Origin of the sequence: Enterobacter sp. 342 (assembly GCF_036663495.1) — a bacterium.
In the GTDB taxonomy this organism is placed as follows: Bacteria; Pseudomonadota; Gammaproteobacteria; order Enterobacterales; family Enterobacteriaceae; genus Enterobacter.
In genome coordinates, this window is the sequence record NZ_JAWUEI010000006.1 from 115,343 (window position 1) to 204,133 (window position 88,791).

Sequence of the window (88,791 nt, forward strand, 5' to 3'; positions counted from 1 at the left end):
ATCAGTCATGACGTGACCGTCGATCTGGCGGCAGTGGCTATCAGCATTGATGCAATTGCCACAGACGACGTGATTAACGCGGCGGAGAAAGGCGCAGATCTGGTGCTCGCCGGTAGTACCTCAAATGTTGAGGAAAACCAGAGCGTCACCATCACCTTTGCTGGTAAAACGTACACCGCGAAAGTGGATGCCGACGGTAATTGGACGGCCACCGTGCCGTCTGCGGATCTCGCGGGCCTGAAGGACGGCGATGCCAGCGTGCAGGTGAGCGTGACCAATGTGAACGGCAACAGCGCGTCTGCGGGCCGCGAGTACAGCGTGGACACCACCGCGCCAACCGTGACCATTGATACGGTTGCAGGCGATAACGTGATTAACGCCAGCGAAGCGTCCGCAGGTGTGACCCTCTCCGGTACTACCACGGCGGAAGTCGGGCAGACTGTCAGCGTGACACTGGGCGGTAAGAGCTATACCGCGCAGGTGCAGCAGGGCGGTATCTGGAGCGTGAACGTGCCGGGCACCGACCTGTCCGCCCTGGCGGATAACGGCTACACCGTGCAGGTCAGCGTGAACGATGCTGCCGGTAACCCGGGCAGCGCGGGTAAAGCGATTACGCTTGATACCACGCCGCCAACCGTCAGCTTTAACGTTGTCGCGGGCGATGACGTCATTAACAGCGTGGAGCACGGACAGGCACAGATTGTCAGCGGCACGGCAACCGGTGCGAGCGTTGGCGATAAGCTGGTCATTACCATCGGTTCGAATCAGTACACCACCACCGTTGATGCCAGCGGTAACTGGAGCGTGGGCGTTCCGGCAAACGTGATTTCCGCGCTCACCGACGGCACCGTGACCCTTAGTGCGACCATTACCGACAGCGCGGGCAACAGCAGCACCCAGACACACGATGTGGTGGTCAACACCGCGTCTGTGGCACTGACGGTTAACACCCTCAGCGGGGATGATGTGATCAACGCGGCTGAAGCTGGTTCGTCACTGGTGATTAACGGCTCCAGCGCCCAGTTCGCCAGCGGGACAGAAGTCACCGTCACTCTGAACGGCAAGAGCTATACGGCCACCATCCAGAGCGACGGCAGCTGGGCGACAACCGTACCTGCCGCCGACGTGGGCGCACTGGCCGATGGCACAATCTATCAGGTCTCTGTGTCGGCGCAGGACAGCGCGGGCAACAGCGCGTCGGCGACGCACAGCCTCAGCGTGGATACCACGGCGCCGGTCGTGAGTATTGCGACGCTGTCGGGCGATGACATGCTGAACGCGGCAGAAGCGCAGCAGCCACTGACGGTACACGGTTCATCCAGTGCAGAGGCGGGTCAGACCGTCACCGTCATACTCGGCGGGAAAACCTACACTGCAACCGTAGCTAACGATGGCACCTGGACGCTCGACGTGCCGGCAGCCGATCTGGCTGCGTTGAGTCAGGGCGCTCTGACCTTGACCGCATCGGTCAATGACAAAGCCGGTAACCACGGCCAGACCACGCACACGTTAACGGTCGATACCGTCGTGCCAACCGTGACCATCAGCACCGTGGCCGATGACGATATCGTCAACAACGCAGAGCAGCTGGCGGGCCAGACCATCCGTGGCACAACCACAGCGGAACAGGGTCAGACGGTGAGCGTCTCCTTCAACGGACACAGCTATCAGGCGACCGTCGGGGCAGATGGTTCGTGGTCGGTCTTCGTGCCGGGACGTGATTTCCTCGGCCTGAGCGACGGAGATTACACGATTACCGCCTCGGTGAACGATAAGGCGGGTAACCCGGGCAGCACCACGCATGACGTCACGCTGAACGGCGACGTCCCAACCATCACCATTAACACTTTTGCGCAGGACGATATCGTCAACGCCGCCGAGCACGGCACGCCGCTGGTTGTTAGCGGCACCACCAACGCCCCGGCGGGGCAGACGGTAACCATTACGCTGAACGGTAAAACCTACGCAGCAACCGTCCAGAATGACGGCAGCTGGAGCTATACGGTGGGCAGCGCAGAGGTGAGCGCGCTGGCAGACGGCGGTTCGTACGTGATTAACGCGCAGGTCAGCAACACCATCGGCAACAACGCCAGCGACAATCATACCGTTACGGTGGATCTCACCGCGCCGTCGATGGGGATCAGCATTGATTCCCTGCAAAACGACACCGGTCTGAGCGCGAGTGATTTCATCACTAACGATAATCAGGTAGTGGTGAATGGCTCGCTGACCGCGCAGCTCGGCAATAACGAGAAGGCGCAGATCAGCCTCGACGGCGGCACCACCTGGATTGACCTGACGGTGACGGGCACCACCTGGCGCTACACCGATGGCCGCAGCCTGACGGACGGAACGTATCAGTACCAGGTTCGCGTGATTGATAACGCGGGCAACGTGGGAGCTACGGACAGCCAGGACGTGGTGATTGATCTGACGAAGCCCGTGGCCACGACGATCACGGTCGATTCCATCACTCAGGATACCGGTCTGTCCGGCAGCGACTTTATCACCAGCGACAACCAGATCAGCCTGAAAGGGACGCTTGGCGCGGCGCTGGGCGCTGGCGACCACGCGCAGATCAGCCTTGATGGTGGCGCTACCTGGATCGACGTCAGCGTCAGCGGTCTGAGCTGGACCTATGTGGATGACCGTACGCTGGCCGACGGGGATTACAACTACCAGCTGCGCGTGATTGACGACGCGGGCAACATCAGCGCCACCACCAGCCAGGTGGTGACGATTGATACGGTGGCACCGGACGCCAGTAAAACGATCGCCATCGACAGCATCAGCGACGATACCGGCCTGAGCAGCAGCGACTTTATCACTCGCGACACGTCCCTGACGTTGCACGGCTCGCTCGGCGCGACGCTGGCGGACGGTGAGTATGCCCAGATCAGCATCGACGGCGGTGTGACCTGGCAGAACGTGATTGTCACCGGCAACAGCTGGTACTACGTGGACGGCCGCACGCTGGGTAACCAGACCTATGACTACTACGTTCGCGTGGTGGATGCGGCGGGGAACGTGGGCGCCAGTGCTCATCAGCAGGTGACCGTCGATACGGTCGCCCCGGATGCGGCCATTACGGTGACCGTGGATAACATCACCGTCGATACCGGCTTCGACAATAACGACTTCCTGACCAGTTCGACCTCGTACACGCTGCACGGAACACTCGGCGCAGAACTTGGCGCGGGTGAATTCGTGCAGGTGAGCATGGACGGCGGCAACACCTGGGTGTACGCCACCGTAAGCGGTACGCAGTGGAGCTACAGCGACACGCGTACTCTGACCGACGGCAGCCATAGCTACCAGGTGCGGGTCGTCGACCAGGCGGGGAACGTTGGGGCAACCACCTCGCAGGCGGTAACGGTGGATACCCAGGCGCCGCAGTACGGCATCACCATCGACAGCATCAGCGAAGATACCGGCCAGTCCGGCAGTGACTTCATCACCATGGATACCACGCTGACGATCAACGGTTCGCTGGGTAGCGCGCTGGCATATGACGAGCGCGTACAGATCAGCCTGGACGGCGGAAATACCTGGCTCGATACCACGGTCACCAACCAGCGCTGGAGCTACACCGATACCCGTGATCTGCCTGACGGGGACTATACCTACCAGGTGCGGATTATTGACCAGGCGGGCAACGTGGGTTCCACCGCCTCTCAGGTGGTGACGGTGGACACCACACCGCCAACTACGGTAGGCACGGTAGTGAGCTATACCGACGGTGAAGGCGAGCGTCAGGGCACCTTTGGCAGTGCTGTGGCAACTGACGATAACTCGCCGTTGATCAACGGGACGCTTAACCGCGCTCCGGACGACGGTGAAATCGTGCAGCTCTATCGCGATGGTATTCTGCTCGGCCAGGTGACCATGAATGGTAGTGCCAGTTGGTCCTTCCAGGACAACGGTCTGAGCGATGGTAACCACACTTACATTGTGCGTGTCACCGACAAAGCGGGTAACTACACGGAGTCGGACGGGTTTATCCTGAACGTCGATACCAGCATCCCGACCACCACGGCGGCGATTACCGCGCAGACCACATCGGATACCACGCCGATTGTCAGCGGTACCGTCTCTGCCGACCTGTTGAACGGCGAATACCTGGTGGTGACGGTGAACGGTAAAACCTACACCTCGCAGACCGGCGGCGCAGTGGTGGTCGACCCGGATCACAACACTTGGTATCTGCAGATCCCGGACAGCGATGCCCTGAGCGTGGCGAGCTACAGCGTGACTGCGCAGGTGAAGAGCAGCGCGGGTAATGGCAATACCACGGGTACAGCGACCGGTAGCCTGGTGATTGATACCACTTCGGTGAATACCGACTGGGCGACCACGGCGGGGAACAGTAACAACTCGACCATGACCCTCGGCATGAACAGCAGCGGGCTGTGGAATATCATTGCTAACGGACAGTCTTATTCCAGCAGTGATAATTCAAGCTATGCCGGAAATACGCTGACCAACACCCGTAATTACTACATGGTGAGCCAGACTGCCGCCGACTTTGACCGTAACGGCACGCAGGATATTTTCGCGACGGAGAACACCTACTCAGGCTCTACGCAGGTGATGTGGACCTACGATGGCAGCACCTATAACGCCAGCCAGCTGGCGGTGGGGACCACCATCTGGTACGGCGGTGTGATTGCGTACGACAAAACCGGTGATGGCTATCTTGATCTGGCGTACGGCGATTCGGGTGCGGACTCCATTACCTACCTGATCAATAAGAATGGGGTACTGTCGCCGGATGGGACCAACGGCGGGGCCGGGTTCTGGGGACAATTTACTACCATGCGTGAAATCTCCGGCGTCGATATTAACAATGACGGCACCGTGGATGTGGTTCAGCACACCAACCGCAGCGGCGCGTACTCGTTAACCGTGATCAACAACAACGGTAACGGCACGCTCTCCATCGGTCAGAACCTGACCAACGTGTTTGTGACTAACGCCTCGAATACCACCACGGCGGCATCCATGACGTGGGCGGATTTCAACGGTGATGGCTACATGGATCTGTACCTGGGCAGCAGCTACAACAACAACGGTGGGGTGATCTACTACAACGACGGCACCGGGAAGCTCTCCACGACTAAGAGCGCGGTGGAAGCCTCTAACGCCACGGCAGGTTATCTGTCAGTGGCGGTGGACTGGAACGGCGATGGGCAGATGGACATCATCAAGCTCAGTACCTATGGCGCTTCACAGACAGCCACTCTGTTCACCAACAACGGTTACGGTTCAACCTGGACCTCAAGCCAGCTGGTGTCAGGACTGGCGAACGTCACCGGCGTGGCGGCTGTGGACTACAACTGGGACGGCGCACAGGATCTGCTGGTGTCCCAGCAGAACGGCAAGGTGGTGCTGGTGCAAAACAGCAAAACCATTGCTGACGGCACCGCGATGCATCTGCACATTGTCGACAGCGAGGGCATCAACGCCTACTACGGCAACACGGTCAATCTGTATAACGCCGCGGGCGTGCTGGTGGCGTCGCAGATCATCAACGCCCAGTCCGGTATCGGTTCGAACGATACCTCTGCACTGGTGAGCTTCTACGGGCTGGATCCGAATGAGACCTACTCGGCGGAGATTGTGAAGATCACCAACGGCGTGTCGGACAACGTCACCTGGAGCGGCCTGGAAGCAGGCAACGGCAAAGAGGGCTATGTCCTGACGGCCGAAGCCGCTACCGGCGGCCACAGTGGGACCATCACCGGGACCGGGTATAACGACACCTTTATTGCAGAGAATGGTACCTATACCTGGAACGGTTCCGGTGGCTGGAATACCCATTCCGACTACGACACCTGGAGCAATACCGGCGGGATGGACGTGGTGGATTACCGCAACGCAACGTCAGGGATTACGCTTGACTTACGCCTCTCAACCGCCCAGGACACCGGGTTCGGTACGTCGCGACTGCTCAATATTGAAGGGATTAACGGCTCGGATTACGACGACGTTATCACCGGTAACAGCGGTGATAACCAGTTCGAAGGCCGCGGTGGAAACGACACCTTCAACATCGGCAGCGGCGGTCACGATACGTTGCTCTATAAGTTGATCAACGCGTCGGATGCCACGGGCGGTAACGGTCACGATGTGGTGAACGGCTTTACGGTAGGGACGTGGGAAGGGACCGCGGACACGGATCGTATTGACCTGCGCGATCTGCTTTCCGGCAGCGGCTATACCGGCACGGGCTCGGCGAGCTATGTAAACGGCGTGGCCACGCTGGACAGCAGCGCAGGTAATATCGCCGATTACATCCGCGTGGTGCAGAACGGCAGCAATACCGAAATTCAGGTGGATCTGGACGGTATCGGCGGTCAGTTCACGCCAACCACCCTGGTGACACTCAACGGCGTACAGACGGATCTGGCGACGCTGCTGGCGAATCATCAACTGTTAATTGCGTAAAACAACGCCGCGGGGAGCGATCCTCGCGGCTTTTTGCGTTTCTTTACAGGAATAGCAATAACCCTATATTTCACAAGATTATTTTGCGGGCTCGTTTAGAGACGGTTCGATTTTCAATCATCTCGCAAAGGTATCATTTCAGTGCGTAATTATCGCACTGGACAGGACGTAGCATTATGAAGACACATCCACAGTACGAACCCTGGCTGCAGGGCATGTTCATCATCGCGAAGCATTATCGGCTGGATTTTTCGGCGGAGCATGTTCGGGTCACTATTAATCATGAAAGTCAGTCTCCGCGTCAGCTGGTGCTGGAGGAGATGGCGCGCCAGCTTGGGCTGGGGATGCGTATGGTCGCGGCAGATGCCGTATCCCTTGACCCGTGGCGATTGCCACTGCTGGCGGAATTCACCGGCGGGCAAATCGCGGTGATCACTCGCATGGACGGTGAAGGCAATGTCAGTCTGCAGTTCAGTGGCGACGGAGGTCTGGAGACAACGCTAACGCGTGAAGAACTCGGGTCACGGTTAACAGGACTGATGGTGCTGCGCCCGCTCGAATCCACGCCGGATGCCCGCGTTGATGACTACATCAAACCGTATGAAAAAAACTGGTTCTGGCAACTGGCGCTAAAGGACTGGCGACGCTACAGCGACATTATGCTGGTGGCACTGGTCGCCAACGTGCTGGCACTCTCCGGGATGGTCTTTTCCATGCAGGTGTACGACAGGGTGGTACCGTCGCAGTCTGAAGCCACGCTGTGGGTGCTGTTTGGTGGCGTCATGATCGCCATCGTGTTCGAATTCATCATGCGTATGCTGCGCGTACATATTTCTGACGTGGTGGGGAAACGTGCCGATCTGCGCATCTCCGAACGCGTTTTTGCTCATGCGCTACGGATTAAAAACGGCGCGCGCTCTAAATCAACCGGATCGTTTATTGCTCAGATCCGCGAACTGGAGTCGGTGCGCGAGCTGATCACCTCCACCACCATTGCGGCTATCTCCGATCTACCGTTTTTCCTGCTGTTCGTTTTCATTCTGTGGATGATTGGTGGTCCGCTGGTACTGGTAGTTCTGCTCGCCGTACCGTTGTTGCTCATTCCGGGCCTGCTGGTGCAACGTCCGCTGGGGAAACTCTCCAGCGAGGGGATGCGTGAATCCGCCATTCGTAACGCCACGCTGGTGGAAGCGGTGCAGGGCATTGAAGACATCAAGCTGATGCGTGCCGAGCAGCGTTTTCAGAACCAGTGGAATAACACCAATGATGTCGCTGCCAGCGTCGGCATGAAACAGCGCTGGCTTACGGGCTTGCTGTTGACCTGGACGCAGGAGGTGCAGTCGATAGTCTACGCGGTGGTGCTGCTGGTGGGCTGTTACCTGGTTATCAGCGGCGACATGACCACCGGCGCATTGGTGGGAACCTCGATTCTGGCGTCGCGCACTATCGCGCCGTTATCGCAGATTTCAGGCGTGCTCTCGCGCTGGCAGTCAGCCAAAGTTGCCCGCAAGGGGCTGGATGACCTGATGCAGCGCCCAATTGACGACCCGCAGCACGGTAAGAAGGTGCACAAAGCGCACCTGCGCGGGGACTACATGCTTGAGGACGTTGGGTTTTACTACGACGAAGAAGAGAAACTCACCGTTCTGAATATCAACAAACTGCAGATCCGTGTCGGAGAACGGGTTGCGGTGCTGGGACGTAATGGTTCCGGTAAAAGCACGCTGTTACAGCTTCTGGCGGGTATGCAGGAGCCGCAACAGGGGAGCATTTTGCTGGACGATATTGCCCTGAACCATCTTGACCCGGCCGACGTGCGTCGTGATATGCAGTTGCTGAGCCAGCAGGCGCGCCTGTTCTTTGGCTCGGTACGTGACAACATCCTGATGGGGAACCCGCTCGCCACTGACGATGAAATTCATCAGGCGCTGGTCAACAGCGGTGCGCTGGAGTTTGTGCGCAAACAGAAAATGGGCTTGAACACCATCATCAACGAGGGAGGCACGGGGCTATCGGGAGGCCAGCGCCAGGCGTTGTTGCTGGCGCGCGCCCTGATCACCTCACCGCATATCCTGCTGCTGGATGAGCCTACCGCCTGGCTGGATGAAGTGAGTGAGAAGCAGTTTATTCAACATCTTCACAAGTGGCTGGGTAAACGCCGGACGTTGGTTGTGGCAACTCACCGTTTGCCTATTCTGGACCTGGTCGACCGTATCATTGTGCTGGAAAACGGTAAGGTGGTGATGGACGGTCCACGTGACGCGATCCTGCACCAGCACGGTATGGCACCGCAAAAAGCGGCACAGCGCACCGTGACCATGAAACCGGCGGCGGTGGCAGAGGAGAGCGTGGCATGAATGATTTCTCACGTTTCAATAGTCGTCTGCAGGAGCCGCGCTTACCGCGTTCGTCCCTGGTGGCATGGTCGCTGTTCGCCCTGCTGGCGGTTTTTATCATCTGGGCGAGTCTTTTCCAGCTTGATGAAGTCACTACCGGCAGCGGCAAAGTTATACCCTCATCGCATGAGCAGGTGATTCAGTCTCTGGAGGGAGGCATTATTCACAGCCTGATGGTACGCGAAGGTGACATTGTTGAACGCGGTCAGCAGCTTGCGCAGCTTGACCGGACCAAAACCGAGTCAAGCGTCCTGGAGAGTGAGTCTCGCCTGAATGCCGCACTGGCAACGGCTGCACGCCTGAAGGCCGAAGTGAACGATACGGGTCTCGCATTTCCTGAAGAACTGGATGACGACGTTGAGCTGGTCAAACAGGAAACGGCGCTATACCAGTCCCGTCGCGAGAGTCTGGAAAAAGGGCTGGCGGGTTTGCGTCAGGGGGCTGAACTGGTGCAGCGAGAGCTGTCGTTAACCCGACCACTGGTGACCCAGGGGGCGGCCAGTAAGGTTGAGGTATTACGTCTTGAGCGTCAAAAAAATGAGCTTGAGAATAAAATCACCGAGATGAAAAACCAGTACTACGTTCGCGCCCGTGAAGAGCTGGCAAAAGCCAATGCGGAAATTGAAGCCCAGCGTTCGGTGATGAAGGGCCGTGAGGATTCCCTGACCAGGCTGACCTTCAATGCGCCAGTTCGTGGGATCGTTAAGGATATTGACGTCACAACCGTTGGCGGTGTTATTCCCCCTAACGGCAAACTGATGAGCCTGGTTCCGCTGGATGATCAGATGGTGGTTGAGGCGAAAATCTCACCACGTGATGTGGCGTTTATCCATCCAGGCCAGAAAGCGCTGGTAAAAATTACGGCCTATGACTACTCCATTTATGGTGGGCTGGAAGGGGAAGTGACCATGATTTCACCGGATACCTTACAGGATGAGGTGAAAAGAGACGTCTACTACTATCGCGTCTACATCCGTACCGACAATAACCATCTGACCAACAAGCAAGGCAAAGAATTTCCGGTCTTCCCGGGCATGATAGCTACAGTTGACATTAAAACGGGCAGTAAAACGATTGTGGATTATCTGTTGAAACCATTGAATAAAGCAAAAGAGGCACTGCGAGAACGATAAGCGAATGGCGTTCGGAACACCGAACGCCTGTTGAATTATACAGTTGATGTCAAGTGATGAGCGTGGCGACGATCTTTAGGAACAACGTTGATGTAATGGGTGACATATGCAAAATATAATCCGGCATAATTTTCGACGAGTTCGATAAACGCCGGGTATATCGACATACGCCCATCACCCCGATCTTTCAGATAACCTGCTTCTTGTGCCGATTTGATAATTCGGTTGACGTGAATACGTGAGACAAAAAATTCTTTTGCGAGTGTGCTTGCTGAATATTCAATAACCGCACCATAGGCGGATTTGTTTTTTATGGCCTGCAGGTATAGATAGAGCATAATCATTCGACCGCCATCTTTATCGATAAATAATCCCACTTCAGGCAAAACCTTTCTGAACGTTAACCCCCGAAAGAGATATTCTGCCGCGCGACGGAAAAAGTTGTTTCTCAGAATGTCGTTATCTAACAGGTTAACATCAATATTAAAAGTCGGATATAGAATGCTGACCGGTAAAAATGCACCGGACATATATCGCTTAAGTTCATTCAACCCCTTTTCGGTTGGGGCAATTCGCGTTTTGCGTCTGTCGTCCGTGCAGCGCCAGGTGCTGATGCGCCCCGTGGTTCTGAGTATCGTGATGATCGCAATAACGCTGTTGGGGCTGGCTATTTTATAGCGAGAACATAGCTCTTTTATTTCCGAAACAGATTCGGCCTGATTTCCAAAAATGAAACAACACATGGATAGAATAATGTTGAATCGTGATTCCTGGAGCATTGTCTTGTAGAACAAAGGTTGTTTTTTGTAGATGGTGTCATTAATTGTGTAGTGCTCTAATATTGCCTCACTGAATCGCGGGTTGTTCTTTATAACATCCCTTCGATGTAGCAAGGCCCTGGATGAGATGTGATTATCCATAGCGTATTTCTCGTATTTGAATGAGCCGATAGATGAAGTATCCAGTCTTCTTTTTCGGAATTTTCATTATACCCTGAGAATGAAGGATTTGCCGTGGTTATTTGAAAAGAAAAGTATATTTGCACGTTGTGTGGTGTGAGGTGATTAACGCAAAGATGTTCCAGTAAGGACTGTTTCTTACCTTGATGTTGTACGGTAAAATTAATATTCACATCAGGTGCATGACATTTTATGCATTCACATATGGAAAAGGCGCGTTGGTGCCCAGGAGCAGGTTATGACCCACAAAATTTCTCTCAGAAATGGGGCTTGCGATGAACAAAAATTTGTCATCTCAGCCTGCGGTTTCACATTTCAGGGGTATCGTCTGATCCTGAACAAATACGGTATACAGGCATCGCTTATTCGTTTTGATGGGGATGACATATCTCAACGAGACAGAAAAAATATTCTTATAAATCAGAGTGCTCACATTGTGGTGTTTCTGGGGAAAGGTATTGTCAATCTCCTTGAGAGTCTGAAACGACTGGCATCCGTACTTAATTCGCTACCCGTTATTCAACGTGTCACCCTGTATGGTGATATACCGGACAGTTGGCTGTATCGCACCCTGGGTAGCCTTTTAAATAGCAGCCGTCAGTTATCATTGATCCGCATCGCCCGTATTTCTGATGTAATGACCTGTTTCAACATACACAATGATATATTTAAGGATGGTTCACGCTTATTACGAGATCGCTATCTGGATTTTTCTTCTAACGAGAACTTCAAATGGCTAACCAAAAGAGAAATTGATGTTCTATTAAATTTCTACCGAGGTATGTCTGTTAAAGAATTGTGCGACAAAATGGGGCTTTCAAATAAAACAGTTTATACCCACCGTAAGGAAGGTATGCAGAAATTGCATTTGATCAAGCAATGGGTAAACGATCCGCACAATTTCAATGTGGGCGATAGTATTAAGCGCAAAAGTCAAAAAACAGGATTTACGGCTAAAGAAACGGAGATTTATAATGCGTTACTTAAACGGGAAATATTTCCTGTGTACCAGATTATTACCGATAGGGACAAGAAAGGTGTCGGTTTTGAAATTCTTATCCGCTGGAATAAAAATGGTAAAATTGTCAAGCCAGCCAGTTTTTTGACTGATATTTCAAATAATGAAATATGGCTAAAGATTACGGCGCTAGTTATCCATGCTGCAGTGTCAGGCATTAATAAATATAACGGTAAATATTATTTTTCAGTTAATATTCCACCTCGTCTGGCTTCCGGGAATGCATTGCCTGATATGGCAAGGAAAGCTATCGATATGCTACTCAAACCGCGTTGGGCCGAAAATTTAGTCTTTGAATTCGCTGAGGATATTGATGTCACGAAGGACACCAGGATCCCTGAAACCATGCGACATTTACGGAGCACTGGGTGTCGATTGTTTTTGGATGACTGCTTCTCTAACCATCAAACCATGTTCCCGGTGCGACAGGTACATTTTGATGGGCTCAAACTGGACAGGGACATTGTTGAGCACTTCGTAGCAAATGACAATGACTATCACCTTATTAAAGCGATACAACTTTATAGCGATATGACCGGAACAGATTGCATCGCAGAGGGCGTTGATAGCGAAGAAAAATTTGAGAAGTTAGCTGCGATCGGCGTCAAAAACTTTCAGGGGTATTATTTATCTCGCGCTGTGAAAGAGGATGAATTAGACCGTATGGTTAGGATTTTTAGTTAAATAAAAATAAAGCCCCGAAGGGCTTTTAATGATTTCCATGCTGGTGGTGAACCAGAGACTTGTGGTGCAACTTACTGTCTCTGAACGCACAAATGCATCAACAATGTTTCGACTGAATTTATTTCAGTGGAAGATAGATATCCGTTTGCAACTCATATTCCGGCACCTCATTAATTAAATTAAGGTAGTGGAAAAATACCGGGGCATCGCGTAGCGTTTCGCCGCTGCCCGGTAACCAGTTGCGGAACAGCGCCCAGACCGTCTGGGAAATGTTATCCAGTGTGCCAGTATGACGCCCAACGGCGTATCGTCCACCTTCAATCTCACCATTGGTTACACCGAATTCATTCTCCGCAATGGCTTCAGAAACGCTGCCACAAATATCGAAGCGGAAGGCGTCTGCTGCTGTTGTTGCAGGGTCGTCCCATGCGATGCCAAATGTTCTGCTTTCGCGTACTGGCGATAAGCCCGTACTTTTGCGCCAGGCGATAAATTTCGCCGCGCTCTCATTCACCAGATCGGGGCAGCCGCGGTGATGCAGTATCGCCACTTTAGTCTGTGGGAAATCGACTATCTTTACTTCCATCGTTTGTTGCTCCTGTAAGGCCATTTTCGGTACGCGCTGGTGCCAGTTCAACCAGTCCGGCTGCTGCCGGAACTGACGTGGGCTTTTTCCAAACGCGGCTCTGAAGGCGCGACTGAACGATTCGGGGTTCTGAAATCCGGCGTCGAGCGCAATATCAATCACCTTTTCCTGTGGATTAAACGCCAGTCGCCAGGAAGCACGACGAAGGCGTAACCACTGGATATAGCGATACAGTGGCTGACCGCTGAACGCCAGAAACTGCCGGTGAAAATGATAAGGCGAACAGTTTGCCAGGGCGCTGAGTTTCTCCAGCGTAAGCGTCTCATCGAGATGGCGGGCGATATAGTCGCACACCATCGTGAAGCGCTCACGGTACACCGTTGTGATCGTATCGTTCATTGCATCCTCCTGATGACTTACTTTGCCTTACCGTACAGTGAAGATCCTGACCGATCTTGCGCAATTTCTCTGGCAATCATCACCTGACGAGGGAAGGTAGGCCAGAAAACGAGGAGGTTACCTGCCAGCTAATTATTGTGCGTATATTTTTCAACAAGATCATGTAGTTCATAATCTCCAGGCCAGAAGTATCCCTGCGCTGCAGTAGCCCTGGTGTTCATGAATAAAGAAAATAACAACTCATCTTCGATGCCTTCAATAATGGAGGTCATTCCCCTGGATTCTATATAACTAATGAGAGCACTTAATAAAATCCGACCTTCGCTATCGCTGGCTAACGAATGAAACGTTTCTGCGGATAGTTTTACAGCCGAAAAGAATCCGGTTCCTAAAGCATCATAATTTGATGCTTTTGAGCCAAAATCATCCAGCCACAAAGGGCACAGATTCATCAGTTTGTATAAAATGTTATCAATAACAACAGTATCGGCATGTTTAAAAAATATTTCAGAGACTTCAAAGCAAAGGCAAGGTTTCAGATAGTCGATAACCCTTTGAACACCCTGGTTCGCCAGGACATACTCAGCCGTATCAAAGGTAAGATTGATTGAGCATCTTATCCCGGAATGCTCAAGGAAGGTAAAGTTTTCGGCTAATTTTCTTAACTGGAGAATAAAAATATCCCTGACCGTTTTTTTATTGGCGGCCTTGAAAAAATTCGCTGATGGTATTGTATCCCCGCCGGGTTCGGAGATTATCCGACTCAGCAGTTCGATGGCAAACAGGTTCCCTGATGTTGAAACAACTGGTTCATAAAAAACACGAACGGTACATGATCTATTATCATAAAAAAATTTCATGCGTTCCCCAAAAGGTTGTGAAAGACAGGGTGCTGACGTTATGGTTTGAGTGCAAATAAAATACAATCGCCTTTTTATATGTATTTAAGATTTAACAGGCAAAGGTATTCCCTTAGCTCTTGATTTTTCATCCCTAACTTACACGCAATTCTGGAAAACGTGGCATAATCTCTCATATACATCACCCTGTTATTACAGGGAAGATGTGGGTTGTTTAAAAATTTAAAAAAAACCTCCTTTTCATTAAACGTAAAGAATTTAACGACATCGCCTGTAAACTCCGGAGGTGGTGGGTTACTTAGCTTCCCCCTCAGATTTACCAGACTGTCTTTTTTACATAAAAAACGAACGTGATTATTGCAGGACTTATAAATAAGCTTAATCCGGTAGGCTGGTTGTGGTATCAATAAATACAACTCGATACTGTCTTTACATCTGCCTAGCCGTTCCAGAAAATAGGGTGACTCTACTGGTCCATCATCACCACATTCGAAAGAAAGTATAATCACTCGTCTTTTGTGGTGGTCATCCACCAGCAAGGAACGATAAATCGCAGCTTCCATTTCATTGATTCGGTTGAAAATAAAAATATCAGAGAAGCAGCAATCAAGACATAAATGATAGAGCCCATTCCTTATAAAAGCATCCCTGCCAAGAATAAACACATCACAGCCTGAATATTTCATATATCACCAGTTTTTTATTTTGATGGTATGCTCCAGTAAGCACACCGTCAATACAAAAAAAACCAGAAAGATACTCCATCACTATACTTATCCTGGCTTAAAACGGTCTGCAAAATGTTTATTTTTCCATCTCTTTATGTTTTTTTAGTTTAAAATCCATAATTTACATCGCAATATAAAGAAAAAAGATGCCCACAAATATTCATCTGGACAAACCATTTTATGTGATTGTCGTCACCGATGACGGCAATCAATCTGCTGATGGCAACTGCTTCGCAGGTAAAGTATTTTCCGACAAATGAAGTAGGTGACCCTGACCTTTTCCTTCAAACAGGCCTTCGCGCCGTAATCGTTAACTCTCTCCAACAGCCGCTTATGTGACTTTCTAGCTATAACAAAAACACCCGCCACGGAAATGGGGCGTATTATCAAGGGGCTTCCTCATTGTTACGGGGCCTGGCTGATGTCGGCAGGCACCCGGTTTTTCCTCTTGCCTCATTTCCTTCTCAGGAATTTTTGAAGAGATAACAAAACTAAAGAGATTACAGCTGAAATCCCAGCTTTGATCATGATAGCTGTGAATTCATAGTTATTAATTGCTTCTTCGCCATCACCTGATATCTGGATGTGCGACATAAAAATATCACTAATCCAGCCATCAGGGATGAGGACAAAGCAGACTATAAGCAAGATAATGAACACTATGATTTTCATCGCACACCACATTTACTGAAGTCAGGAATGCCACGAACGTCAATACGTCCGTAAGCCATCAATCCTTTACCGCCGGGCACCATTATCTTTTTTCGATTGAGCAAAGCATTTCGCAAAATCTGGAAGTCAGCCGCTCTGTAAAGAGTTATACAGCCCCATGATACACCTGAACCATCAGTGTTCAGAGGATGAAGTCTGAAACTGCCACGTCGAGCACCATTGACATATACATGGTCGCTCATGGTTTGCGCACTGTACAAACCGAACCATTCAGAGTGATGGTTTTTATACATGTGTACGAAATCGATAAATTCAGCTCTGAGTTGGTTAACTATGCTGCCTGTCGGGCGGTCGACAATCCAGTAAGTGCCAGGAGGAATAGCAGCTTTTTCGATATCAGAACAGTTTGGGTTGTTTATGTAACGTTCGATACCTGAGAGTACATCAAACGAACCAACCCCATAACAATCCAGCTTTAGCGTTTTCCCGTCAGCTGACAGTCGGCCATAATCCATCATACAAATCTGCAATCCCTTATCCCCATCCTGAATATTATGTTGAACTAATAATAATGGATAACAGAAGGCTGGTTAACCTATCAATTTTTTAAGTATGTGGCAGTTTAGCAACCTGAGGCGGTTAACTGGAACTGGTCACTGAAGCAGGCTAATAACTGGATAGAGTGCTACGTAACAACCTTCAAAGATATCTCTTCTGAAGAAGGGGCAGTGCGTACTTCGGCTATTCAGGACTCACCCATATAAGCATCTTGAAAACCTGGGCGGTGACGGTCGCAAGGATCGGGTAAACACGGATGATGACGGGATTTTCGGCGTGATTATGCACGCGGTGAATGACATACGAACAATCGAATTTGACGATAATCCTGTGATGTGAAGGCTTGGAACGAGGGTGCATTTGGGGGCGAAAAATGGCTTGCGGGCAATTTGGGGGCAGTAAAAGGTCCTTTTATGTCCGCTAGTGTCTATTGATTATGTAGGGTAAATACATGATGACCATATAAAACATAATGTTTACATAAGGTTGCTAAAAAAGTTACCATACCCCCCTATAGTATCAGGAGGGCGTATGCCGCATTCACCCGAAGACAAAAAACGTATCCTCACCCGCGTCCGTCGCATTCGTGGGCAGGTTGATGCCCTTGAGCGTGCGCTGGAGTCGGGCGATCCCTGTCTGGCCATCCTGCAGCAAATTGCCGCCGTGCGCGGAGCTGCCAATGGCCTGATGGGCGAAATGGTCGAAATTCACCTCAAAGATGAGCTGGTGGCGGGGGAAACCACGCCGGATCAGCGAGCTGTACGCATGGCAGAAGTCGGCCATTTGCTGCGCTCTTATCTAAAATAAACCCACATACCTGACATAAAGGGAAGACATGATGAAATCTCGCGCTGCAGTTGCATTTGGCCCCGGCCAGCCGCTCAAAATCGTTGAAATTGATGTGGCACCGCCAAAGAAAGGCGAAGTGCTGATCAAAATCACTCACACCGGTGTGTGTCATACCGATGCATTTACGTTATCGGGGGACGATCCGGAAGGTGTCTTCCCGGCGGTACTGGGTCATGAAGGCGGCGGGATTGTGGTGGAAGTGGGCGAGGGCGTGACCAGCCTGAAGCCAGGGGATCACGTGATCCCACTGTACACTGCGGAATGCGGCGAGTGTAAGTTCTGTAAATCCGGTAAGACCAACCTCTGCCAGGCGGTTCGCGCCACACAGGGGAAAGGGTTGATGCCAGACGGTACCACCCGTTTCTCTTATAACGGCGAGCCTGTCTATCACTATATGGGTACCAGTACTTTCAGCGAATACACCGTTTGCGCGGAGATCTCACTGGCTAAAGTGAACCCACAGGCACCTCTGGATAAAGTCTGCCTGCTGGGCTGCGGCGTGACCACCGGTATTGGCGCGGTGCATAACACAGCAAAAGTTAAAGAAGGCGACACCGTGGCGGTATTCGGTCTCGGTGGCATTGGTCTGGCGGTGATTCAGGGTGCGGCGCAGGCGAAGGCTGGTCGTATCATCGCAGTCGACACCAATCCGGCGAAATTCAAACTGGCGGGTGAAATGGGCGCGACCGATTTCGTTAACCCGCTAGATTACGATAAGCCGGTCCAGGACGTTATCGTAGAACTCACTGACGGTGGTGTTGATTTCAGCTTCGAATGCATTGGCAACGTGAATGTAATGCGTTCTGCGCTCGAATGTTGTCATAAAGGGTGGGGCGAAAGCGTCATCATCGGTGTGGCTGGCGCGGGTCAGGAGATCAAAACCCGTCCATTCCAGCTGGTGACAGGTCGCGTATGGCGCGGGTCCGCTTTTGGCGGCGTGAAAGGGCGTACCCAACTCCCGGGTATGGTTGAAGATGCTATGGCCGGAAAAATCCAGCTCGATCCGTTCATCACCCATCGTTTACCACTGGAGCAGATCAACGACGCGTTCGATCTGATGCACGAAGGGAAATCCATCCGTACCGTTATTCATTTCGGCGACAAGTAACTCTTCTGCCAGCGGTTTTTCACCGCTGGCATTTCTTTAATAATCTTCTCTAAAGTGTGACCAGTGCGGCGTTTTTAGCCGTAATCTAAATCTCTGCCGTGCCGATGACTATTTAACAGGCGTGTTTTTACGCATCTTACCTACAAGAGAGTCGACGGTCATGGACAACACTACTTCGATGCCGGCACAGCGCAAGCTGAGCTTCTTGCATCACATCAGGCTGGTTCCGCTGTTTTCCTCCATTCTCGGTGGCATTATTCTGCTTTTTGCCTTGAGCTCAGGTCTGGCGGGTTATTTCCTGCTACAGGCTGATCACGATCAGCAGGATGTCACATCCGAAATTCAGGTGCGTATGGGGCTGTCGAACAGCTCAAACCATCTGCGAACCGCACGTATCAATATGATCCATGCCGGTGCCGCCAGTCGTATCGCGGAGATGGATGCGATGAAGCAGAACATCAGCGAGGCAGAAACACGTATCAAGCAGTCTCAAGATAGCTTCACTGCCTATATGAATCGTTCTGTGCGTACCTCAGCGGACGAAGCGCTGGATGCTGACCTGAAAGCACGCTATGACGCCTATATCGCGGGCCTGCAACCGATGGTCAAATTTGCCAAAAACGGCATGTTCGAAGCGATTATCAACCACGAAAACGAAACTGCGCGTCCACTGGATGATGCTTACAATACCGTACTGCTGAAAGCGATTAAGATCCGTACCGACCGTGCCAATGCCCTGACGGCACAGGCACACAGCCGCACACAACTGGGGCTTATGTTTATGATCGGCGCGTTCGCGCTCGCACTGGTGCTGACGGCATTGACCTTTACTGTGCTGCGCCGCACGGTGATCCATCCGCTGCAGCGTGCAGCGAAACGTATCGAGAATATCGCCAAAGGCGACCTGACAATGCCGGACGATGTGGCTGGACGAAGCGAAATTGGCCGCCTGACACGCGATCTGCAAACCATGCAGCACTCGCTTGAAAACACCGTGGGCACCGTACGCCAGGGGGCGGAGGAGATTTACCGTGGAACCAGTGAAATTTCTGCCGGTAACACCGATCTCTCTTCGCGCACTGAACAGCAGGCTGCTGCCATTGAGCAGACCGCCGCAAGTATGGAACAACTGACCGCAACGGTGAAACAGAACGCGGATAATGCTCACCATGCCAGTAAGCTGGCGGAAGATGCCTCCGGTAAAGCCAGCCGTGGCGGCCAGATGGTTTCCGGTGTGGTCAAAACCATGGGTAACATCTCCAGCAGTTCGAAAAAAATCTCTGAGATTACCGCCGTGATTAACAGCATTGCCTTCCAGACCAATATCCTGGCGCTTAACGCAGCGGTAGAAGCGGCGCGTGCAGGTGAGCAGGGCCGCGGTTTTGCTGTGGTAGCAAGCGAAGTACGTACCCTGGCAAGCCGTAGTGCGAATGCCGCAAAAGAGATTGAAAGCCTGATCAACGAGTCGGTCTCGCTGATCGACCAGGGTTCCGGTGAAGTTGTCGCCGCGGGTAACACCATGAATGAAATCGTGGAAGCGGTTAAACGTGTGACTGACATCATGCTGGAGATTGCCGCCGCGTCTGATGAGCAGAGTCGTGGCATTGTGCAGGTGAGTCAGGCGATTTCTGAGATGGATAAAGTCACCCAGCAGAACGCCTCGCTGGTGGAAGAAGCCTCCGCAGCCGCGGCATCTCTGGAAGAACAAGGCGCGCGCCTGACCGAAGCGGTTGGCGCGTTTCGTTTGAGTAGCGTGAAGCCAGGCCGAGTGGCCACACCAGCCTCAGTGACGAAGAGTACGCCGCTACGCCCTGCGGCGACGGTTTCCGGGGATAACTGGGAAACATTCTGAGTTGCGCCACCAGACAACAAAAGGGACCTTTCGGTCCCTTTTTTCATCTGTTATTTCTTATCCGGTAACGCATACGCGATAACATAATCACCACGATCCGGTGACTGACGGGCACCCCCGGCGTTAATGATGATGTACTGTTTACCGGTTTTCGGTGACACGTAAGTCATCGGGCCGGACTGGCTGCCCACGGGGAGACGGTCTTTCCAGATCTCTTTCCCGGTGGCGGTATCAAACGCGCGCAGGTAGAAATCCTGAGTACCGGCAAAGAACAGCAGGCCAGACTGAGTAGAGAGTGACGCGCCCAGTGTTGGCATACCGATTGGGGTTGGCATGTGCATGCGAATGCCCAGCGGGCCGGTATCTTCCACCGTGCCGACAGGCACCTGCCACACCAGCTTGCCCGTTTTCAGGTCAACGGCTGACATGGTTCCGAACGGCGGCTTCTGGCATGGAATGCCCAGCGGCGACAGGAAGCGTTCGCGCATGGCGCCGAACGGCGTGCCGTCCATCGGTACAATACCCATCTCGATGCCGCTGGCGTTTTTCGCCACGTTAGCGCGCGGTACCATGTAGTTTGCCAGCCCCAGGCGCATATCATTGACGAACATCAGGCTGTTGTTTGGGTCAACAGAGACGCTGCCCCAGTTCATCCCGCCGAGCGAGCCAGGGAACTGCAGGGAACGGTCGAGACCTGGTGGCGTGAAGACGCCCTGATGACGCATCTCCTTGAACTGAATACGGCACAGCAGCAGGTCGACAGGCGTCGCCCCCCACATGTCGGACTCAGTCAGCGTCTGGTTGCCAATCATCGGCATACCAACAGAATACGGCTGGGTTGGAGAGTAGCGCTCACCTTCAACGTTACCTGCCGGGACAGGACGTTCCTCAACCTTCGCCACTGGCTTACCGGTTTCACGGTTGAGCATGAAGATCATGCCCTGCTTGCTGGTCTGCACCAGTACAGGCGTGGTGCCGCCTTTACCATCGGGCAGGTCGTACAGCAGCGGTTGGGATGGCAGGTCAAAGTCCCACAGGTCGTGGTGGGTGGTCTGGAAATGCCAGCGGACCTGACCGGTGGCTGCATCAACCGCCACGATAGATGAGCTGTATTTATCATCCAGCGCGGTACGTTCACCTGCCCAGAAATCAGGGGTGGCATTACCGGTTGGCAGGTAGATCAGGTTCAGTTTGGCGTCGTAAGACATCGCCGACCAGACGTTCGGCGTACCGCGCGTGTAGGTCTGGCCTTCCGGCGGCAGGCCGGTCAGGTTCGGGTTACCCGGATCCCACGCCCACGCCAGTTTACCGGTGTGAACGTCATACGCGCGCACCACGCCCGGCGGTTCGCCAGTGGAGTAGTTATCCGCGACGCGACCGCCGACGACAACGACATTCCCGGCAACCAGCGGCGTGGATGTCTGCTGATAATATCCGGGTTTGATCTCGCCCATACCGACGCTCAGGTCAACGGTGCCATGGTCGCCAAAGTCTTCGCAGACCTTACCGGTATCCGCGTTGATGGCAATCAGGCGGGCATCGGTAGTGGGCAGGAACAGGCGGCGAGGGCACGCGGCAGGCTGTGTCTCAATCTGTGACGTTGTCACTGAAGCGCGATCCTCAAAATAGCCCAGACCACGGCAACGCTGCCAGTTAGGTGCCGTGGCTTTGGAATCATAGCGCCACTTCTCTTTACCGGAGTCGACATCCAGTGCCAGCACTTTACTGTATGGCGTACAGACATACAGCGTGTCGCCGATCTGCAATGGCGTGTTTTGATCTTCCGCGCCAGATCCATTGCTCTGCGGGATATCACCCGTGTGTGCAACCCAGGCAACTTTCAGGTCACTGACATTCTGCTTGTTAATCTGGTCCAGCGCGGCGAAACGGTCGCCGTGCGTGGTGTTGCCCCAGTGCTCCCAGTTCTTTTGTTGCTCACCGGGTGCGACGGGTTTAACCGGAACGGGCTCGTTAGCCGCCACGAGGGTTTGCGGTTTAAACATCCAGCCCAGGCTGACCAGCATAGTCAGCGCAAGCACGGCCGCGATACCGAATGCGGACGCTTTGTTTGGGGCATTATGGTTTGCTGCACGCAGAAAAGGCCACACGATGGCGCAAAGGAAGGCCAGTACGGCAAACGTGAAGAGGCGCGAGAAGAGCGGCCAGAAATCCCAGCCCGCATCGCTTACTGCCCAGAACAGTGAGGCGATAAACGCTATGCTATAAAGCACGATCCCACTGCTGCGACTGGTAAAAATGAGGATCGCGGCAATCACCATCACCACGCCCATTATCAGGAAGTACCAACTTCCACCTACGGTGGCGAGCTTAAAGCCCAACCCGCCGACGGCCAGACCGATGAGTATCATCAGTCCGGCAAGTAGCCACTGCAGAATACGAGGTATCCCGCGCGGCGCGCTGCCAAATGCCATTTCTGTCTCCTTTACATCCCCCCGCTGTGCCGGGTATGTACCAGTTGGGTAATAATTGCAGGGTAGATAATGATTAATGCGAGTGAATTCTGGCTTATAAAATTATTTACGAACCATTTGGTGAATTCAGCGATATGATAAAACTGTTAAATTGTTTTACGCAATTGTTAATGAATAATTTCGCATTAATTGATTAGAGCACAGGACTGCCCCTCGCCCCCTTTGGGGAGAGGGTTAGAGTGATGGGACAGATTTCTAGACCGGCATAGATTTGCGAATAGTGCTCAGCAATGTTTGTGCGCCTGTGGAAAGTGGGGAATCCACCCGGGTCAAAATACCGATGGGTTCACCGGCTCCAGGTGACGTCACCGGCAGTGCGGTAAGCGTACCCTGGCGTAAATCATCTTTTACCGCGCCGGAGGGAACGAACCAGACGTAGTCATAATCCAGGGTAAGCTGGCGTGAAAGCGAGGCCGAAAGCGTTTCGATACAACCGGAAGGCAGCGAACATCCCTGCATTTTCAGCAGTGTCTCGGCAGTGTCTCGCGGGACTGTCCCTTTAGGGCAGACCACAACAGGCCACTCCATGACGCGGCTTAAGGTCACGGTATCCTGCAACAAAGGGTGGTCAGGACGCACCACCAGCTTCAGTGATTCCAGGAACAACAGTTCGTAATTCAGACCACCCATCAGTTCAGGATCGGACATTCGACCGATGCCAAGATCCAGTTCACCTGATTTCAACCCCGCAAGCAACATGGTGTTATTCATGGTGGCAACCTGAATCGTGGTATGTCTTTGCTGTTTGTGGAACTGACCGATGACCGGGGGCAGAATACCCAGCGCAGCAGTAGGCAGGGCTCCCACTCGCACAACTTCACTGGAGTGTTCTTCTTTACGATTCAGGGACTGGCCCGCGGTGTTAAGGGCATCAAGTACTTTTACGGCGTGCGTGAGAAATTGCTCGCCCACCAGGGTTAGTTGCGCCCCCAGACGACCACGGTCAAAAAGACGGGTACCGGTAAGTTGTTCCAGCTCATTCAGCGTTTTCGAGAGAGCAGGCTGGCTCAGGTTAAGAGTTTCAGCCGCACGCCCCAGCGTTCCCTGTTGAGCGACGGCCACAAATGTATGCAAATGGCGCAAGCGTATGCGCTGACTGAACAGACCATTTTTTTCCATAGGCGATGTTAAAAACAGAGCGATGCGGGTGACAAGTTAAGTTGTTTAATTTTGATAACTTGATAGCAAAATATTTTTAACATCTGATCTGTTTGAGTTACAACATGTTTTTCGGCAGGTGCCCAGAAGCGAACGTCCTTGTTCTTTTATTGCGCATTTTGAAGGGGGGGGCGTTAAACGGTTTAAATCACTCCGTCACCACCATCAGAACACCACACCTGACCGGATGTAAATGAACACTCATCCGAGGCCAGTGTGACATACAACGGCGCAATCTCAACGGGTTGACCCGGCCGTCCCAGCGGGGTGTCGTCACCGAACTCCTTCACTTTTTCCATCGGCTGCCCGCCGCTGGATTGCAGTACTGTCCAGTAAGGGCCAGGGGCGACCGCGTTGACGCGAATGCCTTTCGGACCCAGTTGTTTGGCTAATGCTTTGGTAAATACCGCCAGACAGGCTTTCGTCTGGGCATAATCCAGCAGAACGGGGCTGGGCTTCACCGCCTGCACGGAGGAGGTATTAATAATGACGCCTGGGGATTTCAAGTGGCGCAGAGCGGCTTTTGTGATCCAGAAAGGCGCATAAACATTCGTTTTAAATGTGGCGTCAAAATCTTCGGTGGTCAGTTCTTCCAGCGACTTCCGGAACTGTTGGCGACCGGCGTTATTCACCAGAATGTCCAGCCCACCGAGTTGGGCGACGGCCTCATCGACCAGATTCTGGCAGAAGGTTTCGTCCCGGATATCGCCCGGAAGCGCGACGGCAGTGCGACCTTCAGCTTTAATCAGCTCGATAACGTCCACCGCATCTTTCTTCTCTTCCGGCAGGTAATTGATGGCAACATCGGCCCCTTCACGAGCATAGGCGATAGCCACCGCGCGACCAATACCGGAGTCTCCGCCGGTAATCAGTGCTTTTTTGCCGGCCAGCCGGCCATGACCTTTATAGCTTTGTTCCCCGTGGTCGGGGACGGGTTGCATTTCGGATGCCAGTCCCGGTGGCGTTTGCGGCTGTTCCGGGAACGGGGGCTGCGGATAAGCGTTCGTACGTTGTTTTGTATCACTCATAGCTGACTCCTTAAGCCAAGGGGTGAGATTTGATGGATAACTGCAGCGTTAACGATTCGCTGAATTATTTCTGCAAACGATCAACACGGACGACGGCAGGCGATGACTTTTTATCAAGCGAACCGTTGATACTGATCATCTGGTCGGGTTTTACCGTTCTGCCGTCGAAGACTGCCTGGGGAATAATAACGTCGATTTTTCCGGTTTTATCCTGAAATACAAACTTATCGCCGCTGCCATCAATAAGATTACCGCGCAATGAAATTGTCGCACCATCATGCATTTGTTTTGCCTGACTGATTGTCATAATACGCGCATCATCGGTTCCTCGATATCCACTATCAAGCGAATGCGGTGGCGGCGGGGCTTCGCCTTTTTGTAATCCGCTGTTATTATCTGCCCAGACGACTGGAGCCAGAAATATCAAAAAAGCAGAAATGCGTGATAATTTCATCGGGTGTCCTTCATTTTGATTTCTTGACTTATTAAGTATTGTTGCTATTCCTTTATGTGGCAAATGTGATAAGTCCTAAAAACATTCGCGTTAGAAATCAAAATTATCGGATAATAAGCGAAACGGTGACGATGACCATGAAACGTGAAAATGAAAAGTTACCCGGGATAGATGAGAGTTATCGCTTGCTGACGTTTGAATACGCGTTTCGTCAGGTTGGTTTTATTGTTCTTTTGGGAGTTATTGTCGCGGCCATTGCCGGTCTGTTTTCAAGCGGGATGGTCAGCGACAAGGTCAAAACGAATTCCGCTAAGTCACTGACCATAAATTATGAACGCTTTGGCCGACGGGAGACAGAGACGCGGATGCAGCTCGTGTTTTCGGTGCAAACCGAGGGGAAGTATGTCCTCAGCATGACCAGCGATACCAGTGATGTTTATGAACCCGGCAGCATCTGGCCGCAGCCGGACACCATGTTCAGCCACGGCAGGACCCTTTTTTTTGTCTATAACAACCTGAAAAAGTCAGACCGCTTCTCTGTGCTATTCTTCACGACGCCTACCAGAGCCGGTAAATGGAACACTGTCATCCGCGTAAACAGCGAGCCGGAGATTAACATCTGGCAATTTATTTACCCCTAGGAGGCTGATATGGATATGGTCTTTCGCGCGCTGGCTATTTACCTGTTCCTCGTAGTGGTATTTAAAGTGGCCGGACGGCGCGCACTGCTGCAGATGACCAGCTTTGATCTCATTCTGCTCTTGATAATTAGCGAAGCCACACAGCAGGCGCTTCTCGGGCAGGATTTTTCCGTCACCGGTGCGATGATTACCATTACTACGCTGGTGGTGGTGGATATTATATTTGGTCTAATGAAGAAGTATTTTTCCCCGGTGGAGAATATTCTGGATGGTACGCCTGTGATTCTGGTCGAGAACGGCGTGCCGTTAATCGATAAACTGGAAAAAGTCGATGTATCTTGTGATGATATTCTGGTGTCAGCACGTCAAAATAATGGAATTACAAAAATAAGCGACATTAAATATGCCATACTTGAGCGCAATGGACATATTTCAATCATTCCTTTCGGGAAATAAGAGGCGGCAAAATGAGCAATCTTTTTCACGACAGTAATAATACAGTGGGTGAACTGACGAAGAAGCTGGCGAGTAAATTAACCGATCTCGGGCTTCGCTTAACCACCGCGGAATCCTGCACGGGCGGAAAGCTCTCGGTGGCGCTTTGCGCAGAGGAAAACACCGCCGAATTTTATGATGTCGGCCTCGTTGTGTTCAGCGATGAAGCCAAAGCGCGGATCCTCCGCGTGTGTCCTGAGACGCTGGCGCGGTTTACTGCTGTGAGCGAACAGACGGTAAGCGAGATGGCCACCAGTATCCGCGACATTGCCCAGGCTGATATCAGCATCGCCATCAGCGGATACGCAGGCCCGGAGGGGGGCGACGATGGTACGGCGGCGGGAACAGTCTGCTTTGCGTGGAACATACGGGGCGAAACGAAGACCCGCACCGTGCTTTTCTCCGGTGACTGCCAGGATGTGGTGGAAAAAGCGGTGCATTACGCGCTGGCCGAGCTGGTGACGACATTGTTTGACGGGAATAACGGTTAAACTCACGAAATGGTGTGATAAATTGCATGATTTGCAGCCGATATAAAGTAAAAATAATGTCTATTGCCAGGAAACGAAACCCTAAATAATTATAAGGATAATCCTCGTAACAAAAGCGAGGCGAAAGGACGGTTCCGCCTGGCCTGGCCAGGGGTTGATAGCACACGGTTTGACCACTGTCGTCTTAAGATCACAATTCAGAAATTCTTCCCCCCGGAAGGAACGGGTTTCTCTACACTCCAGGTAATATTCACTGGAGGCATGACATCATGGCGAACACCATCACGGCTGATGACATTCGGGAACGCTTTTCGCAGGCTATGTCGGCGATGTACCAGCAGGAAGTTCCGCAATACGGCACTTTGCTCGAACTGGTCGCGGACGTAAACCTGGCGGTTCTGGAAAATAACCCGCTATTACATGAACAACTGGCTAATGCCGATGAACTGGCGCGCCTGAACGTGGAGCGCCACGGGGCGATCCGCGTCGGCACGGCACAAGAACTTTCAACCCTGCGTCGTATGTTTGCCATTATGGGTATGTACCCGGTCAGCTATTACGATCTCTCTCAGGCGGGGGTGCCGGTCCACTCAACAGCATTTCGTCCGGTAGACGATGCGGCGCTGTGCCGTAATCCGTTTCGTATCTTTACTTCACTGCTGCGTCTTGAATTGATTGAAAACGTTGCGCTGCGTGAACGTGCTGCGGAGATCCTGTCACATCGGAACATCTTCACCCCGCGCTGTCTGGAACTGATCGATCTCCATGAGTCGGAAGGACACTTTACTGACGCACAGGCGCACGAATTTGTGCAGGAAGCGCTGGAAACCTTCCGTTGGCATCGTCATGCGACGGTCGATCAGGAAACCTATCTGGCGCTGCACAACGAGCACCGGCTTATTGCCGATGTGGTCTGCTTCCCGGGGTGCCATATTAACCACCTTACGCCGCGCACGCTGGATATCGACCGGGTGCAGGAGCTGATGCCCAAGTACGGTATCGAACCTAAAATTCTGATCGAAGGTCCGCCTCGTCGGGAGGTTCCCGTCTTATTGCGTCAGACCAGCTTTAAGGCGCTGGAAGAACCGGTGCTGTTTGCCGGTGAACATAAAGGCACCCACACCGCGCGCTTTGGTGAGATTGAACAGCGCGGCGTAGCCCTGACCCCGAAAGGTCGTGAACTGTACGATAGTCTGCTCGCACAGGCCGGTACCGGTAAAGATAACCTGACCCACCAGCTGCATCTGCGGGAGATCTTTAACGCTTTCCCGGACAGCGAAATGCTAATGCGTCGTCAGGAGCTGGCCTATTTCCGCTATCGTCTGACGCCTGCGGGGGAAGCGCATCGCCACGCGTTTCGTCCCGGAGACGATCCGCAGCCGCTGATTGAACGCGGGTGGGTGGTCGCTCAGCCAATTACTTACGAAGATTTCCTGCCGGTCAGCGCCGCCGGGATATTCCAGTCCAATCTCGGGAACGAAACCCAGGCGCGCAGCCACGGTAATGCCAGCCGTGATGCCTTTGAAGCAGCGCTGGGCTGCCAGGTGTTTGACGAGTTTACGCTTTATCAGGAGGCTGAAGTACGTAGCAAACAGCGTTGCGGTTTGCTCTGAAATCGTTACTCTGCTGGGGTGTGATGGAAAATATAAGGTCGTTATGCAAAATCCTTCCGCCCCTGTGGTTGAATCGCGCTGCGGCGCACTGTCTGGTTTAACCGACGAAAATGTCCATGTCTGGTGCGGTATTCCCTACGCCGCACCGCCCGTGGGCGAGTGGCGCTGGCGCTCCCCGCGACCGCCTGAACCGTGGGATGGACTTCGCGAGGCCACCGCCTTTTCGGCCTCAAGCTGGCAAAGCAGCGAGTATTGCCAGGAGTTAGGGGGCGGCGATCCGGGCCAGTTCTCTGAAGATTGTCTTTATCTCAACGTTTGGTCTCCCGTCGACCGCGTGGAGCCGCTTCCGGTAATGGTCTGGCTGCACGGCGGCGGGTTTACCATTGGTGCTGGTGGTCTGCCGCCCTATAACGGTAAAGCGCTGGCAACGCGCGGTGTGGTAGTGGTGACGATCAATTACCGCCTCGGTCATCTTGGCTTTTTCGCCCATCCTGCACTGGAGGGCGAAGAAGATCGCGTCGTGCATAATTTTGCCCTGCTGGACCAGATTGCCGCGCTCGAATGGGTGAGAGAAAACATTGCCGCGTTTGGCGGCGATGCCAACAACGTGACCCTGTTTGGCGAATCCGCTGGCGCACGCAGCGTGCTTTCACTGCTGGCCTCTCCGCTGGCAGAAGGGTTGTTCCATAAAGCGATTGTACAAAGCGGTTACACCTTACCTGACACGCCGCGCGAGCAGGCATTGCAGAAAGGGGAAGCGCTGGCCGCCCATTTTGGCCTGGAGAATGCGACAGCTGAGGAGCTACGAGCTATCCCGCCCGATGTATTCTGGCCGTTAACTGCACCGCTGAACATCGCCCCGGCGCCCATCGTCGGGGATTGCGTTCTGCCGGAAGCGATGCTCGATGTCTTCTTTGCCGCCCGACAACATCCTGTGCCGGTGATGATTGGTTCAAACAGCGATGAAGCCAGCGTGATGGCAGTGTTTGGCATCGATCTCGCCGGGCAAATCCAGAAACTGCGCCGCGAACGTCGTTTTGGGTTGGGGCTGATAAAATTGCTCTATCCGGGCGTTAAAGGGGACGAAGAGCTGGGCAGGCAGGTGTGCCGCGACATGGCGTTCACGACAATGGGATATGTGGTGATGCAGGCTCAGCAGCGCATCGGCGGATTGTGCTGGCGTTACTGGTTTGACTACGTTGCGGAAGCGGAACATGCCACCTATATCAACGGTGCATGGCATGGCAACGAGGTTCCCTATGTGTTTGATACCCTCGGTCAGGTGGAACCGTCGCGTCAGTATGTCAATGCACGCGATCTCCAGTTTGCAGCCCATGTTGCCGATTACTGGGTAAGTTTCGCGCGTGACGCCGGTCGTCGCGACATCCTACCGGGGCCCACACACTGGCCCGCATGCCGCAAAGGGCGGGACGTTATGTTACGCATTGGAGTGAATAAACATGCAGATTTCAGGCTTGAAAACCGCTTTATGCGCGCCCGCATGAGTCTCTTCAAGCGGGTGATGAAGCATCACGTCAGCCTCGACTAAGCAAACAAGCGCGAAACGCCGCCAGCCCATTTCCCTCGCCGGGCGTTTCGCGCAGCACCAGTCGGTAGCTCGCGCCGGTTTTTATACTTGTCTCATAGGGCCGCGTTAGCCTTCCGGCGCGGACATCTTCTTCCACCAGCGTTTCGTCGGCAATGGCGACACCCAGCCCCTGAATGGCGGCCGTAATAGCCAGATCCATTGTGTCGAAGTGTTGATTTTTGTGCATAACAAAACCCGGGCCTTCCTGTTTTGCCAGCCACAATGACCAGTCTGTCTTATCCCTCGTCGGGTGAAGAAATGTCAGCGTTCCCAGTGCGGCGCTCGCACGCATGGGGCTAAGCACCGGGGTTAACGCCTCTTCAAACAGCAGGTCGCCGGCACTCATGTGTGTGCCGAACACAATGGCCGCGTCGTAAGATTCGGTTTTGAAATTAACGTTGTGATCGGTGGTGGTAGTCAATGCAATTTGCAGATCTGGCTGTTCACGCTCCACTTCCAGCAGGCGGGGTACCAGCCAGCGCATTGCACAGGTGGGGGCTTTTAAGCGGATGACGGTTTGCTGGCTACGGGCTTGATCTGCCACCGTCAGCAATTGCTCAAAAGAAGATTGCAGTTCAGGAAGCAGGGCGCTTCCCTGCGGTGACAGCCGCAGCCCACGCGCATGACGCTCAAATAGCGGAAAGCCAAACCACGCTTCAAGGGAAGCGATTTTGCGGCTCACTGCCCCCTGGGTCAGGCAAAGCTCTGCGGCGGCGTGGGTGAGATTCAGGTGACGCGCGGTGACTAAAAATGCGTCGATGGCATTGAGCGGGAGCGAACGGCGCGACATATAAACACCTCAGCTATGCATTTTTCTCATGGCTATTATGACAACAATTCGATTGTCCCGACAACTCACTTGTTGTTTGAATAGTTATGCAATGTCCATGAGAAGGGAAAGAGGATGACTTTACGAACGCCGGTGCAAACACGCTCTAAATTGCCTGATGTGGGTACCACCATTTTTACCGTTATTGGCCAGCTTTCGGCGCAGCATAACGCGATTAACCTTTCTCAGGGCGCACCGAATTTTTCCTGCGACCCGAAGCTGATTGCGGGCGTCACTCGCGCAATGGAGGCAGGGCATAACCAGTACGCAGCGATGACCGGTCTGCAGCCGCTAAAAGAGCGTATCGCGGATAAAATTGCCACCCTCTACGGCACGCAGTATGACCCGGGTAGCGAAGTACTGGTCACTGCCAGCGCCAGCGAAGGACTTTATTCGGCAATCAGCGGGCTGGTCCACCCGGGCGATGAAGTAATTTACTTTGAACCGTCATTTGACAGTTACGCCCCGATTGTCCGACTGCAGGGGGCAACCCCGGTCGCCATCAAACTCACGGTGCCGGATTTTGCCGTCAACTGGGATGAAGTGCGTGCCGCGATCACCCCGCGTACGCGTATGATTATCATCAATACCCCGCACAACCCGAGCGGTCAGGTTTTCTCAGCTAATGACCTGCAGCAGCTGGCGGCGCTGACGCGCAATACCGATATCATTATTTTGTCTGACGAAGTGTACGAACACGTCGTTTTTGATGGGGAACCGCACCACGGGATGGCCACCCACCCGCAGCTGGCTGAGCGTAGCGTGATTATCTCATCTTTCGGAAAAACCTATCACGTAACCGGGTGGCGAGTGGGGTACTGTGTTGCTCCGGCGGTACTGATGGACGAGATTTGTAAAGTCCATCAATTTTTAATGTTTTCTGCCGATACGCCAATGCAGCACGCATTTGCTGAGCATATGGTTGATCCGCAAACCTGGCTGTCGCTGTCAGCGTTTTACCAGCGTAAGCGCGATCTGTTGCGAAGCCTGCTTGAAGATTCGCCGTTTACCTTGTTGCCGAGTGCCGGATCGTTCTTCATGCTGGCGGACTACAGCCAGTTTAGCGATGAGCGTGACAGCGAGCTGGTGAAACGACTCATCGTTGAGTATGGCGTTGCCACCATTCCTCTGTCGGCGTTTTATGCGGACGGCACGGATAATAAATTGATTCGTCTCTCTTTTGCGAAAGATGAGGCGACGTTACGGGCAGGTGCCCAGGCCCTGTGTCGGGTTAAACCACGCTGAGGAGTATTGGATGAAATTACGCGCGTTAGTTGTCGGCATGGGATTGCTGTGTACCTTTTCTTCCTTCGCGGCTACCGAGCTGCGTTACGGTCTGGAAGCGGAATATCCGCCTTTTGAGAGCCGCAATGCGTCGGGCGGACTGGAAGGGTTTGACGTTGAACTGGGGAATGCCATTTGTAAAGCCGCAGCGCTGAAGTGTACGTGGGTCGAAACGTCGTTTGATGCGTTGATTCCGGGGCTGGTGGCGAAGAAATTCGACGCGATCAACTCGGCGATGAATATCACCGAACAGCGCCGCAAGAGCATTGATTTTACCCAACCGATCTACCGCATTCCGTCGCAACTGGTCGGCAAGGCCGGTACAGCGGTAGAGGCTACACCCGAAGGGCTGAAGGGTAAAACCATCGGTGTGCTGCAAGGCTCCATTCAGGAAACCTATGCGAAAGAGCACTGGGAAAAGCAGGGTGTCACCGTGGTGTCTTATAAAGATCAGAATATGGCCTGGGGCGATCTGCTGAATGGTCGTATCGATGCCTCGCTGGTTATGTCCGCGGCCGGGCAGGCAGGTTTCCTCAGTAAGCCGCAGGGGAAAGGGTTTGGCTTCATCGGCAAACCGGTGTCTGACGACACTATCCTCGGCAGTGGGATCGGTTTTGGGTTGCGTAAAGGGGATGAGGCCACCAAAAAGCAACTTGATGCCGCGATTGATAAAGTACGTGCCGACGGCACGATCGCTAAACTCGCTGATAAGTACTTCCCGGGTATCGATGTCAGCGTAAAATAACCGCCTCATTGGCCCCGGTGATTGATGTCGCACCGGGGCATTTTTATACACATTTTCCTGGCTTTCTTTACACCACTTTCGGGCCGTTCTGGTCGACAGAAAATATTTCACACTTTGTTCATATAATCACCGGCCAACAATTGGATTCTTAACCATTTTTGTTTAGGCTGTGCGTTCTTTCTTGCCGTCATTTCGCCGAGCGCGAAACACATTCACACGACCATAAGGACGTTTTTCCAGGCATGAATCGCAGACGTTTTTTAAAAGGCTCGCTGGCAGTGGCAGCCCTGAGCGGCACATCTGGCCTTGCTTCCCTGTTTTCCAAAGCGGCATACGCTGCTGACTCTGACATTGCTGACGGTCAGAGCCGTCGTTTTGACTTCTCCGTACTGCAATCCATGGCGCATGACCTGGCGAAAACCCCGTGGGGTGGTGCGCCGCGCCCGCTGCCGGACACGCTGGCAACCATGACGCCGCAGGCGTACAACGCCATCCGCTACGATGAAAAACAGTCGCTGTGGAATAACATTGAAGGGCGTCAACTGGACGTACAGTTCTTCCATATGGGAATGGGATTCCGTCGCCGCGTGCGGATGTTCTCGCTCGACCAGTCTACCTCAATGGCGCGCGAGATCCACTTCCGTCCGGAGCTGTTCAGCTACGGTGAAACGGGTGTGGATACCAAACAGCTTGAAGGTCAAAGCGATCTCGGCTTTGCGGGCTTCCGTGCGTTTAAAGCCCCTGAACTGGCGCGTCGCGATATCGTCTCTTTCCTCGGTGCGAGTTATTTCCGTGCGGTTGATGACACCTACCAGTACGGTCTTTCCGCTCGTGGTCTGGCGGTAGATACCTTTACTGACACACCGGAAGAGTTCCCGGATTTCACCTCGTTCTGGTTCGAAACCGTCAAACCCGGCGACACCACTTTTACTGTCTATACGCTGCTGGACAGCCCAAGCATCACCGGTGCTTATAAATTCGTGATCCATTGCGAGAAGAGCCAGGTGATTATGGAGGTGGAAAACCATCTCTATGCGCGTAAGGACATTAAGCAACTCGGCATCGCACCGATGACCAGCATGTTCAGCTGCGGCAATAACGAACGCCGCATGTGTGACACCATTCATCCACAAATTCATGACTCCGACCGCCTGGCAATGTGGCGAGGTAATGGGGAGTGGATCTGTCGTCCGCTGAACAACCCGCAGAAGCTGCAGTTCAATGCCTATATGGACAAAAACCCGAAAGGGTTCGGCCTGCTGCAACTTGATCGTGATTTCTCTCACTATCAGGACGTGATGGGCTGGTATAACAAACGCCCAAGCCTGTGGGTTGAACCGCGTAATGACTGGGGCAAAGGCTCAGTTGGCCTGATGGAGATCCCGACGACGGGTGAAACACTGGATAACGTCGTCTGCTTCTGGCAGCCGGAAAAAGCCGTCAAAGCAGGCGACGAGCTGGACTTCAAATATCGCCTTTACTGGAGCGCCATGCCGCCAGTGCGTTCTCCGCTGGCAACGGTCTTCGCGACCCGCACCGGGATGGGTGGCTTCCCGGAAGGCTGGGCACCAGGCGAAAATTACCCGAAAGTGTGGGCCCGTCGCTTCGCTATCGACTTCGTCGGTGGCGACCTGAAAGCGGCTGCACCAAAAGGCATCGAGCCGGTCATTACGCTCTCCACCGGAGAAGCGAAGCAGGTTGAGATCCTTTACGTTGAACCGTTTGACGGCTATCGCATTCTGTTTGACTGGTATCCAACATCCGATTCGACAGATCCGGTGGACATGCGTTTGTTCCTGCGCTGCCAGGGCGACGCGATCAGTGAAACCTGGCTGTATCAGTATTTCCCGCCAGCGCCGGACAAACGTCAGTACGTTGATGACAGGGTAATGCGTTAATCGAGTTGAACTGCGCCTGGTAAGCGTAACGCTGCCGGGCGATTAACAGTCATAAATCATGATTTTCATATGTTCGCATTTGTGCTTCTTTTTCATCAAGGAGTGGTGTAGGAAATGCTGAATTCGCTCCAGATATACCAGGCGTTGAATGAATTGGGTTACCGGCTAGAGCCCGGAAAATTCGAACCAAGCTACGCATCTGAGCATCCGCTCGGAGATGGAAAGTATCTGTATGTCAAACGCAGTCGGGACGGCGTTGTTAACAAGAGCCCATTAGTTCTTGCACCAGACTCCGTTGCCTTAAAGGCGGAAATTGATCGCATTGAGGGTTTCCACTGCCTTTGGGAAAAAGTAAAAAGCACCAGCTACCGACGTTATCCGAAAGATAACGGTACATCCCAATATGGTTATGCGGCTGATGTTGAATCAGTCGAAGCGCTACAGGCGCTCGTGAATTTGTTGGGAGGCCAGCCCTCTTTGATCACCCAGCCTGGATTAAAAAGAGACAACGAAAACAAGGAGCAATCGTTAATGTATCCCTTAAACCAGATTCTCTTTGGGCCACCGGGCACGGGTAAAACCTACACGACGACCGAAATGGCAGTCAAAATTGCGGATAATGCATGGTATCAACAGGCTACGCGTGAGCATCATGGCTATGATTTACGGGAACAGGTAAAGCAGCGGTATCAGATGCTGGTAGAAAAGCAGCGCATCATGTTTACCACTTTCCATCAAAGTTTCTCGTATGAGGACTTTATCGAGGGTATTCGTGCGACTACTGATGAAAGCTCGGGTACGCTTCGCTACGAAGTTATGGATGGTATTTTTAAGCAGCTGTGCCTGAATGCTGAAGTTAAAACGAGTGGTAGTTCAACCCAGTCATTGTCTTTGAATGGGAGACGGATTTGGAAAATGTCTCTTGGAAATACTCTTGACGGTGAAGATTATATTTTCGATGAGTGCCTTGCGAACAATTATATTTTATTGGGTTGGGGAGATAATCTTGATTTTAGTGGCTGCACTACTCCTGCGGATGTCCGATTACGCATAGACGAATCGAATGAAGGCCAGGTTGAGAGAAGTGAATACATGTTGACCGCGGTCAACATGTTTAAAAATATCATTCGGAATGGTGATCTGGTTATTATTTCCGATGGTAATCATAAGTTCAGGGCCATTGCCGAGATCGCCGGGGATTATCAATTTCTGCCAAATGATGAACGCGTAGGCTATCACCAAATGCGTAAGGTCAACTGGTTACGAACGTATTCACCAAGTTTACCGAAAGAGCAGCTTTTTTTAAAAGCACTTTCACAAATGACATTATATGAGTTGAGGGATGCCTCAATTGACAGGAAAAAACTGTCTCAACTATTGGCCCCGGTAGAAACAAGTGATAATCAAGCATTACCGCATGTGCTTATTATTGATGAGATAAACAGGGGAAATATTGCCCGTATCTTTGGTGAATTGATTACTCTGTTGGAATCCGATAAACGATTGGGGGCTGAAGATGCCCGTTCCTTAGTCCTGCCTTATTCTAAACAGCTGTTTTCCGTGCCAGGAAATGTCTATGTCATTGGGACGATGAATACTGCGGATAAATCCCTGATACAAATGGACCTGGCGCTAAGACGACGCTTTAGCTTTACCGAAATGCCTTCACGACCGGAGTTATTAGCTGGGGTCACCGCGTTTGGTGTTGATGTTGAAACGTTGTTAACGCGCATTAATCAACGTATCGAAGCACTGCTGGATAGTGAGCATATGATTGGCCATGCTTACTTCATGCCATTAAAGAAATTAGAAAATAACGCCGACCGTGAAGCCTGTCTTGCCAGCATCTTCCAGGAAAAACTCATTCCATTGCTGAGAGAGTATTTCTTTGATGATTATGAGCGTATCGGTTGGGTGCTTAATGATTCAGTGAAAGCGAAAGAAAACCGTTTTATTCTCTTGCAACAGTCAGCACAATTACCGTCATTTTCTGCGCTATTCCCGAAAGATATTGCAGATAGCCTGTCTGACAGGCGTTTTCGTATCAATGGACATGCTTTCGCGTCGGCAGAAGCTTATCAAGGCATTGTGGCATGATGATTCAGGTCCGGGAATATGCTCTGCTTACCTGTGATAACTCTCAACCAGCCAGTATGGATTTGGGGATTGTCTCTGAAGCAACATTTTCCTGGCTTGAGCAATTACAACAAAAGTGGAGTGGTACCTCTCAAATTCTCAGCCGGGAAGGGAGGCGATTTTTGCGTTTGGGAAGCTATGTCGGTTATTTGCAATCCCCGACTGGCGAGTCAATTGAAATTCTGCCAAAAACCACTCTTGACGTTCCAACTGAGATAGTTCCACTGCGTCAGCTTTTACGCCAAATGCTAAGCATCTCTACAGGAATTACACCTCGTGAGGCGAGTCTGGCGGTATTACAAAGCAGTGACCAACCTTTGCATGAATGGATAATCAGTGAGTTCCTGCGACATCTTGCTGATTTAGTACGCAAAGGACTGCGTTTCGATTATCACCTCATTGAGGATGAACATAGTGCGTTCATCCGTGGTCAATTGGATGTCACTGCGCAAATGAGAATGCCTCCGGGCAGAGGCACTCATTTCCATGTGCGCTATGCCGAGTTCTCCCCTCAGCGTATTGAAAACCGTCTGCTACGGACTGCTTTAGACTGGACTCTCAAAATGACCAGACAAGGGCAGAGCTGGAGGCAGGCAAATTCACTTAGCCACCAACTGGATGGCATAGTGCCGATCTCTGGAAGTACAACACATTCAATGAGGCAGTGGAGTGACGGTAAATATCTCTTTGGCTATCGCGCGATAAAGCCGTGGTGCCAGCTCATTCTTGAACAGATGAATCCAGATTTTCAATATGGATTGCAGCAGGGAATTTCTTTGTTGTTCCCTATGGAGAAGTTATATGAGGGCTGGGTAGGATACGGTCTGGCTGGAGCGTTGAATCACGATTACCAGCTCATTGAGCAGACTAAGAGCCAGTACTTGTTAGAACATGTTCCTGTTGGCGAAAAGTCATCTCAACGATGGTTCATGCTTAAACCTGACTTTCTTATCACCGGTGAGCAGATGGTGGTGATGGATGCTAAATGGAAGCTATTAGATAGCAGAGCTGATGATGGTCTGAGGAAGTATGAAATCAGCCAGCCGGACCTGTATCAGATGTTCGCCTATGGGCAAAAGTATCTTCATGGGAAAGGCAATATGATGCTGATTTATCCGCGTCATCAGTACTTTGCTGCGCCATTACCGGTGTTCCGTTTCGACGAAGATTTATCTCTATGGTGTGTGCCCTTTGACCTTGAGTCTGGTGGGTTGGTGAAAGGCGAATGGCAGGATTCGTTTAGTTGCTTCCCTGAAGATAAGCCTGAATTCATTTATGATGAGCAACAAAGCAGCCGCGCATTTCACGAATATTAAAGGGAGACAGAACCATGGCTTATAAAGATTTCTATCATCTAATGTTGGAATATTTCTCCCAACCCGTCGAGCTGTTCACTGGAGCAAGGAATGTTCCTTTCACTCTCTATACTGAAGAGCAAAAGCTGTTTGTTCGAAATGGAAAAGATAATATTAGCCGTGTCGATCCCAAAGAGGTTGCAGCATTTGTTGAGCGGTTTGAAGAAGCTGAAAGTTTGTTAGCGAAAGACTACCAGGATGTGACTTTCAAAGCCTCCTATCTTCTGGCTGCGATGAAATATATTACTGGGCGTAATGCCTCCGTTGTGCGATTTCACAGTGAAGAACTTTTTAACAGCGAAGTGCAATATAAAAACTGGCTGAATGCCAACCCTGAAGGCTATGTTCTAAATTTGCTTAAAAGAAGTGAAGTAAGTAGTAAAATGAACCCCTCTAACTCAACTTGCCTGCATTCTTCCGGTTGTTCTTCGATAAATAATGAACTTAGTACCGTTCACCCTGATCCGTTTACTGGTAATGATTACTTTAAGATTTGCTCAGCAAATTTTGATGCACTAGAGCAAGAAGCCATCAGAGTAACAAAGCTTAGCACCGTGAAAAAGCATACTTGTTTAAAGAATAAAATGCGCTAACAAGAGGTATTATGGCATCTGAAATCATCCCCGTTACCCGCGACATCGAACTTCGCGCCGTCGAAGAGCGTTATGCCGCTGAACTGCACAGCCTCGTCGTCAAAAACAGAGCCTTTCTGCAAACCGCCTTTGACTGGGCGCAGCACGTGGGCAGCGAAGAAGATACCCGCCGTAACGTGCAGAGTAACCAGATGCTGCACCAGCGTGGCTACGCCAAAATGTTTTTGATCTTTAAGGATGATGGGCTGATCGGCGTGCTGTCGTTTAACACGATTGAACCGGCCAACAAAGCCGGGTATATCGGCTACTGGCTGGATGAAGCACATCAGGGGCAGGGGATCCTCTCTCAGTCATTGCAGGCGTTTATGCGTTACTACGCTGAATGCGGTGAAATCCGTCGTTTTGTGATTAAGTGTCGGGTCGCGAATCAGCACAGCAACAAAGTTGCCCTGCGCAACGGTTTTACGCTGGAAGGTTGCCTGCGGGAAGCGGAATTCCTGAATGGTCATTTCGATGATGTGAACATCTACGGCAAGATTTATACGCTATAGCGCGCCCAGCAGGGGCGTGCGGGTAATGCGCTGGTTGCCATTAATCACCTTTTCGCCGCGCAGATGAATATTCTCACCGGCAAACGCTTCAATCACCGCATCGTCGGTGATTTCAACCCGATGCTCAATCAGCACATCACCGCTGATCCTCGCCCGTCCCTGAATCACCACTTTATCATCCAGCATGATCGGCCCGCCGCGCAACCATGCCTGACCACCAATCAGGACGTGGTGTTTAATGATGCAGTTTCCTTCTACCACCGCATCCTCCGCGACCTGAGAACTGTAGCGCACGGTAGGAATAGCATCCTCGCCAAAACCGGCAATCACGCGGGCGTTGCCATAGACCTTTGCGCAGTCGCATACCCAGACGTTATTCACATCGTTGCCTTCAAGGATAGCGTTGTCGAATATTTCGGCTCGGTGCTCAACAAAGGCATAATGCACCATCGCATCACCGTAGATTTGCGCCTGATGCACAATGCGTGACTGGCTGACTGTCGCGTTATCGTAGATTTGCAGGATCTGTTCATTGTCCGGGGTCAGGCCTTTGGCGGCAATGACCACGCTGTTATGAAGCACGCGAGCCTCCCCATAAATATGACACTCACCCCGCACACAGGAGTGCTGAATGGTGACGTTGTCACTTATTCGTGCCCCATGGCTGACTTCAGCCTCGTCCAGCCAGCAATTGTCGCCGATATGCGCTTCATGGCTGATGATGCAAGGCAGGGTAAGCCGTGCGTTGCCAGACACGATCGCACCGGCAAAGACCACGCTGTTTTCGTCGTAGATCCAACAGTCACCGTCTTGTGCGAGGGCGCGTTCATCGTCAATCCATCCGCCTTTTGTACCGACCGTCACGTCGTTAAAATCAGTCGTGGCGATAATCTGTCGCAACGTGGTCGAGTGGGTTGTCTCGCCGTTTTTCCATTGCCAGAGGCGTGTATCATCGCTAAGGCGATATTTGTTCATCTTGATGTCTCTGATAGGCGTCTTAACTAAACGTAGCAAATTTTTCGATTTTCGAACGGTTGGCAAGCGGACGGTAAACGACTTAAAATGGCATTCAAAATGCACTTTCAACTTATGCAGGATCAGGAAAAATAATGACCGTCGATGAGAATTACTTCACAGGGAAATATGGCTTAACCCGCACGCACTCAGAAGTGCTGTTCAGCGCTAATATCGTTACGCTGGGTAAAACCCTGGATCTGGGCTGTGGCAATGGCCGTAACAGTCTCTACCTTGCCGCTAACGGCCACGAGGTGACAGCCTGGGATAAAAACCCGATGAGCATTGATAATATCGAGCGCATCAAGGCTGAAGAAGGGATCGACAACCTCCACACGGCGATAAAAGATCTCAACACCCTGAGTTTCGACGGTGAATATGATTTTATTTTGTCCACTGTCGTGCTGATGTTCCTGGATGCAAAAACCATCCCGGGTCTTATCGCTAATATGCAGCGCTGCACTACACCAGGCGGCCACAACCTGATTGTCGCCGCCATGGATACGACTGATTATCCGTGTACCGTCGGCTTCCCGTTTGCGTTTAGAACGGGTGAACTGAGCAACTACTATGAAGGCTGGGAGTTGCTCAAATACAACGAAGACGTTGGCGAACTGCACCGCACCGATGAAAACGGTAACCGCATTAAGTTGCGCTTTGCCACCCTGCTGGCACGCAAACCTGCTTAACGGGCGGCCAGCAGACAGAGTTGCAGGGCAGTCTGGTAAGAGGCCTCGAACGACGACAACGGCAGAAATTCAAACCTCGAGTGGAAGTTATGCGCCCCGGTGAAGAAGTTTGGTGTGAGCAGTCCTTTTGCTGAGAGTGCCGCGCCGTCTGTACCGCCGCGCATTGGCGTCGGTTTAGGCGTGATGCCGAGTAATTCCATCGCTTCAAACATCAGGTCGATAGCACGCCTGTCTTCGCCAATCGCATTGCTGATATTGCTGTAGGTATCTTCAATGCGATAGTCGACGTTTGCTGTTGGATACTGAGCAGCAATCAGCGCTGCGACGTCGGCAATCTGCTGCTTACGGGCGGCAAAACGCGTTTTATCAAAATCACGGATATTCGCTTTGAGGACGGCCTCGTTTTGTCCCGCCTGAATGCCGTTAAACCAGATATACCCCTCACGACCTTCGGTACACTCTGGGGTTTGCTGACGGTCAAAATGGTTGATGTAGTCGGTCGCCATCAGCAGGGGGTTCACCAGTACGCCTTTGGCGGACATGGGATGTGCCGTCACGCCAGTAAAGCGGATCTCCGCTGCCGCGGCGTTAAAGTTTTCATAGACAATTTCCCCCAGCTCGCAGCAATCAATTGTCCAGGCAAAATCAACGTTGAAGCGTTTCAGATCGAGCGCCTTCGCGCCGCACAGGCCAATTTCTTCATCCGGGACAAATGCAACCACAATGTCGCCATGCTGATGCTCTGCCGTCAGGTTTTCCAGCACGGTCATAACGACGGTAACGGCTGATTTATTATCTGCGCCTAATACGCTGGTTCCGTCGCTGAAAATAATCTCCTCATCCGGATAGGCCAGAATTTCAGGATGCTCTTTTACGCGTAACCAGATGTCTTTGTCTTTATTCAGACAGAGGTCTTCACCTGTAAATGTTAATATCTGCGGATGAATATCGGGCGATAAACCCACGTCGACGGTATCAATATGGGTAATAAAACCAATGCGCGGCGCACCGGCGACGTTGCCTTTTTTCACCGCGGTCACCGTGGCGAATTCATCAATCACAATGTCGTCTAACCCCAGTTGCGCCAGCTCTTGTGCCAGTTCTCGCGCCATGTCGTGCTGGCCTGGCGTAGAGGGCAGCGTTTTTACTTTGGCATCGCTCTGGCTGGTGATGGAGAGATAGCGAAAAAAGCGGTGCGTTAATTGTCTGGAAAGTGACGAGCCCATAGTGATTTATTCCTTATTTATTTTTCAGGTGTTTGCCACTTCACTTTAATGTTATTTATGAGATGGCAAAAGAATTAATTAGCCGTCGAATTAAAAAGACAGGAATAAATGATGAAAAGCAAACTCACAATCTTAACGCTGGCTCTTGCTGCACTCACCGTCAGTTCCACGGTCGCCGCAAAAACGCTGGTGTATTGTTCCGAAGGATCACCGGAAAACTTCAATCCTCAGTTATACACGTCGGGTACCAGCGTGGATGCCAGTGCCGTACCTGTTTATAACCGGCTGGTCGATTTCAAACCTGGCACCACGGAGCTGGTACCCAGCCTGGCAGAGCGTTGGGAGGTGAGCGACGACGGTAAAGTCTATACCTTCCATCTGCGTAAGGGGGTGAAATTCCAGAGTAATAAATTGTTCACGCCGAGCCGGGACTTTAACGCTGATGACGTGATCTTCTCGTTTATGCGGCAGAAAGATGTGAATCATCCTTACCATAACGTCTCTAATGGCAGCTATTCCAATTTTGAAAGTCTGGAGTTTGGCAGCCTGATCACCGCCATTGATAAAGTCGATGACCACACCGTGCGCTTTACGCTGGCACACCCGGAAGCGCCATTTGTCGCCGATCTGGCCTGGTATTTTGCCTCGATCCTCTCTGCGGAGTATGCCGACGCGATGCTGAAAGCGGGGACTCCTGAAAAGGTGGATATGGAGCCGATTGGCACCGGGCCGTTTAAACTCACACAGTATCAGAAGGACTCCCGCATTCTCTTCACTGCGTTTGCAGACTACTGGCAGGGTAAATCGAAGCTCGATCGGCTGGTGTTTACCATCACGCCGGATGCTTCAGTACGTTTTGCCAAAATCGAAAAGAACGAATGTCAGGTGATGCCGTTCCCGAACCCAGCCGATTTGCCGCGTATGAAGGCGAACAAAGACATCAACCTGATGAGCAAGGCAGGCCTGAACACAGGTTTCCTGGCGTTTAATACGCAAAAGCCACCGCTGGATAACGTTAAGGTTCGCCAGGCGCTGGCCATCGCCATCAACAAATCAGCCATTATTGACGCGGTGTTCCATGGCACGGGGACTGCCGCGAAGAACCTGCTGCCGCCAGGCGTATGGAGCGCTGACAGTGAACTTAAGGATTACGATTACGATCCAGAAAAGGCAAAAGCGCTGCTGAAGGAAGCGGGTTTTGCTAACGGGGTGAACATTGATTTGTGGGCAATGCCGGTGCAACGTCCGTACAACCCGAATGCGAAACGTATGGCCGAAATGATTCAGGCCGACTGGGCGAAAGTGGGCGTACAAACTCACATTGTCACCTATGAATGGGGGGAATACCTCAAGCGCGTGAAGGGAGGTGAACATCAGGCTGCGCTGATGGGCTGGACGACCGCAACGGGCGATCCGGACAACTTCTTTGGTCCGCTATTTACCTGCACGTCTGCAAATGGCGGTTCGAATTCGGCGAAGTGGTGCTATAAGCCGTTTGATAAAATTATTGCGGAGGCAAAATCAATAACCGATCACGATAAACGTGTGGCGCTCTATAAAGAGGCTCAGCAGATGATGCATGACCAGATGCCAGCGGTGATGATTGCGCATTCAACGATTTTCGAACCGGTGCGCAAAGAGGTGACGGGGTATGAAATTGACCCGTTTGGTAAACATCTGTTCTGGCAACTGGATATACATCAGTAATTTTTCATTGCCCGGTGCACATCCGGGCAGTCTTTTTGCAATTTGTGCTCCCGACATCATTTTTTGTCACAACACTCACCCCAGTCTTTTGCTATAACTTCAAATGCATACTTGCAGATAACATGGAAAACCATCATGCGTACTCAAACTTTTTTAAAAGTTGCAGTGCTTACTGGTCTGTTGGCTTTGGCGGGTTGTTCATCAAAAGTGGCTGCTCCCGATCAATACTCAGGCTTTTTAAAAGACTATTCTGGTTTAAAGGAAACAACTTCTGCAACGGGTAAACCGACCTTACGTTGGGTTGATCCGTCATATAACGAAGCCAATTATGACAATATTGTCTGGAACCCGATTACTTATTATCCGGCTCCAAAACCAACCACGCAGATTGGTCAAAGAACACTGGATGAGTTGCTGAGCTATACCAATAACAAAATGAAAACCTCGATTGGTCAGCGTAAACCGATCGTTACCAAACCAGGGCCGCGTAGCCTGATCTTCCGTGGTGCGATTACCGGTGTAACCTCTAAGCAAGAAGGTTTGCAGTTCTATGAAGTGGTGCCAGTGGCACTGGTTGTTGCAGGTACGCAAATGGCGAGCGGTCACCGTACCATGGATACCCACCTGTATTTTGAAGGTGAGTTGATTGATGCGAAAACCGGCAAGCCTGTCATTAAAGTCGTTCGTAAAGGCGAAGGCAAAGAGCTGGCTAACGAAAATACCCCAATGGGCTTTGCAACTCTGAAACAGGTTGTTGATGACATGGCGACCGATGCCACCATGTTTGATGTGAAAAAGACCATGAAATAACCAGGAAAGGCCTGCATTGCGCAGGCCTTATTTATTTACGCTGTTCGTAAGCGCCTGAACCAGGTTTCGGGTTTAGTAAACATCACCATATTCCCCCCCAGAATCAGCAATAACCCGACGATACCGTTTATATGCCACACGTAACCTTCATAAACCGTTGAGATGGAGAGGGCGACCAGTGGGAAGAGCAGCGTACTGTAGGCCGCTTTACCTGGGCCGATACGTCCTACCAGCGTAAAGTAAGCGCCGAAAGCAATCACCGAACCAAACAGGGCCAGATAGAGCAGCGCGCCAATGTAGCTCACCGTCCATTCCGGGGTGAAACTGTCGCCTCTGAAGAGGGCAATGCAGCCCATCACCAGTGTGCCATACAGCATCGCCCAGGCGTTGGTGGTCATGGTTTCAAGGCCTTTGCGTTGATGACGCATGCTGATCATATTGCCCAGCGAGAAGCCGTAGGTACCGAGTGCGGAAAGACCAATACCTGTCAGGAGTGACGCGCTCCAGCCGCTGGCCAGAAGGTCGTCCCAGAAGAGGGTGATAATACCAATTAGCCCCAGAGCCGCTGCGGTCCAGAAGCGCGCAGGCGGACGTTGCCCGAAGAAAATAAAGCTGTTGATGGCGTTATAGAGCACCGCCATTGAGAAAATCACAGATTCCAGCCCGGTGTTGATGTGCGAGGCCGCGGTATAAAAACACCAGAAGTTAAAGCAAAAAACGCAGCATCCCTGAAGTAAGCAAAACAGATGATCCCGCAGCGCCAGTTTGCGCAGTCGACGCAGGACGAGTAACACCACCATCATCGTGAGGCTGGCAACCGCGAAACGCCAGAAAATGGATACGGGCGATGCCACAGGACCTTGCTGCAGGAAAATTGCAATCCAGGTAGTTCCCCAGATAATTACCACCAGTCCGTATAATAATGCGTTCATACTTTTTCTCTTCTCAAACCACGGAAGTGGGCAGTATGGTGTGCTGAGCCGCAAGGGGATTGCACCGGCTTGCGGTAGACTTGCAAAATCTTGCGCTTTTTTCTTTTATGGGGGCTGGCAACGGGCGGCAACAATTCTTAGACTGATTATCTGATCAATAACGCGCTAACGGTTATGTCTCACGCTTACGATACCTTTGAAACGCTGTGCCAACAGAATGCGGTCCTGCGGGAAACCGTCTCGCTGAACTCGGGTATTCAGCTGGCCGCGTGGTACAACAAGCACGATACGATAACGGTAAAAAGCAATCATCATACCCTTAGTCTGTACGTGGCTGACGGTTACGAAAGTTATCAAAAAACGCCGGGCGGCTGGAAAAACGGTGGCGGTCCGGATCGTTTCTGTTTGATGCCCAAAGAGAGCGAATCAACGTGGGATATCCGGGATGACCTGTCGTTTGTGCATCTCTACTGCACCGATGAACATCTGCGCGACGTGGGGGAAAAAATCTGGGACAAGCGGCCACTTTCGCTGACCCTGGACGAGCGTATATTCGGCAGCGATCCGAAGATAACTGCGCTGTACCGCCAGTTTTTACTCGGCTGCGACTGGCAGCAGCACGCCAACCAGCTTACTCTGAGCACGGCCTCTACGCTGCTGTTAACCCATCTGCTGCAAAACTACTCTAACGTTCAGTGGAAACTGCCGGTCGTCACGGGCGGGTTATCCCCGTTCGTTCTGCGCAATGTGCTGGCCTTTATCGAAGAGAACCTGGGGCAGCCCCTGACGCTGGCAGAGCTGGCGGCGCAGGCCGCCCTCAGCGAATACCATTTTGCCCGCATGTTTCGCCAGTCGACGGGGCTGGCGCCGCATCAGTATGTGATGCAGCGCAGAATGGAAAAGGCGAAAGCGCTGGTACAACATACTGCGACGCCGCTGACGGACATTGCGCTCGCCTGTGGGTTTAACTCCGCCAGCCACTTCAGTAACCGCTTTCGCAGCGTGACGGGAATGACGCCTTCACAGCTACGTGCGGCGAGTGCGGGATAACAGGGCGTAGCATACTCCTCCCAGAACCAGTCCCCAGAATGCCGAACCAATGCCCAGGAGTGTCACACCGCTCGCAGTCATCAGAAATGTGACTATCGCCGCGTCACGTTCCGCTTCGTGATTCAGTGCCTGATACAGACTCCCGCTGATGGTCCCCAGTAACGCCAGACCTGCCAGCGTCTGGATCCAACTGAGCGGTAGCGCCGTCATGATCGCAGTAATAGAACCACCGAAAATACCGGCTAACAGATAAAATCCCCCGGCTGCGATGGCTGCCAGCCAGCGTTTAGCGGCATCCGGGTGCGCATCCGGGCTCTGACAAATGGCGGCGGTTATCGCCGCGATACAGATGGAAAAGACGCCAAAAGGCGAAAACAATAGTGCCAGCCCGCCCGTAAAGATGATGAGCGGCGAAACCGCCAGTGGGTAGCCAGAGGCCTTCATCGTGGCGAAGCCGGGGGCATTTTGGGAGGCCATGGTCACCAGGAAGAAAGGGATACCCACGCTCACCAGGCTGGTGAAGGTGAAGGAGGGGGCAATAAACTCTGGCATAACGAGGGAAAGGGTGAATTTATCCGTGACAACGTCACCACCCGCCCAGGCCATGATGCCGCCTGCCAGAAGCGTAACCACAATGGCATAGCGGGGTGCCAGTGCTTTTGCCATTAGCCACGCGGCAATCATGCTTCCGCACACCAGAAAGTGCCCCTCCAGATGGGCAAACGCATGCAGACCAAACTGCAAAAGCACCCCTGCCAGCATGGCAGCAGCAAGCGAATGGGGGATCAGCTTCATCAGCCGGGCGAATAACCCGGTGATGCCGCAGAGTAAAATGAGCGCATTGGCAAAGACGAACACGCCGATTGTTTCAGCCAGCGTGACACCGTGCAGGCTGGTTGCGAGCAGCGCCGCACCGGGCGTTGACCAGGCGGTAAGCACTGGCGCTTTATACCACCAGGAAAGCAGCAGCGTGCTGACTCCCATGCCGATCCCGAGTGCCGTCATCCAGCCCGCAATCTGTTGCGCATTTGCGCCAGCTGCTGCTGCGGCCTGCCAGATGATGGCAGCAGAACTGGCGTAGCCGACCAGGACGGCGACAAAACCCGCCAGAACGGCTGGAACAAAGTGTGTTGAAGAAGCGCGCATGAAAACTCCGTTGTGCGTTATAACGTCCGAGATAAGGTAACACTGTGCGTTATAGCGTACAAGTGGTATGCTCATCATCACCAGGAGGGAACATGGACATCACACAACATCTTGCAACCACACTGAAAACACTGCGCCAGGATCGCGGCTGGAGTTTGTCGAAGCTGGCAGAAGAGACAGGGGTTTCAAAAGCGATGCTCGGGCAAATCGAGCGCAATGAATCCAGCCCGACGGTATCGACATTGTGGAAAATCGCCACAGGACTGAACGTACCGTTTTCCACCTTTATCACCCCAGAGGCGGACAAGCAGGCTGTTTTTGACCCGCAGCAGCAGGCCATGGTGGTAAAACCGCTGTTCCCGTGGGATGAGACGCTGAAGTTTGATCATTTCTCCATTACCCTGGCTCCTGGCGCGCTGAGCGAGTCCACACCGCATGAAGCGGGGGTGATTGAACATGTGGTGGTGGTAAGCGGCGAGCTGGAGATGCAACTGGAGGGGGAGTGGCAGACAATTCCAGCCGATTCAGGCATCCGTTTTGCCGGGGACAAACCCCACGCGTACCGCAACAGCAGCGACCGGGTGGTGCATTTTCACTCCCTGATCCATTATCCCCGCTAACACTACGCAAAACTGTTTCGCTGTCGCATACTTCTGACTACAATAGCCGCCATTTTGACCATAACGGATAACGACGAAGTATGCGCCTGCAATCCCATCATCTTGAACTTTTAAGCCCGGCCCGCGACGCCGCCATTGCCCGTGAAGCGATCCTTCACGGTGCAGATGCCGTCTACATTGGCGGTCCTGGCTTCGGTGCCCGCCATAACGCCAGCAACAGTCTGCGCGATATTGCTGAACTGGTACCGTTCGCCCACCGTTTCGGGGCGAAAGTGTTCGTGACCCTGAACACCATTCTTCATGATGATGAGCTGGAACCTGCGCAACGTCTGATCACCGATCTCTACCAGACCGGGGTTGATGCCCTGATTGTTCAGGATATGGGCGTTCTTGAGCTGGATATCCCACCAATTGAACTGCACGCCAGTACCCAGTGTGATATCCGCACCGTTGAGAAGGCAAAATTCCTCTCCGACGTCGGCTTTTCGCAGATCGTTCTGGCGCGTGAACTGAACCTGAACCAGATCCGTGATATCCACCAGGCGACAGACGCGACGATTGAGTTCTTTATCCACGGCGCGTTGTGCGTGGCCTATTCCGGCCAGTGCAACATTTCTCACGCCCAGACCGGGCGTAGCGCTAACCGTGGCGATTGCTCTCAGGCGTGTCGCCTGCCGTACACTCTGAAAGACGATCAGGGGCGCGTGGTGGCGTTTGAAAAACACCTGCTTTCCATGAAGGATAACGATCAGACCGCCAACCTTGGTGCGCTGATTGATGCAGGCGTGCGGTCCTTCAAGATTGAAGGGCGGTATAAAGATATGAGCTACGTGAAGAACATCACCGCGCACTATCGTCAGATGCTGGATGCCATTATTGAAGATCGTGGCGACCTGGCACGCGCGTCAGCCGGTCGTACCGAGCATTTCTTTATTCCGTCGACAGATAAAACCTTCCACCGTGGCAGTACAGACTATTTCGTGAATGCCCGTAAAGGTGACATCGGTGCGTTTGACTCGCCGAAATTTATCGGCTTGCCGGTCGGTGAAGTACTGAAAGTGGCGAAGGATCATCTGGACGTGGAAGTGACGGAGCCACTGGCGAACGGCGATGGTCTGAACGTAATGATCAAACGCGAAGTGGTCGGTTTCCGTGCCAATACGGTCGAAAAAACCGGAGAAAATCGCTATCGCGTGTGGCCGAATGAAATGCCAGCCGATCTCCATAAAGCGCGACCGAACGCAGCACTAAACCGTAACCTGGATCATAACTGGCAGCAGGCACTGCTGAAAACCTCCAGCGAGCGTCGCATCGCGGTGGATATTGAACTGGGCGGCTGGGAAGAGCAGCTGATTTTGACCATGACCTGTGAAGACGGCATCAGCGTGACGCATACTCTTGATGGCCAGTTTGAGGTCGCCAACAATGCGGAAAAAGCGCTAAACAACCTGAAAGAGGGTGTGGCGAAGCTGGGGCAGACAATTTACTACGCGCGTAACATTGAGGTAAATCTGCCGGACGCGCTCTTCGTGCCAAACAGTCTGCTTAACCAGTTCCGTCGTGAGACGGCGGAAATGCTCGATGCAGCTCGTCTGGCTAATTACCCGCGTGGTAGCCGTAAAGCCGAAGCCGTCCCTGCACCTGTTTACCCGGATACGCATTTATCATTCCTGGCTAACGTCTACAACCATAAAGCACGTGAATTCTATCATCGTCATGGCGTGCAGTTGGTCGACGCAGCCTATGAAGCGCATGAAGAGAAGGGTGATGTGCCGGTGATGATCACCAAGCACTGCCTCCGTTTTGCCTTTAACCTGTGTCCAAAACAGGCTAAAGGGAACATCAAGAGCTGGAAGGCCACACCTATGCAACTGGTGAATGGTGACGAGGTGTTGACCCTCAAATTTGACTGCCGCCCTTGTGAAATGCATGTAATTGGCAAGATGAAAAACCATATTTTCAAAATGCCAGCACCGGGCAGTGTCGTAGCCTCAGTAAGCCCGGACGAACTAATGAAAACCCTGCCTAAACGCAAGGGTAATTAACGAAAGTGTGTATCCGGTTTGCGCGATTTCTGCCACAGGTGGTGTTCGCGCAAACCTTCCGCTGATTCCTCTGCTGCACTGCGTAATTCATCACTGTCTGCCTCATGACGAAGTTGATGTTCGACATTTTTCACCCACAAATATTCATGGCCTTTATGTCCCGCCATCAGCTGGCCGGAGAAAAGGGCGCAGACCAGCATGACGAGCGTTAACCCCTTTTTTAGCATTGACTTACCCTTAGAGAAATATTCCCCGCCAGCATGCACGTAGTTTCGTAGGGTTATTATTGGCTTTTTCAAATTAGCGCAAAGAATATGTCATCGTCTTCGACAGGATTTATTTCCGGGTAGTGGTGCGGATTTATCCTAAAATTCGAATTATTTTTGTCATATCCTAAAATTTGGTATCAAAATATGGCAGTGATTTAAGGACTAATCTTATATAATAAGACTTCTCTGGCAAAGGAATGGATCTGATTCAATGAAAAAAGTCATGTCAATAGCGCTTCTGGTCGTTGCCGTTGGGGCTGTTGTAGGTATGAATGTTAACTGGAGTGGCGAGCCGGATTATATCCAGTCAGCAGAAGCACGGGTCGGTTCATATTTAACCAGTGATTACGGACGCGTAGCGTGTAATAGCAAGAAAATTGATGACCAGCATTGGGAATTAGGGTGTACCAATCCGTCGAAAGGTAAAACATTCCAGTTTGCTGTTTTCTCAGCCGACAGAGCGCCTTATGGTGTATCGCGCCCATTCTATCTGGAAGCAATCAACGATGATGCAAAAGAGAGTGCTGAACAGGGGCTGATGCGTTATTTGCAAATCAATACCAAAGCGGGTTAATGGCTCTGTTTAGCTTTTGTTGAGTTCAGGCATGCTAGGTTGTCATTGATCCGCCGCCCGACCATGGAGTGTCGGGACGTAGACATGAAAATACAAATCTATCCATGCAAGCATTTACCGCCAGATAATGGCGGTTTTTTTTGCCTGTAAACGGGCTGTCAGCGCGCGGGCCGGGCAAACTGTTTACGATACTGGGCGGGGGAAAGCGCGAACTGCTGACGGAAATGGTGGCGCAGGGTGGCGGCCTGACCAAATCCGGTTTGCTCAGCAATGCTGTCGATGCTTAAACGGCTGCTTTCCAGATAATCTTTCGCCCTCAAGAGTCGTTCATTGAGCAGCCAGCGCGCAGGTGTGGTGCCTGTCGCTGCCTCAAAGCGGCGCAGAAAGGTGCGCTGGCTCATACCGACGCGACGCGCCAGCGAGTCAACGCTGTGAGAAACGGCGAGGTGATTGTGCAGGAAATCGAATAACTGGCCCAGTCGTTGACTCTCCCGTAGTTGCGCCACCGGGCGACTCAGTTGCTGTGGTAAAGACCCGTCCCGGTGAGGGGGGATGACCAGCCGACGCGCAACGCTATTGGCCGTTTCCATTCCATAATCCCGTCGTACAACGTGCAGGCAGAGATCAATTCCTGCCGCACTGCCTGCGGAGGTAAGAATATCTCCCTCATCCTGATAGAGTACATCCTCGACCACCTGGATGTCAGGGTAACGGGCTGTAAGCGCGTCAAGATAACGCCAGTGCGTCGTGGCTTTACGTCCGTTCAGCAACCCCGACGCCGCCAGCACAAAGACCCCCGAACAGATGGACAGCAGCTGGCAGCCTCGCGCGCTGGCCTGGCGTAATGCCTCGCAAAGTGTGTCCGGGACAGGTGAATCCAGGCCTCTCCAGCCAGGAACCACGATCAGATCGGCAGATTCAAGCAGGCTTAAATCGCCGTCGGTTATGATACGGATCCCACCGGTTGCCCGAAGTTCACCGCTATCAATACCCGCCACCGCAAAACGATACCATTCGTCCCCCAGTTCAGGGCGTGGCAGACCAAATATCTCCACCGCCACGCCAAACTCAAAGGTACACAGACCGTCATACGCCAGCACAACCACCAGCGGCCGAGTTATCTGTCTTAAGTTTGTCATCTTTTTGCTGTTTTCTGGCATACGCGTGGGCATTCACGGGCTGAATTTGTGGATAGAGTAGTGTTAACACAAACGCCAAAGATGAGGAAGTATCATGAGTTATGTTACTGAATTTCCGGCTGCGGAACCGCAGGAAGCTGTCACCCATTTTCTGCGTCGCCTGAGCGTCGAAACCGACTGCGCTGATGTGCATCATGCCATCGTCAACCAGGAACAAGACTTTGTGCTGCTGCACGTAGTAGGGAGTCCGGAGCAGTTTGCGCGCCGTCATGTGCCGGGTGCATTACACCTGCCGCGTAGCCAGATGACTGCTGAGCGCATGGCGCAATGGCCTGAAGGTACGCTTTTCGTTGTCTACTGCGCCGGGCCGCACTGTAACGGCGCGGACAGAGCGGCGCTTAAGCTGGCACGACTCGGGCTACCGGTCAAAATTATGCTCGGGGGGATCACCGGCTGGGAAGATGAAAAGTTCGCCTTTGCCAGCAGCGAAACCGCTGCCGCGCTATGAAGATGAATTTCGTGAAAGATTCTCGTTTGCCGAAGGGATAAAGACACGTCTGGTGACGCAGATCGCCAGCGAAGTCTGGCAAACCCTTCATCTCCGGCGCTGCATTATAAAAGTGCAGCGCTGTATCATTCTGAGACGTTCTCTTTACATCCTGCTTTCACTTTCCCTGCAATCGCGCTTTTTCCATTCTGGCATCCTTTTTGCTCCTGCTTAGCTGGCACATTTTTTTCCGCGTCCACGCCGTAACGGACGTCTTCGCACAGCGTTCTTTTTCAGGAGTGAAAATATGCACCGTCGTACCTTATTGAAAGCCTTCGCGTTGTCAGCTTCTGTTGTTGCTATGGGAATGAGTTTTGGCGTGCAAGCGGCCGATACCATCAAAGTGGGCATTATGCATTCTCTGTCCGGCACGATGGCTATCTCCGAGACGCCTCTGAAAGATGTCGCGCTGATGACGATTGATGAGATCAACGCCAAAGGGGGCGTACTGGGTAAAAAGCTGGAACCGGTAGTGGTTGACCCGGCGTCGAACTGGCCGCTGTTTGCTGAGAAAGCTCGTCAGCTGTTAAGTCAGGATAAAGTCGCGGTCGTGTTCGGTTGCTGGACATCGGTATCGCGTAAATCGGTTCTGCCGGTGTTTGAAGAACTGAACGGCCTGCTGTTCTATCCGGTGCAATATGAAGGTGAGGAGATGTCACCGAATGTCTTCTATACCGGCGCGGCGCCGAACCAGCAGGCGATCCCGGCGGTGGAATACCTGATGAGTGAAGACGGCGGTGGGGCAAAACGCTTCTTCCTGTTAGGTACCGATTACGTTTACCCCCGTACGACCAACAAGATCCTGCGTGCCTTCCTGCATTCGAAAGGGGTTGAGGATAAGGATATCGAAGAAGTTTACACCCCGTTTGGTCACAGCGACTACCAGACCATTGTCGCCAACATCAAGAAATTCTCCGCAGGCGGTAAAACCGCCGTGGTATCGACCATCAACGGCGACTCCAACGTACCGTTCTACAAAGAGCTGGCCAACCAGGGCCTGAAAGCGACCGACGTACCGGTAGTGGCATTCTCCGTAGGCGAAGAAGAGCTGCGCGGGATCGACACCAAACCGCTGGTCGGCAACCTGGCGGCGTGGAATTACTTTGAGTCCGTGGATAACCCAACCAACCAGGCATTCGTAGCAGACTACAAAGCCTATGCGAAAGCACACAAACTACCGAATGCCGACACCGTGGTCACGAATGATCCGATGGAAGCCACTTACGTTGGTATCCATATGTGGGCACAGGCGGTGGAAAAAGCCGGTACCACCGATGTGGATAAAGTGCGTGCGGCGATGGCAGGCCAGTCATTCAAAGCCCCTTCAGGCTTTACGCTCACCATGGATGCCACCAACCATCACCTGCATAAGCCGGTCATGATCGGTGAAATTGAAGGGAACGGTCAGTTTAACGTGGTGTGGCAGACTGAACAGCCGGTACGTGCCCAGCCGTGGAGTCCGTTCATTGCCGGGAATGACAAAAAGCCCGATCAGCCGATGAAAACCGCCAGCAACTAAGCCATTACCGCAGGGAGATAATCCATGAACGTCATGCGCACGATCATCGCTATTGTGTGGCTTGCCGGTCTGCTGCCAGGGATGGCGCAGGCATCGGATGCCGATCGTTTTGTTGCCGCCAGTCGCAGCCAGCAGGCTGACCTGTTGACGCAGTGGGCTGCAACGCCGGATGCAGCAAGGTTACCGCTGCTTCAGGCTCTGCAAGATGAAAACCTCTACACCGACAGTCAAAAGCACGCGTTTGTACAACGTAATGGCGACATCATTCCGCTGGGGGAAACCAAAACTGCAGAGGGGCCAACCAAAGCCGTGCGTCTGACCAACCGGCTGCGGGTGCTTGCCGCAACAGCCATTGCAACACATCAGCTTGTGAGTGACAGTGTCACGGAAAGGCGTGCTGCGGCTCGCCAGCTTCAGCGTGATGCTCAGCCCGGAATGCTCGGTTTCCTGCAAACACGGGTTGAGAGTGAAACCGATGATGTGGCGCGTCAGGCGCTGCTGCTGGCGGTGGCGAATCTTCAGTTGGCAAGCCCGCAGGCAGAGGTGCGCCGCAAGGCCGTCGAGCTGTTAGGTCAGTCCGACGATCCGGATGTGCAGTCCAGGCTAACACCGTTTACGCAGGTGCAGACCGAACCTGACGCCGGGGTTCGCGCGGCCGCAGAAGAAAGCCTTAGCCAGATCCAGCATCGCCTGATGTGGGGCGATCTGCTGGGGCAGGCGTTTATGGGACTCTCTCTGGGGTCGGTATTGCTGCTGGCGGCGCTTGGGCTCGCCATCACCTACGGCCTGCTGGGTGTTATTAACATGGCCCACGGCGAGATGCTGATGCTGGGTGCGTATGCCACGTGGATGGTGCAGCAGGCGATGGCCGGGTTTGCTCCCCAGTGGCTGGCGCTCTACCCGGTTATCGCGTTGCCGGTGGCGTTCTGCCTGACGGCGGGTATCGGGATGGTGCTGGAGCGTACCGTGATCCGTCATTTGTACGGACGTCCACTGGAAACGCTGCTGGCGACATGGGGGATCAGCCTGATGCTTATCCAGCTGGTGCGCATGACGTTTGGCGCTCAGAACCTGGAGGTGGCAAACCCGGCATGGTTGTCTGGCGGCGTGCAGGTCTTTGCTAACCTGACGTTGCCGTGGAACCGCATAGTGGTGCTGGGGTTCGTGCTACTGGTGCTGTTCTTCACCTGGCTGATTCTGAATAAAACCCGTCTGGGACTTAACGTGCGTGCGGTGACACAAAACCGCAGCATGGCCGCCTGTTGTGGGGTGCCGACGGGGCGTGTTGATATGCTGGCGTTCGGGCTTGGTTCAGGCATTGCCGGGTTAGGCGGCGTGGCGTTATCTCAGCTTGGGAACGTTGGGCCTGAGCTGGGTCAGGGCTATATCATCGACTCTTTCCTCGTGGTCGTTCTCGGTGGCGTAGGCCAACTGGCAGGCAGCGTGGCCGCAGCCTTTGGTCTTGGGATCTTTAATAAAATCCTTGAGCCGCAGATGGGGGCAGTACTGGGCAAGATTCTCATTCTGGTGGCGATCATTCTGTTTATTCAGAAACGACCGCAGGGGTTGTTTGCACTGAAAGGGAGGGTTATTGACTGATGAGCCAGCCACTCACCTTAACGCTGGCGCGTAAAGCGCCACGAACCATTCAGATTGTCGGCAGCCTGCTGGTGGCGTGTCTGCTGATATTACCGTTTTTTGCCTTGCTGCCTGCGACGCATCCGCTGGCGCTTTCGACCTGGATGCTGACGCTGACCGGTAAGATCCTCTGCTATGCCATCGTTGCGGTGGCGCTGGATCTGGTGTGGGGCTATGCCGGGATGTTGTCCCTGGGACACGGCATTTTCTTCGCGCTGGGTGGCTATGCGATGGGCATGTACCTGATGCGTCAGGCCGCAGGTGACGGTTTGCCTGCGTTTATGTCGTTTCTCTCCTGGACCGAAATGCCGTGGTTCTGGTGGGGAACCCAGTACTTTGCCTGGACGCTGGTACTGATTGTCATGGTGCCAGGCTTGCTGGCACTGGTGTTTGGCTGGTTTGCCTTCCGCTCGAAGATCAAAGGGGTCTACTTCTCGATTATGACCCAGGCGCTGACCTATGCGGGCATGTTGCTGTTCTTTCGCAACGAAACCGGTTTTGGCGGTAATAACGGCTTTACCGGTTTCACCACGTTGCTGGGGTTTTCGGTGACGGAAACGACCACGCGTATTGCGCTGTTTCTGGCAACCGTGTTGTTACTACTCCTGGCGTTGGGCACCGGATTTGCGCTGGCGAAGAGCAAGTTTGGCCGCATTTTGACTGCTGTACGGGATGCCGAAAACCGCCTGACGTTTTGCGGGTACGATCCTCGCGGGTTCAAGCTGCTGGTGTGGACACTTTCTGCGGTGCTGTGTGGCCTGGCAGGGGCACTCTACGTTCCGCAGGTGGGCATTATCAACCCAGGAGAGATGTCGCCGACAAACTCGATAGAAGCGGCTATCTGGGTAGCGCTCGGCGGACGTGGCACGTTGGTGGGCCCGGTGATAGGCGCTGCGCTGGTGAATGGGGCAAAGAGTGTTTTCACGGTCGCGATGCCGGAATACTGGCAACTGTTTCTCGGGATGATTTTTATCGCTGTCACCCTGTTTTTGCCACGTGGCGTCTACGGTCTGTTTCGTAAGGGAGAGAAATAATGCAGCCAGCCGAAGGATTATTCACCCGTCAGTTACCTGGTGATCGCTACCGCGAGCAGACTGACCCGGTGCTGCAACTGGATAAGATCAACGTTAACTTTGATGGATTTCAGGCATTGACGGATCTCACGTTGAACATCGGCGTGGGCGAGTTACGCTGCGTAATTGGGCCGAACGGCGCCGGTAAAACCACGCTGATGGATGTGATCACTGGCAAAACACGGCCGAAAAGCGGTAAAGCGATTTACGACCAGTCCATTGACCTGACTCTGCTTGAGCCCGCCGCCATTGCCCGCCAGGGGATTGGGCGCAAATTCCAGAAACCGACGGTATTTGAAGCGCTGACGGTGTGGGAAAACCTTGAGATTGCCATGAAAACCGATAAATCCGTCTGGGCGAGCCTGCGGGCAAAACTCAACGGTGAGCAACGCGATCGCATTGATGAGATGCTGGTTTTGCTGCGGCTGAGTAGTGAACGTGACCGCCTGGCCGGGCTACTTTCGCACGGGCAAAAACAGTTCCTCGAGATCGGCATGCTGCTGGTCCAGGATCCGCATCTGTTGCTGCTGGATGAGCCGGCGGCCGGGATGACCGATGCAGAAACCGAATATACCGCTGAGTTGTTCAAAACGCTTGCGGGCAAGCATTCTCTGATGGTGGTGGAGCACGATATGGGCTTTGTGGAAACCATTGCCGATCACGTGACGGTACTGCACCAGGGGCGCGTGCTGGCGGAGGGATCGCTTCGCGAGGTTCAGGCCAATGAGCAGGTGATTGAAGTCTATCTGGGACGCTAAGGAGCGGTGATGTTACAGGTTAACGAACTGAATCAATATTATGGCGGCAGCCATATTCTGCGTGGTGTGAGCTTTGAAGCCATCACTGGCGAAGTCACCTGTTTGCTGGGGCGTAACGGCGTCGGGAAAACCACGCTGCTGAAGTGCCTCATGGGTCTCATCCCGGCGAAAACCGGAGAAGTCATCTGGCAGGGGAAAAAGATCACCCATAGCAAGCCGCACCAGCGGGTGCAATCAGGCGTGGCGTATGTCCCGCAGGGGCGCGAAATTTTCCCGCGCTTAACTGTTGAAGAGAATCTGCTGCTGGGCCTGTCGCGGTTTTCTGCCCGCGATGCAAAGCAGGTCCCGGAAGAGATCTGGCAGTTGTTCCCGGTGCTTAAAGAGATGAAACAGCGACGTGGGGGCGATCTCTCCGGAGGACAACAGCAACAGCTGGCGATTGGTCGAGCGCTGGCAAGCCGCCCGCAATTGTTGATCCTCGATGAACCCACAGAAGGTATACAGCCTTCAGTCATAAAAGAGATAGGCCAGGTGATCCGCACTCTGGCAGACCGGGGAGATATGGCGATCCTGCTGGTCGAGCAGTTTTATGATTTTGCCGCCGAGCTGGCAGACAGCTATCTGCTGATGTCGCGCGGCACCATCATTCAGCGTGGACGGGGAAAAAACATGGAGCAGGAGGGCGTGCGCGGCCTGGTTGCGATTTGAGATGTTATATTATAACATTCTCGCTCTTATAAAACGGAGTGAGGGTTTTGTTTTGGCTACACATATTGGCAAATTTGCAATGACTCTGGCGGCGATGCTGGTCAACGGCCAGCTGTTTGCCCACTCGCATGGACACCAGATGACTGAAGCGGAACAGAAGGCAGCGAACGGCGTCTTTGAAGATAAAGACGTCAGGGACAGAAAGTTGTCCGACTGGGACGGTACCTGGCAGTCCGTATATCCTTTCCTTCTTGATGGCGCGCTGGATCCGGTTTTTAAACAAAAAGCCCAGAAAGATCAAAGCAAGTCCTTCGACGAGGTGAAAGCCTACTACCGCACGGGTTACGCGACGGATGTGGATGCCTTCGGCATCGAAAATAACGTCATGGAATTCCATAAAGGTAAAGAAGTCAGCAGCTGTCATTATGATTACAGCGGCTACAAAATCCTGACCTACACATCCGGCAAAAAAGGGGTTCGCTATCTGTTTGAATGCAAAGATGCCAACAGTCAGGCACCGAAGTTTGTCCAGTTCAGCGACCATATCATCGCGCCGAAAGCGTCTTCGCATTTCCATATTTTTATGGGTAGTACCTCTCACGAGGCGCTGCTGAAAGAGATGGATAACTGGCCGACCTATTATCCGAATGAAATGTACGAAGAGCAGGTGGTGGAGGAGATGTTACACCATTAATGCTTTAGGGCCGGGTAGTGGCTACGCCTTACCCGGCCTACATGAGCTACGCTACGTTGGGTGTTTCGCACCACGCCTTCACGCTCATCCCGCGCAAGATCATCAGCCAGGCAATGACAATGGCGACCATCATAATCACAAATAACGACCAGTGCGGCAGGTTGGTCAGGATAATACCGGTGATCATCGGGTTTGCTGCTGCCCCCAGCCACCCCAACGCCTGCGCGGAGAAGTAGCTCGCTTTCATCCCGGGTGGAGCGATATTGTCGATCAGCATATATTCACCCGGCGCATAGATGATTTCGCCGAGCGTAAAGATGGCTGCAGCGATACCCCAGTAAATCAGGTTCTCTCCGGAGAGCATGAAGCCGCCGAGTCCCACAATAAAAAACAGGGTTGCGAGGGTCATCAGCGGGCGAATATTGCTGGCAGAGATCTTGCGGCCCAGCGCATATTGCAGCGTCACCACCACGGCGGCGTTCACGGGCAATACCACGGCGACCACTTTTTCAGCGAAATCACTGTCTGCATGTGCGGCCAGAACATATTGCGAAATACAGCTGGCGAACGATCCGCCAACGTAGGAGGCGAGCAGGCCGGAAAGTGTGTACCAGAACAGGGCGCGGTCTTTCAGCAACACTGAAGGCTGCCAGGGCATTTTCTCCTCGGCGGTATCCAGCGCGACGCTTTTTTGCACGAAGAAATGGATAAATCCGAGCGGCAGTGCGGCACAGAAGGCGGCCAGCCAGAACGGCAACTGCAGGCTGTACATCACCAGCAGGGTGCCAATGGGCGGCCCGATCGTCCAGCCAATATTCAGAAAGCTGTAGTTCAGCGAGAAGACACGCGCTTTCTGACTAGCGGTGAGCACATCGGAGAACCAGGCCTTCAGCACCGTCGAAAAGACGGAATAGGCGCAGTTGATCAGCGCAAAGAACAGCACCACCAGCGTGACGTTATTGACCAGCGGGATCGCGACAAATCCTGCGATAAAGGCCACGATCGCGATCAGCATGTAGCGTTTTTTATCAAACTTATCGGCGAGAATGCCAAATCCCAGGCTGAACACCACGCCGATAGTCAGTGCAATCGTCAGGGCATAACCAATATTCTCGACGCTCATGCTATAGACGCGCGTGAGATAAATGGTCATAAACGGCAGCGTTGCCCCCCGACCGATTGTTAACAACAATGATGATGCCAGCAGCGCTGCGGTTGAGCGCCTGAGAGATGGTTTCATATTCCTGCCCGACAATTGCTTATGCTTTTTTTGTGGTGTCCTAAAAGGAGTATCACGACATAAGGGGCTTGTATAGCACCTAATTTATCCGTAAGTGCTTAGTCTTACTGCCAGAATTAATGATCTTCTCGCAGCGCGCTTTTTTCTGTTACCTTGAAGTGTTAACAAATAATTAATATTTCAGGGGCAGGGTATGACGCGTAAAGACGGGCTGCTGGCGTTGCTGGTGGTCGTAGTATGGGGTCTCAATTTTGTAGTCATCAAGCTGGGGTTGCACAACATGCCGCCGCTGATGCTGGCCGGTTTACGTTTCATGCTGGTGGCGTTCCCGGCACTCTTTTTCGTCGCCCGTCCTAAAATCCCGTTGAAACTGCTGCTGGGCTATGGCCTGACCATCAGCTTTGGCCAGTTCGCGTTTCTCTTCTGTGCCATCAAGTTCGGAATGCCGGCCGGACTTGCTTCGCTGGTGTTACAGGCGCAGGCGTTCTTTACCATTATTCTCGGCGCGTTTGTGTTTGGTGAGCGTCTGCAGGGCAAACAGCTGGCGGGGATCACGCTCGCGGTGTTTGGCGTGCTGGTACTGATTGAAGCCAGTCTGAATGGTCAGGATGTGGCACTGCTCGGCTTTATGCTGACACTGGCGGCGGGGCTGAGCTGGGCCTGCGGGAATATCTTCAACAAATTGATCATGCAGCATGAGGCGCGCCCGGCGGTTATGTCGCTGGTGGTCTGGAGTGCACTGATCCCGATAATCCCGTTTCTGGCGGCGTCGTTTATTCTGGATGGTCCGGATGTGATGCTGAACAGCCTGGTTGAAATCGATCTCACCACGATTTTGTCGCTACTCTACCTGGCGTTTGTGGCCACCATTATCGGCTATGGGATCTGGGGTTCACTGCTCGGCAAGTATGAAACCTGGCGGGTCGCACCGCTGTCGCTGCTGGTTCCGGTGGTGGGGCTTGCCAGTGCGACACTCTTGCTGAATGAAACGCTGAGCGCGCTGCAACTGCTTGGCGCTGTGCTGATCATGGCCGGGTTGTATATTAATGTCTTTGGTTTGCGCGTGCGTCGGGCGACGCGGGTCAGTGGAAAGGCATAAAAAAAGCCCCGCATCTGCGGGGCAAAACGAATCAGAGGCCGTGCTGATTATAATAAGGCACGCCTAATTCGTCGGACTTGTCGCTACCAGCACCCATGTGGTTGAAATCATAAGGTGACTGGCCATGTGCTGACGGCAAAATCATCGTATCAGGATTATTTTGCTGCGTTGCACGAGGGGTTTGCTCCGCGAAGGTCTGGCTGGAGAACAGCACCAGCAAGGCAAGGGCGGCGGAGGCGATAGCTTTCATGATTTCCTCGGTTACGTCTTTAAAGGCGATGATTAACTACAATGTTTTAACGGATACAGGTATCGGGATTCCCCCGGCACGCTGGTAATTCGGTACTTATGAGGTGGCACGTCAAAATAGTTCTTGAACGTACGCGTCAGGGTTTGTTGCGATTCAAATCCGTAACGCTCCGCCAGATAAAGGATCGGCTCATTGCTTTCTTTCAGTTTCTGGGCAATTTCTGTCAGCTTGCGGCTGCGAATATATTGACCTAATGAATGGCCGGTCTCTTTTTTGAACATCCGTTGCAGGTGCCATTTGGAGTAACCTGAACGCTCGGACACTTTTTCAAGGGAGAGCGGTGATTCCAGGTTATCCTCGATCCAGTCCAAAATGCTATGAATGGTGATAGCGTCAGTATTGCGTCTGGACATCGTCATACCTCTTATTCTGTTTACGGCAGTATTTTCTTAAGCAAAAGCTCAAGGGTTGCCACTTCATCTGCCGTTAAGTTTTTTGTGAGTTCCTGATGTAATTTTTGTCCTACTAATTGATGACATTGTTCGCACATCGCTGCGCCATCGTCGGTCAGTTTGACCAGTACGCCGCGTTTGTCATTCGGGTTAGGGCTTCGTTCTATCCATCCTTTGCAGACGAGACGATCCAGCATGCGGGTTAATGCGCCCAGATCGACAGAGAGCACCTTTTTCAGCTCAACCGGCGTGATACACACTTCGCAGCGAATGGAACACAGCACTTTGAACTGTGTTGCGGTGATATCCAGCGGTGACAGATAGTCATTGAGCAGGCGATCTTTTTTCTGATTGACCATATGAATAAGACGACCCAGTGGAATAATGTCGTTGAAGAGATCACTGGTGCTTTTCACAATGGTTGCCCTGGCAAGTAGTTTAGTCACGGCGGATATTATTGCTCAGGCAAGTATAAGTCAACTGAATGAATTAACCGATGCCACGAATTGCTAAAACGTTTCATACACGTTTTTTGAGGTCTTTCAAATCAGATAGATAACCAGGAGTAATTGTTCACGGAGGAAAATAATCGTTACGTTGAGCAGATGGATGAACGTCACACTTTCCCCCTATAATTGCTGTGTTAAATATGGATAAGGACAACGACGCACTATGTTGGATTTGATGAAAGCAATTGGTCTTGGGCTGGTGGTATTGCTGCCGTTGGCTAACCCATTAACGACGGTTGCGCTCTTCCTCGGGCTGGCGGGGAACATGAACAGCGCCGAGCGCAATCATCAGTCGATGATGGCCTCCGTGTATGTATTCGCCATCATGATGGTGGCTTACTACGCCGGACAACTGGTGATGAACACCTTTGGGATTTCTATCCCTGGCCTGCGTATCGCCGGGGGGCTGATTGTAGCCTTTATCGGTTTCCGTATGCTGTTCCCGGCGCAAAAAGCGCATGAGTCACCGGAAGCGACCAGTAAATCCGAGGAGCTGGAAACCGAACCGAGTGCGAATATCGCCTTTGTGCCCTTAGCCATGCCGAGTACGGCGGGGCCGGGGACGATTGCGATGATCATCAGTTCTGCCTCCACGGTACGTGATGGCTCGACGTTTCCTGACTGGGTTGTCGCCGTTGCTCCGCCGCTGATTTTTGCGTTGATCGGCATCATCGTGTGGGCGTCTTTGCGCAGCTCTGGTGCGATTATGCGCTGGGTAGGCAAGGGCGGTATCGAGGCGATTTCCCGTCTGATGGGCTTCTTACTGGTTTGTATGGGCGTGCAGTTTATTATTAACGGCGTGCTGGAAATTATTAAAACGTACCATTAAGTTCATTGCCGGGTGGCGGCTTCGCCTACCCGGCACAAACAAACGTCACCCGTGTTGCCGCTGTTCTTCCAGCGCCACCGGCCATTTACGGAAGATGAGCACCGACCAGATCAGCGCTACCAGCGCAGGAATGGCACCCAGATAGCCGATCGCTGACATCGACACATGCAGGCTGATTTGATTTCCCACCAGCGCGCCCGCGCCAATCCCCAGATTAAAAATCCCCGAGAAGAGTGACATTGCGACGTCCGTCGCATCCGGTGCCAGGGCCAGAACTTTCACCTGCATGCCCAGACCGATAATCATGATCGCCACGCCCCAGAACAGACTGAGGATCGCCAGATGGTTTTCACTTCCCGCAGCGGGCATCAGTAACAGCAGGCAGGCCAGCAGCAGGCCAATAGCACTACTCACCAGAGAGGAGGCATGCTGGTTACCCAACTTACCAAACAGAATGCTGCCAATAATGCCCGCTCCACCGAGGATCAACAGTAAAACGGTGGCAAAGTTGGCGCTAAAGCCCGCCACAACCTGTACAAACGGCTCAATGTAGCTATACGCCGTGTAATGCGCCGTTACCACAATGACGGTAAGCAGGTAGATACTCAGTAACGCAGGGCGACGCATCAGCAGCGGCAGGCTTTTCAGGGAGCCGGAATGTTCGCTAGGTAGCGCCGGCAGCAGTTTGATCAGGCAAACCAGAGTAATCAGTGCACCCATGCCGATGGCGAAGAAGGTAGTACGCCAGCCGAAATATTGCCCCACGATGCGGCCAATAGGCAGACCCAATACCATCGCCAGTGCTGTGCCGGTTGCAATCAGGCTTAGCGCCTGGGCACGTTTACCGGCCGGCGCCAGCCGTATAGCCAGAGACGCAGTAATTGACCAGAACACCGCGTGGGCAAAGGCAATGCCGACGCGGCTAATGACCAGCACGGTAAAACTCCACGCCATAAACGACAAAACGTGGCTGGCTATGAACAACACAAACAGGCCGATTAACAGCTTACGCCGCTCCATCTGACTGGTCATGAGCATAAACGGCAAGGACATCAGCGCCACCACCCAGGCGTAGATGGTCAACATAATGCCCACTTGCGCCGTTTCCATCTGGAAACTTTCCGCGATATCAGACAACAGCCCAACCGGAACAAATTCTGTGGTGTTAAAAATAAATGCGGCAATAGCCAGCGTGACCACCCGTAGCCACGCAACTCTGCGGGAAACTGTGTTCGTTGTCATAGAGATGTCGGAGATTCGTTGCTGAAAAGAAGAGAGGTCGATCTTAAAACGTTAAATGATGAAAACTCAATCATTATGTGATGTAGATCTCAATATTTACCTTATAAAAGCGGTAGCCGGGAACGTCTTTTTCATTGAATATAAAAGAACAACACAATAAAAACAGGCGGTAAGACAATGCAGGAGATTGATTTTTATCTGGTTGATGCCTTCAGTGACAAAACTTTTGGCGGCAATCCGGCAGCGGTTTGCCCGCTGAAAGCATGGTTACCCGATGAGACTTTGCTGAGAATGGCGCAGGAGCATAATCAGTCGGAAACGGCTTTTTTCGTCTGCAGTAAAGGAGGCATTGAGTTACGCTGGTTTACCACCCTTACGGAAGTCAATCTCTGCGGTCACGCTACCCTGGCCGCCGCATACGTTCTGTTTAATGAGCTGAATTATCCCGACTCGCGGATCCACTTTGATACGGCTTCTGGCCGTCTGACGGTAAGCCGTGAAGGTGACTGGATGACACTGGATTTCCCGGCATGCCCAACGCATGAAGAGACGCCCACGCCGGAGATGCTCTCGGCCCTGGGTATCAGCCACTACGTTGAAGCCCGTAAAGGCCGGGCATGGCTCATCGTACTGGAAAATCGCCAGCAGGTTGAAGCGCTCGCGCCAGACATCCCGGCGATGACGCCAGGCGAACATAAAGTAACGGTAACGGCACGGGGAGACGGTGAATATGATTTTGTCAGCCGCTTCTTCTCGCCGGGGGTGTCCGTCCCGGAAGATCCGGTTACCGGCTCTGCGCACACGATGCTTATTCCTTACTGGTGTGAAAAACTGCGTAAAACGACGATGCTTGCTCGTCAGGTTTCTGCGCGTGGCGGGGATATCCGTTGCGAACTCAAAGACTCACGTGTGCTGATGAGCGGCCAGGCAGCACTCTATTTGAAAGGCACAGTTTTTCTGCGCTGAATACCCATAACAAGAGAGGAAGAGACAATGCAGGAAATTGAATTTTATCTGGTGGATGCCTTTAGTGACAAAACGTTTGGCGGCAATGCCGCAGCAGTGTGTCCCCTGGAAGAGTGGTTGCCGGACGAGATGCTGCTCAAAATGGCGCAGCAGCATAACCAGTCTGAGACAGCTTTTTTTGTGCGAACCGACGGCGGGTTTGAGTTGCGCTGGTTTACCACGCTGGATGAAATTAACCTGTGCGGCCATGCCACGCTGGCGGCATCACACGTTATTTTCGAATACCTTGATTATCCGCATACCGAAATCACCTTCACCACGCGCTTTGTCGGTGACCTGACGGTCAAGCGCAGTGGCGACTGGCTGACGCTGAATTTCCCTGCGTGGTCAACGGAGGTGGTCGACAACCCACCTGCGGGGCTGTTTAGTGCGCTGGGCATCACAGAGGCGAAAGAGGTGCGCGTCGGTCGAGATTACATAGTGGTGCTGGAGAGCCAACAGGCGGTGGAAGCGTTAACGCCGGACATCGCGGCGATGCTTCCGCTGGATAAAATGGTTTGCGTAACGGCGCCGGGTGATGAGTACGACTTCGTCAGTCGCTTCTTCTGCCCGGGGGAAGGGGTGCCGGAAGATCCGGTCACCGGGTCGGCTCACAGTATGCTGATCCCCTACTGGAGCGAGAAGTTAGGCAAAACCTCACTGAATGCCCGCCAGGTGTCGTACCGTGGCGGGGATCTGCGCTGCGAACTGAAGGGTGACCGGGTGCTGATTGGCGGTCAGGCGACCTTGTATCTGAAAGGGCGTATCTATTTACGCTAACAGTGCGGCGCTGGTTGTGGACGTTCGTTTAGCAGCGCTATAAAGGCCTCCAGCTGGCGTGTCATTGCGCCGCGTCGCCAGACCAGCCAGGTGGTCAGCCAGCGCCAGTTTTCTGCCAGCGGCCAGGCTTCAATCTGATGGTGCCCCGGCATACTCTCCAGCATGGAGCGGGGCATCAGCGCAATGCCCGCACCTGCGATAACACAGGCGAGCATACCGTGATAGGACTCCATCTCATGAATGCGGCCAGGCGTGGCTCTGTCCGCATGAAACCAGCTTTCCAGGTGTCGGCGGTACGAGCAGTTCGCGCGAAAAGCGTAGACGTCGCTACCGCTCACCTGCGTGGCACGTTTGACCTCCGCATGCCCGGCGGGGGTGACCAGCATCATTTCTTCGCGGTAGACGGGCATTCCCTCCAGTTCCGGGTGCGAAAGTGGCCCGTCGACAAAGGCGGCGCTTAAGGTTCCCTCCAGTACGCCATCAATCATCGTCCCGGATGGCCCGGTAGAAAGGGCAAACTGGATACGTGGGTAGCGCTGATTAAACTGCGCCAGCGTCTCCGGGATGCGTACCGCAGCGGTACTTTCCAGCGCCCCGAGGGCAAATAACCCCTGGGGTTCATCTCCCGCGACGACCATGCGCGCTTCATCCACGAGCGCCAGGATCTGCTTGCTGTAGCGCAGGAAGTTATGCCCGGCGGGGGATAAACGCAAACGCTGGTTCTCACGAATAAACAACTCAACGCCAAGGTCAGCTTCCAGCTGGCGAATGCGGGTCGTCAGGTTGGACGGAACACGATGCACCTTCTGTGCCGCCTGGGTGATACTGCCCGTCTGTGCGACGGCGTTAAACATTTCAAGCTGGGTTAAATCCATAGCATTCTCGATTCGTGAATAAGGTGGTTAGTATTATTCATTTTTAAGAAATAGCAGAGTGGGCCACAATCAATCAACCGTTTTAACGTGGAGAACATCATGACTTACTCACCTGCAACACATGCCCTCTCTGTGAACCCGACGACAGGAGCAACGCTCGCAGCCTGGCCGTGGGCAACCCAGGAGGAGGTGGACCGCGCGATTTCACAGTCTGACGCGGGTTTTCGTCAGTGGCGACGCGAAAGCGTTTCACACCGTGCGCAGAAACTACGCGATCTCGGCGCAGCGCTGCGCAACCGTGCGGAAGAGATGGCGCAGATGATCTCCCGGGAAATGGGAAAACCCATTCTGCAGGCGCGGGCGGAAGTGGCAAAATCTGCCGGCCTGTGCGACTGGTATGCTGAGCACGGCCCGGCGATGCTGCGTGCGGAGCCCACGCTGGTGGAAAACCAGAAGGCGGTAATTGAATACCGACCAATGGGACCGGTTCTGGCGGTGATGCCGTGGAACTTCCCGCTCTGGCAGGTGCTGCGTGGCGCGGTACCGATCCTGCTAGCCGGGAACAGCTATCTGCTTAAGCATGCGCCAAACGTCCTCGGTTCAGCCGATCTTATTGCGCAGATTTTTGCAGACGCAGGGTTTCCTGAAGGTGTTTTTGGTTGGGTGAATGCCACTAATGATGGTGTGAGCCAGATGATTAACGATCATCGCATTGCTGCGATTACTGTAACCGGCAGCGTGCGTGCCGGTGCGGCGATTGGCGCGCAGGCAGGGGCGGCGCTGAAAAAATGCGTTCTTGAACTGGGGGGCTCTGACCCATTCATCGTTCTCAACGATGCTGACCTGGATCTTGCCGTGAAGGCGGCGGTAGCGGGTCGCTACCAGAACACTGGACAGGTGTGTGCGGCGGCAAAACGCTTCATTGTGGAAGAGGGTATTGCGGATACCTTTACCCAACGTTTTGTCGATGCGGTTTCTGCGCTGAAGGTGGGTGCTCCGGATCGGGAAGAGAACTATATTGGCCCGATGGCGCGTTATGACCTGCGCGATGAACTGCATCAGCAGGTGCAGGCCACCCTGGCTGAAGGGGCAACGCTGCTGCTGGGGGGAGAGAAAATCAGCGGAGAGGGTAACTATTACGCACCAACCGTGTTGTCGAACGTTACCCCATCGATGACGGCGTTCCGCCAGGAGCTGTTTGGTCCGGTCGCGGCTATCATTGTGGCTAAAGACGCGGAACATGCCCTGCAACTGGCAAATGACAGCGACTTTGGACTCTCCGCTACCGTATTTACCGCCGACGAAGCGCTTGCGGATACATTCTCTCGCGAGCTGGAATGCGGCGGGGTGTTTATCAACGGCTATAGCGCCAGCGACGCGCGCGTGGCCTTTGGTGGCGTGAAGAAGAGTGGCTTTGGCCGCGCGCTTTCCCACTTTGGGCTGCACGAGTTCTGCAACGTGCAGACGGTGTGGAAGGATCGCGTGTAATGTATTCGGCCCTCATCGCGAGGGCCGTTGTCATTTCTCTGCAATGGTTCTGTCATTTTCATTTCGTAGACTCGCACGCGTCTAAAGCATTGTTAATGAAAATAATTATGAACCTAACGCAAATTTTTCGCCGTATTGCGCAGCGTCTCACCCCTCGTCACTTTGGCCTTTTGACGGGTATATTTTGCATTATTGGCCTGTTCTCCGCGCTGCAGCTCTCCTCGTCATTCCTGCTTAACGCCTCCCTGAATGAAGCTCAGCGCAACGAGCAGCAAAATCTGCTGACGTATCAGCAGCAGAGCAAGCTGGATCTGGCCCGTGTCTCCCTGCTGGCAGCAAGCGATCTGCTTAACCGGTCCGGCGTCTGGTTTATGCAGGATAAAGAGACCGGCTCCGACGGAAGCTGGCACAGTCTTATGGATGACGCGCAAAAGGCGCTGACGGTTTCTCAGCAGGCGTGGAAGGCCTGGATGGCGCTTAACCCGCCGAAAGATGATGCTCTGGTGAACAGCTATCAGCTTTTCTACGGCGCGATCAAAGAGCAGGCTGAAGCTCTGGTCAAAACTAACACTATTGATGCGTTTTTTACCGTACCGGCTCAGGCATTTCAGACAGACTTTAACGACAACTACGCACGCTATCAGCAAGCCAGCGAGAAGCAGGCCATGCAGGGCCGCCAGACGTTGATGGCACAGCTTTCTGGTCTGCAAACGTTGTTTCTGTTTGCTCCGGTTCTGTTACTCGCCATTGCCGTTGCCGTCTGGTTCGGCATGTCCAGATGGGTGATTACGCCGTTACGTCAGTTGATTACGCACATCAACCGACTGGCTGCCGGGGATCTCTCCGGCACCCCTCCGGGTGTTACGCGTTTTAACAGGGAAATAGGGCAGCTCAGCGACAGTATTACCACCATGCAACAGGGGTTACAGCAACTGGTGTCTCAGGTCAGCAATGCCACCACCTCTATGGTAGAGAACATTGGTTCTCTGGCGCAGGGTAACCAGAAGCTGTATCAGCAGTCAGCACGTCAGGCGAAAGAGCTTGAGGACGTGACGGCACATATTGCGTTACTGGAAACGCATGTAGAAGGGAACTCCGGTTACGCCAGACTCGCCAGCTCGCGTGCTGATGAAGCGCGGCAGGCGGCAGTTGGTGGAGACCAGATGATGTCTACCGTTAATGCCTCGATGCAGGCGATCGTCGACCGATCCTCAGAGATGCGCGGGATCGTGGCGATGATCGACAGCGTGGCGTTTCAGACCAATATCCTGGCGCTGAATGCCGCCATCGAGGCTGCTCATGCCGGGAACCAGGGGCGCGGGTTTGCCGTTGTCGCCAGGGAAGTCGGACTGCTGGCCAGAAAGAGTAGCCACTCGACGCAGACTATCCAGGAACTTATCAATCGCTCATTACAGGGGATTGAAGACGGTTCCCGCGCCGTTAACCTGATGGAGGAGAACTTGCAGCAGGTCACCGGTCTGGTGGGGAATTTAAGTAGTTTGCTGAATGAGATCTCAGCCGCCACGCTCAGTCAGGGAGAGAGTATTCATCAGATGACGAGCCAACTTCAGGCGCTTAATCAGGTCTCTCGTCAGACGGATTTACTGGTCTCTGACGCCTCGGATGCTTCTCTGCGGCTGCAGAAGCAATCCGATCTTTTATTGCAGGCGGTTTCGCGTTTTCGTCTTAGCGCCTGACGCAATACATAAGCCTCTGTTATACTCGCAGCCCGTTTTAGCCTGAGGGCAAGGAGCAAAGTGTGGCTGCGGTCATCCATAATGAGATGTTGGACGAGATTCTGGCGCAGGTTCGTCCGTTAATTGGAAAGGGGAAGGTTGCCGACTATATTCCGGCCCTTGCCTCGGTCAGCGGGAATAAGTTGGGTGTCGCTATCTGTACCATAGACGGACAGCGATACCAGGCAGGTGATGCAACTGAACGTTTTTCCATTCAGTCCATTTCAAAAGTGCTGAGTCTGGTTGCAGCCATGCGCCAGTATGAAGAAGACGAAATCTGGCAGCGTGTGGGTAAAGATCCTTCCGGCCAGCCTTTTAACTCACTGCTTCAGCTTGAAATCGAACAGGGTAAACCACGAAATCCCTTTATCAATGCCGGGGCGCTGGTGGTCTGCGACATGTTGCAAAGTCGCCTCAGCGCGCCGCGTCAGCGGATGCTTGAGATTGTTCGCCAGCTTTCAGGCGTAGACGATATCGCCTACGATCCAGTGGTGGCGCGCTCGGAATTTGAACACTCCGCACGCAATGCCGCTATCGCCTGGTTGATGAAATCCTTCGGCAATTTCCATAATGACGTGGCGACCGTTCTGCAAAATTACTTCCATTACTGCGCCCTTAAAATGAGCTGCGTTGAGCTGGCTCAAACGTTCCTGTTCCTGGCACACCAGGGGCACGCTCCGCATCTTAACCAGGAGGTGGTTTCACCTCTGCAGGCGCGTCAGGTTAATGCCCTGATGGCAACCAGCGGGATGTATCAAAACGCTGGGGAGTTTGCCTGGCGCGTCGGCCTCCCGGCCAAATCAGGCGTTGGCGGTGGTGTGGTGGCGATTGTGCCTCATGAAATGGCGATTGCCGTCTGGAGCCCGGAACTGGATGAAACGGGGAATTCCCTTGCCGGTGTGGCGGTTCTGGAGCAACTGACCCAGCGTCTTGGGCGTTCCGTATACTGATGTCTGACCTGGAGCCTCTCTTTTCCCGCCTGGCGCGATCGACTTTTCGCTCGCGCTTTCGCTTAGGCGATAAGGAAAGACAGTACTGCTGGGACAAAGGCGCCGAAACCATCGATCAGCATGCCGCTGATTTTGTCGAAAAGCGCCTTGCTCCGGCCTTGCCGGTAAATGATGGCAAACAGACACCGATGCGTGGTCACCCGGTGTTTATTGCCCAACATGCTACGGCCACCTGTTGTCGGGGTTGTCTGGCAAAATGGCATAACATTCCGCAGGGTGTTCAGCTTACGGCGCAGCAACAGCATTATATCGTCAGCGTGATCCACCACTGGCTGGTACTCCAGATGAACACCTAAATTTGACGAGTTATGATCCCGTTGTAATTGTGTTATAGATGCATCCTAAGTTAGTCCCGATCATGCTGACGACCGCAGTAATTGCCATAAGCAACATATGGAATGATATTTAATGCGTTCTGCTCTTACCGCTTTCAGGCTGTTCCAACCCGATACGCCTCTGCGAAATGCGTTGGCGATCTTTATTCTCACCTCCTTGTTCTATTTTGTCGGGGCGGAATTACGGCTGATTGAGGCCTTGTCGCTGTTCTGGCCGCTGAATGGCGTCATGGCAGGGATCTTTGCCCGTTATATCTATCTGAATCGCCTGCATTATTACGCGGTATCGTATGTTGCTATGCTGACGTACGACACAGTGACGACCAACTGGGGAATGGCCTCAGTGGTGATTAATCTTTCTAACATGATCTTTATCGTTGTTGTCGCCGTGTTGGTTCAGCGCGACAGACGGTTAATGAAGAAAACCCCCGATCCGCTCAACGCGTTACGTCTGTTTAACTACTGCCTGATTGCCGCGCTGCTTTGTGCGCTGCTCGGTGCGGTGGGGTCGGTGGGGATTGATAGCCACACCTTCTGGCCGCTGTTTGCCGACTGGTTTAGCGAGCAGTTCTCAACCGGTGTGCTTGTTGTGCCTTGTATGCTCACGTTACGTATGCCCCTGCGTGATCTCAGGTTACGTCTTGAACAGCTCTTGCCGGTGATTGCCTTGATCGTCTCGGTGGCCGCGTCGGTGGTGATTGGCGGGGCGGGGAGTCTCTCATTTCCTCTACCCGCGCTTATCTGGTGTGCGGTTCGCTACTCATTACCTGCGACCTGTCTGCTGACGTTTATCACGGGCGCTACTGAAATCATTCTGGTCGCCAACTCGATTATTAATATTGCCGTGGCGACGCCGTTTACAACGCCAATGATGTTTTCAGCCCGGCTGGGTATCGCCACGATGGCGATTTGCCCGGTGATGGTATCCGTCAGTATGGCGGCGATTAATTCCCTGATTCGCCAGGTTTCACTCAGGGCGGATTATGACTTTCTAACGCAGGTTTACTCGCGTTCCGGGCTTTATGAGGCGTTGAAGCGTGAAGAGACGTATCGCCATTCACGTTTTCTGACCGTCATGCTGCTGGATATTGATTACTTCAAAAGCATTAATGATAACTACGGCCATGAGTGCGGGGACCGCGTGCTGGCGTCGTTTGCCCGGCAGGTTCAGGAGGTTGTTGGTGAAGATGGGATGGTGGCGCGAATGGGCGGAGAAGAGTTTGCGGTGGTGGTAAACTCTGGCGACGCGCAGAATGGTTTTGAACTGGCTGAGCGTATCCGCTCCACCGTTGCCAGTCACCCTTTTACATGGCGTCAGCAAACGCTCTATCTAACGGTCAGTATTGGCCTGGGGAGTGGCAAGGCTGAGTCATGGCAGTTGACTGAGGTCTTCAACAAACTGATGGCCGAAGCGGACGATCATCTCTATCGTTCCAAAAAAGCGGGTCGAAATCGTACCAGCGCCCGGGTGTCGGATGAGCAAATAGCCGCGACCTCCGGAAGTGAAACATAGCTGCGTTAATCGTCATAAGGCATTGACGTGAATAGTAAGCGACTTAACAGGATGTTCGAACACTGACAACGTTCCTGTTTAAGCTACGCTTTGAGTAACGCTTTACGTCAGGAGACATTATGAAAGCACCTGCAATCCCTGAAAATGAAACGGAACGTCTTAACTCACTGCGTGAGTCTGGCTTGCTTGAGATTGACAGTTCCCCATCGTTTGACCGCTTGACACGACTGGCAAAACGCTTCTTCCAGGTGCCGCTGGCGATGGTCAATCTTATTGATGAACATGCGCTGATCGTTAAGTCAGCCGATGGGCAGACACCCGGCACTGTGCCACGTAACATCTCATTTTGTGGCCATACGATCCTGACCGAAGCTCCGCTGGTGGTAGGGGATATGCTCCAGGACGATCGTTTTGCGGATAATCCGCTGGTGGCCGGTGAACCTGGTGTTCGTTTCTACGCGGGCTTCCCGCTGCGTTTGCGTGATGGCGCAAGCGTAGGCTCGCTATGTCTGGTTGATTACGTGCCCCGCGAGTTTTCAGCGGCGGACCTCGCCGTACTGGGAGATCTTGGCGCTTTGGCAGAAGATGAATTTGCCGCGATCAGTGCTTCGACGACGGATGAATTAACCGGGCTGTTTAACCGCCGGGGCTTTAATCAACTCATGCGTTTCACCCTTTCCATTGCCCGACGCAGAGCTGAGCCGTTAACCCTTGGCTGGCTGGATTTGGATCGTTTCAAAGAGATTAACGATCGTTTTGGTCATGAAGAAGGGGATAAGGCACTGAAAGTGATGGGACAACTGATGCGCGCTTCTTTCCGTGAAGCGGATCTGCTGGTGCGTTTTGGTGGAGATGAGTTCGCCGTGTTGTTCGCGGATACGGATGAGCAGGGGGCCTGGATCGCTATGCAGTATCTCGTCGAGCAGGTCGAAAACTATAACGCCCGCAAATTACACCCCTGGTCGCTCCAGTTCTCCTGGGGGTTAAGTGAATTCGACCATAACCGCAATGACCCGCAACAGTGGTTGAAAGATGCTGATGAAAAGATGTATGCCATGAAACAAAAACGTCAGCATGTAAGGTGACATAACAAAAGCCTATGTCGCTTTTGTTTGCGTTAACAAGATGTTAAATGCACAGTGAGAGTATTCAACCTAAGGAAAAACAATGAATACCTCACTGCAAATCAAAATCCTCACCCGTGAAGACATTCTCACCCATCTTGATGCCCTGGCCGGGATCCTCGAAAACTGCGTCAACGGCGGTGCATCTGTCAGTTTTATGTTGCCCTTTAGTCTTGAGAAAGCCCGTTCTTACTGGGGCGGTATTGCTGAGAGCGTTGGTCGTAATGAACGGTTGGTATTTGCCAGTATCGATCCGCTGGACGGTGTCATCGGCACGGTACAACTGATTACCGATCAGCCGGAAAACCAGCCTCATCGTGCGGATGTGGCAAAACTGCTCGTTCATGAGAAAGCGCGCCGAAAAGGGGCCGCGATGGCGCTCATGGAAGCGCTTGAAGTTCAGGCCAGAGCCAGGGGTATTTCCGTGCTGGTGCTTGATACCTCTACAGGCAGCGGCGCCGAGACCTTTTACCAGCGCGCTGGCTGGCAAAAGGTCGGCGAGATCCCGCACTATGCTCTGATGCCGGACGGCGCCATGACGGCCACGTCCGTGTTCTACAAATTCTTATAATTATTTTGCACAACCGCACCGGGGATTGATCAAAACAGGGTTTCTGGTCGTTAGGTTTTGATAAGTTATCGTACCAATCTTATCAGGCTGTATGACTAATTATAAAGGAACCCAAAGTGGACACTCTCAACCGTCGTGATTTTCCCGGTGCGCAATATCCTGAACGTATCATTCAGTTTGGTGAAGGCAATTTCCTGCGTGCGTTCGTCGACTGGCAACTCGATTTGTTAAACGAACATACCGATCTTAACGCTGGTGTGGTTATCGTTCGTCCTATTCAAAGCGACTTCCCACCGTCGCTCAGTACTCAGGATGGCCTGTATACCACGATCATTCGTGGCCTGAATGCGCAGGGTGAGGCGGTGAGTGATGCCCGTCTTATCCGCTCCGTTAACCGCGAGATCAGTGTCTATAGCCAGTATGATGAGTTCCTGAAACTGGCTCACAACCCGGATATGCGCTTTGTTTTCTCAAATACCACCGAGGCCGGTATTAGTTATCACACCGGTGACAGATTTGAAGATGCCCCCGCAGTGAGTTACCCGGCGAAGCTGACGCGACTGCTGTTTGAGCGCTTCAGTCACTTCAACGGAGCACCAGACAAAGGCTGGATAATCATTCCCTGTGAATTGATTGACTACAACGGTGATGCGCTGCGTGAACTGGTGTTGCGCTACGCACAAGAGTGGGCGTTGCCTGCCGCCTTTACCCGGTGGCTGAACGAAGCCAACAGCTTCTGTTCGACGCTGGTTGACCGTATTGTGACCGGTTATCCGCGTGAGGAAGTGGCTACGCTGGAAGCCGAACTGGGTTATCACGATGGGTTCCTGGATACGGCCGAGCATTTCTATCTGTTTGTCATTCAGGGACCGACATCGCTTGCCCGTGAGCTTTGCCTGGATAAATACCCGCTAAATGTGCTGATTGTTGATGACATCAAGCCTTACAAAGAGCGCAAAGTCGCGATTCTGAACGGTGCACACACGGCGCTGGTGCCGGTGGCATTCCTGGCGGGGTTGGATACAGTAGGTGAGGCGATGAATGATACCGACGTGTGCGCCTTCGTCGAAAAAGCGATTTATCAGGAAATTATTCCTGTTCTGGACCTGCCACGTGAAGAACTGGAATCTTTCGCCAGTGCGGTTACAGGTCGGTTCCGTAATCCTTACATCAGACATCAGTTGCTCTCTATTGCGCTCAACGGTATGACCAAATATCGCACTCGTATACTGCCGCAACTGCTGGCAGGGCAGAAAGCGACAGGTAAATTACCTGCACGCCTCACATTTGCCTTAGCCGCACTGATTTCTTTCTACCGTGCTGAGCGTAACGGGGAGCGCTATCCGGTGCAGGATGACGCTCACTGGCTCGTACGTTATCAGCAGCTGTGGGCGCAGCACCATGATAAGCAGATTGGCACTCGTGACCTGGTACAGGCTGTTCTGAGCCTAAGTGAGCACTGGGAACAGGATCTCACTCAGATTAGCGGCCTCGTAGACCAGGTAACACTGGATCTGGACGCCATTTTGCTGAAGGGAATGCGCTCAGCGGTAAAACCGCTTTGCTAATGACGTTACCCGGCTTCGGCCGGGTTTAATAACGATCCTTTTAGTTACAACATACTATATTTCTTGTTTTAAAAATCAAATGCAGCACTGTGCGGTTAAAGCTAAACAGGTGTAAAAATTCAATGTTCTATTAACATGCTTGCAACCGTGAGGGGGATCACGTTTAATAACCACGCTCTTTTCTTTTCTGAAACTCACTATGATTGTTCGTCCTAAGCAGCACTGGCTGCAAATGATTTTTGTCTGGCATGGTTCAGTACTGCCTAAAATCTACACCCGACTGTTACTCAACTTCCTGTTATCTATCACCGTGATCGTGATGCTACCGTGGTATACCTCCCTCGGCATCAAATTTACGGTTGCGCCATTTAGCATTCTTGGCGTGGCGATCGCTATCTTCTTAGGTTTCAGAAACAACGCCTGTTATTCGCGCTACGTTGAAGCTCGCCTGCTTTGGGGGCAACTGATGATAGCGGCCCGCTCTCTGTTTCGCGAGGTAAAAAATACCTTGCCTGACGATAAGCATTTGGGCGAATTTGTCCGCCTGCAGATTGCCTTCGCCAACTGTTTGCGCATGACCCTGCGCCGGGAAATGAACGCCGGGCAGTTGTCTCGCTATCTTGCCGCAGATGATTTAAAAAAAGTGATGGAAGCCAACTCGCCGGCGAACCGTATTTTACTGATCATGGGGGAGTGGCTGGCAGTGCGACGTCGTAACGGACAACTATCAGACATCCTTTTCCACAGTCTGAATAACCGTCTGAACGACATGTCCATCGTCCTGTCTGGCTGTGAACGTATTGCGACGACACCAGTGCCGTTTGCGTACACGTTAATTCTTCACCGTACCGTATATCTGTTTTGCATCATGCTGCCGTTCGCGCTGGTTGTGGACCTGCATTACATGACGCCATTTGTCTCTGCGCTGATCTCTTACACCTTCATCTCGCTGGATGCTCTGGCGGAAGAGTTGGAAGACCCGTTTGGTACAGAAAATAATGACCTTCCGCTGGACGCCATCTGCAACATGATGGAACGCGATCTACTGCAGATGAATGATGAAGAGACTATTCCTGACAGGTTGATGCCGGATAAATATTATCAGCTGACCTGACGGGCGTTCCACTCGTCGCGGGTGATCTCCCACAGTTCAGAGTCCAGCATTCCGCTGACGTACGCTTTCTTTTCTGTCCTGATAAGCCGCATGCCGCTACTGTCCGAAATACGTCGGGAGCGGCTATTTGCAGCGGCTTTTGGCGCACGCAATACCGACTTGTTCAGTGTATTAAACCAATAATCCGTCGCGGCAATGCTGGCCTCGCGCATATATCCCTGGCCCTGAAACTCCGGGGCCAACCAGAATCCTCGGTTGTTATCTTCCACATCGTACAGACAGATAATGCCCATCAGTTCATCGGGAATATCGCGATGGCGGATGCTCCAGAACCAGGCAATTCCTTTTGCCATATCCGGCAGCGCCACATTGTTGACATAGTTTTCCGCGCCGTTTTCCGGGTAGGGCCAGGGTACAGAAGAGACCATATAGCGGACGATCTCCCAGCGCGGATAAAGCTTCTGTATCTGTACGGCATCTTCGGCAACCAACGGTTTTAGCAATAGGCGTTCTGTCGTGAGCGTCGGTATCGTCATCCGCGGATCTCCATATTTAAGCGTTATGCTTTTGTTTGGGTTCTGATATTTTCATCTTAACGACACTTTATCCCAGTGAGATCTTTTCCCATACTACTAAGAATTGCAGAGGTCAGCATGGTATTAAGACGGGCCAACCCACAGGAAGCCGAAATACTCTGGAATATTCGAAATCAGGCGATCCGTCACGGCTGTAAAACCAGTTACGACTCAGATGTCATTGCGCGCTGGACGCCAGCTCTCATGCCCGAACGCTTTCGGCTGATGATCATTGAATACCCTTTTTATGTGGTGGAAGATGAAAAGGGTGACATTGCGGCAACCGGCTATCTGGATGTTGATACCCACTGTCTGGAGGCAATATTCACCTTGCCCGCGACATCCGGTAAAGGTATGGCGACCCGGATTATCGAGGCGCTAAAAAATGAGGCTCGTAGCCGGGGAATAACCCGCCTGAAGCTGGATGCAACGCCTAACGCCCAGTCGTTTTATCAGAAGCTGGGGTTTGTGACGCTGAGCGAAACCTATCATCACTCGCGTATGGCAGGTGTTGATTTACGCTGTTTCGAAATGGCGATCGATTTGTAATGTGAGGAAACACATGGCTGTCTCGGTAAGAGCTTTACGCGCAGATGATTATACTCAATGGCGTCCGCTATGGGATGGCTATACCCATTTTTATGACTGCTACCTCGAGGAATCCGTCACAGCGTCGACATGGGAAAGGGCGTTATCAGATCGTTCACAGATGTTCTGCCGCGTGGTAGAGAAGAACGAAAAGGTCATCGGTTTCGCGATGTGCATTCTGCACGAAGGAACCTGGTCGACAGCGCCCATTTGTTACCTGGAAGATCTGTTTGTTGATGCCACCGAGCGCGGGGCGGGAGCTGGAAAAGCGCTCATGGATGCCCTGATAGAGGAAGGCAAGCGGGAAGGGTGGTCAAAACTATACTGGGTCACCCGGGAGAACAATCCGGCGCGTAAACTCTATGATAAATATGGTGAAGCTGACGATTACGTCCGCTATCGCCTCTCCCTGTAAATCTGTAACGCCTGTGTTTGTATCACACTGTATCAGCGCCCGGGATACATACACAGGCTTGCAATAAACCTGCTTTCGCACATATCCGCTATACATTGAGGTGTTGTTATATCCCCGTGAAATGTACTCAACCGGAGATACCAACATGTTCAGCAAACTCGCTTACTCAACCCTCGCTCTGACCATTTCTGTTGACACTGTGATGTCCTGTCAGGCCGAAGTCACCGGCACAAACTTCGCGTCAGCTTTCGATCATCCACAGCAAATTAACGCCGGTGATCTGAATGTCGGTTATGTCGACATCGGCCCCAAAAATGGTCAACCGGTCATTCTATTACACGGCTGGCCGTACGATATTCACAGCTACGCCGAGGTAGCACCCGCGCTGGCGGCAAAAGGCTACCGGGTGATTGTGCCTTCTCTGCGCGGCTACGGTACCACGCGCTTCCTGTCAGCAGAAACGCCGCGCAATGGCCAGCCTTCGGCGATGGCGAAAGACATCGTAAACCTGATGGACGCTTTGAATATCAAACAGGCGGTGTTCGCGGGATACGACTGGGGTGCCCGCACGGCGGATATCGTCGCGGCACTTTGGCCTGAGCGCGTGAAATCACTGGTATCGGTGAGTGGATATCTCATCAGCAGCCAGCAGATTGGCAAACAACCGTTGCCACCAAAAGCCGAACAGCAGTGGTGGTATCAGTTCTATTTCGCTACCGAGCGTGGTGCTGAAGGTTATGCCAAAAACACGCATGACTTCGCGCGTTTAATCTGGTCGCAGGCATCACCTGACTGGAAATTTAGCGATGCGGCCTTTAACGCCAGCGCCAAATCCCTTGATAACCCGGATCACGTCGCAGTGACGCTCAGCAACTATCGCTGGCGTTTAGGCCTGGAAAAAGGGGAGCGTAAATACGACAGCTACGAGCAAAAACTGGCCACTTTACCGAATATTACCGTCCCGACCATTACCATTGAAGGCGGAAACAACGGCGCACCACACCCGGCACCGCAGGCCTATGCAGGTAAATTTACCGGTAAATATGAGCACCGTACCTTCGGGGCAACCGTGGGACACAACCCGCCTCAGGAAGATCCGCAGGATTTCGTTAAGGCGGTTATCGACGCGGATAAGTTGTGATATGTGCTATTTTCAATACGTTACCCCTCATTCAGGAGAGTTCGGTGGAGCATATTGATCACATCCTTGTCGTCGATGACGACAGGGATATTCGTGAACTGATTGTCGACTATCTCATTAAGTCCGGTTATCGCGCGACCAGTGCGGCAAACGGTAAAGAGATGCGTGCCGTGCTGGATAAACAGCATATCGACCTGGTGGTGCTGGATGTCATGATGCCCGGTGATGATGGTCTCACCCTGTGTCGACAGCTTCGCAGCGGCAAACACAAAGATCTGCCCATTCTGATGCTGACGGCGCGCAGCGAAGAGACTGACAGGATCCTGGGACTGGAAATGGGGGCGGACGATTACGTTGTGAAGCCGTTTGTCGCCCGTGAGCTACTGGCACGTATTAAAGCAATTTTACGGCGGTTTCGCACAATGCCGCCTAATTTACAGGTGACCGAGGCAGGACGACTGGTGATGTTTGGCGAATGGCAACTGGATACCGTCGCCCGCCACTTAATTGACCCGGAAGGGGTGATCGTGGCGCTCAGCGGGGCGGAGTATCGCCTGCTGCGCGTATTCCTCGACCACCCTCAACGCGTTCTTACCCGGGATCAGTTGCTCAACCTGACGCAAGGGCGAGACGCCGAACTGTTTGAACGTTCAATCGATTTGCTCGTAAGCCGGGTTCGCCAGCGTTTAAATGAAGACGCCCGCACGCCTGCCTATATTAAAACCGTGCGCAGTGAAGGCTACGTTTTTACCATGCCCGTGATAATCAAAGAGGTTAATGAATGACGCTTTGGCCACGCTCACTGCTTGCCCGACTGCTGATCATTGTGCTTGCGGGTCTCTTGCTGGCCAACGCCCTGAGTCTGACGCTGGTCATGATTGAACGAATGCACAGTGCCCGCACGGTGATGCTCGGTAATCTGGAATACGATGTTGCAACCAGCGTGGCCATATTAGACCGGTTACCCGCCAGTGAACGCGCGGCCTGGCTTCCGCGACTTGAACGGGGTAACTATCGTTATATCCTCGGTGCAGGTGAGTCTGGCGCCGCGCCGACGGATAAGCGTTCGCAGGATGCCATCCGTACGTTAAAAGAGACCCTCGCGGCCCACTATCCGCTCAGTTTTACCGCTGTTCCGGGGTCTGTTTCCCATATTCAGGCGCATCTCACATTGCATGATGGCTCGCCGCTGACCATTGACCTGATCCCCCGAATGCCGCCGGTCGCAAGCTGGTTACCTGTTGTTCTCATCCTGCAACTGTTGCTCCTTGCTGCCTGCTCCTGGATCGCGGTGCGACAGGTGATACGGCCTTTTTCACAATTTACCCATGCGGTAGATACGCTGGATCCTTCGGCAAATGCCCCTATGAAAGAGAAGGGACCAGTTGAAGTACAACGAGCAGCGCATGCCTTCAATGCAATGCAGGCTCGCATCCAGTCCTATATAAAGGACCGCGCGCAGATCCTCGCCTCCATTTCTCATGATCTCCAGACCCCAATAACACGCATGAAACTGCGTGTCGAAATGGCAGAACAACCTGAGCTTCGCGACAAGCTATTAAATGACCTTGATAACATGTCGCGTCTGGTGCGGGAGGGCATTGCATATGCCCGGTCATCAGAATCACTGGAAGAGACGTCGCTGAAACTGGAGTTGAACGCGTGGGTTAATAGCATAGCCTGCGATTATCAGGACATTGGTAAAAACGTGCAGTTTCAGGCAAGCGAGTCTCGTTTACCAATAGTTACGCGCCCGCAGGCGCTTCGCCGGGTGATGACTAATTTGCTGGATAACGCGCTGAAATTTGGCGAATGTGCCGTCATCGCTATTGATGATTCATCTGCCCAGGAGCTTGTCATTCACATTATGGACACAGGGCCAGGAATACCCGAGGCCGAGCTCACGGCCGTGTTGCAGCCGTTTTATCGGGTTGAAACATCACGTAACCGTGACACCGGCGGAACCGGGCTTGGTCTGGCTATTGCCGCGCAGCTCACCGCCCAACTCGAAGGAAAGCTGAAGCTGGTGAACCGCGCAGAGGGAGGACTTGACGTCTCCATTGCACTGCCGCGTCGCTGATTGTACGGCTTTGTATCTCCCGGCAGACAGATACAGAGCCAGACAAAATCCCCTGTTTTACACATATCCTGAACACATCGATACGATGAAATAGCCTCACTGCAGCGTCGCAGCATCTGTCATGTGAGGTCACTATGTTTCTGATAATTGCTTTCCTGGGTGGGATGATAAGCCTGCTCAGTCCATGTACGCTCCCGGTTATTCCACTCCTGTTCGCCGGTTTTCAGGGGCAACGACGACATATTCTGGCGCTCTTTGCGGGGATGATCGTGATGTTCACCCTGGTGGCGATGGCCGTCACTGTCGCCAGCGAGTGGATTGCAGAGGCAACCCTCATCGGGCGCTGGGTCGCGCTTGTCATTCTGGCTATCGCCGCGCTGAGCTTAATCTTCCCGTCCTTCGCCCAGCGCATTGCACGGCCTGCCGTCAGCGTGGGAAATATCCTGAACACGCGAAGCGGGCAAACGCGCGGTATAGCATCGGCTTTTCTGGCAGGACTAGCCGTCGGGTTGCTCTGGTCTCCCTGTGCCGGACCGATTCTGGGCGCCATTTTCAGCATTAACATTGCAGGACATTCGGCCATTGCGACGGGGGCTCTGCTGGCCGCCTATGGCAGCGGATGCGCGCTGATGCTGGGGTTGCTTATTGTCGGCGGGCGCAAACTGGTGGCACCGCTGAGAACAAAGTCGGCGCTGATGGAGAGATTACGCCAGACCGCGGGGGGAGTGATGCTTGCGGCTGTGGCTTTGAATGCAACAGGTGTAACGTCCATATTAAAAGGCGCTAACGGCGTCGCCGACTATCTGGAAACGTCGTTGCTGAATCTGGCAAAACCGGCAACTACACCTGTGAAGCTCCAGCCAGTCGTGCTGACTGAGCCCAGCAGTCAGTTACCTTCTTTAAGCGGTGGAACAGGGTGGATAAATGGTGACAGCGTCACGTCTGAGTCGCTGCGCGGTAAGGTAGTGCTGATCGATTTCTGGACATGGGACTGTATCAACTGCCAGCATACGCTCCCGCATGTTCGTGACTGGGCGACAAAATACCAGTCACAGGGTCTGGTGGTGATTGGGGTTCATACGCCAGAGTATCCCTGGGAAAAACCGCTTTCCTCGGTAAAAAATGCAGTGAATAAGTGGCAATTGCCCTATCGGGTTGTGACGGATAACAACTATCAAATCTGGAATGCTTTCGGCAACCAGTACTGGCCCGCACATTACTATTTTGATGCGAAAGGGCAGTTACGCTACACCTCTTTTGGCGAAGGCAACTATGAACAGCAAGAGAAGGTCATTCAACAGCTGCTCAAAGAAGCCCGATCATAACCCGTCAGGGCTGACGTTTCGCAACGATAAACAACCGTGGAAAAGCCAGCAGTATCTGCCCGTTTTCCTGGAGCGGATACTGCTCTTCCAGTAGTTCATGATAGCGTTTCAGAAAACGCTTCTGCTCGCTCTCATTTAGTTCCTGCAGCCACGGGCGTAAACCTGTGGCGCTGACCCAGTCAATAATGGCCTGGTGTGAGCTCATTTTATGAAAATAGGTTGTCCGCCAGATATCTACGTCGCAACCAGCCTCTGACAAAATATCAAAATAGGCATGTACGCCGGGTAACGGTTCACGACCACGATCAGGATAATCTTGCTCCAGCGCCACTTCACGCATCGCCACATGGGTGGGCTCGAGCCAGTTGTCAGGCATCTGGATCGCCAGCACACCATTTAACTTAAGCAGAGAGGCAAGGTGAGGCAGGAGATCGTAATGGTCGGGGATCCATTGCAGCGATGCGTTTGCGTAAATCAAACTCAGCGGCTGCCCTGGCTTATACTGGCGAATATCGGCCTCAACAAAATGGCAATCAGGTAACGCCTTACGTGCTTCTTCCAGCATCGCAGGTGAGTTATCAACTCCAGTGATATGTGCTGAGGGCCAGCGTTGCTTTAACAGGGCAGTACTGTTGCCTGGCCCACAGCCCAGATCAACGATGGAGGTGACCTCTTCCAGTGGAATTCTGGCGAGCAGTTCAGCGGCAGGACGCGTTCGTTCTGCACCATATTGCAGGTAAAGAGAAGGGTTCCAGTCAGCCATCGTCAGATCTCCGTTTTGCATGTTTTTGCAAGAATAGCACAGGCAGACACCTGCACAGTGGCAGGTGTCATGAGTTACGCAAATTACAAAATGCCTTTCAGTGCAACATGGTAAAGCAGCATGATGGTTTTCCCGTCGACGATCTTACCCGTTTCAATGCCCTGTAATGCTTCTTCCAGTGTCATTTCGAGTACATCGATATCTTCGCCCTCAGCCTTGATCCCGCCGCCTGAGCTGGTTTTGTCTTTCGGGTGGTACTCGGCAAGATAAAAATAGAGTTTTTCCGTAACGGAGCCTGGGCTCATATACGCTTCAAAAATTTTCTGCACGCATGAAACGCTAAACCCGGTTTCTTCTTCCGCTTCTGCTTTAATGCGGCTCTCCGGATCCATGTTATCGAGCAACCCGGCAGCGGCTTCGATCAAATCGTCCTCATGGCCGTTGATAAATACAGGAAAACGGAACTGGCGAGTCAGGATCACCGTCTTTTTCTCGCGATTGTAGAGCAGGATTGTCGCGCCGTTACCCCGGTCATAAACTTCGCGGTTTTGCCGCTGCCATTCGCCATCACGGCGCTGAAGGTCAAAGGTATATTTTTTAAGGACATACCAGTTATTTGACAGCGTTTCACTGTCAATAATGCGTACATCTGCACGTTTTGATTGCACGATTGTTCCTCCTTACGTAGAGTAATCATCATAACCAGCATTATCGTGCAACTTCAAGATTAAACATGCAACACCAGGAATCCTAATGCTCACCAGTCAGCGAAAACAATTGATTATTGAAAAGCTCGAAACCGAAGGGCAGGTTCAGTCTAAAGCACTTAGCATTCTCTTTGATGTCTCTGAAGACACTATACGGCGTGATCTACGTGAGCTGGCGGCAGAAGGGCGTTTGCAACGCGTTCATGGTGGCGCACTACCGTCATCTTCCGCTATTGCTCCGTTTGCGGAGCGTCAATCCGTTAAGATGGATGCGAAAAAAAAGGTGGCCCAAAAAGGCGCACAGCTCATTTCTTCGGGGCAGGTGGTGATCATTGACGGCGGGACAACGACCGCCGAACTGATTACGTTTTTACCTCCTGACTTACACATCACCGTGGTAACGCACAGCCCGAGTATCGCTCTGGGGCTGGTAACTCATCCTTCTGTCGAGGTGATTCTGATTGGTGGCCGCCTGTATAAACACTCTATTGTTGCTGTCGGCGCGGGTGCCATTGAAGGTATCGAAAATATTCACGCAGACCTGTTCTTTATGGGAGTGACCGGCATCCACCCTGACGCGGGACTGACGACCGGTGATTTTGAAGAAGCGTGCATCAAACGTGCATTTTCCGGCAGAGCCGCCGAGACGATTGTCCTGGCATCACCGGAAAAAATAAACACCGCGTCATCGTTTGTGATTGGCGATGTGTCTCTGGCGAATACCATCGTTGTTGATGGCAATACAGATGAGGACTGGATCCGTGCGTTATCGGAAAAAGGGGTCTCTGTCATTGCGTAAGTGAAAGGCTGGTCTATGCTAAAAAAGCGATCAGCCTTGATTGTGCGTTTTGAAAAATAACGATAATTCTCGCGTTTTCGGTGGCGAATATGAACAGGATTGTGCTCGCGCTTTTAACGGGATTTCTCTTCTCTGTGGTTGTTAATTCGCATGCAGCGGAACCTCGCCAGGAGCCCACTGAAAAGGAGCGCGCCCGCACGGTTTATATTTTCCATCAACCGATCGTCATGCTACAGGCAAAGTTCGGTCTTACCACGCCAGAAGAACGGGTGTTACGCATCCGCAATACGCTGCGAAATTTCACTGAAGCTGATGTTCGCGAACCGCTAAAGATTGTTTCGGTAACCCGTTATAACCAGCCGGGTAGGCTCATTGTGATGAACGGCAAACCGGTGATGCTCCTGACAACAGGCGATCTCGACGAGGGAGACGATCTTACCCTTGACCAGGCGGCGCAACGCGTACTGGCGCGTATGGAAGCACAACGTTCAGCCTTGAGCGTTCAATATAACAGCACCATGCTGGCGTTATCGGCGGTGAAAACCGTGGCGGGACTGCTGGGACTGGTACTGTTCTGGTATGGCGCGTACCGTTCCTGGCGCTGGATCAAACGTGTTTTCCGCCGGCGTATTTTTGAGAATCGAAGCTGGATACCTCAGCGCTGGCGGCGGTTTATCGGTGCTATCGAAACGCGCCTGTATGCGTTGTTGATGATTTTATTGGGAATTGTCGCACTCTATGTCTGGCTGAGTTGGACCTTCAGCCTGTTCCCCTGGACGCGCGTCTGGGGAGAGTCTCTGGGAGAGTGGTCCGTACGCGTGGTACGCGTGGTACGCGATATCGCGCTGTCGATTGTCTCAGCATTACCGGGCCTGTTGATTGTCCTGATCATTTTCCTTATTACCGCCTTTATTCTGAAATTGTTAAAGATGGTGCTCAACCAAGTGGAAGCAGGGCGTTTGCAACTGCCAGGCATCCATCCTGAAACGGTTGGTGCAACCCGCAAGCTGATTTCAGTCGTGGTGTGGCTCTTTGCACTTTCGGCAGCTTATCCTTTCTTACCCGGGGCAAATTCACTGGCTTTTAAAGGCATCAGTGTATTCTTTGGCCTGATGCTCACGCTGGGTTCTGCCGGGGTGATGAATCATGCAATGAGTGGTCTGGTTTTGATTTATTCACGTGCTCTTCGCAAAGGAGACATGATTCGGGTGGCAGATAATGAAGGGTTGGTAAGCGAAATTGGTATGCTTGCGACCAAAATTATCACCCGTGAAAACTACGTGGTTACCGTGCCGAATGCCGTCGTAGTAAGCGGTAAAATTACCAATTTGAGTGCGCAAAGCACGAACGGTGGCGTTAACCTGACGGTCAGTGTCACCATTGGTTACGACACGCCATGGCGTCAGGTGCATGCAATGTTAGAGCTGGCGGCCAAGCGTGCCAAAGGAATCGATCTTGCACAGCCACCGTTGGTGCGACAGTTGAGCCTGATGGATTGGTATATTGCCTACGAATTACAGGTACGGCTGCTTCCAAATGTGTCACTGGCAGATGCCCGTAACGAACTGCACAGCAATATTCAGGATGTCTTCAATGAATTTAACGTGCAGATCATGTCTCCGAACTTTGTACTGCAACCGGAAAACAGTGTGGTTGTGCCAAAAGAGAACTGGTATAGCGCGCCAGCGACGCCACCTGATGGCGGAAAATCATAATCGGCGATTGATAAGGTGCTTTCAGAGGTATCAATGTCCAGGGCACAATGGACAATGGACAATGGACAATGGGATGGTAAAAGCACAGATTTTCCATGCATTCATATTTGTCTAGCCAATGTTGAAATGTCGTGCTGAAAACAAAGCTGACCTGACGTCAGTGGAGAGTCTGGACAATGCCTTTT

The 88,791-nt window shown here is 52.7% G+C and carries 79 protein-coding genes (1 of these 79 running past the window's edge); 54 read left to right on the forward strand and 25 right to left on the reverse strand.

The window, feature by feature from the left end; translation table 11 throughout:
• From V6E55_RS07115 to V6E55_RS07125, 3 genes are all read left to right on the forward strand, one after another.
• Nucleotides 1-6,447, forward strand: the 3' end of a protein-coding gene (locus V6E55_RS07115; protein ID WP_316942466.1) for an Ig-like domain-containing protein. Its footprint begins 11,559 nt before the window's first position; only the last 6,447 of its 18,006 coding nucleotides appear in the window; its start codon lies beyond the left edge, outside the window; it ends in the stop codon at nucleotides 6,445-6,447.
• A 176-nt stretch (nucleotides 6,448-6,623) separates the two neighbouring features.
• Nucleotides 6,624-8,804: a type I secretion system permease/ATPase gene (locus tag V6E55_RS07120; protein ID WP_236921402.1), complete on the forward strand. Its 2,181-nt coding sequence runs from the start codon at nucleotides 6,624-6,626 to the stop codon at nucleotides 8,802-8,804.
• Complete coding sequence (locus V6E55_RS07125) at nucleotides 8,801-9,976, forward strand: HlyD family type I secretion periplasmic adaptor subunit (protein ID WP_114977295.1); 1,176 nt, start codon at nucleotides 8,801-8,803, stop codon at nucleotides 9,974-9,976. Before V6E55_RS07120 ends, V6E55_RS07125 begins: the two co-directional genes overlap by 4 nt.
• A gap of 35 nt (nucleotides 9,977-10,011) precedes the next feature.
• Here the strand turns inward: V6E55_RS07125 and V6E55_RS07130 are convergent, their stop codons facing one another.
• The gene (locus tag V6E55_RS07130) at nucleotides 10,012-10,896 is read right to left on the reverse strand and encodes a MarR family transcriptional regulator (RefSeq protein ID WP_114977294.1); all 885 of its coding nucleotides are present in this window, start codon (nucleotides 10,894-10,896) and stop codon (nucleotides 10,012-10,014) included.
• Between the two features lie 277 nt (nucleotides 10,897-11,173).
• Between V6E55_RS07130 and V6E55_RS07135 the strand changes: the two genes are divergently transcribed.
• Nucleotides 11,174-12,637 (forward strand): EAL domain-containing protein, encoded by a 1,464-nt coding sequence (locus V6E55_RS07135; RefSeq protein WP_316942467.1) that lies wholly within the window; start codon nucleotides 11,174-11,176, stop codon nucleotides 12,635-12,637.
• A 118-nt stretch (nucleotides 12,638-12,755) separates the two neighbouring features.
• On the opposite strand, the gene V6E55_RS07140 is transcribed toward V6E55_RS07135, so the two are convergent.
• From V6E55_RS07140 to V6E55_RS07155, 4 genes are all read right to left on the reverse strand, one after another.
• Complete coding sequence (locus V6E55_RS07140) at nucleotides 12,756-13,622, reverse strand: AraC family transcriptional regulator (protein ID WP_316942468.1); 867 nt, start codon at nucleotides 13,620-13,622, stop codon at nucleotides 12,756-12,758.
• A 128-nt stretch (nucleotides 13,623-13,750) separates the two neighbouring features.
• Nucleotides 13,751-14,482, reverse strand: a complete 732-nt coding sequence (locus tag V6E55_RS07145; RefSeq protein WP_236921407.1) for an EAL domain-containing protein — start codon at nucleotides 14,480-14,482, stop codon at nucleotides 13,751-13,753.
• Between the two features lie 74 nt (nucleotides 14,483-14,556).
• A complete protein-coding gene (locus V6E55_RS07150; RefSeq protein ID WP_316942469.1) occupies nucleotides 14,557-15,168 on the reverse strand; it encodes a hypothetical protein in 612 nt (203 codons plus the stop codon).
• A 710-nt stretch (nucleotides 15,169-15,878) separates the two neighbouring features.
• A complete protein-coding gene (locus V6E55_RS07155; protein WP_410493440.1) occupies nucleotides 15,879-16,412 on the reverse strand; it encodes a DUF2778 domain-containing protein in 534 nt (177 codons plus the stop codon).
• A 559-nt stretch (nucleotides 16,413-16,971) separates the two neighbouring features.
• Between V6E55_RS07155 and V6E55_RS07165 the strand changes: the two genes are divergently transcribed.
• From V6E55_RS07165 to V6E55_RS07175, 3 genes are all read left to right on the forward strand, one after another.
• On the forward strand, nucleotides 16,972-17,247 hold the full coding sequence (locus V6E55_RS07165) for a metal/formaldehyde-sensitive transcriptional repressor (RefSeq protein WP_021242544.1): 276 nt from the start codon (nucleotides 16,972-16,974) through the stop codon (nucleotides 17,245-17,247).
• Nucleotides 17,248-17,278: 31 nt separating this feature from the next.
• Nucleotides 17,279-18,397: an S-(hydroxymethyl)glutathione dehydrogenase/class III alcohol dehydrogenase gene (locus V6E55_RS07170; protein ID WP_316942515.1), complete on the forward strand. Its 1,119-nt coding sequence runs from the start codon at nucleotides 17,279-17,281 to the stop codon at nucleotides 18,395-18,397.
• 160 nt (nucleotides 18,398-18,557) lie between these two features.
• Nucleotides 18,558-20,249 carry a methyl-accepting chemotaxis protein gene (locus V6E55_RS07175; RefSeq protein ID WP_114977288.1) on the forward strand — a complete coding sequence of 564 codons (1,692 nt, stop codon included), beginning with the start codon at nucleotides 18,558-18,560 and terminating at the stop codon, nucleotides 20,247-20,249.
• Nucleotides 20,250-20,299: 50 nt separating this feature from the next.
• On the opposite strand, the gene V6E55_RS07180 is transcribed toward V6E55_RS07175, so the two are convergent.
• The 4 genes from V6E55_RS07180 to V6E55_RS07195 all read right to left on the reverse strand — a co-directional run bounded on the left by V6E55_RS07180 (nucleotide 20,300) and on the right by V6E55_RS07195 (nucleotide 25,381).
• The gene (locus tag V6E55_RS07180) at nucleotides 20,300-22,681 is read right to left on the reverse strand and encodes a glucose/quinate/shikimate family membrane-bound PQQ-dependent dehydrogenase (protein ID WP_316942470.1); all 2,382 of its coding nucleotides are present in this window, start codon (nucleotides 22,679-22,681) and stop codon (nucleotides 20,300-20,302) included.
• Between the two features lie 255 nt (nucleotides 22,682-22,936).
• The gene (locus V6E55_RS07185; RefSeq protein ID WP_316942471.1) at nucleotides 22,937-23,860 is read right to left on the reverse strand and encodes a LysR substrate-binding domain-containing protein; all 924 of its coding nucleotides are present in this window, start codon (nucleotides 23,858-23,860) and stop codon (nucleotides 22,937-22,939) included.
• Between the two features lie 182 nt (nucleotides 23,861-24,042).
• Nucleotides 24,043-24,927, reverse strand: coding sequence for an SDR family oxidoreductase (locus tag V6E55_RS07190; RefSeq protein WP_316942472.1), 885 nt, complete (start codon nucleotides 24,925-24,927; stop codon nucleotides 24,043-24,045).
• 64 nt (nucleotides 24,928-24,991) lie between these two features.
• Nucleotides 24,992-25,381, reverse strand: a complete 390-nt coding sequence (locus tag V6E55_RS07195; protein ID WP_316942473.1) for a YdeI family stress tolerance OB fold protein — start codon at nucleotides 25,379-25,381, stop codon at nucleotides 24,992-24,994.
• 137 nt (nucleotides 25,382-25,518) lie between these two features.
• Here V6E55_RS07195 and V6E55_RS07200 point away from each other — a divergent pair, with 137 nt between their 5' ends.
• From V6E55_RS07200 to V6E55_RS07220, 5 genes are all read left to right on the forward strand, one after another.
• Nucleotides 25,519-26,022 (forward strand): hypothetical protein, encoded by a 504-nt coding sequence (locus V6E55_RS07200; RefSeq protein ID WP_316942474.1) that lies wholly within the window; start codon nucleotides 25,519-25,521, stop codon nucleotides 26,020-26,022.
• A 9-nt stretch (nucleotides 26,023-26,031) separates the two neighbouring features.
• Nucleotides 26,032-26,478, forward strand: a complete 447-nt coding sequence (locus V6E55_RS07205) for a DUF421 domain-containing protein (protein WP_114977283.1) — start codon at nucleotides 26,032-26,034, stop codon at nucleotides 26,476-26,478.
• Between the two features lie 11 nt (nucleotides 26,479-26,489).
• Nucleotides 26,490-27,008 (forward strand): 2-oxo-tetronate isomerase, encoded by a 519-nt coding sequence (locus tag V6E55_RS07210; protein WP_316942475.1) that lies wholly within the window; start codon nucleotides 26,490-26,492, stop codon nucleotides 27,006-27,008.
• 269 nt (nucleotides 27,009-27,277) lie between these two features.
• Complete coding sequence (gene hglS, locus V6E55_RS07215; protein ID WP_316942476.1) at nucleotides 27,278-28,621, forward strand: 2-oxoadipate dioxygenase/decarboxylase HglS; 1,344 nt, start codon at nucleotides 27,278-27,280, stop codon at nucleotides 28,619-28,621.
• Between the two features lie 43 nt (nucleotides 28,622-28,664).
• Nucleotides 28,665-30,170 carry a carboxylesterase/lipase family protein gene (locus V6E55_RS07220; protein WP_316942477.1) on the forward strand — a complete coding sequence of 502 codons (1,506 nt, stop codon included), beginning with the start codon at nucleotides 28,665-28,667 and terminating at the stop codon, nucleotides 30,168-30,170.
• On the opposite strand, the gene V6E55_RS07225 is transcribed toward V6E55_RS07220, so the two are convergent.
• Nucleotides 30,157-30,999, reverse strand: coding sequence for a LysR family transcriptional regulator (locus tag V6E55_RS07225; protein ID WP_316942478.1), 843 nt, complete (start codon nucleotides 30,997-30,999; stop codon nucleotides 30,157-30,159). The two genes, V6E55_RS07220 and V6E55_RS07225, sit on opposite strands and share 14 nt — an antisense overlap.
• A gap of 114 nt (nucleotides 31,000-31,113) precedes the next feature.
• On the opposite strand from V6E55_RS07225, the gene V6E55_RS07230 reads away from it, so the two are divergent.
• From V6E55_RS07230 to rimL, 7 genes are all read left to right on the forward strand, one after another.
• Entirely contained in the window at nucleotides 31,114-32,283 is a 1,170-nt protein-coding gene (locus V6E55_RS07230; RefSeq protein ID WP_316942479.1) for a pyridoxal phosphate-dependent aminotransferase, read from the forward strand.
• Between the two features lie 10 nt (nucleotides 32,284-32,293).
• Entirely contained in the window at nucleotides 32,294-33,067 is a 774-nt protein-coding gene (locus V6E55_RS07235; RefSeq protein WP_316942480.1) for a transporter substrate-binding domain-containing protein, read from the forward strand.
• Nucleotides 33,068-33,309: 242 nt separating this feature from the next.
• On the forward strand, nucleotides 33,310-34,965 hold the full coding sequence (locus V6E55_RS07240; protein ID WP_316942481.1) for a glucan biosynthesis protein D: 1,656 nt from the start codon (nucleotides 33,310-33,312) through the stop codon (nucleotides 34,963-34,965).
• A 114-nt stretch (nucleotides 34,966-35,079) separates the two neighbouring features.
• On the forward strand, nucleotides 35,080-37,062 hold the full coding sequence (locus V6E55_RS07245; RefSeq protein WP_316942482.1) for an AAA family ATPase: 1,983 nt from the start codon (nucleotides 35,080-35,082) through the stop codon (nucleotides 37,060-37,062).
• Entirely contained in the window at nucleotides 37,059-38,417 is a 1,359-nt protein-coding gene (locus V6E55_RS07250) for an McrC family protein (RefSeq protein ID WP_316942483.1), read from the forward strand. Before V6E55_RS07245 ends, V6E55_RS07250 begins: the two co-directional genes overlap by 4 nt.
• A gap of 14 nt (nucleotides 38,418-38,431) precedes the next feature.
• Nucleotides 38,432-39,049, forward strand: a complete 618-nt coding sequence (locus V6E55_RS07255; protein WP_316942484.1) for a hypothetical protein — start codon at nucleotides 38,432-38,434, stop codon at nucleotides 39,047-39,049.
• A gap of 11 nt (nucleotides 39,050-39,060) precedes the next feature.
• Nucleotides 39,061-39,600 (forward strand): 50S ribosomal protein L7/L12-serine acetyltransferase, encoded by a 540-nt coding sequence (rimL, locus tag V6E55_RS07260; protein ID WP_316942485.1) that lies wholly within the window; start codon nucleotides 39,061-39,063, stop codon nucleotides 39,598-39,600.
• Here the strand turns inward: rimL and ydcK are convergent.
• Nucleotides 39,595-40,575 carry a YdcK family protein gene (ydcK, locus tag V6E55_RS07265; protein ID WP_114977267.1) on the reverse strand — a complete coding sequence of 327 codons (981 nt, stop codon included), beginning with the start codon at nucleotides 40,573-40,575 and terminating at the stop codon, nucleotides 39,595-39,597. The two genes, rimL and ydcK, sit on opposite strands and share 6 nt — an antisense overlap.
• A gap of 134 nt (nucleotides 40,576-40,709) precedes the next feature.
• Between ydcK and tehB the strand changes: the two genes are divergently transcribed.
• On the forward strand, nucleotides 40,710-41,303 hold the full coding sequence (tehB, locus tag V6E55_RS07270; RefSeq protein ID WP_316942486.1) for a tellurite resistance methyltransferase TehB: 594 nt from the start codon (nucleotides 40,710-40,712) through the stop codon (nucleotides 41,301-41,303).
• On the opposite strand, the gene pepT is transcribed toward tehB, so the two are convergent.
• Nucleotides 41,300-42,529, reverse strand: a complete 1,230-nt coding sequence (gene pepT, locus V6E55_RS07275; protein WP_316942487.1) for a peptidase T — start codon at nucleotides 42,527-42,529, stop codon at nucleotides 41,300-41,302. The genes tehB and pepT overlap by 4 nt on opposite strands.
• Before the next feature lie 111 nt (nucleotides 42,530-42,640).
• On the opposite strand from pepT, the gene V6E55_RS07280 reads away from it, so the two are divergent.
• On the forward strand, nucleotides 42,641-44,236 hold the full coding sequence (locus tag V6E55_RS07280; protein WP_316942516.1) for an ABC transporter substrate-binding protein: 1,596 nt from the start codon (nucleotides 42,641-42,643) through the stop codon (nucleotides 44,234-44,236).
• Between the two features lie 135 nt (nucleotides 44,237-44,371).
• Nucleotides 44,372-45,046 carry a DUF3313 domain-containing protein gene (locus V6E55_RS07285; protein ID WP_114977263.1) on the forward strand — a complete coding sequence of 225 codons (675 nt, stop codon included), beginning with the start codon at nucleotides 44,372-44,374 and terminating at the stop codon, nucleotides 45,044-45,046.
• Between the two features lie 35 nt (nucleotides 45,047-45,081).
• Here the strand turns inward: V6E55_RS07285 and V6E55_RS07290 are convergent, their stop codons facing one another.
• The gene (locus V6E55_RS07290) at nucleotides 45,082-45,978 is read right to left on the reverse strand and encodes a DMT family transporter (protein ID WP_114977262.1); all 897 of its coding nucleotides are present in this window, start codon (nucleotides 45,976-45,978) and stop codon (nucleotides 45,082-45,084) included.
• A 174-nt stretch (nucleotides 45,979-46,152) separates the two neighbouring features.
• Here V6E55_RS07290 and V6E55_RS07295 point away from each other — a divergent pair, with 174 nt between their 5' ends.
• Nucleotides 46,153-47,028, forward strand: coding sequence for a helix-turn-helix transcriptional regulator (locus V6E55_RS07295; RefSeq protein ID WP_316942488.1), 876 nt, complete (start codon nucleotides 46,153-46,155; stop codon nucleotides 47,026-47,028).
• Here V6E55_RS07295 and V6E55_RS07300 read toward each other — a convergent pair.
• On the reverse strand, nucleotides 47,005-48,174 hold the full coding sequence (locus tag V6E55_RS07300) for a benzoate/H(+) symporter BenE family transporter (protein ID WP_316942489.1): 1,170 nt from the start codon (nucleotides 48,172-48,174) through the stop codon (nucleotides 47,005-47,007). The genes V6E55_RS07295 and V6E55_RS07300 overlap by 24 nt on opposite strands.
• A 92-nt stretch (nucleotides 48,175-48,266) precedes the next feature.
• On the opposite strand from V6E55_RS07300, the gene V6E55_RS07305 reads away from it, so the two are divergent.
• Nucleotides 48,267-48,794, forward strand: coding sequence for a helix-turn-helix domain-containing protein (locus V6E55_RS07305; protein ID WP_129995826.1), 528 nt, complete (start codon nucleotides 48,267-48,269; stop codon nucleotides 48,792-48,794).
• Nucleotides 48,795-48,874: 80 nt separating this feature from the next.
• The gene (locus V6E55_RS07310) at nucleotides 48,875-50,839 is read left to right on the forward strand and encodes a peptidase U32 family protein (RefSeq protein ID WP_316942490.1); all 1,965 of its coding nucleotides are present in this window, start codon (nucleotides 48,875-48,877) and stop codon (nucleotides 50,837-50,839) included.
• Here the strand turns inward: V6E55_RS07310 and V6E55_RS07315 are convergent.
• Nucleotides 50,836-51,066, reverse strand: a complete 231-nt coding sequence (locus V6E55_RS07315) for a DUF2554 family protein (protein WP_114977257.1) — start codon at nucleotides 51,064-51,066, stop codon at nucleotides 50,836-50,838. The two genes, V6E55_RS07310 and V6E55_RS07315, sit on opposite strands and share 4 nt — an antisense overlap.
• A 253-nt stretch (nucleotides 51,067-51,319) precedes the next feature.
• Between V6E55_RS07315 and V6E55_RS07320 the strand changes: the two genes are divergently transcribed.
• Nucleotides 51,320-51,682 carry a hypothetical protein gene (locus V6E55_RS07320; protein WP_114977256.1) on the forward strand — a complete coding sequence of 121 codons (363 nt, stop codon included), beginning with the start codon at nucleotides 51,320-51,322 and terminating at the stop codon, nucleotides 51,680-51,682.
• A gap of 158 nt (nucleotides 51,683-51,840) precedes the next feature.
• Here the strand turns inward: V6E55_RS07320 and ftrA are convergent, their stop codons facing one another.
• Nucleotides 51,841-52,842, reverse strand: a complete 1,002-nt coding sequence (gene ftrA, locus V6E55_RS07325; RefSeq protein ID WP_129995824.1) for a transcriptional regulator FtrA — start codon at nucleotides 52,840-52,842, stop codon at nucleotides 51,841-51,843.
• Between the two features lie 73 nt (nucleotides 52,843-52,915).
• Here ftrA and V6E55_RS07330 point away from each other — a divergent pair, with 73 nt between their 5' ends.
• From V6E55_RS07330 to zinT, 7 genes are all read left to right on the forward strand, one after another.
• Entirely contained in the window at nucleotides 52,916-53,329 is a 414-nt protein-coding gene (locus V6E55_RS07330; RefSeq protein WP_129995823.1) for a rhodanese-like domain-containing protein, read from the forward strand.
• Nucleotides 53,330-53,615: 286 nt separating this feature from the next.
• Complete coding sequence (urtA, locus tag V6E55_RS07335; RefSeq protein WP_108089932.1) at nucleotides 53,616-54,887, forward strand: urea ABC transporter substrate-binding protein; 1,272 nt, start codon at nucleotides 53,616-53,618, stop codon at nucleotides 54,885-54,887.
• 24 nt (nucleotides 54,888-54,911) lie between these two features.
• A complete protein-coding gene (urtB, locus tag V6E55_RS07340) occupies nucleotides 54,912-56,486 on the forward strand; it encodes an urea ABC transporter permease subunit UrtB (RefSeq protein WP_236920642.1) in 1,575 nt (524 codons plus the stop codon).
• Entirely contained in the window at nucleotides 56,486-57,559 is a 1,074-nt protein-coding gene (gene urtC, locus V6E55_RS07345; protein ID WP_114977251.1) for an urea ABC transporter permease subunit UrtC, read from the forward strand. Before urtB ends, urtC begins: the two co-directional genes overlap by 1 nt.
• Nucleotides 57,559-58,356, forward strand: coding sequence for an urea ABC transporter ATP-binding protein UrtD (gene urtD / locus V6E55_RS07350; protein WP_114977250.1), 798 nt, complete (start codon nucleotides 57,559-57,561; stop codon nucleotides 58,354-58,356). Before urtC ends, urtD begins: the two co-directional genes overlap by 1 nt.
• A 9-nt stretch (nucleotides 58,357-58,365) precedes the next feature.
• Nucleotides 58,366-59,064: an urea ABC transporter ATP-binding subunit UrtE gene (gene urtE / locus V6E55_RS07355; protein ID WP_114977249.1), complete on the forward strand. Its 699-nt coding sequence runs from the start codon at nucleotides 58,366-58,368 to the stop codon at nucleotides 59,062-59,064.
• A gap of 52 nt (nucleotides 59,065-59,116) precedes the next feature.
• Nucleotides 59,117-59,758: a metal-binding protein ZinT gene (gene zinT, locus V6E55_RS07360; RefSeq protein WP_316942491.1), complete on the forward strand. Its 642-nt coding sequence runs from the start codon at nucleotides 59,117-59,119 to the stop codon at nucleotides 59,756-59,758.
• A gap of 46 nt (nucleotides 59,759-59,804) precedes the next feature.
• On the opposite strand, the gene ydeE is transcribed toward zinT, so the two are convergent.
• On the reverse strand, nucleotides 59,805-60,998 hold the full coding sequence (ydeE, locus tag V6E55_RS07365) for an efflux MFS transporter YdeE (RefSeq protein WP_316942492.1): 1,194 nt from the start codon (nucleotides 60,996-60,998) through the stop codon (nucleotides 59,805-59,807).
• A gap of 193 nt (nucleotides 60,999-61,191) precedes the next feature.
• Here ydeE and eamA point away from each other — a divergent pair, with 193 nt between their 5' ends.
• The gene (eamA, locus tag V6E55_RS07370; protein ID WP_316942493.1) at nucleotides 61,192-62,097 is read left to right on the forward strand and encodes an O-acetylserine/cysteine exporter; all 906 of its coding nucleotides are present in this window, start codon (nucleotides 61,192-61,194) and stop codon (nucleotides 62,095-62,097) included.
• Between the two features lie 31 nt (nucleotides 62,098-62,128).
• Here the strand turns inward: eamA and marB are convergent, their stop codons facing one another.
• The 3 genes from marB to marR are packed head-to-tail and all read right to left on the reverse strand — an operon-like array spanning nucleotide 62,129 to nucleotide 63,215.
• On the reverse strand, nucleotides 62,129-62,347 hold the full coding sequence (marB, locus tag V6E55_RS07375) for a multiple antibiotic resistance protein MarB (RefSeq protein WP_129995816.1): 219 nt from the start codon (nucleotides 62,345-62,347) through the stop codon (nucleotides 62,129-62,131).
• Between the two features lie 32 nt (nucleotides 62,348-62,379).
• Nucleotides 62,380-62,760, reverse strand: coding sequence for an MDR efflux pump AcrAB transcriptional activator MarA (marA, locus tag V6E55_RS07380; RefSeq protein WP_008502237.1), 381 nt, complete (start codon nucleotides 62,758-62,760; stop codon nucleotides 62,380-62,382).
• A gap of 20 nt (nucleotides 62,761-62,780) precedes the next feature.
• Nucleotides 62,781-63,215, reverse strand: coding sequence for a multiple antibiotic resistance transcriptional regulator MarR (gene marR / locus V6E55_RS07385; protein ID WP_114977245.1), 435 nt, complete (start codon nucleotides 63,213-63,215; stop codon nucleotides 62,781-62,783).
• 256 nt (nucleotides 63,216-63,471) lie between these two features.
• Between marR and V6E55_RS07390 the strand changes: the two genes are divergently transcribed.
• Nucleotides 63,472-64,137, forward strand: coding sequence for a MarC family NAAT transporter (locus V6E55_RS07390; protein WP_114977244.1), 666 nt, complete (start codon nucleotides 63,472-63,474; stop codon nucleotides 64,135-64,137).
• Nucleotides 64,138-64,182: 45 nt separating this feature from the next.
• On the opposite strand, the gene V6E55_RS07395 is transcribed toward V6E55_RS07390, so the two are convergent.
• A complete protein-coding gene (locus tag V6E55_RS07395) occupies nucleotides 64,183-65,379 on the reverse strand; it encodes a sugar transporter (protein WP_114977243.1) in 1,197 nt (398 codons plus the stop codon).
• A gap of 177 nt (nucleotides 65,380-65,556) precedes the next feature.
• Between V6E55_RS07395 and V6E55_RS07400 the strand changes: the two genes are divergently transcribed.
• A complete protein-coding gene (locus tag V6E55_RS07400; RefSeq protein WP_316942494.1) occupies nucleotides 65,557-66,345 on the forward strand; it encodes a PhzF family phenazine biosynthesis protein in 789 nt (262 codons plus the stop codon).
• A gap of 27 nt (nucleotides 66,346-66,372) precedes the next feature.
• Nucleotides 66,373-67,164 carry a PhzF family phenazine biosynthesis protein gene (locus tag V6E55_RS07405; protein WP_316942495.1) on the forward strand — a complete coding sequence of 264 codons (792 nt, stop codon included), beginning with the start codon at nucleotides 66,373-66,375 and terminating at the stop codon, nucleotides 67,162-67,164.
• On the opposite strand, the gene ptrR is transcribed toward V6E55_RS07405, so the two are convergent.
• Nucleotides 67,161-68,039, reverse strand: a complete 879-nt coding sequence (ptrR, locus tag V6E55_RS07410) for a putrescine utilization regulator PtrR (protein WP_114977240.1) — start codon at nucleotides 68,037-68,039, stop codon at nucleotides 67,161-67,163. The genes V6E55_RS07405 and ptrR overlap by 4 nt on opposite strands.
• A 99-nt stretch (nucleotides 68,040-68,138) precedes the next feature.
• Here ptrR and sad point away from each other — a divergent pair, with 99 nt between their 5' ends.
• The 9 genes from sad (at nucleotide 68,139) to V6E55_RS07455 (ending at nucleotide 78,498) form a co-directional block, all read left to right on the forward strand.
• Entirely contained in the window at nucleotides 68,139-69,527 is a 1,389-nt protein-coding gene (gene sad / locus V6E55_RS07415; RefSeq protein ID WP_316942496.1) for a succinate-semialdehyde dehydrogenase, read from the forward strand.
• 107 nt (nucleotides 69,528-69,634) lie between these two features.
• On the forward strand, nucleotides 69,635-71,224 hold the full coding sequence (locus V6E55_RS07420; protein WP_316942497.1) for a methyl-accepting chemotaxis protein: 1,590 nt from the start codon (nucleotides 69,635-69,637) through the stop codon (nucleotides 71,222-71,224).
• Between the two features lie 62 nt (nucleotides 71,225-71,286).
• Nucleotides 71,287-72,213, forward strand: a complete 927-nt coding sequence (gene glsB, locus V6E55_RS07425) for a glutaminase B (protein ID WP_236920631.1) — start codon at nucleotides 71,287-71,289, stop codon at nucleotides 72,211-72,213.
• On the forward strand, nucleotides 72,213-72,569 hold the full coding sequence (locus V6E55_RS07430; RefSeq protein WP_114977236.1) for a DUF4186 domain-containing protein: 357 nt from the start codon (nucleotides 72,213-72,215) through the stop codon (nucleotides 72,567-72,569). The genes glsB and V6E55_RS07430 overlap by 1 nt, the downstream gene beginning before the upstream one ends.
• 112 nt (nucleotides 72,570-72,681) lie before the next feature.
• Nucleotides 72,682-74,121, forward strand: a complete 1,440-nt coding sequence (locus tag V6E55_RS07435) for a GGDEF domain-containing protein (protein WP_316942498.1) — start codon at nucleotides 72,682-72,684, stop codon at nucleotides 74,119-74,121.
• A gap of 119 nt (nucleotides 74,122-74,240) precedes the next feature.
• Nucleotides 74,241-75,206, forward strand: coding sequence for a sensor domain-containing diguanylate cyclase (locus V6E55_RS07440; protein WP_316942499.1), 966 nt, complete (start codon nucleotides 74,241-74,243; stop codon nucleotides 75,204-75,206).
• 82 nt (nucleotides 75,207-75,288) lie between these two features.
• Nucleotides 75,289-75,816, forward strand: a complete 528-nt coding sequence (locus V6E55_RS07445) for a GNAT family N-acetyltransferase (protein WP_316942500.1) — start codon at nucleotides 75,289-75,291, stop codon at nucleotides 75,814-75,816.
• A gap of 116 nt (nucleotides 75,817-75,932) precedes the next feature.
• Nucleotides 75,933-77,384: a tagaturonate reductase gene (locus V6E55_RS07450; protein ID WP_316942501.1), complete on the forward strand. Its 1,452-nt coding sequence runs from the start codon at nucleotides 75,933-75,935 to the stop codon at nucleotides 77,382-77,384.
• 199 nt (nucleotides 77,385-77,583) lie between these two features.
• Nucleotides 77,584-78,498: a bestrophin family protein gene (locus V6E55_RS07455; RefSeq protein WP_209313268.1), complete on the forward strand. Its 915-nt coding sequence runs from the start codon at nucleotides 77,584-77,586 to the stop codon at nucleotides 78,496-78,498.
• Here V6E55_RS07455 and V6E55_RS07460 read toward each other — a convergent pair.
• The gene (locus tag V6E55_RS07460) at nucleotides 78,486-79,034 is read right to left on the reverse strand and encodes a GNAT family N-acetyltransferase (RefSeq protein ID WP_316942503.1); all 549 of its coding nucleotides are present in this window, start codon (nucleotides 79,032-79,034) and stop codon (nucleotides 78,486-78,488) included. The genes V6E55_RS07455 and V6E55_RS07460 overlap by 13 nt on opposite strands.
• 117 nt (nucleotides 79,035-79,151) lie before the next feature.
• Here V6E55_RS07460 and V6E55_RS07465 point away from each other — a divergent pair, with 117 nt between their 5' ends.
• The 6 genes from V6E55_RS07465 (at nucleotide 79,152) to V6E55_RS07490 (ending at nucleotide 84,622) form a co-directional block, all read left to right on the forward strand.
• The gene (locus V6E55_RS07465; protein ID WP_129995803.1) at nucleotides 79,152-79,622 is read left to right on the forward strand and encodes a GNAT family N-acetyltransferase; all 471 of its coding nucleotides are present in this window, start codon (nucleotides 79,152-79,154) and stop codon (nucleotides 79,620-79,622) included.
• A 13-nt stretch (nucleotides 79,623-79,635) separates the two neighbouring features.
• Nucleotides 79,636-80,076, forward strand: a complete 441-nt coding sequence (locus V6E55_RS07470) for a GNAT family N-acetyltransferase (RefSeq protein ID WP_316942504.1) — start codon at nucleotides 79,636-79,638, stop codon at nucleotides 80,074-80,076.
• 145 nt (nucleotides 80,077-80,221) lie between these two features.
• A complete protein-coding gene (locus V6E55_RS07475; protein WP_316942505.1) occupies nucleotides 80,222-81,217 on the forward strand; it encodes an alpha/beta fold hydrolase in 996 nt (331 codons plus the stop codon).
• 44 nt (nucleotides 81,218-81,261) lie between these two features.
• Nucleotides 81,262-82,002 (forward strand): response regulator, encoded by a 741-nt coding sequence (locus V6E55_RS07480; RefSeq protein ID WP_316942506.1) that lies wholly within the window; start codon nucleotides 81,262-81,264, stop codon nucleotides 82,000-82,002.
• Nucleotides 81,999-83,297: an ATP-binding protein gene (locus V6E55_RS07485; protein ID WP_316942507.1), complete on the forward strand. Its 1,299-nt coding sequence runs from the start codon at nucleotides 81,999-82,001 to the stop codon at nucleotides 83,295-83,297. The genes V6E55_RS07480 and V6E55_RS07485 overlap by 4 nt, the downstream gene beginning before the upstream one ends.
• Nucleotides 83,298-83,431: 134 nt before the next feature.
• Nucleotides 83,432-84,622, forward strand: a complete 1,191-nt coding sequence (locus V6E55_RS07490) for a cytochrome c biogenesis protein/redoxin (protein WP_316942508.1) — start codon at nucleotides 83,432-83,434, stop codon at nucleotides 84,620-84,622.
• A 4-nt stretch (nucleotides 84,623-84,626) separates the two neighbouring features.
• Here V6E55_RS07490 and tam read toward each other — a convergent pair whose 3' ends face one another.
• Both tam and V6E55_RS07500 read right to left on the reverse strand, forming a co-directional pair.
• Complete coding sequence (gene tam, locus V6E55_RS07495) at nucleotides 84,627-85,385, reverse strand: trans-aconitate 2-methyltransferase (RefSeq protein ID WP_114977463.1); 759 nt, start codon at nucleotides 85,383-85,385, stop codon at nucleotides 84,627-84,629.
• Between the two features lie 83 nt (nucleotides 85,386-85,468).
• Nucleotides 85,469-86,053 carry an NUDIX domain-containing protein gene (locus tag V6E55_RS07500; protein WP_049005520.1) on the reverse strand — a complete coding sequence of 195 codons (585 nt, stop codon included), beginning with the start codon at nucleotides 86,051-86,053 and terminating at the stop codon, nucleotides 85,469-85,471.
• Nucleotides 86,054-86,138: 85 nt separating this feature from the next.
• Between V6E55_RS07500 and V6E55_RS07505 the strand changes: the two genes are divergently transcribed.
• Nucleotides 86,139-86,891: a DeoR/GlpR family DNA-binding transcription regulator gene (locus tag V6E55_RS07505; RefSeq protein WP_316942510.1), complete on the forward strand. Its 753-nt coding sequence runs from the start codon at nucleotides 86,139-86,141 to the stop codon at nucleotides 86,889-86,891.
• Between the two features lie 89 nt (nucleotides 86,892-86,980).
• Complete coding sequence (locus V6E55_RS07510) at nucleotides 86,981-88,606, forward strand: mechanosensitive ion channel family protein (protein ID WP_316942511.1); 1,626 nt, start codon at nucleotides 86,981-86,983, stop codon at nucleotides 88,604-88,606.
• The last annotated feature ends 185 nt before the right edge of the window (nucleotides 88,607-88,791 follow it).

Excerpts from the sequence above, each read along its gene's own strand:
- V6E55_RS07150 (WP_316942469.1), bottom strand. The coding sequence starts at position 15,168 with ATGAAATATTCAGGCTGTGATGTGTTTATTCTTGGCAGGGATGCTTTT.
- V6E55_RS07510 (WP_316942511.1), top strand. The coding sequence starts at position 86,981 with ATGAACAGGATTGTGCTCGCGCTTTTAACGGGATTTCTCTTCTCTGTG.
- V6E55_RS07405 (WP_316942495.1), top strand. The coding sequence starts at position 66,373 with ATGCAGGAAATTGAATTTTATCTGGTGGATGCCTTTAGTGACAAAACG.
- pepT (WP_316942487.1), bottom strand. The coding sequence starts at position 42,529 with ATGGGCTCGTCACTTTCCAGACAATTAACGCACCGCTTTTTTCGCTAT.
- V6E55_RS07235 (WP_316942480.1), top strand. The coding sequence starts at position 32,294 with ATGAAATTACGCGCGTTAGTTGTCGGCATGGGATTGCTGTGTACCTTT.
- V6E55_RS07140 (WP_316942468.1), bottom strand. The coding sequence starts at position 13,622 with ATGAACGATACGATCACAACGGTGTACCGTGAGCGCTTCACGATGGTG.
- V6E55_RS07290 (WP_114977262.1), bottom strand. The coding sequence starts at position 45,978 with ATGAACGCATTATTATACGGACTGGTGGTAATTATCTGGGGAACTACC.
- marB (WP_129995816.1), bottom strand. The coding sequence starts at position 62,347 with ATGAAAGCTATCGCCTCCGCCGCCCTTGCCTTGCTGGTGCTGTTCTCC.
- urtC (WP_114977251.1), top strand. The coding sequence starts at position 56,486 with ATGAGCCAGCCACTCACCTTAACGCTGGCGCGTAAAGCGCCACGAACC.
- V6E55_RS07430 (WP_114977236.1), top strand. The coding sequence starts at position 72,213 with ATGTCTGACCTGGAGCCTCTCTTTTCCCGCCTGGCGCGATCGACTTTT.
- rimL (WP_316942485.1), top strand. The coding sequence starts at position 39,061 with ATGGCATCTGAAATCATCCCCGTTACCCGCGACATCGAACTTCGCGCC.
- V6E55_RS07255 (WP_316942484.1), top strand. The coding sequence starts at position 38,432 with ATGGCTTATAAAGATTTCTATCATCTAATGTTGGAATATTTCTCCCAA.
- V6E55_RS07435 (WP_316942498.1), top strand. The coding sequence starts at position 72,682 with ATGCGTTCTGCTCTTACCGCTTTCAGGCTGTTCCAACCCGATACGCCT.
- V6E55_RS07145 (WP_236921407.1), bottom strand. The coding sequence starts at position 14,482 with ATGAAATTTTTTTATGATAATAGATCATGTACCGTTCGTGTTTTTTAT.
- V6E55_RS07475 (WP_316942505.1), top strand. The coding sequence starts at position 80,222 with ATGTTCAGCAAACTCGCTTACTCAACCCTCGCTCTGACCATTTCTGTT.
- urtD (WP_114977250.1), top strand. The coding sequence starts at position 57,559 with ATGCAGCCAGCCGAAGGATTATTCACCCGTCAGTTACCTGGTGATCGC.
- V6E55_RS07420 (WP_316942497.1), top strand. The coding sequence starts at position 69,635 with ATGAACCTAACGCAAATTTTTCGCCGTATTGCGCAGCGTCTCACCCCT.
- V6E55_RS07225 (WP_316942478.1), bottom strand. The coding sequence starts at position 30,999 with ATGTCGCGCCGTTCGCTCCCGCTCAATGCCATCGACGCATTTTTAGTC.
- V6E55_RS07200 (WP_316942474.1), top strand. The coding sequence starts at position 25,519 with ATGAAACGTGAAAATGAAAAGTTACCCGGGATAGATGAGAGTTATCGC.
- V6E55_RS07240 (WP_316942481.1), top strand. The coding sequence starts at position 33,310 with ATGAATCGCAGACGTTTTTTAAAAGGCTCGCTGGCAGTGGCAGCCCTG.
- ftrA (WP_129995824.1), bottom strand. The coding sequence starts at position 52,842 with ATGCCAGAAAACAGCAAAAAGATGACAAACTTAAGACAGATAACTCGG.
- V6E55_RS07470 (WP_316942504.1), top strand. The coding sequence starts at position 79,636 with ATGGCTGTCTCGGTAAGAGCTTTACGCGCAGATGATTATACTCAATGG.
- V6E55_RS07305 (WP_129995826.1), top strand. The coding sequence starts at position 48,267 with ATGGACATCACACAACATCTTGCAACCACACTGAAAACACTGCGCCAG.
- ydeE (WP_316942492.1), bottom strand. The coding sequence starts at position 60,998 with ATGAAACCATCTCTCAGGCGCTCAACCGCAGCGCTGCTGGCATCATCA.
- V6E55_RS07220 (WP_316942477.1), top strand. The coding sequence starts at position 28,665 with ATGCAAAATCCTTCCGCCCCTGTGGTTGAATCGCGCTGCGGCGCACTG.
- urtA (WP_108089932.1), top strand. The coding sequence starts at position 53,616 with ATGCACCGTCGTACCTTATTGAAAGCCTTCGCGTTGTCAGCTTCTGTT.
- V6E55_RS07440 (WP_316942499.1), top strand. The coding sequence starts at position 74,241 with ATGAAAGCACCTGCAATCCCTGAAAATGAAACGGAACGTCTTAACTCA.
- eamA (WP_316942493.1), top strand. The coding sequence starts at position 61,192 with ATGACGCGTAAAGACGGGCTGCTGGCGTTGCTGGTGGTCGTAGTATGG.
- V6E55_RS07245 (WP_316942482.1), top strand. The coding sequence starts at position 35,080 with ATGCTGAATTCGCTCCAGATATACCAGGCGTTGAATGAATTGGGTTAC.
- V6E55_RS07280 (WP_316942516.1), top strand. The coding sequence starts at position 42,641 with ATGAAAAGCAAACTCACAATCTTAACGCTGGCTCTTGCTGCACTCACC.
- V6E55_RS07400 (WP_316942494.1), top strand. The coding sequence starts at position 65,557 with ATGCAGGAGATTGATTTTTATCTGGTTGATGCCTTCAGTGACAAAACT.
- V6E55_RS07490 (WP_316942508.1), top strand. The coding sequence starts at position 83,432 with ATGTTTCTGATAATTGCTTTCCTGGGTGGGATGATAAGCCTGCTCAGT.
- V6E55_RS07130 (WP_114977294.1), bottom strand. The coding sequence starts at position 10,896 with ATGGATAATCACATCTCATCCAGGGCCTTGCTACATCGAAGGGATGTT.
- sad (WP_316942496.1), top strand. The coding sequence starts at position 68,139 with ATGACTTACTCACCTGCAACACATGCCCTCTCTGTGAACCCGACGACA.
- urtE (WP_114977249.1), top strand. The coding sequence starts at position 58,366 with ATGTTACAGGTTAACGAACTGAATCAATATTATGGCGGCAGCCATATT.
- V6E55_RS07395 (WP_114977243.1), bottom strand. The coding sequence starts at position 65,379 with ATGACAACGAACACAGTTTCCCGCAGAGTTGCGTGGCTACGGGTGGTC.
- tehB (WP_316942486.1), top strand. The coding sequence starts at position 40,710 with ATGACCGTCGATGAGAATTACTTCACAGGGAAATATGGCTTAACCCGC.
- marA (WP_008502237.1), bottom strand. The coding sequence starts at position 62,760 with ATGTCCAGACGCAATACTGACGCTATCACCATTCATAGCATTTTGGAC.
- V6E55_RS07230 (WP_316942479.1), top strand. The coding sequence starts at position 31,114 with ATGACTTTACGAACGCCGGTGCAAACACGCTCTAAATTGCCTGATGTG.
- hglS (WP_316942476.1), top strand. The coding sequence starts at position 27,278 with ATGGCGAACACCATCACGGCTGATGACATTCGGGAACGCTTTTCGCAG.
- V6E55_RS07460 (WP_316942503.1), bottom strand. The coding sequence starts at position 79,034 with ATGACGATACCGACGCTCACGACAGAACGCCTATTGCTAAAACCGTTG.
- V6E55_RS07455 (WP_209313268.1), top strand. The coding sequence starts at position 77,584 with ATGATTGTTCGTCCTAAGCAGCACTGGCTGCAAATGATTTTTGTCTGG.
- V6E55_RS07250 (WP_316942483.1), top strand. The coding sequence starts at position 37,059 with ATGATGATTCAGGTCCGGGAATATGCTCTGCTTACCTGTGATAACTCT.
- V6E55_RS07465 (WP_129995803.1), top strand. The coding sequence starts at position 79,152 with ATGGTATTAAGACGGGCCAACCCACAGGAAGCCGAAATACTCTGGAAT.
- V6E55_RS07195 (WP_316942473.1), bottom strand. The coding sequence starts at position 25,381 with ATGAAATTATCACGCATTTCTGCTTTTTTGATATTTCTGGCTCCAGTC.
- V6E55_RS07330 (WP_129995823.1), top strand. The coding sequence starts at position 52,916 with ATGAGTTATGTTACTGAATTTCCGGCTGCGGAACCGCAGGAAGCTGTC.
- V6E55_RS07135 (WP_316942467.1), top strand. The coding sequence starts at position 11,174 with ATGACCCACAAAATTTCTCTCAGAAATGGGGCTTGCGATGAACAAAAA.
- V6E55_RS07175 (WP_114977288.1), top strand. The coding sequence starts at position 18,558 with ATGGACAACACTACTTCGATGCCGGCACAGCGCAAGCTGAGCTTCTTG.
- tam (WP_114977463.1), bottom strand. The coding sequence starts at position 85,385 with ATGGCTGACTGGAACCCTTCTCTTTACCTGCAATATGGTGCAGAACGA.
- V6E55_RS07285 (WP_114977263.1), top strand. The coding sequence starts at position 44,372 with ATGCGTACTCAAACTTTTTTAAAAGTTGCAGTGCTTACTGGTCTGTTG.
- V6E55_RS07125 (WP_114977295.1), top strand. The coding sequence starts at position 8,801 with ATGAATGATTTCTCACGTTTCAATAGTCGTCTGCAGGAGCCGCGCTTA.
- V6E55_RS07190 (WP_316942472.1), bottom strand. The coding sequence starts at position 24,927 with ATGAGTGATACAAAACAACGTACGAACGCTTATCCGCAGCCCCCGTTC.
- V6E55_RS07120 (WP_236921402.1), top strand. The coding sequence starts at position 6,624 with ATGAAGACACATCCACAGTACGAACCCTGGCTGCAGGGCATGTTCATC.
- V6E55_RS07315 (WP_114977257.1), bottom strand. The coding sequence starts at position 51,066 with ATGCTAAAAAAGGGGTTAACGCTCGTCATGCTGGTCTGCGCCCTTTTC.
- urtB (WP_236920642.1), top strand. The coding sequence starts at position 54,912 with ATGAACGTCATGCGCACGATCATCGCTATTGTGTGGCTTGCCGGTCTG.
- V6E55_RS07390 (WP_114977244.1), top strand. The coding sequence starts at position 63,472 with ATGTTGGATTTGATGAAAGCAATTGGTCTTGGGCTGGTGGTATTGCTG.
- V6E55_RS07485 (WP_316942507.1), top strand. The coding sequence starts at position 81,999 with ATGACGCTTTGGCCACGCTCACTGCTTGCCCGACTGCTGATCATTGTG.
- ptrR (WP_114977240.1), bottom strand. The coding sequence starts at position 68,039 with ATGGATTTAACCCAGCTTGAAATGTTTAACGCCGTCGCACAGACGGGC.
- ydcK (WP_114977267.1), bottom strand. The coding sequence starts at position 40,575 with ATGAACAAATATCGCCTTAGCGATGATACACGCCTCTGGCAATGGAAA.
- V6E55_RS07295 (WP_316942488.1), top strand. The coding sequence starts at position 46,153 with ATGTCTCACGCTTACGATACCTTTGAAACGCTGTGCCAACAGAATGCG.
- V6E55_RS07205 (WP_114977283.1), top strand. The coding sequence starts at position 26,032 with ATGGATATGGTCTTTCGCGCGCTGGCTATTTACCTGTTCCTCGTAGTG.
- V6E55_RS07170 (WP_316942515.1), top strand. The coding sequence starts at position 17,279 with ATGAAATCTCGCGCTGCAGTTGCATTTGGCCCCGGCCAGCCGCTCAAA.
- V6E55_RS07210 (WP_316942475.1), top strand. The coding sequence starts at position 26,490 with ATGAGCAATCTTTTTCACGACAGTAATAATACAGTGGGTGAACTGACG.
- V6E55_RS07185 (WP_316942471.1), bottom strand. The coding sequence starts at position 23,860 with ATGGAAAAAAATGGTCTGTTCAGTCAGCGCATACGCTTGCGCCATTTG.
- V6E55_RS07320 (WP_114977256.1), top strand. The coding sequence starts at position 51,320 with ATGAAAAAAGTCATGTCAATAGCGCTTCTGGTCGTTGCCGTTGGGGCT.
- V6E55_RS07165 (WP_021242544.1), top strand. The coding sequence starts at position 16,972 with ATGCCGCATTCACCCGAAGACAAAAAACGTATCCTCACCCGCGTCCGT.
- V6E55_RS07445 (WP_316942500.1), top strand. The coding sequence starts at position 75,289 with ATGAATACCTCACTGCAAATCAAAATCCTCACCCGTGAAGACATTCTC.
- V6E55_RS07310 (WP_316942490.1), top strand. The coding sequence starts at position 48,875 with ATGCGCCTGCAATCCCATCATCTTGAACTTTTAAGCCCGGCCCGCGAC.
- V6E55_RS07300 (WP_316942489.1), bottom strand. The coding sequence starts at position 48,174 with ATGCGCGCTTCTTCAACACACTTTGTTCCAGCCGTTCTGGCGGGTTTT.
- V6E55_RS07180 (WP_316942470.1), bottom strand. The coding sequence starts at position 22,681 with ATGGCATTTGGCAGCGCGCCGCGCGGGATACCTCGTATTCTGCAGTGG.
- V6E55_RS07505 (WP_316942510.1), top strand. The coding sequence starts at position 86,139 with ATGCTCACCAGTCAGCGAAAACAATTGATTATTGAAAAGCTCGAAACC.